The sequence below is a fragment of the Limosilactobacillus gorillae genome (assembly GCF_001293735.1).
In the GTDB taxonomy this organism is placed as follows: Bacteria; Bacillota; Bacilli; order Lactobacillales; family Lactobacillaceae; genus Limosilactobacillus; species Limosilactobacillus gorillae.
On record NZ_BCAH01000025.1, the window covers coordinates 1 to 106,439 of the forward strand.

Consider the following 106,439-nt stretch of genomic DNA (forward strand, 5'->3'; position numbering starts at 1 on the left):
GGACCCTACACATTTGATTCGTCGAAACATTATTCAGTTTTCAAAGGTCTACCGCCAACCGATTGTTTTAACCAGCCGGCTTAATTATTTTAACATGAACATTTTAACTTGTCAAGAAATATTTAAATATTTTTAAACAAGCAATTTAATGTCGCATCAGCAACTCTTATAGGATATCAGAGTTGCTGATCGCTGTCAACAACTTTTTTATCACTTTTTTGACTGAAGTAATATATGTCGTGACAACGGTATATAACTATACACACTAAAGCGAAAAGTGTCAATAGTTTCACGGATAAATTTTATATTTTTACCAAAAGCGAATATAAGGCCCTGATATTACAGCAAAACCGCCATTACACCGAACAATAAGCGGAAACACAAGTGATCATAAACGATAATGTTCATCAGCCTATTGAATAAAGACTTTCCTTCACAATTTAGAATTGTCTTGATACAATTTAGCGGTAATTAACCAGTAAGTATAAAGGAGCCTTTTATGTCGACCTTAATTGATTTTATTTTACACATCGATGTCCACCTAATCCAAATCGTTAATACTTTCGGAGATTGGACGTACCTCATTTTATTTGCCATTATCTTCGTGGAAACGGGAGCTGTAATCCTCCCCTTCTTACCAGGCGATTCCCTATTATTTGCGGCAGCAGCTCTAGCAGCTAACCCAAGCTATAACCTAAACATCTGGATCTTCATCACCCTGTTTCTCTTAGCTTGCCTTCTGGGTGACTCATGTAACTTTATGATTGGACATAAAATTGGGAAGGAACTTTCTAACCACTCCCTCTTTGGGCGTCTAATAGATAAAGAAAATCTCGCCAAGGCTGAGCAATTCTTCGAAAAACATGGTGCTCCCGCCATCATCCTCGCCCGTTACATGCCAATTATCCGGACCTTCGCTCCCTTTGCAGCAGCTGGATCTGGCTTTGCCTATCGTAGTTTTATCCGTTACAGTGTTGTTGGTTGTGTTTCTTGGGTTATTATCTGCTGCGGGGCTGGGTTCTTCTTTGGAAACCTGCCCTTCGTTAAAGAACACTTCTCATTAATCATCTTGGCCATCATTATTGTGACGCTGATTCCTGCCGTTGTCGGCTTCTTTAAGGCCCGTTTCAGTAAAGACAAAACGGCGTAATATCATTTTAATCCGCCAATATAGTATTCCTAAGAACCCCTCGACAAGGGCCCCCCAGCCAATGGCTAACGTCATAAAGAAGCTGGCAGGCCACAAGTTAATGAGGGGCTCTTTTTTTGGATCAAACAGCCAATCCATGTTTGAGAAGAAGTGTTGGTGAAACCATAAGAAAGCAGGTTCAAAGTTAAGACCAATCGTAAGTAATCCCAGTAATATTAAAATCATTGCCCGCCGTAGGGTAGACAGTAGTCGCCACAGTTGATAATGCTTCTTTGACCACCAAAGCCCCCACCATGAACCGACAACCGCAAATAACGTAAGTCCTTCTGCCATTAAAAATAAGTTCCGGACATCCCTAAAATGACGAATAACTTTTCCATCCGTCGGTAGGTAATCTAAGGTCATTGCCCCCTTTATCCCTGGAAGCTGCAAATATCCCAAAATACGTAGGTAATCATGGTCAACAAGATGCTGACTAACACCCATTAGTCGACCATCAACCAGCCAGTATGATGCATTTGTAACAACAAAAAGGGCACCACCCAAGCACGCTAGTACCATTACTAACGTTATTAAATAGGCGCGTCCCTGGTCAATTAAACTATCCCACCATCCATTCATCTAATGAATCCACCGTGTAGGTTGGCGGAACCTCCTCTCTTGCTACCTGTTCCTTAGTTGACACACCCGTGTAAACCAAAAGGGTATCCATCCCTACGTTGATTCCCGCTTCAATATCAGTATGGTAATTGTCTCCCACCATGATAACCTGCTCTTTTTCCAATCCTACCCGTTTTAAAGCCATCTCCATGATGATTTTCTCAGGTTTACCAATCATAATCGGCTTCGTTTGCGTTGCGTATTCAACCAGTTTAACGAGTGATCCTGCTCCTGGAGTCAATCCTCGTTCGTTAGGGAGGTTGCTATCTGCGTTGGTCCCCACAAAGGTTGCCCCCGCAAGAACCGCTAAAACAGCAATTTCGAGCTTCTGGTAAGTAACTTGGGTGTCCAATCCCACGACAACGTAGTCCGGGCGCTCAGCAGTTAATTCAAATCCCTTACTACTTAAAGCCTCCTTGAGCCCCCGCTCGCCAATCACATAAACCCGCCGGTGGTTTCCCGCATGCTGAGCTAAGTAATCAGCAGTGGCAAGGGCAGTTGTGTAAATGTCTTCTGGGCGAGCCATAATTTGGTGATTTTTACTCAAATTGGTCGCCACTTCTTCCGGTGAACGTGTCGAGTTGTTAGTCACAAAAAGGACCCTTTTCCCGGCCGTTTTTAATCGATTCACAAAACCGGGGGCCTGTTGAATCCTCTCCTTACCCCGGTACATTGTTCCGTCTAAGTCAATAAAGTATCCCTGGTAACTTCGTTTCTGCATTAGCTATCCCTTCTCTTGCGGACAACCATTTTAGAATGGTTACCCTTTCCCTTCACCCGATGAATCTCCCGGTTACGATGGTGATTAATAATCGGTTCCTTAAGGCCTCTCTTTTCTTCATTAATCTCCGTCCGCCCCCGGCGCCGCATCCGTGATCGACGAGATTTCTTAGGCTGAATAACCTCCAGATTCTGGATGATAAAGTACGGGCACCCAAAATTACACTCTTCCATCAAGTAGTCCTTGATGCAAGTAATGCTCTGATCCTCCGCGCTAGACTTGGTATGCGCATAGAAGCCCTTCAGGCGTAGCTGATCATAGCCCCAGTCCCCAACAATATAGTCGTACTTAGTTAAAAGCGGACTGAAACGATCCGCTAAACGTTCGCCATCAAAAGCCCCCCGATAATTTTCCTTTAAAATGTAAGGGTGGCCATTGAGGGTGAAATGGGTGGCATCTTCTAATGTCACCTGATAAAGTCCCTTTCGCTGGGCCATCCGCTGCTCAATTAATTCCTGAATTCGTGCCCGATTCACCTAGGTCACTTCCTTTCACTATTTTTCCATCATACCACGTCCCCAGATTGCTTGACCACGGCGACCTTTTTAGCCATCATCTTCATTACCTTTGAAAAAGATAGCGGGGTTCCAAAGCTCGGCCGTGGGTCTAGGTAGTCTAATTCTGGTGCGTCGACACCAACATTTATGTTCGTTGTCGTTGGAACCATGTAGTGGTGGATATGACCGTGGAGGTTAATAATCTGCGGGGCGTTCCCCAGCATCATCGGATAATGAGTCAGATAGAGCTGATGATGATCATACTTAATTAGCTTACCAACATCATGAAATTCATACTTCATCTGCTTACCTAAATTGAAATTATGAGTAGCTAGGTACTTAAATAAGCTGCGTCGGTCATGATTGTCCTTTATCAATACCAAGTGCCCCTTTAATTGATCTAACAACGCCGCTATTTGTTGGTTTACCTCCCGTTCCGGTCGGTGATTTTGATAGTTGACCGCAATATCGCCAAGGTGATACACGGTATCACTGTCATTAACCCGAGTATTCCAGCTGTCGATCATGACCTGATCCATCTCATCCACACTTTGATAGGGACGTGGAGCAAACTTGTCAACTCCCAACAACTGCTCGTGAAAGAAATGCGTATCTGAAATTACATACTCCATTTTTCCTCCTAAACAAAAGGCGGGAAACCCGCAGGCTTCCCGCTCATTCAAACCCTTAGGCTTGTTTGCGAAGTCGTTCAATATCATGAACGATCATTAATTCTTCATCGGTTGGAATCAATAGAACCTTGATCTTAGCGTCGTCAGCAGAAACATCACGTTCTTCACCCCGAACGTTATTCTTTTCAGGGTCAACCTTAACTCCAAAGTAAGCTAGTTTATCACCAATTGCTTGGCGGAAGTCAATATCATTTTCACCAACTCCAGCCGTAAAGACAATCGCATCAGCACCACCAAGTTCCGCTAGGTAGGAACCGATGTACTTTAGCACGCGATTTTCGTAGATTTCAAGCGCTAATTTGCATTGCTTGTTACCATGTTCGGCAGCAGCTTGAACATCACGCATATCTGCAGACAGACCAGAAAGCCCCAGCAACCCAGACTTATGGTTCAATAGATCAATCATTTCTTCGCTAGAAACTCCTAGCTTAGATTGAACAAAGGCAACCAGGGATGGGTCAACATCCCCTGAACGGGTTGCCATCGTTACCCCAGCCAACGGGGAGAAGCCCATTGAGGTGTCAAAGGACTTTCCATCCTTGATAGCCGTAATAGATGCACCGGCCCCAATGTGACAGGTGATCAGTTTAAGGTCTTCTAACGGCTTACCCAGCATTTCAGCTGCCCGTAAAGCGACGTAACGGTGACTAGTACCGTGGGCACCGTAACGGCGAGCACCATACATTTCGTACCAGTCGTAAGGTACAGAGTAAAGAGCATTCATGTCCGGCATGTTAGAGTGGAAAGAAGTGTCAAAGACTGCCACTGCAAAGGCATCCGGCAAGACCTGCTTAAAGGCCTTGATCCCTTGTAATTCAGCTGGATTATGAAGCGGAGCATATTCTGCTAATTCGCTAATCTTTTGCATCACATCATCATCAATGACAACTGAGTCCTTGAAGAATTCACCACCAGCAACAATCCGGTGACCAACGGCATTAATTTCGTGGTATTCTTTGACGATCCCAAGACCGATTAATTGCTCAAGCAGGTAAGACACGGCCGTCCCATGAGTGGGGAATGGCTTTTCTTCTTCACTGACTTGACCATTACCATACTTAATCTTGGCATGGCCCATGTCCATTCCAATCCGTTCGATATTTCCTTCAGCAACAACTTTCTCACTTGGCATATCAAACAGCTTGAACTTAACAGTTGAACTACCAGCATTAACAGCAATCGTTTTTGACATTACAAATTCTCCTTTATTTGGTTGGGGGCAAGATTTTTAACCACCCAATTATCAATTTCGCGGATAAAGGCAATAAACTCAGGACGGTTCTTTATCGATGGAAACGTTCCCAATAGAACTTTTTTCGCCTGGTGACTCGTACCACCTTGACGTTGCAACAAAAGGAGCGACTTGGCCCCCTGTGGATTAGCAAACAGCTCATCTGGGAGATTAATTAACCCCTGCAGATAAGCAACTGATTGAATCCACTCAACTAATCCCGCCGTTTCTTTGCTTTGGAATAACGTCTTAGGAACTAAGAAGACCCCAAACCCTCCAGGTAACAAGTAGTTTATTGCCTGTTCGATCAGCAGGTGGTGAACATAGGAGTGACCCTCCCCTGCCCGGGTCCGGTACTTCTTTGTGTTATTATCCAATGGGTAATAACCAACCGGCAAATCGGCCACCACTAAATCAACCTGGGGGACATCCAAGTCCCGAATTGAATCCTGGTGGTATAACTTGACCGGAAGGTCCTGCAATTGGGTTGAAACGGACGCAACGCCCAGCATCGATTCATCATTATCAACCCCGTACCCATCAATAGGTTGATTGGTCACCGATTGTAAGTGATTCATCACCGTTGTTAGTAAGTTAGCCGTCCCAACAACCGGGTCCAAAATCCGGTAGGGGTGGTCAATCTTAGTCACCCGCTCAATTAGTGAGGCCATCAGCATCCCAATCGAATCTGGTGTCATCTGGTGTGTCGCTTGGATTGCATCCTTTTGAGTCACCTTTAACATCTCCAACTGTACGAGACGGCGCTTAGTTTCACGATCAGCTGAGCTAAGGTCAATTGACCGGTATAATTGCACTAACTTCGCTGTCGTTTCCGTATCCGGAACCCCATCTTCAACCCGGACCTTTCCCCCATCAACCAAGTTTTCGGCGTTTTCGAGAAAAGCATCCAGGTATGAACTAGCTAAAGCCGTTTGGAGCAACTGTGTCGCCTTGTCAAACGGCTCGAATAACGTTTCTGGACTTAAACGTTCCAGTCGTGGTCACTCCCTTCAAAATCCTAGATGAATTAATTTTACCTAGTTTTGTTCACAAATTCAAGGAAGCCCTTGCTTTCCCAGCCCTGTGCCATCTTGATTCACAGCAGCCGAATTTGCTTGTCTTAAATTGGCAGCTGCTTCGTCTTTTTGTTCCTGGATTAAACGTCGAGCGATGCGTTCCTGGTTTGTCATATAGTTACTGACAGTGACTACAAGTGCCGTTACCCCCACCAGCGCCATCATCGCCAATAAAATGCTAGTTGCTCGGTGCTGCAAAGCAAACCACCGCTGTTTGTTCATGACGTCCTCCCGTATACGTAAATCGAACCCGCCTTTGATCTAATTGCTGCCAAGTTAATTTATGGAGCTTTCCTTCCAGTAGAGGAAGGTAGCCTCCCTTTCCTACCACACTTAAAAAGATAATGGTATCATCCTTGTTTTTCTGCATCCGATAAGGTTTTCCTGACTTCTCACTGTACAAGATTATATTATTACTGGTTACCTTAACTAATTCAAACCGATGCTCCGTTGACTCTAATTCATCGATAAATAGGTACCAGTTTGTTGGTTCCGATGCGTCTATTTTGGCTAGTTTCTGATAGCTCCCCATTACCAGACCAAATAAATTTACGACCAAAACCATCAACATTAGGGCAACTATCGCTTCAGCCATTGTAAAAGACTGCTGTCGCATATCAATCACCCCCAACGGTTACCAGGATCTTATTCTCCTCATCAATAGCCCTGGCTCCCCGTAATGTCGCTTGGATATGGATCCCTTGGCGACTAATTTCAACGTACTTATTGCCCAACATCACTTCATCCGTTGCTTCCTTTACCAAGCGGCTAGCTAATAAATCACGTTCCAACTTCCGGCGCTTATCACCGACCTGCTGAGTGACCATAATCAAACTGGTCACTACCATTGCTAAAATCGTCAGCGCAATTAGCTGCTCAGCGATTAGAAATGACGGGTGCATGCTTCGAAATAGATTTCTTTTCCACACGGTATCCCCCCCATCCCATCTGAATTTTCATATCATATTCAGTCCTCGTCTCCGGGGATACAAATACCCACGTTTGAGGGCTCACAAAACCACCTTGGTAAATACTTACCGTCCTTATTCCTGTATATATTTTTAATGATTTAGGTAAGTGAACTCTTTCATTCACAAATTTACCACCCCGGAGATAGGAAAACGTGATCCCCCGCCCTTCTTGGTTTCGAAGGTAAATATAAGTCGTGATGTGCTCAACACGTGCCCTTGTCTGCGCCTCTTGCCATCGTTGCCTCACGTTCCGCCAGAACTGCTCCTCACTTTGCTCGACACTTCGTTTTTGGTAGGGGACCGTTGTTGTTACAATTACAACTGCTACTAAGCCTAAAACAATGACTACTTCCGCCATCGTAAAGGCCCACCAACGCTTATTGAACCACTGCTTGGCCATCTTGAATCGTTATATTTTCGCGGTTAGCTTGTCGTACCTGCTTTGCTGTTAGGTAATCACCTTTCTCTAACTGATCTAATCCAGTCGGTACATCCCCAGTATCATCATGATAAAGTTCAACCTGATTTTGAATCATGTTAACTAACGCTTCTTGATTGACTGAGGTCGCATGCTTCCGCTGGACCCCAAGATTTGGAACGATAATTAAGATTAGCAAACTAATGATAAATAAGACAATTGTCATTTCTACTAAAGTAAACCCTTTTACTACCTTTTTATTTAATTTTTTTAGCATTTATTCCACCACCTGTAAAGATTGATAAATTGGCATCAGAATACTTAAATACATAACCACTACCACCACAGCGAGGATAATTAGAATAAGAGGTTGGGTTAATTCCAGTAACTGTGCTGACCGTAACGACAGGCGTTTAAAATTTAGCCGGGCCACGGCCGCTAGTTCCTCACCAAGTTCTTGCTGTGTTAGCCCCCGATTTAAGAATGAGGGTAGCTCTTTAGGCAGGTAGTTTAGGTGTTCAAGTACCCGCTCAAGGGGTTGTCCTCGTGACAATGCATCACTGATTCGCTTTCCAGTTAGATACAGCATCGAGCGTTGATCAAACTTACCCACTAATCGGTTAATTTCTTGTAATGACATCCCATTTTCGACCATTACCGCCACGTTAGCAACCAGATAATAACCCCAATAGTATCGGGTTGGCTGACCGAGAACTGGCAAGGCGCACACAAACCGTACTCGCTGCTCAGGATTCATGGAAAACCACCTAGTAACTATCAAAAGCCCTCCACCCAATAGCACCCCCACCAGTGTTAATCCCACCGTTTTAACTACCGGAGGAATCAAAGCTGGGCTACCACTGCCCCAATTACTAACCTCAGGCAGGACAAAGTGAACTACCATAATGACAACCACTGCTAAAAAGGTAAGCAGGATTAGTGGATACTGCATAGCTGCTCGTAGGCGAGCCCGCTGCTTCGCCTGTAGAGATAGGAAGTGTCCCAACTGATGAATGGTATCACCCAATTTACCGTGCCGCTCTGCTAAACGTAACTGGTAATATGTGTCAATAGATAACCACGGCGCCATCGCCTCAGCAAGAGGCATTCCCGTCAACATTGCCTGATCGATTTCATTAAACATTTCCTTCCACTTGGGGTAGAGCCGAGCCGACATATTGACAAGCCGGCGCAGACTGATTCCCCGGTCAATCCCATCTCCTAAAAATAGTAACCAGTCAGCCAACTGCCCCGCCTTCATCTTAGCCGGCCGCGAACTTTTTAGCCGTTTCCTGCGTGATCTTCCCATCTTTTACTGCCTCCCGTAAGTGTTGGTGCCAGACCGTGCTCATTACGTTTTCGTTCGATAGTTTACATTGTTTTGCAAGATCAAATAACACGGCAACCCCTCCCTGCCTGAGGGGAAGTAGGCGCTGATAGCAGGTTCCAGTAACAGCCTGAAGTAGGTCAACCTCACTAACCCCCAATTGATTCATTCGCGAGTAAACTCCGGCAGCACTACGAGCATGAACCGTTGCCAAAACAAGTTGACCAGACAATCCCGCCCGGATCGCCATCTTCGCCGTCATCGAATCACGAACTTCACCGATGATCAGTACGTGGGGACGGTGGCGAAGACTAACCCGCAGGAGTTCTTGATAGCTCATCCCTGCCAGTTCATTTACTTGGGTTTGGATAAACCAGGGCTCTTCAATCTCAACGGGGTCTTCAATTGTCATCACTATCTGATCTTTTTTGATCTCCCTAGCCAACCGATACATGGTCGTTGTCTTTCCCGCCCCTAGCGGTCCCGCAAATAATATCAGCCCACGGTTAAGTACTAGCTGATGCAGGGATTGCCATTGAGTTGGTACTAGCAATTGGTAATCCTCGCTAACGGGATAGATAAAGCGGATTACCAACGATTCACGGCCCGCAAAGTCTCCCACCGTTGATAGACGCAGATTAATTATCCCCATACCCGTCGGCCAACTAATTCCTCCTGATTGGGGACGACGGTGTTCGGTAACAGCCATGTTGGCACGGTATTTAAAGTAAGCAATCACCTGGCGCCCCCCTTCATTTGATAAAGAACGGCGTTCCTTAATCCGTCCACTTTCAAATGAGGCAAGCCGATAACGTCCCTGGTGGGGAAGTATATATGCATCGGCAACTCGTTCACCAATCATGGTGGCCATTTCCTTTCGTAACCAAGTTTCCACGTTAAATCCCTCCTTAACTACTAAGTACGAAGAAACGTCTCGAGGTAACGAAAAAACACAAAAAACAGGCTGAAAATTCAACCTGTTTTTGATGAAGGGTAATTTACCGCTGAATGGACTATCCTCAAAAAAGAGCGCCTCACTTGAGACGCCCAGGGATAAAAAGGTAGTGCAATTTTATTCTTAGTTAACAACTACGTAGTAGCTAGGCGCGTAAGATGACATGCTCGTAATCTTAACAGATTGACCAGGAGTTGGGGCCTGGATAAAGGTCCCGTTTCCGAGGGAAATCCCACAGTGGGACGGTGCGCTGTCAGAACCAAAGAAGACAATTGCCCCGGCCGGCGCATTTTCAACGTCGTAATGGTGAGTTCCCAATGTTTGTTGTTGATAAGTTGTTCGGTAACTGGAACCCAAGCCATATGCCCACTGAACTAACCCGGAGCAATCAAACCCACTTATAGTGTTTCCACCATAAACGTACGGCGTTCCAATGACGGATTGGGCCCGAGCAACGGCCTGAGCGGCTGTGTAAGTTGTCGAGGCCGTTGTGGTGGTCGTGGAAGTGGCGAGCTTCGTTGTTCTTGACGATGAGGCCGAAGAAGCAATGGTCATCATGGTCGTATTTGCCGTACTTGCCCCCGAACTTGCTGAACTTACAGTCTCAGCCGAAGAAGAAACGGCACTATCACTATCTGAAGACATATCTGTAGCACTATTCGCACTCGTTACACCAGTACCTTGATTGGCGACACCACTTTGACTAACTGCACTTGCGGTGTCTGACGTAGAACCGACAGCGTTTGCAGTACTTGAAGAATCACTAGTAGCATTGACTGTGGAAGCCACTCCAGATGAGGAAACTGTTGCACTCGTGCTCGAAGTACTAGTTGTCTCCTTAGTTGGAATCGAGATTGTTTTTCCAGCAATAATTAAATTAGGGTTTTCTAGATGGTTGGCATTAATAATGTTGTCTATTGAGACGTGATAACGCTGAGAGTATCCCCAGACCGTATCTCCCTTTTGAATCGTAACTGTATCCGCATGGGCGGTTGCTCCGGCGGCAGCCAAGCCAACAGCTCCAAAACCTAGGGTAACTGCACACTTGAGTACTAAATTCTTTTTAATAATTGTTCACATCCTTTAAATATTTATCCTTTTACAAGGCCCCCTTAATATAAACGAAATAAATTACCGCATCATTACAAAAGATAAGTAAAACATTAGTATAACTGTGACGTAATCATGAATTTTTACATTTACATTTCGAATGAAACGATTGTGATTTACCGTTATTTCTCTGTCACCTAAAAAAGATAGCTATGTAAGCAAATGGAGGAGTTGTAACAAACTTGTTACAACTCCTCCATTAGGATGATTGAAATTACCTTTTATTCGCCTTGATCGGCATCGTCAACGTAGGCTGCTTCGTAAACGTCAGCCACATCATCGTTGGCTTCTAATTCGTCAATCAGATGTTGGTATTGACCAACCTTATCAGATGGAACCTTTGTCTGGTTTTCCGGAATCATCGTTACTTCAGCTGTTTCCAGTTCGTAACCTTGATCTTGTAAGGCATCCCGAACGGATGTCATCGCAGACGGGTCGGTAAAGATTTGGAACTTATCGTCTTCAGCCTTCATATCTTCGGCACCGGCATCAAGTGCGTCCATCAACATATCGTCTTCGTCCTTGTCCAGACCGTCACGAAGAATTTCAATTAATCCTTGGCGGTTGAACATGTAAGAAACGGACCCGTTGGCCCCCAATGAACCCCCAGAGTGGGTAAATGCGGAACGAATGGCCGCAGCCGTCCGGTTCTTGTTGTCGGTCAAACAGAAGACCATCACAGCAACCCCACCGGGACCGTAACCTTCGTAAGTAATCTCTTCAAAGTTGGCCCCACCGGCACCGGTGGCCTTGTCAATTGCCCGTTGGATGTTTTGCTTCGGCATGTTAGCAGCCCGTGCTTTTTCCATCACCAACCGGAGTTGAGGGTTGTTGTCGGGATCTGGGTCACCTGCTTTAGCGGCTTGGTACAAATCACGTGAAATCTTTTGGAAAATCTTACCACGCTTAGCATCCTGAGCATTTTTACGACCCTGGATGTTATGCCATTTTGAATGTCCTGACATGAACTAACTCCTCTTTTCTTTAAATGATAACAAACAGTCAAATTATACTAAACTAATGCTTATTTTTCAAGCCTATCCCCAAATCCGGCGCCAGACCCTAACCATTAGGCAACAAATAAATAGGCTCGCAGGGATTATTAATAGTGACCAGCCCTTATTGATGACATCAGTCTCAACCTGCGTAATTAAGGGATTAAGACTGGTATCCGTAGTAAGTGATCCCTGATAAAAGCTAAGGGCAAGTAATCCCCCTGCAAATAAGACACTTACCCACGCCATCGCATCCCCGATCGTGATCGGAAATGACACCGTCTTGAAAAAGACCGCAATTACAAGACATAACAGTAGGACCACCGACGAAATAACCAACATCACGTTGGTGACTAACTTACCTATTTTAATGGCACTAGTCACTTCTTGAAGTTGGCTGGTGTTTAACTCCTGATTAACCTGCTGGGTCACCTGATTTTCAATTGCGTTGACCACCGAGCTGTTGTTCAAGTTAACTGAAATCCCTAAGGCCTGTGTCAATTGCTGACTGGCCTGACTAACCATTGAGCTTTCAATTCCAGACAAATCAACGTTAATCTCACGGCCTTCATAAACATCATCAATTACCTGTTCAATCAGCTGATTAGCCTCCTTTGTGCTCACTACCGTCCCCGTGTAGCCACTCTGACTAACACTCTGGTTGACTGTATTTTGGAGGCTACTTGTTAAAGTTGAGTTAGTAAGTTCCTTCTTAGCAAAGGATTTGTTTAAGACCGTTCCGTTAGCTAAGACGGCTATCATAAAAACGAGGGTTGATAAAACGGTCATCAGGGCTAGTAGAAAGTGGCGCCGAACTGGGTGAGGAACCATTTTTACTTCCTCTTGTGGCACAACATCTTGCGCTTGTTGCTGGCGTTGGTACTCTGCTCTTGATATCACAACCGTACCCCCATTTCATTAACGGGTCGTTTGGCGTTCCTCAAAGCCGTGTGGCAAGATAACGTTTTGTTCACTACCATTTTCTTGACCATCTCCCTCTTGACTGTTGCCCATCAACTTGGTCAACAGGCGCATTGAAACAGCACCAATATCATAAAGCGGTTGGGTAACCGAGGTCATCTTCGGCCGGGTAATTTCTGTTAACTTGGTATCATTTGCGGCAATCAATTCAAATTCTTCCGGCACATTAACGCCGTGATCTGTTAAACCGTTCAAAAGACCGGCTGCAATCCCATCGTCAGAAACAAAGGCTGCCTTAGCTCCGCTGTCTAAAATTTGTTGAGTTAGATCGTAACCTTCGCGATAGGAATCATGGGCTTCAAAGATTAGTCCTTCATCAAAAGGTTGTCCAGCTTCTTGAAGGGCCTTTTGGTAGCCCGGGATCCGGAGCTGAGCGTTGATCGTGCTGGTCTTTGAACCAATTACCAGGGCAACCTTATCATTATTGTGTTCTAACAGGTATTGGATGGCTTCTTCCGTAGCCGCTTGGTAGTCAATCCGCACCGCCGGTAAGTTCTCATCATTAATAACTGAACCAGCCACCACCACTGGAATCGCAGAGGAAGAGAATTCCAGGCTCAATTCCTCGGAAATATCGTGACCCATGAAAATAATCCCGTCAACCTGTTTAGCCATCATACTCCGAACCACTTGTAAAGCCTTGCGGTCATCAGCATCGGAGTTAGTCAGGATCATATTGTACTTGTACATTGAAGCGATGTCGTCAATCCCAAGGGCTAGCTTGGAGAAGTAGTCGTTAGTCACGTCAGGGATAACAACCCCCACCGTTGTCGTCTTTTTGGAAGCTAACCCCCGAGCAACCGCATTAGGGCGGTAGTTTAACTCTTTAATAACGTCTAAAACCTTTTTCCGGGTTTCCGGTTTAACATTCGGGTTTCCGTTGACAACCCGCGAGACCGTAGCCATTGAGACCCGGGCTTCACGCGCAACCGTATAAATGGTTACTGATTGTTTTTGCATGATGCTCTCCTTCTTGATCTATTCTGTTTTCATAAGTTTTCATTCCAATCCATAATATAGCAAAGTTCCCATTAAAGGGCAACTTTATGGATCAATCTTATGGGTAATTTGCGTTATAATCAATTTAATGACCACTAACTTTATACCTTGAAAGGAACACCTCTATGCAATACCAAAAATTACATCACCTGCAAGAAATCATCACCCAAAAGGAACTTGACGTCGCCTACTTGAGTGATCCAATGACTATCAAATACCTTACTGGCTTTGGCTCCGATCCAGTAGAACGGGTACTCGCCCTGCTGGTCTTTCCGGACCACGACCCCTTCTTGTTTGGCCCCGCCCTGGAAGTTGAGGCCATCAAGGGAACCGGTTGGCCGTTCCCTGTTTACGGCTACCTGGACCACGAAGCCCCCTTTGAAATGATTGCAGCTGAAGTTAAGAAGCGAGTTGCTAATCCTAAAATGTGGGGCGCTGAGCTTGGCTTTTTAACCGTTACCCGGTTACGGGCCCTAAAGGAACGATTTACAAACGCCCATTTTAATTTTGATCTGACCCCAACAATCGAACAGATGCGCTTAATTAAGTCCGCCGACGAAATCGATAAACTTAACGAGGCTGGTAAGTGGGCCGACTTCGCCTTTAAAGTTGGTTTCGAAGCCGTCCACGTCGGTCAAAGTGAGCAAGCCGTAGCCGCTGAGCTGGAATACGCCCTCAAAAAGCACGGAATCATGCAAATGTCGTTTGAAACACTGATCCAAGCGGGTCCTCATGCCGCTGAACCACACGGAGCAACCAGCGATCGCATGATTCAAGATAACCAACTGGTCTTATTTGACCTAGGGACAATATACGATGGCTACATTTCAGATGCATCTCGGACAATCGCCGTAGGAAATCTAAACGAACGCCAAAAAGATATCTATAAGGTCTGCTTGGAGGCCCAGCTAACCGCCCAGGCAGCTGCTAAGCCAGGCATGACGGCTGCTGAACTTGATCGGGTGGCTAGAGATGTGATCGAAAAGGCTGGCTACGGTGAATACTTCATCCACCGCCTTGGCCACGGGATGGGAATGAGTGAGCACGAATTCCCATCCATCATGGAAGGAAATAATATGCTTCTAGAACCTGGAATGTGCTTCTCAATTGAACCAGGAATCTACATCCCTGGCTTTGCTGGCGTCCGGATCGAAGACTGCGTTCACATCACCAAAGATGGCTGTCTTCCCTTCACCCACACCACAAAAGAGCTACAATCCTTCAACTAATTCTAAGTATCATAATGAAAAGCCTCTGGTACTCAGTTTGAGCACCAGAGGCTTTTCATCATCCCTTGTTTTGTTATTCAGCGTCTTCAGTCGTCTTCTTTGCATCCTTGGTTTGATCAATCACGATGTCTTCTTCAGGTGCTGCCTGGTGCGCCTGGGCCAAAGTTTGGCGAAGCTGTTCAGTTTGAGCATCGAAGTTATCATTGGTGAAGTGATCGCCAACCTTATTTACTTGGTCTTTTAAGGTATCCTTAACCATATCAAATTTATTGCTGGCGGTGTCTTGATAGTCACCAACCCTGCTGTCAACAACATCCAGGGCTAACAGAGAGTATTCCGTCAAGTGGTCCACGAGATCTAAAAAATGCCCCTGAACACTCTGACTAAGAGCCCGTCGTTTATCTTCACCCAGTGCCTTATAAGCAGTAACAGCAACAAGGCTACCTAATGCTAACCCCGTTACAAACTTCTTCGACATATTCTTTATTCCCCCTACTTATTCTTAGTACGCTTAAAAACCCGACTAACAACACTCATTGCCATCATCTGAGCCGCCGACTTCATGAAACCATTGTGACGCTTTTCCCGCCGGCTTGCCAAATTTTCAACCAGATTCCGGGAGGCTTGGTTGGCATCTGAAACACTCTGACCTACGTCAGCAATTGCCTGAACGGCTGGATCAACTTGAACTGCCTTTTTATTGATATCTTCTAAAAGGGTGTTGCTATTTTTTAAAATCTCTTCTAATTCCCCACTTAAGGTATCAACATCCTTAGTGAGTTGTTCCACGCTTTTGATCGCATCTTGAATTGCTGCGACCACCTTTACCAAAAACCAGCCGATAAAAATTACTAAAACGACTAACGCTAAGGCTGCAACTAACCCCGCAAGTTGTCCAACAGTCATAGTGAAACCTCCTTTATTTAGCTTTAAGGATAGCATTATTAAGTATCGACCGCAAATTGATTTGCCGGAGATCCCTCTGGATTGTTATCATAAGGAACAACGGTAATTTCAGAATAAAGGGACGATTTCATGATACTTTCTGCAACAGCATCGCTGACCAATCAGGCCAATCAGATTAGCCGCTACTTTACCACCCTCAATTGGGATGCGATTATTAAGAACCTTGGTGACCGAGTTCTTTCCATTCTCCTGGCTTTTGTGATCTTTTTGGGGATTCTGTGGGCCGGTCGGCTAATTATTGACGCTGCCTTTCATCAAAGTCGGCGGATTCAACTCCTCGGTGGAACTCATCGGGCAGCCACCTTCCACGCCCTAACCCTTAATATTTTTCGCTACACTTGCTACTTCTTCTTACTATACGCCATCTTGTCTTTAATCGGGGTTCCAGTCGGGACCCTTTTAGCAGGGGCTGGAATCTTTTCGATCGCCCTGGGGCTTGGGGCCCAGGGCTTTGTCGCCGACGTTGTAAACGGTTTTTTCATTCTCTTGGAACAACAAATTGATGTAGGCGATGTAGTTAAAATTGGCACAACCAAGGGAACGGTCTCCGCAATCGGCCTACGAACCACCCAGGTTCTCTCTTCCGATGGAACGTTAACCTTCATTCAGAATCGGAATATCACGATGGTCCAAAATTTTTCTCGTCACAACCTGACGGCCAACGTTGACATTCAAATTCTTCCTACTACTCCCTTAGATAAGTTAGAGAAGGTCATTGAACACTTAGGCCCCCAGCTAGTTGAAAGAATTGACGGTCTAGTTGAAAAGCCAACCATCACCGGACCAACCACCGATGCAATGGGACGCCTTGTCTTTCGGATTGTCATCACCGCACGCTCCGGTAGCCAGGGAAGCGTGGCTGCCACCTGTTTAGCAGCCTACTTAAAGGAACTCAATCAGGCAAATATTCCCTTACAAAATGATTGGGGACACCCCGGTCATTAAACCATAATGGCGGATTCTATAAGCGCCATTACTTTCCTGTTAAACTAATAAAAGGCGGCCCTACATTGAAGGCCGCCTTTTATTAGTTAATTCAATTTTTAACGCTTGAAACGCTTATCAAGCCCCACGCAGACGAGGTCCCGGTTGTAATAGCGAACAATGAAGCTGGTCGGGGTTGTTTCAACGGTTGCAAAGGTTCCACCCAGGTAGTCATACTCCCCTCGGGGCTGACTGATTGACCCCGGGTTCACGAGTAAAATCCCATCCACCACCTGACAGGCCAGCTGATGAGTGTGCCCGTAGGCAACTACTGAGGCACCCAGCTCCTCAGCCGCTAACTTAAGCTTCAGCAGGCCATGATTAACCTGATAGAGGTGACCATGAGTAACGAAAACTCGTTCCCCATCCACTACTTGGTTAACGATCCGCGGGAATGGATCCCAGTCGGTATTACCAACCACAACCTGATAGCCGATAAGGGCTGGGTCATCAGGACTTAAGTTTGAATCTCCGCAGTGAAACATAGCGTTTACTTGGCCTTCAAAAGCTTTCTTGACCTTGATCAGGATATCCGCATCCCCGTGATTGTCACTGATAAATAGTGCTTTCATTATGCTTCCCACCATTCTTCAAAGTTTATCATTAACTCTTTTAACGCCCGTCCCCGGTGGCTAATGGCGTTCTTTTGTTCATCCGTCAAATTCCCCATTGCCTCGCCCAATTCATCAACAAAGAAGAGCGGGTCGTAACCAAAACCGTGCGTTCCAGTTAGTTTGCGCAGAATATGTCCGTTAACGTGGCCATTAGCAACTACTTTTGCCCCATTTGGCTTTAACCCGATAATTGTGGTATAGAAATGGGCGGTGCGCTTTTCGTCTGGAATACCCGCCAGATTCTCTAATAACTTTTGGTTATTGGCAAAGTCATCATGGTCACCTGCGTATCGAGCCGAGTGAATCCCCGGCTCCCCATTTAAAGCATCAACCATTAAACCTGAATCATCGGCAATCACCGGTAGATTCAAGGCCGCCACCGTTGCCTCTGCCTTTTTAAGGGCGTTTTCTTCGAAACTTTGCCCATCCTCGGTAATCTCAATCGGGGCAAAATCTGCTAATGTCTTAACTTCAATCCCCTTTAAAGCCATCATTTCCTGAAATTCCCGGGCCTTACCAGGGTTTTTAGTTGCAATAACTAAAGTTGACACGTTAATCCCCCTCTTTAATTTCTGCGATTTCTAACCTAAACTTACCAGATAATAACCATTTATTAACCCCTGCCTGTAGGTCAGCCAGATTCCCCGTCGAATACAGATAGTACTGGGGGTGAACATGGTTACCAAGGGACTGGTGATCTTCTAGCCACTTTTTCGCTGTTGCCACCGTTTCCTTGGCTGGATCAACAAGGGTAACCGTCTTACCCAGCGTTCGGCTGATTTCTGGGGCTAAAAACGGAAAGTGCGTACAGCCCATAATCAAGGTCTTGATCGGCTGATCCTTAAAGGGAGCCAACTGTTCATCTACAACCTCTTGAGCTGTACTTGTGCCGGTTTGGCCACGCTCAACAACCTTAACCATCGGCTGGGTTGCCTGAGTAATTACTGGAGTTCCGGGGGCTAAGTTCTCAATCGCCGCTGGGTAGGCACCAGAGTTGATGGTCGCCGTCGTTGCAATCACGCCAATTGCTCCCTTCTTATCTTGAACAAGGGCCGCCCGAGCCCCAGGTTCGATAACACCAATCACGGGAACTGGCAACTTATCTTGGAGGGCTGGTAGCGCAGCTGCCGTGGCTGTATTACAAGCAATGATCATCATCTTAACATCATTTCTTTGTAAAAAGGAGCCGATCGAAAGTGCCAAGCCGCGAACCTCTGCTGGATCCTTAGTACCATATGGGAAATGACCCTGATCACCAACGAAGATCACCTCTTCATTGGGTAACTCTTGCTGGATGACTCGGACAACCGAAAGGCCTCCCAATCCTGAATCCATCACTCCAATTGGGCGATTATCCATTTATCTTCACCCTTTCTATTCTTCAACAACTTAAAACCTTATTTTCGCCCAAATTAAAGTGCTTTGCAATCCTCACCCTAAATTTTTCTTAAGTCTCCCGCCGTGATCATGATTTCCGGTATAATAAAATGGATTGCTAAAGAAGGAAGTTTAAAAAATGACTCAAACACGTTACGATCACTTAATTAATAGCCACCGAGGTCTGGGTCCCGCTACCCTCCGTGACGTCATTCTCCCCGCTCTTTTAGGGAAGGAAACGGAGGGAATCCTTTACTGGATCGGTAAGGACCTCGCCCGTGAATATCCCGTCGCCGACTTAGACGAACTGGTTGCCCTGACCGCCCAGTTAGGGATGGGCGATCTCACCTTAAAAAAGGCCACAGCAACCCAGCAATTTTGGGAACTAGGGGGGCCAATTGTTGATGAACGACTAGCCCTAGACAAGGAAACCACTTCCTTTAGCCTGGAAGCTGGGTTTTTGGCGCAGGAAATTGAATTCCAACTTTGTACGGTCACTGAAGCCGATCTCCAAGAACGTGGCCACCACTCAGTCACCTTCCTGGTTCAAAATGATCCTAAGGACGCGGCTGATTCGGAACGAACCGAATTGGTCGAGTTTATCCACCCGGTTATGCCAACAACCACTGAAGAGGCCCCCAAAAAGCGCGGGTTTTTCAGACGTAAGAAGAAAAAAAAGCAACGTTCACTTAAATAATAAAAGCTCCCAGTACTGGGAGCTTTTATTATTTAGAATTGGTTAACCACTTATTAACGGCAATTGATATCCCTGCTGAAAGAGCCAGCATTAAGAAAGAACCACTGGCCAGGTGACAAACCTCAAGTAACATAAACAAGGCCATTAAAGGTGCCGTTTGCGAAGAAGCCAAAAAGGCCACCGCCCCAACGATGGCAAATTGGGCGAAGGGAATTCCTGGTACAAACATGCTATAGACCATCCCAAACAGCACTCCCAAGGACGCTCCAATCGAAATTGACGGGGTTAAGACACCCCCGTAGCCACCGAAGCGAATTGTCATTAGGGTGACAACCGGTTTGGCGACTAGGCCAAAGAACAAGGCAACAATGGCCAAGCGGGTCGGCATAGTTGTTGACATGGCCAGTTGGGCGAGGCCGCGCCCATTTCCCATGATCTGGGGGTAGATGGCAGCTACCGCTCCGGTCACCACCCCGACAATGGGAAAGGTCACTAAAATCTTTGCCGTGTGAGGACGCCTGGCACTGCAGGCCTTGATTGCTAGACCAAACAAGTAGCCCAGTCCTCCCATCAATGGGGCAACAATGATGACATAGGGTAGGAGGCGTAGCGATAACTCGCGGGCAGAAACTAAGTAGTAAGGACCGTAGCCCTTTACCTGGCCTCCAATTATCGTTGCAATTGAGGACATCGTCAAGGAAACAGCGATCGCTCGGGGGGTAATCTTTTTATACAAGAGCTCCATACAAAAGAATGCTCCCGTAATTGGGGCGATATAGACCCCGGCAAAGCCGGCTCCGGCAGCGGCAGCGATTAAGAGACGCTTATCTTCTTCACTTAGAGCCAGGGCGCCATGACGACCTGTAATTTCTTCCCACTTCTGGGCAAAGGCTGCCCCCGCTTCCCGTGGTGCTAATTCACGGCCGATCGACCCTCCCGTTCCCACAAAGAATATCTGAGTTAACACGTGCATGAGGGTGTGAGTAAGCGGTATCCGCTCACCAGCGACTGCTTTTTTCAATCCCACCGGGCGGTAACTCTTTTTTTGTAGCAGATACCAGGCGCCACCAGCAATAATAGCCCCCAAAAAGACCGATAGTCCCCGATGTAAGGCACTAGCTTCTAAGTTAACTGGCATCCGGTTAGTTTCTTGGAAGCCTAAAAATAAGCGCTCAACATAGTCCAGAAAGAGACTCAAGCTAGCCGAACTAGCCCCCGTAATCCCCCCAATGACGATAGTAGCGACAATCATGGACCGATTCTTTTCTAATTCTTGTCGGAGTTGCATCCGTCATTCCTCATTTCACCAAAATTCATACTTTCCTAGTTAACCGCGCTTTATGACAAAATACAAGCCTCGTGAAACTTTCTTAAGTATAAAAGAAGGGCAACTCATCACGTCCTTAAAAGAACGTGTTTCCTTGCTCGCTTTCAAAAAGGGAGGCTGCAACGGTTCGTCACAACCTCCCTTATCCCCGTTTGAATAAAAAAGCATGAATACACACTCTTTTTTATTTGGAGCTTATTAAATCTAGAAGTAAACAATCGTTGCGCCATCGCCCCCATTATTTGGACTAGCGTATTCAAAATTCTTAACTCGGGGGTTACTTTGCAAATACTGCTGGGTCCCCTTCCGCAGCGCCCCGGTTCCCTTCCCATGAATAATGGTTACTGACGGAAGGTTATTTAACAGAGCATGATCGATGAAGGAGGCCAGTTCGCTCATTGCCTCTTCGTAACGGTGTCCCCGCAAGTCGAGACGGGCACTGGTCTGACGAGTCTGAATTGTCCGGACTGCCATTTTTCGTGGCTGACCCTGCTGTTTCTCCTGTTGTTTGGCCTGTTTTGCCGAGATCTTCTCTAAGTCGGCCTCATCAATGGCCATTTTCAAAATTCCCAGTTGGACTTCCCACTTGTGGTTGCCCCGTTTGTTTAATAAAACTCCTTGCTGGCCGTATGACTTAACGTTAACGTGATCCCCAGCCTTAAGTTGGTGTTTTTGTTTGGCGCGACGCAAGACACTATTATTACTTAAACGTGGATTATCCTTGTGGAGGGCATTTAAAGCTCCCTGAGCATCAATTAGCTGATTCTCCTTAATTGCTGACCCCTGAATTTCCAGCTGGCGGAGGTGGTGAATGATCTGGTTGGCCTTTTTCTTAGCCTGGGCGACCTCGTGGTTTGCCTCCGAGCGAGCCCGCTCAAGTAGCTTATCCCGTTGCTCGTTGAAACGGTCCAGCTTAGCATCTAAGTTCTCTTTGGTAGCTGTGTTTTGCTCAACCAGTTCTTCTAGGCGTTCGTTTTCTTCTCGGGCCCGCTTACGCTGCTCAACCAGGTCACCAATCATCTTATTAAGGTCCTGACTGTCATCGGAAACTAAGGAGGAGGCTTCCTCAATTACTGCCTGGCTAATTCCTAACCGCCTAGCAATCGCAATCCCGTTAGACTGTCCCGGCACCCCTAACAAAAGGCGGTAAGTCGGCTTTAAAGTCTCCTGATCAAATTCCATCGAGGCGTTAATTGTCTTAGCACGGTCATAGCCGTAAACCTTAAGCTCCGGATAGTGCGTGGTCACAACCACTTCACTTCCAACTGCTCCAATTTGATCAAGAATTGCCATCGCCAGGGCGGCCCCTTCTTTAGGGTCAGTCCCAGCCCCAAGTTCGTCAAGTAAGACTAGCGAACGATCGGTGATCTGCTCTAGGATCCGCTTAACGTTTTCCATATGCCCCGAGAAAGTAGATAAGTTTTGTTCCAGGGACTGTTCATCACCGATATCGGCAAAAACATTATCAAAGATAGCAACCGATGAATTCTCACTGGCCGGGATGAACATCCCTGACTGGGCCATCAGTTGAATCAAGCCGAGGGTCTTTAAGGTAATTGTTTTCCCACCGGTGTTAGGCCCCGTAATCACAATGGCTTGGTAAGCCTTACCCAGAGTGATATCGTTTGCCACTACCCTTGCCGGGTCAATTAATGGATGACGAGCCTTACGTAGGTTTACCTCTCCATTTTGATTTAAGACTGGGACACTAGCCTTCATCGCTTCAGCAAGCTTAGCCTTAGCGTTGATCAGATCCAAGTGGCCAAGTAGATTGGCATTCTTGGCAATATCATTTCGGTAGGGGCGAACTAAGTTAGACAACTCAATTAAAACCTTACGTACCTCTTGGCGTTCCTCAATTTGAGCTTGGCGTAAACGGTTGTTTAATTCCACTACGCTTCTCGGCTCAATATACAGGGTCTGCCCGGAAGCCGATTGATCATGAACCACCCCACCAAACTGGTTCCGGTAACGGGCTAGAACTGGAACCACGTAGCGATCGTTACGAACGGTGATGATTGGCTCAGACAGCTTCTTAGCCTGCTTTCCCCGGGTGTAGCGTTCCAGCTCATGACGAATCTCCGCTTCAGTTTGAGTGATTAGTTGCCGAACCCCGTGGAGCTTAGTAGAAGCCTCATCGGTCACTCGCCCATCCGGATCGATTGAGCGAGCTAGGCGTCGGGTGACTTCTGGAATCGTTACCAACGAGATCACCAGGTTATCAATTGTCCGCAAACGAATCTTCTTTTCTTCTAAACCATCGAAGAAATTTTGGACCGCCATGCTGGTCCTAAGTACATTAGTGATTTGGGCTAACTCGGTTCCATTCAGGCTGGCCTGAACCTTCAGGCGTTTTAATTGGGGCGACACATCAGTTAGCTGCGGAAGGGGGATCCCCCCCACCAGACGTAAAAGGTCCGCCCCGTCTTCAGTCTCTTCAATCCAGTGGTGAATGATTGTATAGTCAGACTGGGGAACTAACTTCGCTAGTTCCAGACGGCCGGTTGCTGAAACCACGTACTGTCCCAGCTGTCCCTTCACCCGGTCATATTCTAGTGTTTCTAAGATTTTATGGTTCATTGTCAATTGTTCCTCTCCTTACATAACCCATGAAATGACCACCTTAGCCATTCCAGGGGTTTGATTGATGATCCACTGAGCAAGTCCTGAGTCCGCCAGCTGACTTTGCCACCATGCAACTGGAAGGAGCTGAAAAATGAATAAAAAGACAAAAATGATTAGGTAACCCAAGAGACAATCTAACGCTCCACCTGCCCACCCGTTGACCGTCCCAACCACCGGTACCCGGCGAAGCCAGTTGAACCGGTGCAAGAGCCAACGTGACAAGAAAGTAATTCCCCAAAAGATCAGCATGAAGCTAACCCCACTGTAGAAGAACTCACTAGTACTTGTTGTTAACAAGCTAGTTACAGTAGACTTTGAACTATCATTAATAGTGGGTAAAAATCCTGCAATGGCAGGTCCAACAAATTTGGCCCCCAACCGCGCCATTACCCACGCTAAAAAATAAGCCACCGTCGAAATAACCAGGCCAATTAGTCCCATTCGCCGACCGTGGATCCAGCATCCCATTAGAATGATGATAATGATTGCAGTAAGGATCATGTGTTCCACTCCTAAAATTTCACTGACTATTTTAGCATTTACGCCCTAGATTTGCTATTGTAGGGATTGTAACAGAAAGGTGGTTCCTATGAACATAGTGATTAAAGTCGACAACGCGACTTTTACCAAGATGAAGGTAACTTATCAGGCCCCAGGCCACTTACCAGCCGGGGCAGCTTTTTTAGCCAAGGCCAAGGGGGTAACCATAACTGGATATGAAAAGAGTCATAAGGTGATGTTTCAAGGTCCCTTAGCCAAGCAGGAAGCTGCTCGCTGGCAAGATCCCAATGATAACCAGGAACAAGACACTGCTCCGCAAATTTCCGGCCTTCCAGCCGGGTTTGCTAATTGGTCGGTTCTGGGGTCTGATGAGGTTGGCGTCGGGTCTTATTTTGGCCCACTAACTACCGCCGCTGTCTATGTCTGTAGCGACCGGGTTGCCACCCTTAAAAGTTGGGGCGTTGCTGATTCAAAAAAAATTACCGATCCGGAGATTATTCGTCTGGCTAAAAAGATTCTCGCTAGCTGTCCAACCGAGGTTTTAAACCTCCAGCCCGCTGACTACAACGCCCGGATCAAAAAATATAACCAGGCCCAGCTCAAGGCCCTGTGTCATAATTACGTTCTCGGCCAGGTGCTAAAACAGATTGCCCCGGAACAACCACAAGCAATCCTCATCGACCAATTCGTCAGCGAGCAGACCTACTTCAACTACCTAAAAGGTCAGCCAGTGATTATCAGCCACGGGGTCCACTTTAAAACCAAGGGTGAACAGGCTCATGTGGCCGTAGCGGCTGCCTCCATCGTGGCCCGTTATTACTCACTGTTGACTATGAATCAACTCTCTGAGCAAGCTGGGATCACCTTACCAATTGGGGCCGGCCACGCTGTCGACCTGGTAGCTGCTAAGCTCATCAAAAAAGGCGTTGACCTTAACCAGTATGCCAAGCTCCACTTTGCCAATACTAAAAAAGCCACCCAACTTGCTGAGCATAATTAAACGGGGAGAGAAGCACCCGCTTCTCCCCCCGTTTTTAATTAAGCCGTAAAATTACCGTCGTCATCAATAAAGGTGTTTAACACCTCTTGGACCATTTCCCATTCGGCATCATTTTCGATCGGCATTAATTGTAATTCATCATCGTCGGAAGCCGGTTCTTCAAAGGCGAAGGCTTGAATTCCAACTTCTTCATCGTTTTCTTCATCCAACGGGTACAAGCAAATGTACCACTTTCCAGTTTCCGGAGATTGAAAACGCATTGCTTCTTTAAAGAGCTCTTCGTTTCCCTTTTCATCAACTAAGGTGAAAATTTCACCCTCGTCACGTGGCGTTTGGTCACTCATGACATTTCCTCCTATAACTCGGCGGTCAACTTACCGTGCCGGTCCAAGTAGTTTTGTAAAATTAAGGTAGCTGCTAATTCGTCAATCACCCTTTTTTGTTTACGCCGGGATACGTCAGCCTCTTCGACCAACATCCGGTGGGCCTGAACGGTGGTCAGACGCTCGTCTTGAAAATCCACGGGTAGACCAAACCGTTCTTTTAAAAGCTCACCATAACGGCGTGACGCTTCAACCCGGGGCCCCTCTGTATTGTTCATGTTTTTAGGGAGACCCAAGACAAAGCCAGCCACCTGGCGTTGTTTAACTAGTTCGGCAACCCGCTCTAAGCCAAAGACCTCTTCATCTTCGTTAATTGGAATAATTTCAACCGCCTGGGCCGTCCAACCAAGAGGATCACTTTCGGCAACCCCCACTGTTTTAGAACCCACGTCTAAACCTAACAGGCGCATTATTTTACGTCCCCACTATTCTTTAGGTAGGAACGAACTAACTCTTCGATAATTTCATCGCGTTCGTGTTGCCGAATTAGATTCCGGGCGTTATTTAGGCGTGGAATATAGGCAGGGTCACCAGACAACAGGTAACCTACGATCTGATTGATTGGATTGTAGCCCTTTTCTTCCAGGGCGTCATAAACCGTCTTAAGGGTCTCTTTGACGTTTTTTTCGTGTAACTTATCAAAGCTAAAAAACATCGTTTCATCAGTTGCCATTACGGTCACCTCCATCAAATGTACCAGTGTTAATTGTACTATATCCCCCTTCAAAAGTACAACTTAGCGAACTAACGGTAATTTGAAGGATCCTAAAACAAATGGAGTCCCGCAGTTCGTTTTACCAAACTACTGGGCTCCATCGTTAATAGTATTATCTTTTTAGGTGCGCCACGCACCCTTCCCATTTATCTACTCATTCATGAACTGGCTTGCCAACTTCAGTGCTTCACCAATCCCAGCCGGGTTCTTTCCACCGGCTTGGGCCATCGTTGGGCGGCCACCCCCGCCCCCGTTAATTGCTGGAGCAATCGCCTTAATCAAGTCACCAGCCTTGACGGTCTTTGCTAAGTCGTCCTTGACTGCGACCAAAAGGTTAGCCTTTTCACCAGCCGTCGTTGCCAAAACAAGGACGTCGGAGTAGTCTTTTTGGCGCCAGTTATCCGCCATTTGACGCAGCTGGTCCATTCCAGCCACGTTAACTTCGGCTGCAATCAAGGAACCCTTAGCGGTCTTTTCAACCTTAGTGAAAACATCACCGGCCTGTTGGGAGGCTAACTTAGCTTGCAGAGCCTCATTTTGTTTGTTGGCTTCCTTAAGTTGATCTTGAACTTCACCAACACGGTGAACAATTTCTTTGACCTGAGCGACCTTGAGATCAGCCGCCACTTGGTCTAGGATGTCGACACGTTGTTGCATGAATGCAAAGGCATCACTCGAGGTAACGGCTTCGATCCGCCGAACCCCAGCGCCAACTCCTCCTTCAGAGACAATCTTAAACAAACCTAATTCATTGGTGTTCTTAACGTGGTCCCCACCACAGAACTCGGTGTTAAAGTCGCCAATCTTAACAACCCGCACCTTGTCACCATACTTATCAGAGAAGAGGGCAATGGCCCCCATTTCCTTGGCGGAATCAATATCAGTTTCAACCGTGGTAACTGGAATTTCCTTCCAGATCTGTTCATTAACTAAGTCTTCGACCTTCTTAAGATCCTCTTTGGTAACCTGACCAAAGTGGTTAAAGTCAAAGCGTAGGTAGTGAGCTTCAACCAAAGAACCAGCCTGTTGAGTATGACCACCTAAGATGTTACGTAAAGCTTGGTCCAACAGATGAGTAGCGGTATGGTTCTTTTCAATCTTGATGTGGCGGGCCTTGTCAACCACCAGTTTGTACCGAGCTCCCTTCTTGATTGGAGCATTCAATTCAAGGGTATGGAGGTTTTGTTGGTGTGGAGCGTGTTGAACGTCCTTAACGGTTGCAACCACCTTGCCATAATTATCGATGACCTGACCGCTGTCAGCAACTTGCCCCCCCATTTCAGCGTAGAACGGAGTCCGATCAAAGATAACGTCAACATGTTGACCTGGTTGAGCCTGATCAGCTTGCTTACCATCAGCAGCCAGTCCGATCACCTTCGCATTGTCGACTACCAGTTCGGTGTAGCCAACATAGGTGCTTTCTTCGGTGAAGTTAGTCCAAAGATCGCTTTGAACTCCCATCCCATTGTCCATATCGCGAGCGTTCCGGGCCCGATTTTGTTGTTCGGTCATGGCCGCTTCAAAGCCCTGTTCATCAATACTCAGGCCTTCATCCGCTGCATATTCACGGGTTAGTTCAACCGGGAAGCCGTAGGTATCATAGAGCTTGAAGGCTGTTTTACCATCGATTTGCTTACTGTCAGTCTGCTTAGCCTCTTCAATCACGCTGTTTAGCAAGTTTAACCCACCGTTTAAAGTGGCGGAGAAGCGGTCTTCTTCAGAAGCAATCACCGAAGCAATATAGTCAGCGTTTTCCAAGACTTCCGGGTAGTAATCCTTCATGATTTCCCCAACCGTTGGGACCATCTTAGCCAGGAATGGTTCATCGATGCCTAGCTTCTTACCAGCCACTACCGACCGCCGTAGTAAGCGTCGGATTACGTAGCCCCGTCCAACGTTGGATGGTAAGGCCCCGTCACCAATAGCGAAAGTGATAGAGCGAATGTGATCGGCAATAATCTTAAACTGAACGTCGTCAGACGCGTCTTGACCATACTTCTTATTGGCAAAACTTTCTACCTGCTTGATCAACGGCATAAAGAGGTCGGTTTCAAAGTTAGTCTTGGCATTTTCAAAGATCGAAACGATCCGTTCTAACCCCATCCCGGTATCGATGTTCTTGTTAGGTAATGGTTCGTAAGTGTCTTCTGGAGTGTGATTGAACTGAGAAAAGACAATGTTCCAGATTTCAAGGTAGCGTTCGTTTTCGCCTCCTGGGTATGATTCTGGGTCGTCTTCGGACAGATTATTCATCTCCTGACCTCGATCATAAAAGACTTCCGTGTCCGGACCAGACGGACCCTGTCCAATATCCCAGAAGTTATCCTGATCGGCTAGTAAATGATCTTCTTTAACCCCAGCGTCCAACCAGAATTGGTGGGCGTCATTATCCTTTGGATAGTAGGTAATGTAAAGGCGCTCTGGGTCAAAGCCAAACCAGTCGTCACCAGTAAGCAATTCCCAAGCCCAGGTGATGGCTTCCTTTTTAAAGTAGTCACCAACTGAGAAGTTCCCCATCATTTCGAACATAGTATGGTGACGAGCGGTCTTCCCAACATTCTCAATGTCGTTGGTCCGGATGCTTTTTTGTGATGAGGTCATCCGCGGGTTATCGGGAACGATCTTACCATCAAAGTAGTTCTTCATCGTTGCCACCCCGGAATTGATCCACAGTAAGGTTGGGTCGTTAACCGGCACCAAGGAGCGTGAAGGCATCTCAGTGTGACCGTGTTGGACAAAGAAGTCCAAATACATCCGCCGAATCTGAGCGGAGTTTAATTTCTTGAGCTCTTTCATTACAATTCCTTTCTAAAAGCAAAAATCCACCCTTGCTGACAGAGACGCCGGTTGACGCGGTACCACTCTGTTTGCAACGATGGATTCGTTTGCCACTTTTAATCCCCCGTGGGGGTTGATAACTAAATTATGCTCCGGGGAGCAACACGGTTGGGTTCGTCATGCTTTTCAGCTACCAGCACGTTTCTAAAAGTTCCCCCAACGGGTCATATCCCAGACGTTTTTCATTATAACCAAGGGTGTCGTTAAAATCAACGCCCATTCTGTTGTCGTGCCCGCTCCGCACGGTGCTGCTTTTGCCGTGCCCGTTTGGCCTTACGCATTTCATGACGCTGCGCCTGCTTGAACTTCTGGCGCTCATCCTCTTTAATCCGCTGCTTGATCCGTCGTTTGTAACCAGGCTTTACCTTCTTCTTAGTTTTCTTTACAAAGCCCTTCACGGTCGGATCTAAGGCCGTCTTTTTACGTCGGTGGGTCTTCCGCCGGTTCCGGTCGTATGTTGTAACAATCCGGCCCCCCTTAAGATCCTTTGGAATAAAGGTAATCCCGCGTTCTTCTAGTTTTTCAATTAAGGCGTCCTCTGCGGGGGCATACAAAGTAATGGCAATCCCAGCCATATTAGCCCGCCCTGTCCGGCCAACTCGGTGAACGAAGTACTCGAGGTCACTTGGAATGTCATCGTTTAAGACTAGGGATACCCCTTCAAGATCAATCCCCCGGGCTGCTAAATCTGTAGCCACGATGAACTGGTAATCCATATTCCGGATCTGGCGCATCGTACGCTTGCGGACCCGCGGTTCCAATCCACCGTGGATTAAGGCGACCTTTAAGCCGTGCTCCTGCAAATAATTAGCCAGCTCGGTTGCTCGTTCCCGAGTGTTGGCGAAGACCAGGGCCAGGTACGGATTACCCAACGTAAGCAACCGGTAGACCATATCGTTTTTATCGTGTCCCTTGGTCGACATTAACCAGTTTTCCACGTTCGGGTTGATCACCGTTTCAGTAGGGATTTCTTCAATAACCGGATTTTCAAGGTACTTCTTCAAAAATGGTCGTAACCCCTGAGGAATCGTTGCCGAAAAGACCATCATCTGTAACTTCTCAGGGAAACGGGCCGCAATTTGATCGATGGTTTCTAAAAAGCCCATGTCTAGTGTCATGTCGGCCTCGTCAATTACAAATTTAGTTGCCGTGTGGATATCCAGGGCTTGGGACTTAATCAAGTCTAAGATCCGTCCCGGCGTTCCAATAACCAGTTGCGGCTGACGCCGGCTCAGCTGGTCAACTTGGTGTTCCTTGTCGGTTCCGCCCACGTAGTTATGAATTGTAAAGGGAGTTGGAGCAAAACGGTTTAACTGTTTTGCGGCCGCATAAATTTGATAGGCCAGTTCCCGAGACGGAGTCGTAACTACGGCTTGGACCGCTTGGTCATCACTGTTAAGTTGGCTAAAAATTGGGAGCAGGAAGGCGTGGGTCTTTCCACTCCCGGTCCGAGATTGGCCGACTACGCTCTTTCCATTTAGGATTAACGGGATTACCCGGGCTTGGACGGTTGTCGGCCGTTCAAAGTGAAGGTCCTTTAAGGCCGGCGTTAAAAAATCGGCCAGGTGAAGGTCCGCAAATGTTTCAAGCATTACTGTTCTCCTTTTTGGTACTGGGCAACTAAGTCGTCCAGTTCCTTCATAATCTGTTTCATCTCTTCTTTATTAGCAACCCGTGCTCCGGAGGCCAGCGGATGTCCCCCTCCGTTGTAGTGCTTTGCAAGCTCGTTAATCACCGGGCCCTTAGAGCGTAAGCGAACACGGAAACCACCATCATCTTGCTGGACAAAGATTGCCCAGGCTAAGACATCCTTAATCCGGCCCGGTAAGGAAACCACGGCTGAAGTACCTGCTTCCGTTAGGCCAAACCGTTTCAAAACTGTATCGGTCAGTATAACATTAGCGGCTCCATTATCCGTGATCGTTAGATTTTCGTAGACGTAAGCTGACAGGCGGGCCAATGGTAAGGTAATCTCATTTTCACGCTGGGAAATAGCCGCAGCATCAGCCCCAGCAGCCATTAAAGCCCCCGCCACCAGCATCGTCTTGGGCGTTGTAGCAGGATACAAGAAGCGTCCCGTATCACCGATAATTCCGGCGTACAAGGCCGTAGCGGCCTTCTTAGTCATCACCAGTTCTTTTGCAAAGTGCTGATAAAAGCCATAGATCAATTCCGAACTAGAACTGGCTTGATCATCAACCCACATGATGTCACCGTAAGGTTCATCGTTGGGGTGGTGATCAATTTTAATTAGTTCATCACCGTTGTTGAACCGCCGGTCATCAATTCGTGGTGCGTTGGCTGTGTCGGTTACAATTACAAGTGCCCCGTCGTAGTCACTGCTATCAACTTCATCCATCGTACCAATCCAGCTAAAACTTGGAATTTCCTTACCAACCACAGCAATCTCCTTATAAGGGAAGGAGGCCTTTAAAATCGAGGCTAGTCCAATCTGGGAGCCAATTGCATCTGGATCCGGGCGTTGGTGCCGGTGAATGATGATTCGGTTGTACTTTTTAATCTGTTCTAAGATCGCATCTAATTCTGCCATCGTTATGTTCCTTTCCGTCCGAATTAAGTTAACCGTTTTTAAGTATAACAGTTTTTGCACGCGAAAAGAAAAGTTCCGTAGGCCAAGTGGCCCCGGAACTGATCACATTACTTTTCGTCTTGATCGCTTGGCTTTTCTTCATCAGCAGTCTTTTCTTCCGGCGCCGTGCTCGTTGCCTCTTCCTTAGCCGGTGTCTCTGCTGATGTAGTAGACTCAGCCGTAACAGGAGACGTCGTTGACCGATTAACCCTTGCCACTGCTGATAAATCAAAGGTTAAGTAAATCCCTTCGCAGTCAATCGTCACCGTCTTTTCGGCCGTATTAACTTCGTGGACCAAGCCATGAAGGCGACCGATCGTTACTACTGCGTCGCCCGGCTTCAATTGATTAACCATTTCCTGGTGTTCTTTACGTTGTCGTTGCTGTGGTCGAATCATGAAGAAGTACAAGAAGACGATCATCAGTACGATTAAAATGATACTCGACATGTTAGCGTTCAAAAGAATTCATCCCTTCTGGTGTTAATCTTAGTAATATTTTAACTATACCAAACTTTAACTTAAATACCAGTTAATTTATCATTTCCTCCTGCTTTTGAGTGAAGTAGTTGACAAAGGTTGTTAAATTAGCCTGAGTTAAAAGCCGCGTTGCCAGCCCGACATGGCGCTTATTTAAATAGGCCCAGTTGCTAGCGGTTAGACCTAGCTGGTCATTTTTTTCAACCGGCTCGTCGCTCAAGTCTGCTTGCAAACGCCGGTTATGCCGGGTCAAGGTAAGGGGAAGATCGGAAATGATCAATTGTATGCCGGCCTCAATGGCAACTTTAATCCGGAAGGACGTTCTTGCTTCAACCATTACCGTACTGTTTTGGGGTAGTAGTTGGATGGTCATCGCCAAGCTCCTTTGCCATTCCTCATCTTCAATGTCCTGTTCAAAGCCGCCAAGGTAAAAATTAGTGATCTTTTGTGCTGTCAATTGGGCGACACTTAACTCCCGGGCAGCCTTTAAGCCCCCGCCCTGCACTACTCCCCAGCCGGTTGGGGTCTGTTTCCCCCATGCGGTATTAACCTCCACAGCCCGCATAATGTCATCTACTGGGGCGTAGTGATCAGGAGCCTGGCTTAATGGGAGGGCCAGTTGGGCATGGGCACTTTCCAGCCAGGTTTGGTAGTTAGTGCCATCAACCGTTTTCTTTGCCCCACCACGGGGAAGCTGGTAATGTACCCCTACCCGTTCACTATTCTTTTTAACCTTAGCAAGTGGCTTACCAAAGCCTGGTAAGGCTAGGATTTCCCCCTCCCAGTTAAGCCAACCATTGAGCCCCCCGGTAGTACTTAACGCATCCGGACTTAGCTCTGCCATTGAAGAGGCCATGGGGAATGCTAGGATCCGTACCCCACACTGATACATTTCCCGTGCGGTTAACGGGTCGGTGGTTAAAAGAGGAAGCTTCAAGATCGGCATAGGAACCCTAATCGGGCAGTGACTAACCGGTGCCATGTTGGTTTGTTTTTTCATCCTAATTTTCCTCACGATCAAACGGGATTCCCAAGTGGCGGTAAGCTGCCGGCGTTACAATCCGTCCCCGGGGGGTCCGGGATAAGAAGCCAATCTGTAAAAGGTAGGGCTCATACATTTCCTCAATCGTATTGACCTCTTCACCAATATTGGCCGCAATGGTCCGTATCCCTACTGGCCCCCCATGGTAGTGATCAATCATCGTGGTCAACATCTTACGATCGATTTCGTCGAGCCCCTGGTTGTCAACAGCTAACAGGTCTAAAGCTCGATCAACCGTGACTGGATCGATTGCTCCTTTCCCCCCAACCTGGGCAAAATCACGGACCCGTTTCAAAAGTCGGTTAGCAATCCGGGGAGTCCCTCGGGAACGCAAAGCTAATTCGTGAGCCCCTGCTTCTTCAATTTTGGTATTAAAAATGGCTGCCGAACGGTCAATAATTTGGCTCAATTCGTCCGTCGTGTAGTAATCCATCCGGGCAACAATTCCAAACCGATCCCGAAGTGGGGCGGCTAGCTGACCGGCCCGCGTCGTTGCTCCAATTAAGGTAAAGGGCGGCAACGGAAAGTGAACTGGATGAGCGGTCGGCCCTTCTCCCACCACAATATCGATGTAAAAGTCCTCCATGGCCGAGTAAAGCATTTCTTCAACCACCTTGGGAAGCCGGTGAATTTCATCAATAAATAGGACGTCGCCGGGCTTAAGATCATTTAAAAGGGCTACAAGGTCGCCAGGTTTTTCGATGGCCGGACCCGAGGTCGTCTTGATGGCAACCTGCATTTCATTTGCGATTACCATTGCCAGCGTCGTCTTTCCCAGTCCTGGAGGCCCATACAAGAGCACATGATCCAAAGCTTCTTCCCTAGTCTTAGCGGCCTGTATATATACCGCTAATTCATGCTTGATCCGCGCCTGGCCAATATAGGTGACCAACGTTTGGGGCCGCAAGCTGATCTCTTCTCGCCCCTCTTGCTCGTCATTCACCTGTCCAGAGAGAACATCATCGAACTCTTCTTCCATGTAATCCTCCTTACCTACTCAATAGTTTCAGGCCCTGGCTTAGGTAATCATTGGTTGAAAGGTCATCTTCTAGGCCCTCCAACTGTTTTTTTACCTTCTCCACTTGACGGGTGGTATAGCCCAATGACTCCAAGGCCGCCACGGCATCAAGCAGGGCCACCGATGCATCCTTAGGACCTTGGGCGGAAAAGTTGAGAGCATCTCCATCAACCGCGGAGACCACCTTATCCTTTAATTCAATGATAATTCGTGATGCCGTTTTCTTGCCAATCCCTGGGAACTTACTAAGGTACTGGTCATTACCGCTTTGGATGGCATTAATCAGCCCCTGGTGATCTGGCGTAGCTAAGATAGCCAAAGCACTCTTGGGCCCAATCCCAGATACCCCTATCAACTGGGTAAATAGCCGTTTTTCCGCCTGATTGTGAAAGCCAAACAGGGTGATGGCATCTTCCTTAACGGCCTGGTAAACAAAGATCCGTACCGGGGTCTGATTATCTTCTTGGTAGGTGTAAGGATTGGCAACCGCCACTCGATAGCCAACTCCGTTAACATCAACAACAATGAAGTCCGGGGCCACCATTGTGATTAGCCCACTTAAATATTCAAACATCACAGTACCTCGCTTTTTATAATCTTTCCCATTTTAGCACATCTGTTCGCTTTAATCCTCGTGATCATCAAAGTCATCAGCAAACGGCTGGTGCGATTCCTGGATTCGCTTAAAGAGCTTCTCCAAGTCGGTTGTCGAAAAATGGATCGTCACGGGGCGGCCATGAGGACAATTAAAGGGGTTTTCACACTGGGGGAGACGGGCCAAGAGGGCCTTAGCCTGTTGATCCTCTAAGCGATGGTTAGCCTTAATGGCTCGCTTACATGACATCATAATGGCAGCTTTAGCCCGAAAATCCTTCACACTTAGTTGACCGCTTTTTAAGACCCAGTCAATCATTTCCCGAGCGGTAGCTTCCTCTTGGCCCTCAATAAACCAGGTTGGATGCGACGACAGAATGAAGCTGTTTTGCCCAAACGGTTCTAGTAAAATTCCACAACCGGTTAAGATATCCTGGTGATGCTTGATCGCCAGGGCATCGGTTAGTGTGTAGTTTAAGACCAAGGGTGTCAGAAAACTCTGCTGGTCACTGGTAACCTTCCCAATCTCTTCACGATAGTACTCATAGTTAATTCGTTCCTGGGCTGCGTGTTGGTCAATGATGTACAGACCATCAGAAGCCTGGGCTAATAAGTAGGTCCCGTGAAGCTGTCCTAGGTAGGTTAGGTCTGGGAAACGCTCTTCTTTCTCATTGCCACGGTCATCAATATCCAAGCTCCCTTGCTTAACCTTCTCTTCTGGGGCTGCTTTGATGGGTACCAGCTGATCGCCAAAGGGTGGCGCCCCTTCTTCACTCTGGTAGCGTTGATCGAAGGCCTGGACTGCTGGGCTGGCCAGCTCGGCACGGTGACTTACGATAACTGGCTCCCCACTCGTCGGACCGGTTTGCCAAAGTGGCGGAACATCTTCGGCTCGTTCGCTAACCCGTGGCACCTCACTTTTAGGAACCTGGTGTACCTGCTCCCGTGCTAAAAGCTCACCTGCTCGCTCCCCAACATCTGGGATTAGGTTTTGCTTGTCAATTGCCTGGCTAACCGCCTCTTGAAGCAAGGTCGCTAACTGTGGCTCCATACTCAAGCGAACCTCGCGCTTGGCAGGATGGACATTAACGTCAACCAGAATTGGGTCAAGGTTGATGTTAATCACTGCCAGGGGGTAGCGGCCAACCATTAGTTTGGAACGGTACCCGGCCACCAAAGTCTTAGTAAGCTGGTAATTTCTCACGTAGCGGTGGTTGATCATGATCGTCATATACTGGCGTCCTGCCCGTGTTAACTCAGGCAAGGACACCAGTCCCGTTACCGTAAAATTGGGGTCTTCTCCATGAACCTCAATCATCTTACGCCCCACTTCCACCCCATAAATGGCCGCGACAACCTGTTTTAAGTTCCCGTTTCCAGCCGAACGGAAGGCCTCCTTACCATCGTGGGTCAAGGAAAAGGCCACCCCAGGGTTTGCAAGGGCTAAGCGATTAACGATATCGATAATCCGGGCCAGTTCTGTATGTGGCGACTTCAGGTACTTTAACCGGGCTGGTGTATTGAAAAATAGGTCGCTAACTAAGACGTCTGTCCCTGGCCGTGCGCTAGAGGGACCCTGGTCGAGAATTTGCCCTCCCCTAATATGAATCTTGTAGCCAGCTTCCCCACCCGTCGCCGTTTGCAATAATACCGCGGCAACTGAAGCAATACTGGGCAAGGCTTCACCACGAAAGCCCATTGTAGTGACTTTGAAAAGGTCATTTTTGTTAGTAATCTTACTGGTAGCGTGACGTTCAAAGGCTAGAGCCACATCTTCTGCCTCAATCCCCTGCCCATCATCGATGACCCGGATACTTTTCAGTCCTGCTTCTTCAACGATAATATCAATCCGCTTACTATTGGCATCCAAGGAATTTTCTACTAACTCCTTAACGATCGAGGCGGGACGTTCGATTACTTCTCCAGCCGCGATCTGGTTAGCCAAAACACTATCTAATTCGTGAATCTTGCCCATCGTGCTCCCTTCCTCGCTACTTTAGACTCTGTTGCCACTTGAAAACCTGATTCATTACATCCATCGGGGTCATACTCATTAGGTCGAGGTTCTTAACCTGGTGGGCAATCTTATCCGCCTTTGAACTTTGATTGCCTTGCGGTTTCGTAGCAAAGAGCTCTAGTTGTCCATTATCCTCTTGTAGTAGGGGCGCTGGCTCCTTTTCCTTAACTGGTATAACTGGTTTCTTTTCTTGGCTAACCGGTTTTGGCTTAACCTCTGCTTGGCCTTCCAAGTCAGTCAGAATTTGGTTAGCCCGCTTCAAAAGTGGGTGTGGCATCCCCGCTAATTTGGCCACGTGGATCCCGTAAGACTTATCAGCTGGTCCTGGCGTCACTTTGTGTAAGAACACTAACTCCCCATTTTCTTCAGTTGCTCCAACGTGAACATTTTTAAGCTGGTCTAGCTCAGCATCCAAGGCCGTCAGCTCGTGGTAGTGAGTTGAAAACAGCGTCTTGGCCCCAACCCGGTTATGAACAAACTCAATGATTGCTTGAGCCAGCGCCATTCCATCGTAGGTAGCCGTCCCCCGCCCGATTTCGTCAAAGAGGATTAGACTATCTTTGGTGGCGTTTTGTAAGGCGTTATTAGCCTCCATCATTTCAACCATGAAGGTCGACTCTCCAGATACCAGGTCATCCGCAGCCCCAATCCGGGTAAAAATCTGGTCAAAGATTGGTAACTGGGCCCGCTGGGCAGGTACGAAGCAACCCATTTGCGCCATCACCGCCGTTAAGGCTAACTGACGCATGTATGTTGATTTCCCAGACATATTTGGCCCGGTGATCAGGAGGATGCTGGTCTGATCACCCATCAAAACGTCATTGGGAACGTACTCCTGGTGGCCCATAAACTTTTCGACAACCGGATGGCGCCCCTTTTCGATCTTTAATCGGTGATCGTGATTAAGTTCAGGGCGAACAAAGTGGTAGTCCTCGGCCACCTTCGCGAAGGCCTGTAAAACATCCAGGCCAGCCAGGTTAGCAGCTAGCTTTTGCAGGCGATCAATTTGTTCCTTAACGGCCTCACGCACCTTAACAAACAGCTCATATTCCAGCGCCGTTGACTTATCCTGTGCCCCTAAAATCAAGGTTTCCTTTTCCTTTAACTCTGGTGTAGCAAATCGTTCAGCATTGACTAAGGTTTGTTTGCGTTCATAACGGTCGGCCGGTAACTTAGCAACGTTAGCCTTGGTTACCTCAATATAGTAGCCAAAGACATGATTGTAGCCAATCTTAAGGTTATTAATCCCTGTTTCTTGCCGTTCTTTTTCCTGGAGTTGGGCGATCCAATGTTTACCATTTTGCATGGCATTACGATACTCATCCAGCTGGTGATTATACCCATCATTAATCACACCACCATCGGTAACTGAAATCGGCGGTTCCGGGGCAATCGCCCGGTCAATCAGGGTTGCCACATCCTCCATTGGATCTAGGGCCTGCTCTAACCCATCAAAAGCCGGTACATCCAATGTTTGCAAGATATACTTAATTTTAGGAACCTGCTGCAGGGAGGTCTTTAACTGAATCAAGTCGCGCCCGTTAATCGAGCCGTAAGCAACCCGTCCAGCCAACCGTTCAAGGTCGTAAACCTTGATCAGCTCTTCCTGAAGGTTTTGGCGCTCAAAGTAGTGGTCAAGTAGCTCTTGAACCCGGTCATAACGGCGTTCAATTTTATCCTGATCCAGAAGAGGGCGGTCCAGCCACTGCTTCAACAGCCGTGATCCCATGGCGGTCTTGGTTTCATCCAACAGCCAAGCTAGGGTGCCCTGTCGCTTGCCCGAACGCAAATTGGTCATCAACTCTAAGTTAACCTTAGAACGGTGATCGATTTTCATAAAAGATGATAATTGATAGGCCACCGCCCGTTGTAGATGAGCCAACGAGCGCTTCTGAGTGGTTAAAAGGTACGACACCAGTAAAGCAACCACTCTTTGTTGCCCCTGGTTAGTCAGGTCCTGGGTTAAGTACGCCACCTCGGCCTGATTTAAGACTTGTAATTGCACCGAACGTAAGATATTTCGTTGAGTAAGCGCTTTATCGAGACTTGGCGCCACTTCCTCCTCGGTCACAACTTCCCGTGTCTGTAGGTTGATCAGTTCGTTTAAAGCTCCAGCCTCGCTATCGACACTTGTAACCTTCAGCTCCCCTGTTGACAGGTCGGTATAAGCCAGGTTGTAGCCACTATCCCCCTTGCTTAGAGCCGTCAGATAGTTATTTTGCTTGGCAGCTTCCCCGCTTAAGTCCATGGTCGTCCCAGGAGTCACCAGGCGGGTCACTTCTCGTTTAACCATTCCCTTGGTCGTCTTAGGGTCTTCCATTTGCTCACAAATGGCGACCTTATAACCCTTATCAATTAAAATATCAATATAATTATCCACCGCCCGGTGGGGGACCCCACACATTGGGATTGGGTTATCTTTGCTCTTGCTCCGTGATGTCAGGGTTAATTCGAGGAGTTGGGCTCCCTTGACGGCATCATCATTGAACATCTCATAAAAATCGCCCAGTCGGTAGAACAAAAAGGCGTCCGGGTACTGATCCTTAACCCGCTGGTACTGTTCCATCATCGGTGTTTGTTTCTTTGCCACAATGCCACCCCTTTAAAATTACTACTCCTATTCTAACATTTTCGCTAAAGGGAAAACAAAAGAGCCGCCAGCTTCGCTGCGACTCTTTTGTCTTACTTTGCGTAATCGACAGCCCGGGTTTCCCGAATAACCGTCACTTTAATGTGTCCTGGGTATTCCAGTTGCTTTTCGATCTCTTGCTTCAAATCATGTGCTAAGGTCACCGCCTGCTTGTCAGATACCTTAGTTGGCTTAACGATCACCCGGATCTCACGACCCGCTTGTATTGCGTATGAATGGTCAACACCCTTATTTTGGTTGGCCAGCTCTTCAAGCTTTTTGAGGCGCTGAATGTATTGCTCCAGAGATTCACTCCGGGCTCCTGGCCGTGCTCCAGAAACCGCATCAGCGGCCTGAACAAGGACGGCGATGATTGATGTTGGGGCAACATCACCGTGGTGAGAGGCAATCGTGTTAATAACAACCTTATTTTCTTTGCACCTACGAGTAATTTCAACCCCGAGTTCAACATGAGAGCCATCTACCTCATGGTCAATGGCCTTACCGATGTCGTGTAAGAGGCCAGCACGTTTAGCTAACGTAACATCTTCACCCAGTTCAGCGGCCATGATACCAGCCAGTTTTGCTACCTCAATCGAGTGCTGTAGCACATTTTGACCGTAGCTAGTCCGGTACTTTAGGCGCCCAATCGTCTTGATCAGATCCGGGTGCATGGTATGCAATCCTAGGTCGAAGACGGTTTGTTCCCCAACCTCACGTAGTTGAGCGTCCATATCCTTACGAGCTCGTTCAACGGCTTCTTCAATCCGAGCCGGATGAATCCGACCGTCTTGAATTAACCGTTTCAAGGCCATCTTGGCAATTTCACGGCGTACGGGATCAAATCCAGATAAGACAACCGCTTCCGGAGTATCGTCAATAATTAAATCGATCCCGGTCAAGGTTTCCAAGGTCCGAATGTTGCGCCCTTCACGTCCGATGATCCGCCCCTTCATATCGTCATTAGGGAGGGTAACCACCGTAACCGTGGTTTCTTGAACCATATCGGCGGCGGAGCGCTGAATAGCCGCCACAATCAGGTCCTTAGCGTTCTTTTCTGCCGTTAACTCGGCCTCTTGCTCACTCTCCCGGATCATTGTTTCCCGTTCACTTTGCAACTCTTCTTTTAGCTGCAAAAGGAGCCGTTCTTTGGCCTCTTCATGTGATAGCTGGGCGACCTTTTCGAGCTCGGCTTGACGTTGCTCGACTAAATCTGCTGCCTGTTGTTGACGCTTTTGAATCTGCTCCGTACGTTGATCTAGCTTCCGTTCCCGGGAGCTGATGGTATTTTCGCGGTTCTCCAGACTGGTATCCTTGCGGTCAAGGGTTGTTTCTCGCTGTAACAGGCGCTCTTCTTGTTTCTGGACCTCACTTCGGCGGTCCTTGAGCTCTTGTTCAACTTTCTCACGATAACGGTGACTTTCTTCTCGGGCCTCTAAGATGGCCTCCTTTTTCGCAGTCGCCGCCTCTTTTTGAGCAGTTGCAATAATCCCCGCGGCGTTATCCTTCGCCTGGGTCAGACGTTGTTCGAAAACAATTTTTCTACCCATATAACCGGCAATTAGACCGACAACAATAGCGACAGCGGCGATTAATAAGCTGATTCCGTTCATCAGTTCACCTTCCTATCAACTATTGACTTGTTGGTTCAAAAGTTTGATTAAGTTTAAGTAATGCAAAAAATTACATACAAAATAATTTTAAGCGCCACACCATAGGGTGTCAATCAACTTCGCCTACATTATGTTTGAACTACTCCCACTTAGCTAAGTCTATGGCTTGACGCTTGTAGTAAACGCTTCTGATAATATCGCATACTTACTCAACCGGCTATGGTAACTTTTGAACAAAGCTGTATTACCATCTCAGGTTGGCATAACTAAAATTAGAAGATCGCTTACCCTTATTTGCGCAACATTGGGATTATTTTACGCCGTTCAAACGACATATTAAGCATTTGATTCAAAAAAGAAAGCGCCCCGTAGGCCGCTTTCTTCCAATTATTATTTGTCACTAGATGCTTTTTCAATTGTTTCTTGCTGTGGGTCCGTGGTATTAGTAGCCGATGCCTCGTCAGGTTCCATCCCGTAGGCTACCCGAACTTTATTCATCAACTCATTCATGGCATCTTCATGATCAGCCAGCCATTGCTTAGCATTTTCTCGCCCTTGGCCAATCCGCTCGTTACCATAGGAGTACCATGCTCCCGATTTATTAACAAGGTCCTTGTCAACAGCCATATCCAGAAGCTCACCGGTCTTGGAGATTCCTTCTCCATACATGATATCAACTTCTGCTTTACGGAATGGCGGAGCAACCTTATTCTTAACCACCTTAATCTTCGCCCGATTTCCGATTACATCGGTCCCGTTTTTAAGCTGCTCCCCGCGTCGAATTTCCATTCGAATCGTAGAGTAAAACTTTAGGGCACGTCCACCAGGAGTCGTTTCCGGATTACCAAACATAACCCCGACCTTCTCACGGATCTGATTGATAAAGATGGCAATCGTCTTGGTCTTGTTGATTTCACCAGAAAGCTTCCGCAGAGCCTGTGACATCAAACGAGCTTGCAACCCAACGTGAGTATCACCCATCTCACCTTCGATTTCCGCCCGGGGAACTAGGGCTGCTACGGAGTCAACAACGACAATATCAACAGCTCCCGAAGCAATCAAGGCGTCAGCAATTTCCAAGCCCTGTTCACCCGTGTCTGGTTGGGATAAGAGGAGGTCATTAATTTGAACCCCTAGTGCCGTTGCATACTGAGGATCAAGGGCGTTTTCGGCATCAATGTAGGCCGCTGTTCCCCCACGCCGTTGAACTTCTGCAACGGCGTGTAAAGCAACAGTCGTCTTCCCCGAACTTTCCGGACCGTACATTTCAATGATCCGCCCTCGGGGGTATCCACCGACTCCAAGTGCTTCATCAATGGCTAAGGAGCCACTAGAGATGGTTGCAATCTTGGTATCGGCCGCGTCGCCCATCCGCATGATGGAACCTTTCCCAAAGTTCTTTTCAATTTTACGCAGGGCATTATCCAGCGCCGCTTTTCGTTGATCTGCCAACTTGTCTTCCTCCTTTAATCCGTACGTATCTTTAATTATTTTATCAGGTTATTTGCAAAAGACAAGCAAAAACTCGAACAAAAGTTCGGATTATTTACAAAAGAGTATTGTAAGCTAACCGCATTCCCTCCTGAACACTTTGCTGGCGAACAGCCTGCCTCGTTTGCCCAGGCAAAAATAACCGCTTGGTAATTGTCGGCTGCCCCTTAATCGCAAGCCCCAACCATACTGTACCGGCCGGTTGGCCTTCTAGGCTATCGGGACCAGCTACCCCAGTAAAGGAGAGCCCTACATCAGCCCCCATTACCTTTTGGCAACCAATTGCCATTGCCCGAGCAGTCTCTTTGGAGACCACCCCGAACTCACTGACCGTCTCCTTTGGAACCCCGATCAAGTGTTCTTTCGCACTTGCTGCATAAGTAACAAAGCCTCCGTCAAAGACCTCACTAGCCCCCGGAACTGAGCACAGGGTCGCTTGAAATAACCCGCCGGTCAAGCTCTCAGCCCCTGTAATCTTTAACCCCTTCTTCCTTAGTGTTTTTACCAGGGCCTTGGCCAGGCTCATCCCCTCTCCCTTTCCGATGTAGTAGCCGGCTTCTTTTTGTTTGATCTTAATGAGGGTATCTTTCATCAACCGATGGGCTTCTTCTTTTTTAACGTTATGGATCGTAGCCCGTACCTGAATTTCATCGGGCTGAACGTAGGAAGTTACCACAATGCGCTGGTCGAGGTTTAAAGACAACAATTCACTCATCAGTAGTGACTCCGGACGCCCAACAAAGTGTAAAAGAGTCGAAAAAATTTCCCGTCCCGTCCCGAAGTCACGCTTAAGGTAAGGTAATAGCGACTCCCTAACCATTGCGGTAAATTCACGCGGGGGACCGGGCAAAACAACGTAGGTGTGGTCCTGATCCTTTAAATATGTCCCCAAAGCTAATCCAGTTGGATTTTTCAAAGGCGTTGCTCCCGCTAGGTAATAAGCCTGACGAACGTTTTTAGGATTAACAGTGGTCGAAATCGAGCGCAACTCTAAGGTGGCTTTAACCTCCTGCCAGTAGGACTCATCAAGGCATAGGTCTCGTCCTAAGAACTCCCCGACCGCCGCCATCGTCCGATCGTCTTCCGTGGGACCAAGGCCACCACAGATGAAGATCAGTTGAGCACGTTGACTCGCAACAGCCAGGGACTGTTTGATCCGGGTTGGATCATCGTCAACGTTAGTTTGCCACGGAGCTTCAATCATTAGTTGACGAAGCTGATCAGCTAAGTAGCGAGCGTTGGTGTTGGTGATTTGTCCTAGGGTAATCTCGGTTCCAACTGAAATAATTTCTGCTTGCATAAAGCTTCCCCCTTACCTATCAAGTACGGCAAAATAGTAAAAAGGGACGAACCAATTTGGTTGCGCCCCTTAAAAAGTTTATTTAAAGCCGTCAGCAAAAACGCCCCGGCCCTTTACGAAGTAGTCCACTCCAGAGTAGACGGTAAAGAATAAGCAGATATATAACATGATCTGGCCAAAAGGAATTCCCCACATCGCAAAGATCACATTGTTTAACAACAGAAAGATAATTGCAATAAACTGGGTCGTCGTTTTAATCTTCCCTGGCATCTTAGCCGCCAAGACTTGTCCGTTTTGCTCCACAATCAAGAGACGTAAGCCAGTCACAGACAATTCTCGCCAGATAATGATAGTGGTTACCCACGCCGGAACCACACCAGAGCCGGTCATTACGATGAAAGCCGTCATGACAAGCAACTTATCCGCCAGTGGGTCGGTAAACTTACCGAAGTTAGTAACTAAATGTTGCCGGCGAGCAATCTGACCATCCAGATTATCAGTGATCGTGGCCGCAATGAAGAGGATTGCCGCGATCAGTTGACTAACCGGAATTGTTGCCCCCCAAAAAGTCACGTTCCCCCAGTGGAAGGGGACTACCATTAAAATAAGGAAAAACGGGATAACAATTAAGCGGACCACGGTCAGCTTATTTGGTAAATTCATTAATTAAATCTCCTTTTAACGTGTTGTTGATGATTGGGTAGTTGAATTTGTCGTTCCGGTTGTGGAAGTTGAAGTTACCGTCGACGATGCATTACTTGAAGCACTGGAGCTCGTTGCACTAGTGGAAGTTGCACTTGAGTTATCCGTTGCTTGCGCCCCAAATCTAATTGTTACTGTCCGGGTATTGGCGTACTTCCCGTTATCGGTTAGGTCAAGCGTTTGGTCCCCGATCTTAACCGTTGTTGCGCTTGCATTCCCAAGCGTCAGGACGACTGTTTGAGCGCCCTTCGTCAAAGTAACCTTAGACGTGGCATTAGCTGCTAAGGTCTTTGACAGCATACTCGTCCCATCAACAGTTACGCTGGTCCAGGCTTGGCCACTGGTCTTAATGGTCATATCAGTTGCCTTCGTTAAGGTACTGGTTGTTGACAAGGTCACTGAAGATGTAGTTCGATTTGACTGAGTGAAGTCAAGTTTGCTTTTCTCCTTGGAAGAATCAGATGACTTCTTAGACGAACTAGACGAAGACTTCTTAGAGGATTCCCCAGAAACGGAAACAGAGCTAGCATCGATCTTTGTTGCTGCATCCTGACGATTACGGACGATAGCCGTAGCCCAGATTGCTCCTAAGATTATAACCACCACCACTGCAATAATAACAGTTGGTAAGTACCTGCGAGCCCGGTCAACCCGGTCCACGGTTGGCTGACGATTTCCCATCCGCGTTTCCACCGCTTGGGCTAAGTGATCAGCGTATTCATCGGTCTTAGTTTGGGGCAGTTCATCATCGTAATCCCTTAAGAGGGTGTTCCCATCAAGCCCCACAGTGTCGGCGTACTGTTTTACGAAGGCCCGAACATAAAAGTCCCCTGGTAATTCAGTAAACTTCTCGTCTTCAATTGCAATCAAGTAGCGCTTTTGAATCTTCGTGGCTTGCTGCAGATCATCTAAGGTTAATCCCTTTTGCTCACGCGCTTCCCGCAACTTTTGGCCAATATTGGCCCTTTCTTCGTTTTCACTCATTACCTAATTCCTCATTCTTTTGCATTATTCACAGTTACCAAGTATAGCACACTCGCCTTTAAATACCGGACCCCAGATCAAATCATAAAAAAGTTTAAACTTTATGAAAAGTTCTCTGGTAAAACAAAAAAAGCAGTAAGCCGTTTTTCATTCACCAGTTGGGTAAGAGCCGCCTTTAGGTCAGCAAAGGTAATCTGGGATAGGCTTTCAATCTCATCAAAGATCGTTGCCTGATCAAACAAGTTCCCAGAGAAACGGTTAGCGATTTGTTCCGGTGAATCAAGGCAACCAATCAGTCTACCCAATTGTCCCCGTTTGATGCTTTCAAATTGGTCTTTTTCCTCCTCTAATTCCTCATTAGCCTGCCTCAAAATTGCAATAATGGCGTCTGCAAATGCTTCAGGCCGATTAGTTTCGCTTCCAAAGGTAGCAAAATGAAATCCTCGCTCAATTTCCAAGCCAAAGCCAAAGGAATCATCGATAATTTCTTTATTATACATCTGAAGGTAATTTTCTGAGGTGTCATCAAACAGCATTTCTAATGCCAAGCCAACCGCTTGAACAAACTTTAGCCGGTCCCGGCCGTCTTCAAAGTCGCTAATCCCTCGTAGGCCAATCATGGCCTTAGGACGGGCCACTGGCATAGTCAAAGTATTAAAGGCAATCACATCTTGGCCCTTAGGATCAGTCGGAGCAAAGGTATGCTTAGGTAGTGGACGAACGGGCCAATTTGCCAGTGTCTGGTTTTGTTTAACCCATTCCACGATCTGTTCAGGAACTAAGTTACCGGCCACAAAGAGGTTCATATTACCGGGTTGGTAGAAGGTTTGGTGAACCTTATAAAGAAGTTCCGGCGTTATCCTTTGAATCGATTCCTCACTACCAGCAATATCAATTCTTATCGGATCATTAGGGTATAGGTTACCCAGCGTTCCCATGTACAATCGATTTTCTGGGCTGTCAGCATACATTTGAATCTCTTGACCAATAATTCCCTTTTCCTTTTCAACCGTTTTTTCTGTAAAGTAGGGCGCAAAAACGAAGTCCAACAAGACGTCAAGGCTCTCGTGCAGATGAGCCGTCGTGGAGAAGAGGTAGCTGGTCTGGGTGAAGCTAGTAAAGGCATTTGCATCCGCCCCCAGGGCCCCAAAAAGGTCAAAGGCATCATGGTCCTCTTTTTCAAACAGTTTATGTTCCAAAAAGTGAGCCACCCCATTTGGAACAGTCTGCTCCCTGCCATCGATCACAAAGGTGTTATCCACGGACCCAAAGTCGGTCGTCAGGATCGCGTAAGTCTTGTGATAATTCGGCATCGGTAGGAGATTAACCTTTAAACCATTGTCTAAGGTGGTTCGGTATACTTTACTCCCATAGGCTGAGTAATCAAGTTCTTCCATCATTTTAATTTCTCCTTGCATCCAGTAAAAAGACTGCCTCTAAGTTCATCTGGTTGGCTAACTGGCAAACATCTTGCCGCGTCACCGAGCGCAGCTTTTCTTCCACTCCCGTTGACAGTTCAATTCCCATCAACGCAGTGGTCAGTCGAGCTTGAGCCAAGACATTAGGATTATCCAAACCAGTTACGTACTGGTTGACCAGTCCTTCCTTAACCCGTTGAAACTGGGCGTCGGAAAACTTACCAGCTGCAAGATCTGCCACCTGTTGTTCAATCAGTTTCCTAGCCCGCTCTTGGTCGACGGGGTTAATCCCAGTTTCAACAAGGATTTGACCGGTAAAGGGGCGCAAAGAGCTGCTGGCGTAATAGGCTAAGCTTGCCTTTTCCCGGACGTTCGTGAACAGCATTGAATATGGTGTCCCGCCTAAGAGCCCGTTTAAAACAATGGCAGTAACGTGATTTTCCTGGTGGTAGTAAGCGGGTAGGTGGTAGGCCAGGTCCAACTTAGCCTGGGCCAGGAGTTGGTGCTCAACTTCAACCACTGGAGCGGGACGACTAGCCTGGTGATAGAGTAAGCTTTCTTGGAATGGATTGGTCCTTGGTTGAAAGTCCAGCGCCCTCATGGCCTCGGTTACAGCAGCGGGATCGACATCACCAACAACGACAATGTTGACTTTATCGTATGTAAGCATCCGCTGGTAAGCCTGATAGACAACGTCCCTAGTTAGAGCACGCACTTCATCGATTGTTCCACTTGCTGGCCGCTTCAATTCGGCCCCCATTTGATAATAGGCCTGTTGCAGGCGCCTAAGGGCATAAAAACGCTTATCGTCATCCCATGATTGTAAAGTTCCAATCGTATTGGCCTGCTGTAGACGGTAAGTTTCTTGATCAAAACCTGCTTCATCAACCAGGGGATTAAATAAAAGTTCTTTTAAAAGGGCGCTTCCCCTTTCAAATAGGCCCGTCTTGGCAACCTGATCATTAATCAACGACAGCTTTACCCGGACCGTGTGGGCTAATCCCACCCGGCTCACGTAGCCGCTCAATGATGCCCCATATAGGCTCGTTAGGTGGCGAGCCAATACTGTTTGCGTTCGGTACTTAGCCGATGAGGTTACCAAAAGATTTGCCACCAGGTTGCGGGCGCTCGGTGAAGCCATCGCCTGAGGAGCAGCAAAATCCACTAAGATCCGGGTCACTTTAAACTGCTTGGTGGGAATGATGTGCAGGTCGACCCCCGCTACTAATTGAATGTCCAAGGATTCTTCTTCCTTTCCAAAAAACGACAAGCCCGCAAAACGCGAGCTTGTCTCCACAAATTTTCATTAAAATGATACGTGATTAGTCCCCAAATTACAACTACCTACTTGACCCTGTAATTAACGGGACCTAAGAAATTAGTGGCCTTACCAAACCACTTTTTATTAATCTTTTTGAGTTGACCGTCTTCTTGCAGGTGCTTAAGGCCATCGTTAACCTTCTTTTTGAGGGTCTTATCACCCTTACGCATCCCTACGGCAAAGTAGTCAGCCCCCATCTTATTACTGATGTAGGTCGAATAGGACTTGGCATTCGCCTGGTGTTGAATGTAATAGTTAGCATAGACTTCATCCATCAAGATCCCCTGAATTCGGTTAGCATTCAGGTCAATGAAGGCGTTGGGGAAGGTATCATAAAGAATCGGACTCTTATCCTTGATTTTATCCTTTAACAGCTTTGGGTGTTCATCCAGGTCGGTCATTCCAGTCGATCCGTTTTGAACCCCCAATACCTTTCCCTTCATGTCGTTAAAGTTATTGATGTGGTCCTTTTTCTTGGTAACCAGGACCTGTCGATTTAAAAGGTATGGTCGGGAAAAAGCCACCTGTTTGGCGCGTTCCGGGGTTATAGAGTATCCATTCCAAATCAGGTCAATGGTTCCGTTTTTTAATTCGGTTTCCTTCATTGACCAATCAATGGTCTGGAAGTCAACCTTGATTCCGTACTGCTTAAAGACCGCCTTGGCCAGGTCGATGTCATAACCCACTAACTTCCCATTCTTTTCACGAAAGCCCATCGGCACAAAGGAATCATCCAACCCGACGATCACCTTCCCCCGTTTTTGGATTCGAGACCAGGTGTCTTGGGTATCGGCCCGTTGCGTAACGCTCTCACAGCCACTCAAGACGACTGCCGGGATTACGAGTAAGACCAATACTAATAGGTATTTTAGTCGTTTCATCCCACTTCTCCTTTTCTAGTTTTTGGTATCTAAGGCTTGCACCTTTAAGATTTTGTCGGCAATCTTATTGGCAAAATCCATGTCGTGGGTAACGACTAACTGGGTCATCCCTTCCTTCTTGAGGGACAAGATGAGGTTAGCCACTTCGTCGCGAAGGTTGGGGTCCAGGGCACTAGTTGGTTCATCATAGCATAGAATCCGTGGATTCATCGCTAATGCCCGGGCAATTGCCACCCGTTGCTTTTGTCCCCCGGATAATTGGTATGGGTAGTGGTCACCGAGTCCCGTCAATCCCAGTTCCTCCAGTAATTGGGCTGCCTTTTGATTGGCTTCATCCTTAGATTTTTTAAGCACCATCATTGGGGCCAAGGTAATATTTTCCAACACTGATAGGTGCGGGAAGAGGTTGAAATCTTGGAAGACAACCCCAATTACAGCATCGCTTTCCTCAGTTCCCTGTGGATCAAATGGTTGACCATCAATCAAAAAGATTCCCGCATCGGCGCTCTCCAGCCCAGTGATACAACGCAACAGGGTTGTTTTCCCAGCCCCAGATGGGCCAACGATGCTTAAGATTTCACCGTCTTCGACTATTAGATCCACCCCGTTTAAAATTTGGCGCCCGTTAAAACTCTTTTTTAAGTCTTTAATTTCTAACATAGTTAATTCCCCCGTTTACTTATAGTATGAGTACCGCTTTTCAACCCACCGTAAGATGACCGTGCAAATTCCGACCATCAATAGATAGATTAGCCCAACTAGGAGTAGTGGGACTAAGGTTACGTCCCGTGAAGTAGCCACGTTCCCGGCTCGCAGTAGGTCCCCTAAACCAATGACATACACCAACGAGGAGTCCTTAATCAGGTTGATGACTTCGTTTCCAATTGATGGAATCACGATCTTAACCACTTGGGGAATCACAATCTTACGAATTGTTTGCCAGTATGACAAGCGTAAAACCCGCGCTCCTTCGTATTGGCCTTGACTAATTGACTGAAGCCCACCCCGGAAAATTTCTGCGAAGTAAGCAGCGTAGTTTAAGATAAAAGCTACTAAAGCGGCGTCGTAACGTTGGAAAACAATCCCAACAATGGGTAAACCGTAGAAAACAAAAATCAATTGCAGTAGTAATGGCGTTCCCCGCATTAGCCAAACATACATTTCCAAGACCCACTTGAGGGGCTTAATCTTTGAGGTTAATCCCAAACTAACAATGATCCCCAGTGGCAAGGAACCAATTAAGGTCCAAAAGAAGAGCTGAAGGGTTAAGCCAGCCCCCTGAAATAATGATGGTAAAATTTCCATGATGTACGTAAACGACATGGTGTGATCCTCCTTATTTTCACCCATTAAACAAATTAATAAAAAAATCCCCTTGAATCATCGCGATTCAAGGGGACGCTTTAACGTGGTTCCACCCCAATTTACTGCCAGCTCACACTGACACTCTCATTAAGTTCACAAATTACAAAACGCCCTCCTAGCCACCAGGCTAAGAGGGCGTTGCCGCGGTTCCACCTCATTTTACCGTTCTCCTCACAGAAAACGACCTCAGTAAGTTCACGATTTGTAAACTTTGTGCTATAACGGGCTTCCCCGGACCACCTTTTGATCAGTGGTCAACTCACAGTTGTGATTCAAACGAGAATGTTGCAACCTTCCCACCATCGGTTACTCGCTAAAAACATGCTTCGTTCTACTAATCTGCTCAATGTTGTTATTAATATTGTAAGTATCTTAACCAGATTTAAAGTAGATGTCAACAGGTCTAAGTTAAAAATTAAATTTTTCTAATCTAAATTAGTGCTGATTACTCATTGCCCGTATGTACATGCGGTGAACCGGCCAGTACAAGACAATAAAGTAGACTAGGTTAAGGGCTAAGGTTGGCCCCAAGGTGTCCAACAAGAAGCCAGCAAAGCCGACCCTGGTTACCCCGACCAAATAGTAGGCCCAATAGTTTAGCAGCTCTAACAGAGCAATCGAGACAAAGAAGATTAAAATGTGGGATAAAAACGAAGGTGAGTAGTAACGGTTTAACGCACGAGCAAAGGCCACAATCGCCGGATATAAGAACATAAATAAGCCCAAAATTCCCGAGTAATATAGGTCGGTACAAATTCCCGTAACTACCGCAAAGCCCACTAATGGAATTTGCGTTTCTTCTTCAAAAAAGACCCCTAAAATCATCCACAAGACCACTAGCTGACTAACCATTGAGTAGGGATAGCTAAAGAATAGGTTTGCTAAAATCTTACTCAATGAGCCATCCAAGAAAAAGCAAATGAATAAGCCAATTGGAAACAGATACCTCAAACGTGATAACCGATACATGGTATCCCCCCTACTTAGTCATCCAGTTTAGCCACAGTTACAATGTTAATCTCATTGAAGTTAGTGGCCGGAGTGATGTAGATTTTTTGGGCTAGTCCGTAATCATCCGTCCCAATCTTGGCCACTTTCCCAACATAAAGCCCCTTGGGAGTGACCCCTCCTAACCCAGAGGTGGTAACCGAAGTTCCCTTTTTGATCTTAGCCTTAGATGTAACTTGGCCCATAATTAACTGGTTGGTCGATGAATTATAACCAGTGATAATCCCATTAACTGTTTTACCATTGGTTCCTTGAATGGTAATCGCAAACCGGTTGGAAGATTCACTTGTATCGCTAAGTAGTTCCACAATACTATTAGTCTTGTTGACCTGTGAGATCCGTCCAACCAACCCTCCACCGGATAGAACGGGCATGTTCTTTTTGATTCCAGCTGAAGAACCCTTATTAATTACTAACTGAGCCTGCCAAGATGATGGATCCCGACTCAATACGGAGGCTGCAATCGTTGAGTAATCAGTCAAGGAAGACCGGATCTTTAGTTCGGCCTTTAACTGCTTATTTTCTTTTGCCAGAGTTTGGTCCCGGACTTTAACTTGTGCTAACTCTGTAACCTGTTGCTTAAGCTCCCGGTTTTCCGAGTAGGTATTCATTAACTCGTTTACAGTCGAAAGCCCACCTTGGATTGCATTGGCAGGATAAGTTACCACACTACCGGCAATCCCCACAATATCATCACCGAACTGCTGGATCAACGGCGGGGTGTTGCGCCGGTTACGCAAAGTCACTGAACCAGCCATCAAACCAAAACAAACGACTAGAATAACCACCAAAATTACTAAACGGCGGTTTGAAAAAAACTTTTGCATGGAAAAAAGCCCCTCTTTAACCACCGAGAACGATGAACGGGACTGGGCAAAAACATTGTTTTGCAACCAGCCCCGCCCGTTTTACAATTTCTCGTTGGTGATTTGACAATGAAATTAATTACTTCTTTTTACGCATGGCGTCGATGCTCTTCAAGGATTCACCCGTCCCAATCGCAACACAATCCAGCGGATCATTAGCGATGAAGACCGGCACCTTAGTTGCCTCGGCGATAACTTCTGGCAAGTGCTTTAAAAGAGCGCCCCCACCAGTCAGGACGATCCCATGATCAATAACGTCAGCGGCAATTTCCGGCGACGTTTCTTCAAGCGTCCCCTTAATAGCGGCAATAATTTCATTAACCACGTCTTGAAGTGCTTCTGAAACATCAAGCGCCGAAACTTCCATCGTCTTCGGTAACCCCGTGATTAGATCACGTCCCCGAACCTCCGTCGTTCCCATTTCCTTGGCGGCGTCTAGGGAAGCAGAACCGATATCCCACTTCAGTTTTTCAGCAGTCCGTTCCCCAATCAGAAGGCTCTTGTTTTGGCGAACGAATTGGGCGATTGCATCGTTCATCTTATCGCCGGCCATCCGAATGGAACGGCTTGAGACGATTCCTCCTAAGGAAATCGTGGCAACATCAGTCGTCCCACCACCAATATCAACAACCATTGAACCCGTTGGATCCATAACCGGAAGCCCCGCCCCAATGGCAGCCGCGTACGGTTCTTCAATGACGTAGGCATCCCGTGCTCCGGCAACCCGCGTTGCATCAACCACGGCCCGCTTTTCAACTTCGGTAATTCCGCTTGGAACACAAACCATTACGTATGGCTTACCCCCGTTGTTGCCCAGTGCCTTGTTCATGTAGTACTTCATCATCGCAACGGTGGTGTCATAATCGGCAATGACCCCATCTTTCATCGGTCGGATGGCGACAATACTTGCCGGGGTCCGCCCAATCATGTCTCGAGCGTCGGACCCAACAGAAATAACTTCACCGGTGCCCTTCTTACGCGCAACCACGGATGGTTCCCGTAAGACGATGCCCTTTCCGTCAATGTAGACAATTGTATTGGCAGTTCCGAGGTCGATACCAATATTTTTAGTTCCAAATCCTAATGGCAATCTGCTTCTTCCCTTCATTTGTACGTTTAATACGTTCCTGCGGTAATCCATATCGCCGATATTATACCATAGCTGAACATTAGATTAACAGACCCTACTATACTATAACGACCCGGGAAATAACAGTAGCGCCAAAAACCATTAACGATTATTTAAAATTTTAACAGGTGGCCACATCATCTTCTTGACGTGCCTCTTGCCAGCTGTAGTAATCTCTTCTCCCCACTACCAAGGCATCAACTAGGGAAATTCCAATCACCTTCCCGGCGGCTTCCATCCGCTTGAAAAAAATCATATCGGCCGTTGAAGGCGTCGGCGAACCAGTTGGGTGATTATGGGCCAGAATAACTCCGTAGGCCCCTACCTTTAAAGCATAGCGAAAAACCTGGTTGGGATACGTAGAACACTCACTGGTTCCCCCAATAAAGAGTTGCTTGGTGGCAATAATTTTGTTATGGACATCTGTACACATTGCCACTACCATTTCCTGTTCTTCGCCAGCAAATTCATCAATTAGGGCCGTCCCCACCGTGGTTGATGAAGCCGCCTGACCGTACAAATCATGAGGGGAGCGAACTGCTATCGTCCCCAAGTTAACTGCAGCTAATAGAGGCTTGAAAGTTTCTTCGTCATATTGGATCAGCTCCTCCTCTTCTTCGGCCGTGATGTTGTGCAGACTCTGAGGTGTGGGAAAGTGCTTAAAAAAATACTGAGCTAGTACCGGGTCAGGTAAGGCCTCATGGATCGCTTGGTAGTAAAGCGGAAATTGTAATTGTTGTTTTAGCATAATAAAACCTCCTCACCATACTAAGTACGATAAGGAGGCCTTGTTTGACGAAATTAAGTTAATAAAAATTGGCGTACTTCAGAAACAAAATACAGGGATCCGGTTACAATGATGACATCATCTGCTTGAGCCTCACGGGCAATCTTAGCTAGCCCCAACTGCCAATTTGAAGCATATTCGACGGGGTAACGGGTTGAAAGTTCCTGCACCGCTATGTTCAGGTCGGCACTTTGCCGGCTCGCGGATGGCCCGGCAAAATGAGTAACCAACAGGTGGACATTGGGCAGGCTAGTAAGCTCTCCCAGCATTAGTTCGTATTGCTTGTCGGCTAAAATCGCTACCTCTAAGTAAACCTCACGATCGAAAAAATCATCCTTAATCGTTTGAACAAGGGCCTGAACCCCTGGCAAATTATGGGCCCCATCCAGGAACATGAGCGGCTCTTCGTTAACAACCTCCATTCGGCCCGGCCAGGTACTGCTGGCTAGGCCTGCCCGTAGGTCCCGCTTCCACCCACTAACCGGAATTTGTAACGCCTTAAGCACCAACTGGGTGATGGTTAATGCAACAGCTGCGTTTTGGACCTGGTAGTCCCCAGCTAATCCCAGCTTGAACTGGGCTCGGTGTAGGGATAAACCGGTGTATTCAATAGTGGGATAAAGGGCGTGGAGCGTACTGTTTTTGGCAACAAAGTCCGCCCCCAGCGCCAGGAGCGGTGCTTGATTAGCCCGTGCCGTTTCTTCAATTACTTTTCGCGCACTCTTGGGGAGATACCCAATTACTATGGGCGCTCCTTTTTTAATTATCCCCGCCTTGTGCCCTGCAATCTGCTGATAAGTATCACCCAAGTAACGCATATGGTCATAGCCAATCGTTGTGATTGCGGTAACTAGGGGATGATCAATCACATTGGTTGAATCCCATCTTCCACCAATCCCAACTTCTAGAATCACAACGTCGGGGTGCTGCTCGTTCATGTAACAAAACATGATGGCTGTCCCAATTTCAAATTCAGTTGGTCCACCCTCTTCTAGCTCCTCATCCAGGGCCACTGCTACCTTAGCCACCCGGTTGGTTAAACGCGTCAAATCAGTATCGCTAATTGGTTGACCATCAATGGCGATTCGCTCGTTATAACGGGTAATGAATGGTGAGGTGAAGGTCCCCACTGAAAGGCCGCCAGCAACTAGCATGTCACGGGTCATGGCTACCGTCGAACCCTTGCCATTGGTTCCAGTAACGTGAATAAAGTTTAGACCAGCCTGGGGATCCCCAAGCCGTTTTAAAAACATACGCATTCGCCTTAAGGTCGGAACTTTCTTAAAGCGGGTCCGGCCGTGAATAAAGCCCAGTGCCTGGGTATATGTCATGATTTCTTCCATACTTTTCCCTCTACGTACTTTAAGAAAACAGCCCCTGGCTGGCGGGTTTCCCCACCCATCCCAAGGGCCATATCATGTGTAGCTTGTTAATTAGCCTTCTTGAAGGCTTTGTAAGCGTTCCTTAGCGCTGGCAAGCTTTTGCTGCCATTCTTCAGCCTTTTCGCGTTCCTTAGCCACTACCTGTTCTGGAGCACTGTTAACAAACCTTTCGTTCCCCAGCTTCTTAGTGGAGCGGTCGACCTCCTTTTGCAACTTGACGATTTCCTTTTCCATCCGGGATCGTTCTTCGTCAAGATCAACTAATTCAGCCATTGGGATGTAGACCGTTGCCCCAGCTAAGATCCCACTCATTGATAGCTTTGGAACATCAACTTCAGTGGCGATCGTAAGCTCAGACGGGTGACAGAAACGATCTAAGTAATCCCGGTTTTCGTTGAAGACAGCGGCGTGAGCATTATCATCAACCTTAATCATCATCTTAACAGGTGACGACATTGGCGCCCCCGCCTGGTTACGAATATTACGAACGGCCTTAATTAGTTCAATCAGGCCCTCCATCTCACCTTCCGCCTTCTTATTAGCCAACTCTTCATGTTCAACCGGGTAATCAGCAATCATGATTGATTGACCATCGTGGGGCATTGATTGCCATAGCCTTTCGGTTACGAACGGCATAATTGGGTGAATCAACCTTAGGGTTTGGTCTAGAACGTAGCCCAGGATGTTTTTAGTAGCATCCTTTTCCTCATCCGTCCCGTTATTTAGCTTCTCCTTGGTCATTTCAATATACCAATCACAGAAGTCGTTCCAAATGAAGTTGTACAGGTCACGGCCAGCTTCCCCAAATTCAAATTTTTCAAACTTAGCTGAAACATCCTTCACAGTAGTGTTCAGGCGGCTTAAAATCCAGCGGTCTGCCAAGTCCCACTTGCTTTGGTCAGGGAGCTTTGGTGCTGCCATATCGCCAAGGTTCATGATTACATAACGGCTGGCGTTCCAAATCTTGTTGATAAAGTTCCATGAAGCATCCATCTTCTTGTAGGAGAAACGAATGTCTTGCCCCGGTGTTGAACCAGTGACTAGGAACCAACGTAAAGCATCAACCCCGTATTTCTCAATCACGTCCATCGGATCAATCCCATTTCCCAAGGACTTAGACATCTTACGACCTTGTTCATCACGGATCAGCCCGTGTAAGAGAACATTTCTAAATGGTGCCTTACCCGTGAATTCCAGGGATTGGAAGATCATCCGGGAAACCCAGAAGAAGATGATATCATATCCGGTCACCAACGTGGTAGTCGGGAAGTAGCGCTTAAAGTCTTCGGAGTTGGTGTCAGGCCAGCCCATCGTTGAGAATGGCCACAGGGCGCTAGAGAACCAGGTATCTAAGACATCCTTGTCTTGCGTCCAGTTTTCAGCATCAGCTGGTGCTTCCATCCCTACGTACATTTCACCAGTTTCCTTGTGGTACCAAGCCGGGATTTGGTGCCCCCACCAGAGTTGCCGCGAAATCACCCAATCATGGATGTTTTCCATCCACTGATTGAAGGTGTGCTCGAACCGCCCTGGGATGAAGTTCACCCGGTCATCTGTCTTTTGGTTAGCCAGCGCCCGTTCTGCCAACGGCTTCATCTTAACAAACCACTGGGTCGACAGACGGGATTCAACCTGAACCCCCGTCCGTTCAGAATGCCCAACGGAGTGCACAATTGGATCAATCTTAAGCATGTAGCCCTGGTCTTGTAAGTCCTTGACGATGGCTTCACGGGCATCAAACCGATCCATCCCCACATACTTACCAGCGTTTTCGTTCATCGATGCGTCTTCGTTCATCGTGTTTAATTCCGGCAAGTTATGACGCTTCCCAACTTGGAAGTCGTTTGGGTCATGAGCTGGCGTAATCTTTACCATCCCGGTCCCAAAGTCCGGTGTTACGTAGTCGTCAGCAATAATTTCAATTTCACGGTTAACCAACGGCACCATTACGCGCTTGCCAACCAGTTCCTTATAACGTTCGTCATTAGGGTTTACAGCAACGGCTTCATCACCAAACATCGTTTCTGGTCGGGTTGTAGCAATTTCGATGTAGTCATTGCCGTTGAAAGTAGTCCCATCGGTGAATGGGTATTTAACATGGTAAAAGGCGCCCTTATCGTCTTTGTGTTCGACTTCGATGTCGGACAAGGCGGTCCGAGCCTTCGGGTCCCAGTTGATAATGTAAGTAGCCCGGTAGATCAGTCCCTTGTTATAGAGGTCAACAAAAACCTTACGCACGGCCTTGTTTAACCCCTCATCAAGGGTAAAGCGTTCCCGGTCGTAATCGACGGAGATCCCCATCTTAGCCCATTGCTGGTGAATGATGGCAGCATATTCGTCCTTCCAATCCCAGACTTGCTGGACAAACTTTTCACGTCCCAAGTCATAGCGGGAAACACCTTGCTTAGCCAAGCGAGCTTCCACCTTAGCCTGAGTGGCAATCCCGGCGTGGTCCATCCCCGGAAGCCATAAGACATCGTAGCCCTGCATGCGCTTTTGACGAATGATCATATCTTGCAAGGTCGTATCCCAGGCGTGGCCCAAGTGTAGCTTCCCAGTAACGTTTGGTGGCGGAATCACGATCGAGTAAGGGTGCGCCTTTTTATCCCCAGACGGTTTAAAAAACCCCTGATCGATCCACCATTGGTAGCGTCCTTCTTCAACCGCTTGGGGGTCGAATTTAGTTGCCATTTCTTTTTTGGTCATCTGAATTTCTCCCTTCGATATTGGTACAAAAAAAGGCCCGCCCTAACATAGGACGAGTCTTCTCGCGGTACCACCTAATTTGAAGTGATCATAGCCACTCCCTCTTTGCCATTTGATAACGGTAAATGAACCGGGAGGCCCTACTTACTTCAGGCTTCCAACTCACGAGCTACCTTCATGATAAGAGTCCGGGATCCTTTCCACCATCGGATCCTCGCTTAGGCGGTCCTTCTTTTCACTACTCTCTCGTTCATCGCATTGATAACATAGATCATAGTTAACTTTTACGACTCCGTCAAGCCCTAGAGTAACTTTTTCAGTGCGGTTAAGGCAGCATCATAGTCTGGTTCATCAACGATTTCTGGCACCACTTGTTCGTAAACGATTTTACCATTGGCGTCTAATACCCATAAAGAACGGGCCAGGAGCCCCTCATCGGGAATTAAGATTTTCAGGGCGTAACCAAAAGATTGTTCGGAATCAGAAACCATTTGCATGTTTTTAACCCCTTCAGCGGCACACCAATTTTGCTGTTCTTCAATTGTGTTCGTAGAAACCGTAAAGAAGTTTACACCTGGATATTGATCCATCAGTTGATTAAACTTCTTGGTTTGAATTGCACAAACCGAGGTGTTGATATTAGGCACTACCGAGAGTAGTGTTGGTTTACCGAACAGTTCTCGGGTCTTAATCTTTTGATTGTCCTTATCAAAGACCTTAAAGTGTGGAATATCTTCGCCAACGGTTGGCGGATTCCCTACTAGTTGATGGTGTTCACCATTAATCGTTACTTCCACGATTGTGGCCTCCTTTTAATGATTCCTTAATCTAACTACTATGGTTTTAGTATAGCAGATAGGATAAATTTTTCACTCAAAAACCCCCAGTAAAATCAACGCATATCACTAAGATTGCGAATAAAGCTGTTATATTAAAATCAAGAAAGCACCCTAGAATGTTAGGCGTGAATCTAACAATTCTCGGGTGCTTTACATCGGAAGCATCATTTTTATTAATTATAATAGCTCCGCAAAGACGTCTTGGTTTTGGTTTAAGAATTCATCCCCGGCATGAATTTCATCAATCTGAATCCCATCCAATGCCCGTTGCATTAGGCCCTCTACATCCAAGCGTGCCTCGTAAGACCGGGCCCGCTTTAAGTTTGGTTTAGTCTTTGGTGAAGGTGGCGTGAAGACGGTACAGCAGTCTTCGTACGGCAAGATTGATAAGTCATAGGTGTCAATCTCTTCTGCGATCTTAATAATTTCATTCTTATCGTAGGTTAGTACCGGCCGTAGAACTGGCATCGTGGTAACATCTTCAATTGCCAGCATTGATTCCATCGTTTGAGAAGCCACTTGCCCCAGCGATTCGCCATTGAAGACAGCCAGACCGGCTCGTTTTTGAGCCAGTGCACAAGCTAAACGTAACATCAAACGGCGTTGCACAGTCATTAAATAGCCCTCAGGAACCTTCTCCTTGACCGTTTCCTGGATCTCGGTGAACGGAACCTGGATGAACTTAATCGAGCCAGAATACTTCGCTAGTTTGCTAGTTAATTCCTTAGCCTTAGCCAGGGCTTGTTCGGAAGTGTATGGCGGTGAGTAGAAGTGAACCATTTCAAGTGAAACACCCCGCTTCAGTGCCAAGTAGGCTGCTACTGGTGAGTCGATTCCCCCAGACAGCATCATCATTCCCTTACCAGCTGTTCCAACCGGAAGCCCCCCGGCCCCAAGGATCTTAGCACTGGTCAGGTAAATCCCGTTCAGGCGAATTTCCACCCGGAGCGTAATATCAGGGTTATGAACGTCCACGGATAAGTCATCTGGAAAGGCCCTTAAAAGAGCGCCTCCTAATTGCTTATTCATTTCAAAGGTTCCCATCGCGAATTTGTGATCAGCCCGCTTGGTTTCAACCTTAAAGGTCATCGGTCCTTGAACCTGTTCCTTGAACATGGCTATGGCTGCCTTAACAACTTCATCAAAATCCTTTTCCACCCGCAAAGACGGGGAAAAGTTTTGAATTCCAAAAACCTGCTTAAGCCGTTTCATAACTGGCTCGGCATCAGTTCCATTCAGTTCCACGTGCAGACGGTCCTGGTTAGGGTGAATCTTAACCTTATCGTATTGGTGTAGAGCCTTACGTACGTTTGAGCCCAAACGGTCAATAAATGATTTCTTGTTGCGGCCCTTAGTGGATAGTTCCCCGTAGCGGACCATAATTTCATCGTATTTCAATCCGGTTCTCCTTAATCAATGATCTTTTTAAAGCCAGCGTATAGTTGATCAAACGCCTGGTTAAACTTAATAGCATCTTCCAGGGTGTTTTGGTCCCCCAGGCTCACCCGTACAGCCGACGTTGCCACCTCATCTGGCACCTTCATGGCTGCCAAAGTAGAAGCTTCAGTGTGCTTTTTAGATGAGCAAGCACTAGTGGTTGAGATGTAAATATCACGTTCCTCAAAGGCATGTACAATCGTTTCCCCCCGAACCCCAACGATAGCAAAGGTTAAGATGTGGGGCGCAAAACCGTCTGTTCCAGAGAAGACTTTAACGTGGTTAAATTGAACGATGTGATCGGTAATTGCCTTTTTAACGGCTAATTCGCTGGTAACATCTTTTTCTTCAGCTTCCTTCATCAATCGGATTGCCCGAGCCATGGCGGCGATGCCAGGGGTATTCTCAGTCCCCCCCCGCAAGCCTCGCTCTTGACCACCACCATCAATCAGCGGAGCCAATTTTCGGCCAGCCTGTTTGTAGATAAAGCCCGTCCCGCGAGGAGCGTGGAATTTATGACCAGAAAAGACAGCAAAGTCTACCCGTTCGGAAAAGACTAAGTCGTCTAGGCCTTTACCGATGGCCTGAACAGCATCCACCATGAAGTGAACAGTCGGGTAGTCCTTTAAGATTTCGCCAATCTCTTTGATCGGCTGAACTGTACCGACCTCGTTGTTAACCGCCATGATTGATACAAGGATCGTATCCTTTTGCAGGGCGTCTTTAACATCTTGTGGATTAACCCGGCCATCCTTGTCCACCGGTAGATAAGTGACCTCAAAACCCTGTTTTTCCAAGCTTTGCATGGCGTTGCGTACGGCGGCGTGTTCCACCGATGAAGTAATAATATGCTTGCCAAATCGTTGCTTAGCAAGGGCAGTTCCCTTAATAACCCAGTTATCTCCTTCTGATCCACCGGAGGTAAATAGAATTTCACCTGGCTGAACGCCAAAGGTGGTGGCAATTTGAGCCCGGGATTGTTCTAACAGGTTCCATGCCGTTTCCCCAAGCTTATGTAGAGAACTAGGGTTCCCCCAAATCTTTTCAGAAACCTGTTGGTAGGTTGAAAGGACCTCTGGACGTACCTGTGTAGTGGCACTGTTATCAAAATAAATCATTGTGTGTCTTCCCCTTTTTCACACGCGCTGGTTTTCCAACGCAAGATATTCCATTAGCGGGATAGAGTGCTTGTGCGTCGCCAATGGCCTGTCCGACTCCAAATACCGATTAATTATAACAGATTAACCACCTAGTTAATAGGAAAAGGGATTCTCTCTTACTATATAAAAGCAAAAAAGATCACTATCCCCAGAGCAAAGTTTTTCATCCAACTCTGGGAGTAGTGATCTTCACATAGTCTTTTTCATTAGCCCTCTTGCTGGTCTAATTCATCGTAATAATTATCTTCCAGGCGCTTAAAGCATCCCGGTTCTACCTTCTCTAAGGCCGCGCCAATCGTTTCCAGACTCCGCTCATATTCATAACGGTCGTAAAGCTTTTGGGCCTCGGTGATGGCAACATCAATTTCCTGGTTATCATCGGCAAAGCGAAGTCCATACTGAATCAGGCGAGCAGTTAGTTCCGCCGAATCACGCACCCTGTTAGTTCGATCGGTCAGCTCAGACACATCTCCTTGAACCCGTAAGAGCTCCTTGGTAATGGCCTCCATGTTAATTCGTTGCTGATTCATATCCTTGGCCAGGTGGCTAATCTCATCGGAAACTACGAAGAAAAAGTCAAGGTAATCACGGGGTAAGCCCGGTAGGTTGAGGGTCTCCACGTGGCGTTTCGTAGCCCGAACTGTGGTAACAAAACGTTGTAGGGCTTTACGAGCACGCCGTTCATCTTCACTAAGATCGGCTACTCCATCATTAGTTTCCTTTTGCTGTGTTTCAATTGCCGTTAGAACTTTCTCATCTTCTAAGAAGCGCTTTAGAACCTGACTAGCCACTGCCGTTTGGGCATTAACAGCCACTTGATCCTTTTCATATTCCTTTTGAATCTGCTTAAGTTGTTCCTCCAGCTCCCTGGTATGGGCAATTTCGTCATGATTTAAGGTATAACTTTCAGATAGGCGATCCAGTTCCGCCATTAATTCCCGGTTCTGCTGGCGGGCATGGTCTAAATGATTTCCTACCACCCCGACCAGCTTTTCGACTTGTGGCCGAGCATCCATCTCGGTCTGCATAACATCATACAAGTGGTCAATCTTATCACTCAGGTCCTGGTTGGCTACCCGGACAGAAGCTAATGACAAAGCCGCGATGTGGTCGAGAGAGGTCTGACGAATCCCTTCCAGGGCCTCAATCTGATCATCCAAGCCGTTTTCCGGAAAGCGGTAGTGGTTTGCCACCAGCTTGCGGTACCCATCCCGAAGTTCACTAATCTGATCCGGGTACGTAGTAAACAGGGGCTTGCATAGCTCCGGAATTTCTTCGGCTAGTTCGTTATAGTGGGTCTCTTTTTCCTTTAGATCTGCTAGAATTTCAGCCGCTGCCTCATGATCACCCTTGGCAGCAATCTCATTGAAGTGGGCAAACTGCCCCTGCATGTCAGCTAAACGGGCTCGTAGGGGACGGATAGCATCACCATATTGATAGGCGTTATTTTCTAGTTGCCTTTGTAATTTTTCTAATTCGGTCCCCATCGTTTGGGTCGCTTTTTTTTGCTCTGCCTCTTTTTGATCAGCCTTCTTTAGGCGTTCAACCACGCGCCCCTGCAATCGTTCAGCCTCTTCTACAAGGGCGGTGACCTGTTTTAGCTGACCACCAGCAGAGAAAGCATTCACCCCGTTGAGACTGGCACTAGCCTCTTTTAACTGCTCATTAGCATCTTCAATGGCCGGAATCACCTTTTTTTGGTAGTCCTGTTGCAGTGTAGTAAAGACCTTCAATGATTCTCCCATCAGGTCCGCTAAGCTTTCATCACTTAGTCGGCGTGCTAACTGATCCTCATCCAAGGCTACCAGCCGCGCTCGTAAGTCCGCAATGATCCGCATTGCTCGTCGTTGACAAATATAGAAGATGACTACAACGACCACGGCAATTACAATGATCCCAATTAACACTTGTAACATCTGAATCCCACCTATACTTTCTCAGTCTTCATTAGTTTTTAATTATAACATAATCTTACCCCACTTATCCCCAGACAGGCAATTGAACTCCCGCTTTTCTAGTAATTTCTTGCTTGACCTGGTTTGTTTTTACGTTGTATGATAGAGGACGTGTAAAATAATGCAGCAATGAGGAGGCAAGCTCGTCAACAGACCAATGCCAGTTTGGTGTTTCTAGTAACCCAGCTGCTAGGGTGAACGATCCAATTGGCCTGCACGAATGTGATCCTCACCATCGGATTATTTTACTCCAATCAAAAATTTTGGAGGAATTCAATTATGTCACGTTACACTGGCCCAAGTTGGCGTCTTTCCCGGCGCCTGGGCGTTTCACTTTCTGGTACTGGTAAGGAACTTGCTCGTCGTCCGTACGCTCCTGGTGACCACGGGAACGACCGTCGCGGTAAGCTTTCTGAATACGGTACCCAACTCCGTGAAAAGCAAAAGCTTCGTTTTATGTACGGAATGACCGAACGGCAATTCTCCAACCTGTTCGTTCGTGCCGGTAAGATCAAGGAAGGTACTCACGGTACCAACTTCATGGTCCTTTTGGAACGTCGTCTGGACAACATGGTTTACCGTCTTGGTTTAGCTACCACTCGTCGTCAAGCACGTCAATTAGTTAACCACGGTCACATCACTGTTGACGGCAAGCGCGTTGACATTCCTTCTTTTGAAGTGAAGGTTGGCCAAGTGATCGCCGTTCGTGAAAAGTCCAAGAACCTCGACATCATCAAGAGCGCTGTTGAAGCCGTTGTTGCTCGTCCAGCTTACGTTGAATTCGATGCTGACAAGCTCGAAGGTAAGCTGACCCGTTTACCACAACGTGAAGACATGAACGCCGACATCGACGAAGCTCTGATCGTTGAATTCTACAACAAGTAATTCGCTTACTTGTTGTATTATTGGGACATCAGCGGTCCATCATCAATTGGTGCCCCGTTGGTGTCCCAACCTTTTCAAAAAAGCCTCCTCTGGGAGGCTTTTTTGTTTTGTCATCTCTTCACTAACTTCGTAAAATTTAGGTACTATTTTCTCTGCATCTTAATTTAAGGACTACTGGTTTTGATCTCTGCTTGGTCAAAAAGGTCTGGCGAGCTCAAATTATAGTTTGTGTTGATCAATTTATGCGTCCTCGTGGTGCGCATTTGGTATTAACTTGATAAAATAAAGTCAAATGTCTCTTAAATAACCCCTTTGACATTTCGGTACCACTCTTTGAAGACTCCACTATGAACTTTTTTATTGACCTTTCCACGACCAAAGTTATTTCTAGCAGTACTTAAGAAAAACACTAAGGAGGCATCCATCCCATGGCGACTCGCCACAATTTCGTTCGTATCTTCACCGCTCTACTCTTTGGCCTTTTGTCGGCCATTGGGGTGAATATCTTTTTAGTTCACGCTAACTCCTATTCCAGTGGGCTGACTGGGGCATCTCAGTTAGTACAGGCCCTCCTCAAGTTAGCCGGCATCAACGTCTCTTTGTCCCTTCTAATGGCCCTTTTTAATATCCCCCTCTTCATCTTTGCCTGGCGGGTATTTGGGATCCACTACATTACTTTTTCTGGACTGGCGGTCCTATTCAACATTTTCTTTTTGCAAATCATCCCGACCTATCAGTTAGTCAGTGATCCTTTGACCAATACGGTCGTTGGTGGGGTTCTGATTGGAGCCGGGGTGGGTCTCTGTTTCAACCGCGGCTTTACCACTGGGGGAATCGACATCATTACCACCTACCTACAGAAAAAGTTTCATCGTAATGTTGGCTCCATTGCCAACGCGATAAATGGGGTGATTCTCTTAATCACTGCCCTTGCCTTTGGGCCTAGCCGAATTGTTTATTCCCTGATCGGGATGCTAATTACTAACTATACAATGGACCACTTCTTCTCCTCTCAACGTGACATAATCGTTTCCATCTACACCAAGAATCCCAAGACGATTACTAACCAGCTAAAAGACTTCGCACACGGGGCAACCCTGATTAAAGGAACCGGAGTTTACACCAACCAGTCAACTGCGGTCGTGCAAATCGTAACCCCGCGTAGCGAATTTAGTCACATCCGACAATTAGCCTTACAAGCCGATCCCGCCTCCTTTATCGTGGTAGCACGTGTTGATGTCGAGGTTGGTAATTACCGTCATTTCACATTCTAACGATAAGCCCACTCTCCCCGGAAAGTGGGCTTTTTATGTGTTATTTTTCACATCGCTTGTGAATTTTTTAGTAAAATCATGATATTGTAATAATCTGTGTGTTCCCTTTGTAATAAAGACTTTTTGTTAGTAATTTTATGTCAACCGCTTGACATAAAACGGGAAAAGTCGTAAATTTAGTAACCGTAAGTGAATAACTTCACCAACGAGAAGGAGAATTGATTATGGAATCAAATACAACCAGCGCGACCAAGCCAGTCCAAGAGCGAACCATTTCGATGACCGCTTCTTTGGCCTACTTCGCCCTTTCAATCATCATTAACTCGATGGGAAACGTCTTGACCCTGGTCACGAGTTCTCATATTCACCCCCAGTTCTTGGGCTCTGCTTACTGGACAGCGGCCGAAAATAACCTCGGTTATGCTGTCCTTGGTAAGGGGAACTCAATGGCCCTCTTTTGGGCCTTCATGGTCCTTGGGATGTTGACTTCTGTTTTAAACGCTATCTTAATGCGGAAGTGGGACTGGCACCGGATCTTCGGGAACTTCTTGTTCATGCTCCCGTTTTCGATCTTCATCCAGTGGTTTTCAAACATCTTCAACCAGATCATGCCCGACGTCTATACCCTACCAATGATCATCCTCTACACCCTGATTAACTTCTTAGGGGTGACCTTTATTGGGGTAGCTATTTCAATTTATCAGCGGGTCAACCTGGTCTTACACCCAGCCGATGACCTCTTCCAGATCCTACGTTTCCGTTACTTCAAGGGTAATGCTACCCTAGCCATGTGGGCTTCCTACATCCCACCAACGATCATGGCCTTAGCTGCCATCCCAGCAATGGGGTTAGCTAACTTCGGGCTGGGGACGATCTTCGCCCTTCTGTTCCAAGGAGGAATCACGGGTCTGGCTGATAAGTTAATCTTCCCTAAGCTCAAGCATCAGGCCTTGGACCTCGGGAATTAGTTGTTAGAAGCTTTAGTTTTGAAAGTGAGGAATTTATCATGGCATTTAACAAGAGTTTAGCAGGTTACTTTGACGATCTTCAGCACGTTGGTATCCCAACCGATGACCTCAATAAAACGGTCGCCTTCTGGGAAAAGCTAGGTTTTAAGATGACGGGAAACTTTGACACTGATGATCAAGGTAACCAAGTCGTTTTCATGAGCTACGCCCACTTGACCCTGGAAATCTGGACTGGTGACGGAGCCGTTCGCAAAACAGGGGCTATCAACCACCTTTCCTTAAACACTTCCGACGCCGATGCAGCCTTCAAGGCAGCTAAGGCCGCTGGCTTCACAATGAAAGAAACTGAAGTTCAACACCTTGATTTCTGGGACCACGGGATCAAGTTCTTTAACATTGAAGGTCCTAATGCTGAAACGATTGAATTCTGTGAAATCGTTAAGGGCTAACCACTTAATAAAAAATCTCTTTTCCTGGGCTCGCTTTCGGCGGGCCCATTTTCATATGTGCTAAAATTGGAAAATAAAAGGAGGAAGAAGATGGACAATCAAGAAAACAATGGCCTTGAACAACGGCTTCAAAATGGTATTTATGGCACTCCTAAAATTAATCCCGATGAGCAACGACGCTATTTAGGTACCTTTCGGGAACGAGTTTGTTTAACCATTAGTAACGCCCAAATTAAGGAACGTTCCTGGACCGAAGCAGTAGAACAGGAACTAAAAAGGGGCCTGGCCACCCAAGTCTTCATTAATGGTAACCTCCCCGACGAATTAACCCACCCCTATATTCAAATAATCACTAAAGCTGGAGGAAACTTTACCTTGAAAACTGACCCACAGTTCAAGACCACTCCGGATCGCTTGGCCTTAGTGATGGCCGCCAACGATGCTGTTTACCAATCCCCCGTCGACGTTGCTAAGCGCTACCCTGATATCTCAGCGACAACCTCTAAACAGGCACCGGCTAAGAAATCCTGGTGGCAAAAGATCTTCTCTAAAGGGGGTGCTGACTGATGGAACCACTCGCCTTCCGGATGCGTCCTCGCTCCCTGAACGAAGTCGTCGGCCAACAACATTTGGTTGGGGAAGGCAAGATCATCTGGCGAATGGTCAAAGTCAAAATGCTGTCGTCAATGATCCTTTATGGTCCCCCCGGAACTGGAAAAACCAGTATCGCTAGCGCCATTGCTGGTTCAACTAAGTATGCCTTTCGAAATCTTAACGCCGCCACCGATTCTAAGAAAGATTTCCAGGTGGTTGCCGAAGAGGCTAAAATGTCTGGGACGGTAATCCTAATGCTCGATGAAATTCACCGTCTCGATAAGGCTAAGCAGGACTTTCTCTTACCCTACCTTGAAAGTGGTCAAATTATCTTAATTGGTGCTACCACCGAAAACCCTTACTTGGCTATTAATCCCGCCATCCGGAGCCGAACTCAGATCTTTGAGGTCCATCCCCTGAGCAAAGAAGAAATTGCCATCGCCATTGATCGGGCCCTTAGCGACCCCGACCGGGGACTAGGTAAGCTTCCCCTTATCCTAACCGATGATGCCAAGGAGCAACTAATCACGGTAACTAACGGTGACCTACGGAGCGCCCTAAACGGCCTCGAGCTAGCAGCCCGTTCTACTGCTCCCGCTAGTGATGGACAAATTCACCTCACCTTATCCGTAATTGAAGAATCAGTTCAAAAACGCTCTTTGGTCGCCGATAAGGACGGCGATAACCACTACGATGTAATCTCCGCCTTTCAAAAATCAATCCGGGGTTCGGATACCGACGCTGCCCTACACTACCTGGCTCAACTGATTACGGCTGGTGATCTAACTAGCATCGCCCGTCGGTTGATGGTAATCGCCTACGAAGATATTGGGCTAGCTAATCCACCAGCTGTCGAACATGCTGTAACGGCGGTTCAAGCAGCAGAGCAAATTGGTTTGCCCGAGGCTCGGATTCCATTAGCCAATGCTGTAATTGAACTTTGCCTTTCCCCTAAATCTAATTCCGCCATTTTAGCAATTGATGCAGCTATTGATCGCATCAATCACGGAAGTAGCGGTACCGTACCTGATCATTTGAAAGACGCCCACTATAAGGGAGCGGCCAAACTTGGCCATGGTATTAACTACCAGTACCCCCACGACTTCCCCGAGGACTGGGTTGCTCAGCAATATTTACCAGACCGGATCAAAAATGATCAGTATTACCAGCCTAAAAACAACGGTACCTTCGAACAGGCCTATGCTAAACAATACCAACGGCTTTTCTTTGCCCAACGGGGTCATCAACCTAGACCCTAATTTGAAGTCTCACTTAGCTTGTGCTAATATACTTATAGAAGCTCTGTTGTGTACGCCTTGTCTATATCACAGGTTTGCCTTACAGTCTTATTACTTTGGGACGCGTGCTTCGTTTAGTTTACGACATGCCTTTTCTCTTGGTAGCCGAATGCTAAACTGCTATGTCCCACCTGTCTTACACACAGGTCAACACTGTCAGACAATTAACGGCACGAACGGAGCCGATACATATACTCTTTAACCCAGGCTTTAGGCCTGGACTTTTTATTTTCAGTAGTTAAATAAGGTGCTAATATGATAATCCAAATTCTTACCGCCTGCTTTAACCTAATCCTGGTTATTGAGGGGCTTTATTTACTCACCCATCGTCACCGGCCGCTTTTTAATCTCCAGTTAAAAAGCACCCTCCCAATGCCGGGATTATATACCTTTTGGGGCGTTACCCTATTAGTCACAGCGGTGGTGATTGAAATTCTCGCCCTAACCTGTTCTATCACCATTACCCTAAGCGCAATTGCCGTTGCCTGCTTGATTGAATTGGCCATGACCCTGACCGTCGTAAAGACCATTTTGCCTTAGTTTGTGGACTTACTTTGCGCAAACCCTTTCAATGGTGTAGAATGGAGGCAGATAATAAACAAGGGGGTAACCGATTATGACTCAACAATATCAACACATCCTGGTTCCCGTTGACGGGTCTAAGGAAGCTGAATTAGCCTTCCAAAAGGCCGTTGCCGTAGCTTTACGGAACGGAGCCGATACCGAATTGCAACTGCTTCATGTTGTCGACACTCGTGCCTTTCAAAACGTCTCCAGTTTCGATTCTTCGATGGTTGAACAGGTGACCAAGACCGCTAAGCAAACCCTTAATCAATACGTGGATTACGCTAAGAAGCAAGGATTAACTAACGTTTCTTATACAATTGAGTACGGGGCCCCAAAGACCCTGATTTCCCGTGAAGTTCCTGAGAAGATGCATGCCGACTTAATCATGATTGGTGCAACCGGTCTGAACGCCGTCGAGCGAATCTTAATCGGTTCGGTAACCGAATACGTTACCCGGATGGCTATCTGTGATGTCCTCGTTGTTCGGACAGACCTCGATAACCACCCAACCTCGTTTAAAAAACACGAATAATATAGCTAAACATTGAATAAATAACGCCCTGTGACTAGCTTAGGTCACAGGGCGTTATTTTTATTACTCAACTAATTGGCTCAACTCTTTAGAAACGGTCTCTTGAGCAACATTGTCTTCTATAATCTTACAGATTGATAGTGCCACCATTAGGCTTTCTCGCGCTACATCGCTCTGATTTAACTTAGCTTGAGCTTGTCCCCGGGTCATGTAAAGACTACCGAGCAAGAAGAGGGTCTGTTCTTCACGGCAAATCTTGATTCCCCGTCCTGCCATTGAGATCGCCTGACGATATTGACCTAGGCGGTAGTAAAGGTCTGCAATTTCATGGTATAAAATGATCCACTGACGCTTACCACCATTTAATTGCCTGTCATCAATTAGGTGAATTGCCCGTCCAACGAATTGGAGGGCCTTTTCAGTATCACCACGTTTTTCGTAGGCCAGTGCCATCCCAACCGTGGTCATTGCTAGGTAAATGTTGGCACTCGTTGTTGAAAATTGCATTAAAATTAGTTCAAAGTTGAAAATAGCTTCATCAATCTGATTACTAGCCACTTGAAGCATTCCTAAGAGGTAGTAGTAATGTTGCTTATCAAAATCGTTTTGTAATTTCTTTACCTTAACCCGGCTTAACCTCTTACGAGCTCCTTCGTAATCGTGATTAACCAGCATTAGGGTAATCTCATCAAAGAAAGCCGTCATTGAAATATCATCATTTTCAATGATCTGGTTAACCGGAACGTCTAACCGAGCACATAAGGCTGTTAAAATATTCATTTTCGGAATCCGGTTTTGTTTTTCCATTAATGAAATCGTTGCCTGGGTACAAATCCCCTCAGCTAGTGCTGTCTGAGACAAGCCACGCTTACGACGTACCTGTTTTACTACCTCTCCCTTTAATCGCATGATAACACCTTCTTTTCTGATCATACTAATATGATAATAACCTTTTTATCCATTTTTATTGTATCATAAACCCGACTATAACGATAGTTACTTGCTTTATACCGTTTTAAAGCGTAAAACCGTCATTTTTTAAATAAAAGTTTAGTTTTATGAATATAATTTTGTGATAAAACTGCATGTTTTATGTCTATCACATAATAATTTAGTTAAAATTGAAGGCAAAAAAAAGAAGCGGTCAATAACCACTTCTTTAATGGATTTAGTTATAACGCTTTTCGCCGACCTTTTCTTCCCCAAGGGCCTTAAAGTCATACCGTAGTTTTCCTTCATGTTCAAATTCTTCAATCCCCAATTGGATTAAACGATCAATCAATTCGGAATAGCTGATTCCCGAAATGTTCCACATTTGTGGATATAAAGAAATGTTAGTGAAACCTGGTAAGGTGTTTGGTTCACCTAGGTATGGAACGCCATCTTCATCTACTAAGAAGTCGATTCGGCATAAGCCCTTCATGTCCAAAGCCTTGTACGCCTTAAGCGCCATTTCCTTAATTTCATTAGCTAAGTCATCATCAACAATTACCGGCAGATCAAAAACCACCCCGGAAGCATCGACAAACTTGTTTTCATAATCATAAAATTCATCGCCGTCTGGTACCCGGATTCCGCCAAGTTTAGAGGCAATTGGCTTCTCGTTCCCTAAAATTGAGATTTCAATTTCACGTGGATTCTTGATCCCAGCTTCCACCAGTACTTTGTAGTCATAAGTAAAGGCATCTTCAAGAGCTGCCTCGTACTCTTCTTGGTTATCAACCTTGTGGATCCCCACAGACGAGCCTTGCTTAGCAGGCTTAACAAACAAAATTTGCCCCAATTCATCTTGTACCCGTTGCCAAGTGTATTCATCACGGTTTTCCGGTGTCAGCAGAACGTACTTGGTATTACGGATCCCAGCTTGGTTTAAAATTCGTTTAGTTAAGTCTTTATCAAAAGACACCGCCGAAGAAGCAATTCCAGAACCGATGAATGGCTTTTTTAGGAGCCGAAAAAGTCCTTGTACCGTTCCATCTTCCCCTAGATTACCGTGAATAACTGGGTAGAAAAAGTCAATTTCCTTAACTGTATTCAAGGCTGCTATTGGTGCCAGTGGTGAAGTTAAGTCCATCTTTTCGTAGGCATCAGCCACTACTTGATCTTCTGGTTCCCCATCAAAAATTCGTTGGGAAGATTCATTATCCAATAAGATCCCGTCTTTGGTAAACATAAAAAGGGACACGTCGTACTTATCCTTATCCATCCCATCATAAATATTATGAGCAGACCGCTTGGAAACATCGTGTTCTGAGGAGTTCCCACCGAACAGGAGGGCAACGTGTAATTTCTTTTCTGTCATGATGTGCTCCTATCTATTATTTAATTTTCCGTACACTTCATAGAATCTAAAGTATAACATAAATCAACCCTTATTGCTCATTTTCATTTGGTTGATTAGTAATCTGCCGGGCTACAATTTCAGGAAGATCCGCACTCATCAACAACGACTGCATCAAACGCCGGTAATTAAACACTTTATGCCAGCTATGTTCATCGCGAGGGTGTTTATTTTGAAGGCGTTCCTGCCAGTCCCGTAAGAAGACCATGAAGTAACGGCGGTAAACAGGGTGTTGGTTCATCATTCCAATTAAAAAGTCAGCCCCTTCATCGGCTTCCCCCATAATTAACGGTGTGTTTAACTGCTGGTACGCCACTAGATAGGTTGCCATCAAAAGGACCTTTTGACCACGAACCAGCTTACTTCGCCGACATAGTTCGCCAAACAGAATCGTGTACTCACCAAATAATTGTACCCACCCCAGTCGGTTAACGAACCCACGGTTGTCGTGCTCCCACAACAGCCCCACGACAACTAAATCAATCAGGGCGTTGACCTCATCATCCGTTATAAAGAAGGCTCCCGCCCGATCAGCATACAAGAGAGAAGCTAACCCAGTCACGGACGCAACCCGCCGAACCGCTGCTTTATTGACTGGCTCCTCAATGTGATCGAGTAAGGCTTCTGGCCGCTTGAGATAGTTAAAACTGTGGTGAAGCTGGTCCTTCGTCAAAATATTATTAGCTAGGGCATCGTTAAAAAGCATGGTTGCCTTGTCAAAGCGAATAAACGGATCTTCATTTGCTAACTGTGTCAGGATTAACTCAAGTTGTGTATCGCTAATCTCCGTTAGTTGGTCAGTTCTGAGGAGGTATTGCAGCTGTGTCAAAGTATTGCGCCCTCCTTCAATGAGGTGTGGCAAACTAACAGGTTCCCTTCGTCGCCGGGGGAGGGTCGATTGAAGCTTTTTCAATTGGTCAGCCAGATCCTTAAAAGTTTGCCCAGCGGCTGCTTTATTATGGATGCTCCTTACCCTTGCCAGGTGAAAAGTAAGATCTTCTTTCTGCATCGTAATCCTTCCCTTCGAAAACACAATCGTTGGCCCAGTATAACAACGGGCTCCAGCAGTTCGATGTCGAACGTTACTGGAGCCCTATTACTTTCAGTGACAATCAATTTTTAAAACCCAGGTTCCAGAAGGTAAACTTGTCCAACCAATCACCCCAGGATTTACCTCAACCACCATTCCATTAAGAGGAACGGTAAGATCCGTGTAACGCATCTGACTCATCACAACAATGATCGGCTGATCGGCACAAACCTGTGCCCCAATCTCAGGAAGGTCCCAAAAATATACAGGGCCTAACGTCTCCTGAGCCTTCTCTGTTAAGCTCAGTGTCACAATGCTTCCCTGGCGAGTTTGACGCCAAGGCGATGCCAGTTCACGCATGATGTCCCTCCCTAATGGAAGTTTTGGTTATTGCTAAACATGTAGGAGCGATGATGATATCTCATCGACATGACCATTCCGATCCCGATCAAATTTCCGACTAGCGAAGACCCCCCCGCCGAGATAAAGGGCAATGGAATCCCCGTTAATGGGAGTAAACCGATGTTCATCCCGATGTTTTCAAAAACGTGGAACAAGATCATCATGATAACCCCAGTTGAAATGTAGGCGTAAAATTCATTCTTTGTATCAAAAGTAACCCGAATCATTAGGTAAATCAATAGTAGATACAATAAAATTAGTAAAATCCCGCCGACAAAGCCGAAGTTTTCCCCGATAACGGAGAAGATCATATCTGATTCACGAACCGGGACATAGACATTAGAATTATTAAACCCAGTACCGGTAAGTCCACCAGAACCAACTGCCTTAATACTCTGCCATAACTGGTAACCCTGGTTAGTCGTATCCTGTTCCGGATGTAACCACGTATCAACCCGGTTAAATTGGTACGACTGAAACCCAATCTTTTCCAATATTGCCCGCCCAGGCGTGGAGGTCACCATTGCAAGGGCACTCCCCCCAACAACCGCTAGGACCGAAAAGGAGGGAACCAGAATTCGCCAAGTAACCCCCGAAACCAAGATCATCCCAACAAAGATAGCGAAGAACACCAGGGACGTCCCAAAGTCGTTTTGGAAGTGAAGTGAAATGAAGACGGGCAGTAGCCACATAAACATCTTCCCAATCAGACGCCAATCGGAATCCACTTTGTGAACTGGGTACTGATTATTGTGAGTCGTGATCACCCGCCCCATCATGACAATGTAGGCCGGCTTCATAATTTCAGAAGGCTGAAAGGTAAATGGCCCCACCGCAAACCAGCTTTTGGCCCCAGTACTTACATAATAGGATCTGCTGTAAAAGACCAAGATTGCATACATCAGAAAGATTCCAACCCAGTAAGCAATCGGGGCCAGTTTCCACAGCTGTTCGGAGTCAAATTGCATGATCACGATGATCATAACGGTCCCCACGATGTACCAAGCTAATTGGGTCACGACCTGCCTCATGACACTGCTGCTCCCTGAATTATCGTGGGTTGCCGCAACATAAATTGATGCAAGCCCAATTAGAGCCAGCAGAAGAACACAGAAAACGATCCCCCAGTCAATCCGGGATTCGGCCTCCGTATTATCCGTCTTTGCACGTTGCATTCATCAATTCTCCTTTATTATCACCCGCCGATTTCCCAGGAAATTACGGATGGGTTAGTGTTGGTGGAGGTGGTATTGTTGCAGAATCGTCTCCAGTCCCTCTTCTTGTGAGCGAACCCGGAATTCCGTTTCATCCTTTAACATAACCGCCTTAAAACGCCCATTGTCTGGCAAGACCTCACCAATCAAGCGCCTCCCTATAAACACTTGTTGAATTGCTTGGTGATTCCGCTCACTATCTTGGACGCTAACTTCAATTGCTTTTGCTTTCTTTGTCATTTTTCACCTTTACTCTTGTTAATTTAAAATGATCGGGAAGCGGATCGTAACCGCCGCGTGCAAAAGGCTGGCACCGTAAAATGCGGGCCAGCCCCATTAGTATTCCCCGGTTTCCAAAGCGATCAATCGCTTGGAGCATGTAGTTCGAGCAAGTTGGCTCAAATCGACATACCCGGTATGGCCGCCGAGCCGAGAAGTAACGCTGGTAGGCAATTACAAGTGCCTTCACTACCCGTCCCATTACTTACGCTTACGTTTTTTGTTGCCTTTACCTGTCGACTGCATTCGTTCCAGCAGTTCACCGGCCCCCTTGGCAACGTTGTCTAATGGATCTTGGGAAACGACAACTGGAACCTTCAGCTTAGCTGCAAAGAGCTGATCGATGCCATGAAGTAAGGCCGTCCCACCAGTCAGCATAACTCCGCGATCAATAATGTCACTCGCCAATTCCGGCGGAACAGTTTCCAGAACGGCAATTGCCGCATGAACAATTTGATTTAAGGTATCATGAAGAGCTTCTTCAATCTCATTTTCGTTAATCTGGATCTGTCGTGGCATTCCCGTTGCTACGTCTCGGCCTCGAACATCCATTGTCTTTGGTTCCGCTACCTTCAAGGCTGTCCCCAGGGTAATCTTGATTTTTTCAGCGGAGTGTTCACCGATCACTAAGCCGTGCTTAGCCTTAATATATTCGGTAATGTCCGTATTCATCTTATCCCCGGCCATTCGTACGGACTGGGAAGAGACGATATCGCCCAAGGAAAGGATGGCGATGTCACTAGTTCCCCCACCCATATCGATAACCATATTCCCACTTGGCTTAAAGATATCGAGTCCTGCACCAATAGCGGCTACCTTCGGCTCGTATTCGAGATAAACCTTCCCGCCACCGGATTGTTCTGCCGCTTGAATGATGGCCTTACGTTCAATCTCCGTAATGTTGGTAGGGGCACAGATCATAATATTTGGCTTGGACATGAAGCCCTTGACACTCAGTTTTCCAATAAAGTAGGAAAGCATTTCCTGGGTAATATCAAAGTCAGAAATCACCCCGTCCTTTAATGGCCGTACGGCCCGGATATTGCTAGGGGTCCGACCAACCATCCGGTACGCCTCTGAACCGACCGCTAAAATCTTACCATTGTCAGTATCAACGGCCACTACTGAGGGTTCATTTAATACGACGCCCTTACCTTGGACGTAAATTAGAACATTGGCTGTTCCGAGATCAATTCCGATATCTTTAGCCATGTGTTTCTCCTTCCGGTTTAAAAACTATCGTTCGTTATTATACCACAAACTCCCCTGTGTTTTCGGGTAAGTTCCTCTAGAGGAGGGTACTTATTTCAACTCGAATGCCCTGGCGGTTAATTGCGGCTAAGTAAGGTTCAATCACCTGGGCAACCTGGTCAGTCACATCGACTTCAATGCCCGCTGCGCCCCGCAAGCTCGCTAGTAACCACATTAAAGTTGACGGTAGCGTCAGGGGAGTGACGGTTCCTGTAACCACCTCATCTGGTTGACCATCTAAGTACAAAATATCCTTCTCAACCTTAGGTGTGACCCCAAGGCGCTCTAGCACCGTAAGGGCAGGGCTAAGATCATTCAGATTAGCTCCCACCAGTGACCGACGCCCGTTCATAAAGGTAACCAACCCTAACATTAGGCTTTGATCAATAATGGTAGGTACCATAAAGTTATCCATTGAAAGAGCAGTAGGTAGTGGATAGTGGGTTCCGATGACCCGTACGCCAGTGGCCTGCTTAACAATTGTGTTCCCTGCTTGCTCAAGTTGACTTAACAAAGGTGCAATAAAAGACGGCGCCGCTCCTTCAACCAATAAATCGCTTGTCGTTAACGCCGCCAGGATTAACCAGCGGCTAGCTTTCTGCTGGTCACGTGGGATTGTAACGTCGCCCCCGTGTAAAAGAGTCACTCCTTGAATTCGGACGACTCGTCCACCAGCCCCGTGAACGTGGGCCCCCATCCGATTTAGTAACTTAGCCAGTGCCACCACCGCCGGCGAGTTGGGTGCATTTTGAATGACTGTGATACCACTTGCAACGATCGCCATCAATATTAGAGCGATCATGACCTTGGTGTCCGGTTCCTTTAGGGTAACCATCGTTCCCCGTAAGTTAGCTGCCCTTACGACTACTTGATCATCCTTTGATTCTACCGTTGCACCAAAAAGCTTCCAAACGTTAACTAAACGGGGATCACATTCCTTTGCTAAGGTTATCTCCCCTAAACGCAGCATCAGCGGCCCAGCAAACTCTAACATCGAACTGGGAAGCGGTTGGTTAACTAGAGTGTGGGTTGCATCAATTTTGAGACTTGTTCCCTCATACTCAGTCTGTGCACCAATCCGCTGTAAAAGCTCGACCCCATCTTTAATCTGCTGATTATCAGTTGGAACCTGGTCCAGGATCACTTTTCCCCGTGACGACAAAAGGGCGGCTGCTTGCCCAGCAACTACCGCTTCAGGGTCACCAGGAAGTGCTACCGCCCCGTGCAGACGTCCCCCATTTTCAACTCTGATCCGCACCATCGTACCTCCTTACATTGACCCTAGGATGGTTGAGAGGGTCGTAAAAAAATTGGTAAAAAAACTTGCGCACGCATACCCAACCGCAATGGAGACCAATACGATTAAAAGGGGTAAGCCCTCCGGTGATTGCCGAAAAAAACGTTCAATTTGAATACTTTTAATCGCCCGAAAGGTAACTAAGATAAAGCCAATCTGGACAATTAGCGTAATAAGGGTTTTTAAATATACCATCAAATCACCTCATACAAAGGTTATCATACCATAGCTTTCTTCTTTAACTGGTTTGAAAAAATAAGCTTAACTAAATTTTAGCGCAATAAAAGGGGCTGCGACAATCATATCGCAGCCCCTTCCAATGTATTCTGGCTCTTCGTTAAATCCTACCAAGAAGTTTCTTCCATAACAGGATTTACACATCGAACCTTACTTTCCGCTAAGGTGGAGACGATTAATGGCCCGCCGTAAATGAACTTCAGCCCGATTAAGGGCAGCGGTATCTTTCGTTTCCTGCGCCTTTTTAATCATCGCCTCAGAACGTTCCTTGGCACTTTCGGCCCGGGCAACATCAATGTTTTCAGGTAATTCGGCACTCGAGGCCGCAATTGTTGCTACGTTACCGTGGAATTCAATGAATCCCCCGTTAACGGCAACCCGTTCATCACCTTCACCGGTGTCTTGATGCTTAATTAATATAGCATTAATGGCCAGCGATGCAATTAACGGTTGGTGATTAGCCATCAAACCAAGCTGTCCGCCCGTCGTGGTCATCACCAACATGGTTGCGTTCCCGTTGTAAACAATGCCATCAGGAGTGGAGATAGTGACTTGAAAAGTATTCTCAGCCATTTAAGACCCTCCTAACCTTTAGCCGCCGTGTCCGCCTGCATCTTCTTTGCCTTGGCAACAACTTCGTCAATCCCACCGACTAACCGGAAGGCCTCTTCTGGAAGGTCATCATACTTCCCGTCAAGAATGGCCTTAAAGTCCTTCACCGTTTCTTCCAGCGGTACGTAAGCCCCCGGTTGACCGGTAAATTGCTCGGCAACCGCAAAGCTTTGGGACAAGAAGTTTTGGATCCGCCGGGCACGAGCCACGATGGTCTTTTCTTCGTCCGAAAGTTCATCCATCCCCAAAATTGAGATGATATCTTGTAATTCACGGTAACGTTGCAGAACGTGTTGAACCCCGGTAGCGACGTCGTAGTGCTCTTGACCAACAACTTCTGGCGTTAAGGCCGTTGATGTTGAAGCCAGTGGATCCACGGCTGGATAAATCCCGATTTGGGTCAGGCGACGTTCCAAGTTAGTCGTGGCGTCCAAGTGAGCAAAGGTGGTTGCCGGCGCCGGGTCGGTATAGTCATCGGCAGGAACGTAAACGGCTTGAATCGAGGTGATTGATCCCTTCTTCGTTGACGTGATCCGTTCTTGGAGTTGCCCCATTTCAGTTGCCAGGGTTGGCTGGTAACCAACGGCTGACGGAATCCGTCCTAAGAGGGCGGAAACTTCGGACCCGGCCTGGGTGAACCGGAAGATGTTATCGATGAAGAGTAATACGTCTTGACCCTTAACGTCCCGGAAGTATTCTGCAATCGTCAACCCAGTCAGCGCCACCCGCATCCGGGCACCCGGTGGTTCGTTCATCTGACCATAAACCATGGCCGTCTTTTCTAGAACCCCAGAAGCCTTCATTTCGTAGTACATGTCATTCCCTTCACGAGTTCGTTCACCGACCCCCGTAAAGACAGAAATCCCGTTATGCCCTTGGGCAATGTTGTGGATTAATTCCTGAATCAAAACGGTCTTCCCAACTCCGGCACCACCGAAGAGTCCGATCTTACCACCACGGACGTACGGGGCGAGCAGGTCAATAACCTTAATCCCCGTTTCAAGAACTTCCGTCGTGTTACTCAGATCCTCGTACTTTGGTGCATCCCGGTGAATTGGCATCCGTTCTGCATCAGGGCCAAATTCCGGACCATTATCAACGGGCTCTCCTAAGACGTTAAACACCCGACCGAGAGTATCGTCACCCACCGGAACGCTAATGGAAGCGTTGGTGTTTTCGACATCCATCCCCCGCTTTAAACCATCCGTTCCGTCCATGGCAATCGTCCGGACCACACCGTCACCCAGTTCGAGGGCAACTTCAACCGTCAACGTTTTGTCATCGGCTTCTTGAATTTTTAAAGCAGTGTTGATTTCAGGTAATTTTTCGTCCAAGGGAAACTCAATATCAACAACTGGTCCAATTACTTGAACAACTTTACCAGTACTCATATGTTTCCTCCTGTATTCAGAATCATTCTTGGGCTGTCATCCCACCGGTAATTTCAGTAATTTCGGTGGTGATAGCCGCTTGCCGTGCCCGGTTGTACTGCAACTGTAAAGTCGAAATGATATCATCGGCGTTATCAGAAGCAGACCGCATGGCATTAGCACTGGAGGCATGTTCCGACGTCTTAGCGTCGAGAATTGCTCCATAAATCAAGCTTTCCGCATACTGCGGGACAAGCATATCGAGCATTCCACCATCGGAAGGCTCAATCTCATACTCACTTGCCGGGAGGGGAAGCCCATCCCCTTCATTACGGTTACCAACCGCGTGCTCCGTGTCCCGCAAACCGTCTGCGGAAATTGGGAGCATCTGCTCAATTCGGTCCTGTGAGGAAATCCGGTTAACGTAGTGACTGTAGGAAATGTATAAACAGTCGTAAACCTGATCCATGTACAGCTGGATTGCTTGCTTTACTACCTCGTGGACTTCCCGGTAAGTTGGTACGTCACTGACACCCGTAAATTCGTAGGCAACGTTCATTCCGCGCTTTTTGAAAAATTCAGCGCCAGTCCGTCCAACGGTTAAAAAGACCGTGTTGTCTGCGGTTAGGCCGTTTTCCTTCATCTTGTCGAGAGTGGCCTTGATGACGTTACTGTTGTAAGAGCCAACCAAGCCCCGGTCGGACGTGATGACAAGGATGCCAGTTTTCTTCACTGGACGTGTTGTAAACAAGTCCCCTAACGAGGAATCTTGTTCATACTTCAGTGAATCGGCGCTATGAGATTTTACCAGGCTAACCAAGATCGCGTGGACCTTTTCGGCGTAGACCTGGTATGTCTTCGTGTGGTGCTGAATCTGATTAAGCTTAGCAGTAGAAACCATTTGCATCGCCGAGGTAATTTGGCGGGTACTCTTGGTTGACTGAATTCGCCGTTTAACAGCAGCTAATGAAGCTGGCACTAAATCTCACCGTCCTTTCTACTGGTCATTATTAGTTTTGGGCCACTTGGGTGTCTTGCTTTTGATCACTCGTTTGGAAGCCTTCTTTGAAGGAATCCAAGGCCTTATCAAGCTCATTTCCTTCCGGAAGTTGCCCACTTTGCTTAATGGAGTCGTAGAGATCCTGGTGGTTGGAACGCATGAAGGTTGCCAATTCACTTTCAAAGCGTAGAACATCGTCTACCGGAATGTCATCCAAATAGTTGTGAGCCAAAGCGTATAGAGTTACAACTTGTTGTTCGACTGGTTGTGGTGCGTGAAGGCCTTGCTTCAAAACTTCCATCGTCCGTTCCCCACGATCAAGCCGCGCCTTCGTTGCCGCATCCAGGTCGCTCCCGAATTGGGCAAAGGCTGCTAATTCGTTATAGGAAGCGATGTCAAGACGTAGGGTCCCAGAAACCTTCTTCATTGCCTTGATCTGGGCATCCCCACCAACCCGGGAAACAGATGTCCCGGCATCGATAGCTGGCCGTTGACCGGCGTAGAATGAATCGGCATCCAAGAAGATCTGCCCATCGGTAATTGAAATTACGTTGGTTGGAATGTAGGCAGAAACATCCCCGGCCTGGGTTTGAATAACCGGCAAGGCCGTCATTGAACCCCCACCAAGGTCATCAGAAAGACGGGCTGCCCGTTCCAGAAGCCGTGAGTGGGTGTAGAAAATATCCCCTGGGTAGGCTTCACGACCAGGAGGCCGCCGAAGAATCAAGGAAAGTTCACGGTAAGCATCGGCCTGCTTAGATAAGTCATCGTAAATAATTAAGACGTCACGGCCGCCAAACATGAACTCTTCCCCCATTGCCGCCCCGGCGTACGGAGCGATGTAAAGCAATGGTGCAGGGTTGGAGGCAGAAGCTGAAACAACGATCGTGTAATCAAGTGCCCCAAACTTACGTAAGGTTTCAACTTGAGAACGTACCGTTGATTCCTTTTGACCAATTGCCACGTAGATACAGATCATGTCTTGATCCTTTTGGTTAATGATCGTATCAATGGCAATTGAGGTCTTACCTGTCTTTCGGTCCCCAATAATCAATTCACGCTGTCCCCGACCAATTGGAACCAAGGCATCAATCACCTTAATCCCAGTTTGCAGGGGTTGGGAGACAGACTTACGTTCCATAACGCCTGGGGCCTTCCGTTCGATTGGGCGTGTCTTATCAGTCGAAATATCGCCTAAGCCATCGATTGGCCGACCCAAGGGGTCAACAACCCGGCCAAGTAAGGCATCACCAACGGGCACTTCCATAATCCGTCCGGTCCGCTTTACGGTATCACCTTCACGGATTTGAGTATCATCCCCTAAAATAACGATCCCAACATCGTTACTTTCGAGGTTTTGTGCCATCCCGTAGACACCATTTTCAAATTCGAGCAACTCACCGGCCATGGCGTTTTCCAAGCCATCAGCACGGGCAACCCCATCACCTACGTAGGTAACCGTCCCGGTTTCTTCAACGGAAATCTGGTCCTGGTAGTTGGCGAGTTGCTTCTTGATGAGTGAACTGATTTCCTCAGTTTTAATGCTCATACAAATCTCACCTCTTCAAGTTCACTGTTACTTAACAATTAAACGCCGTATTTGTTCGATCTTAGTCTTAATGGACCCGTCCAGAGTTTGGCCCGCCGTTTTGACGACCACGCCCCCTAAGATCGCTGGATCAACCTTTTCATTTAAGACAATTTCTTGGGCGTCGAAGCGAACCGCCAAATTGTCCTTTAGTTGATTCCTTCTTACTTTATCAAGTTGCACCGCGGTCACTACTTCGGCATGTACACGCTTGTGCATCGAATCATACCGCCGTTCAAACTCATCGATGATTGCAACCATGGCGTTCATCCGGCGGTAGTCAAAGGCCATCTGTAAGAGGTTTTGTACGTAGGTACTTGCCTCTTCTTTAAGTTGGTCGACTAAGGCCTGCTTTTCTTTAATTCCCAGTTCAACCCCGGACAGAAGCGGAGCAAGGCTTGGATTATCCGAAAAAATCTGACGAACGCTGACTAGTTCATGATAAGTTTGATCGAGTTGACCATCTGCTTGGGCTAATTCAAAAATCGCCCGTGCATAGCGGTTTGCAACCGTCTTTTGGTCAAGTCTACTCATGCTTTACCAACCCTTCAATGTATGAATCAATGAGAGCCTGTTGGTCATCCGCATTCAATTGCTTGTGGATGAGCTTGGAAGCAATCTCAATAGACAGGTTTGCGACATCTTCCTTCGCACCACGAAGGGCATCTTGCCGAGCCTGTTCTGCGTCCTTTTGCGCCTGATCCTTCAGGTTTTGGGCGTCTTGTTGCGCCGTTGCAATAATTTCAGCCCGTTGGCTTTCCCCAGACTGCTTTGCATTATCGACAATTGTAGCAGCTTCTTGGCGGGATCCCTTCAGTTCTTCTTGACGCTTGCTAGCAAGCTTCTGTGCTTCCTCACGTGATTTTGCAGCGCTATCAATATCATTTGCGATCTTATCAGCCCGCTTTTGCATCATTTGGGTTACTGGTTTCCAAGCAAAATGCCAAACAAGGGCAGACATGATCAGAAATGAGATCAAATAAAAGAGCATGTCACCAAGATACAGTTGGTTTGATTCCGCAACGATAAACATCTATTGACACCTCCCTTGCAATGAATTTTTTATTATACGATTAACTACTTGTTCATTACCAGGAAGGCAATAACGATCGAAAGAATTGGCAGGGCTTCGATAAGACCAACCCCAAGGAACATCGTCCCCCGTAGTTGACCGGACATTTCCGGTTGACGAGCCATCCCATCAAGCGTGTGACCAATAACAAGACCGTTACCAACACCCGCACCTACAGCAGCTAAACCAGCAGCGATACCTGCAGCAATTGCACCCATTGTATATATCCTCCTTAAAGATATGTGGTTATTCCCCGGTTACCTTCCGAGAAATATAAACCGTCGTTAATGTTACAAAGACGTAAGCCTGAATGGCCCCGATGAAGACTGAGAAGCCTTGCCAGATAATTTCTAATGGTAGGCTCACGATTATCGTTGGAATCCCGTGAGAGAATGCCATTTGGGCAAGTAACTTTAACAGTAATTCACCGGCATAAATATTACCAAAGATCCGCAGCCCCAAGGTGAGGAAGTTACTGAACTCTTCAACCAATTTAATTGGAAACATAAGTGAGAATGGTTTGAAGTAGTCTGCGAAGTAACCCTTAACGCCTTGCCGAGCAACTCCCGCAAAGTGTGACAACGTTACAGCACACAATGCAAGCGTCATGGTAACTACCGGATCTGCGGTTGGACTTTTGACAATTTCGTGCCCGTTCCAACCGAACTGGATGATTAAACCAAGTTGGTTTGCAATGAAAATGAAGACGAACAAGACAAATACAAAGAAACTATAAAAACTGCTCGTTTCTGATGGCATTTGTCCACGCACAATCCCGTTCGTAAATTCCACAATCCATTCCAAGATATTTTGGCCACCGGTTGGCTTCATCTGTAAGTGCCTTGATAACCCAAATAAAAAGAAGAAGGTAAGCACAAAGACGATCGTACCAGAGATCAAGTTAGTCCAGTTGAAGGTCAGGCCGAATAGTTCAAAAGTGAACGCATCACCGCCCATCTATATTCCACCTCTTTTCTTTATAACATAATCTGGTTTGTAATAATGAGCTAAAGGGCGACTAAAATCACCAGTAAACCCAAGTTACAGAGACTAATATAGCATTCTTTAATGTATAATTCAAAGCAATTTCAAACTTTTGAAAACGACACCATCTAGAATTTAGACCGCCTTTGGTATTCTTTTTTTACAATTAAATTTTCCCATTACAATCCCCACTCCCCTGCCATAATAGCTTTAATCATCATAAATAAAAAGGGAGCCTTCTGTCAAAAGGTCCCCTTCTTTGTGAAATGTTACTCAGTTTAGCGTTCACTAGCTGCTTTTTGTGGTAAAACCAAGTTTAAGATAATCCCTAAAACTGCCGCAACCGCTAAACCCGAAAATTCATACTGGCCGAGTTGCAAGTAAGCATTCCCGATCCCAATGACCAAAATCACGGACGCAATCATTAGGTTCCGCTTTTCGTTGAAGTCTGTTTGATCTTCAATCATTACCCGAAGCCCTGATGAGGCAATCACTCCAAACAAGAGGAAGGAAATTCCCCCAATCACTGGCGAAGGGATCGATTCAATCAGAGCAGATAGCTTACCGACAAAGGAAAAGAGAATGGCGAAAGTGGCTGCACCCGCCAAAACGTACACAGAGTGAACCCGCGTTATGGCCAGTACCCCAATGTTTTCCCCGTATGAAGTTACCGGAGGTCCCCCAACAAATCCGGCAATGATCGAGGCGGTCCCGTCCCCGGCTAAGGTGTGGTTTAAGCCCGGATCCTTAAAGTAGTTCCGGTCTGTCAACTCATTTAGCACCATGATGTGGCCCATATGTTCCGTCATGGTTACAAAGGCAATCGGTGCCATTGAAAGAATGGCCCCCCAGTAAAATTGGGGGTGATAGTTAACAAAGGGAATTTGAAAGGCAGGAAGGCTGAACCAGTGGGCGCTCATTACCCCGCTAAACTTGACAATCCCAAATAAACAGGCGATCATATATCCCCCGACGATTCCTAAGAGAATTGGAATTAGGCCCAAAAAACCCTTAAAAAACATATTAAAGGTAATTGTGATCAGAAGGGTTAACATTGCCACGATAAAGTACCTGAGATCATAAGTACTCCCATTCATTGTGGCATCCTTGGCTGCCGTCGCAGCTAAGGACAGCCCGATAACCATCACGATCGGTCCCACTACGATCGGCGGTAAGATCCGGTCGATCCATGCCGAGCCAAACCGGGAAACAATTAAAGAAACGATCAAGTAGACGCACCCTACCGCAATCGTCCCTTGGGCAATCCCTGGGTACCCGGTTGACTTCATTAGCGCCATCATCGGAACAATGAATGAAAAACTCGAACCCATGTAGGCCGGAATCTTATGCCGGGTAATCAACAGGTACATCAGAGTTCCGACCCCGGAACTAAAAAGCGCAATTCCTGGGTTTAACCCAACCAAAATCGGCACCAACACAGTCGATCCAAACATGGAAAACATGTGCTGCAAAGACAATCCTATCCACTGTCCCGTCCCTGGGCGTTCATCAACGTCTAGGACAACGTCCCTTCTCTTCTCTTCCATTTCTTCCTCCATACAAAACGCCTTTGGAATCCACTGATCCAAAGGCGTACGGCACGAAGTATTCGTAATTTTAACCGACCCTTTGGAACCTCACGGGATTCCTTTAAAGGACTTACTAAACTGTTACTAGTTTACTTGACGACATCCCTCTTGTCAATCACCCGGTGCTTTCGGTAGATCATGATCAAAGTTGTCACCGGTACCGTTACAATTACGGCAATAAAGGAAATCAGAACGGCAATGATCTCACTAACGAAGATCTTATCATTGATGATCGTCCCAAAGGAGTAATTCAGCCCGGCAAACCAGATAAAGAGGGCTAATAAGCCACCAAAAAAGCCAAAGAACAGCGTATTAAGTGTCGTTCCAATAATTTGCTTTCCAATCTGCATCCCGCTATGCATCAGCTGAGCGTCAGTTAGCACCGGATGTTCATCGAGGATTTCCGTTACCCCGGCTGCAATTGCCATTGCTGCTTCCGCAATTGCCCCTAAAGTTGACAGGGTAGCTGTGGTGATAATGACCTTCAGATATGAGATCCCGATCGCCGTTGACATTCCTTCCAGGTCATCACTATCTTCCAAGCCGAAGCCCTGCGCCATTGCCCAGTGCTCAACACCATAGATCAATAAAATTAGAACTAATAAAACGATTACGGACGCCCAAAAGGCCGCCACGGTAGTTTGCAAGTTATCTTCACCCATAAAAATTGTAATTGCCAAAATAATGACCCCTGTTGTTAACGTCACAGCCATTGGCGGCACATGAAAGGCAATCAAAATGATAGCAAAAAAGAGGAAACCAAAGTTTAGGATCAACGACAAGAAAGCCGACCATCCCTGCCGACCACCCACGGCAACCATTAATACCATCAAGACGAGGCCGAGTGCAGTAATTGAACTCATGCAACTTTCCCCTTTCTTCCGTATAAGAGCGCGGCAAAGGCTGACACCAGCGGAATGGTTAATACAATTCCAATCCCAGACACTAGGCTCTGAACGGTTCCAAGACTCATGTTCATTGAAAATGTATAGCCCCAATTATTACCGTTCTTAATGTAGAGCAAAGCCGATGTGAAGGTGTCAGCCATGAAAATCATGAACAAGACGTTAACGAGTGGTCCCATGATGGTTTTACCAATGTTACGCCCCGACATGAATAACTGCCGGCGGCTGATGGTAGGTTCAATTTCATGAAGCTCATGCAGGGTAGCAACAATATCACTCGCCTCATCCATCACTGCTCCAAGCGATCCCAGCAAGGTTTCAGCTAGGAACAAGGGCCGGGGAACCTGGGTGACGTATTGCATTGATTCATAGTAGATCCCCTGGTGATGAGTTAGATTCATCACAATTACAGAAACCAACATCGCCACCGACGTCCCCAAAACCGTGGCTAAAAAGGTAGCTACCATTTTCTTGCTTGGCCCAAGAACCAGCAGTAGGGACAAAAAGGCAAATAACAAGGCTAATACTGAAAAAGTCAAAAAGGCATGGCTGGCCTGCATCTTAAGGTCAATTTGAATTGCAAAGTAAAATAAGATTGCGTTCAAGCAGACACTCAGCATAGCTAGGCTCCCTGCCTTCCCCATCATTAAGACTAGTAAGAAGATAACAAGCCAGGCTAAAAAGACCAGCACAACGTCCCGCTTATAGCCGCTGACGTTGGCCGTCAGGCGCCCATGACGCTCAGTCAATTGACTCAAAAAGACTTGATTACCCGGATAATAACGCTGATCGAGGGCCCCTGAAGAGGTATAGGTGTTATGTACCGTCAAGCGTTTACCAACGTATTTACCATTAAGCATCTCCAGGGTCAGGGTTTGGTTCGTTTGATAATCAACATTTTGAAATTCATCCGTTTGCTTTTGGGCCTGGCCATTTTTAACCGCCACCACCCGAGCAAGCGGAGTCTTATAGAAACGTTGATCATGGGTCGTAAATACCATTGCACCAATTCCCACCAAGATTAGGGCGATGACGAGTTTATACTTCGCCTTCCACCATCCGGTTTTCCACATAATTCTCAGATCCTTTGTTTAAAATCACGTTCCCCATTTTAGCGCGACGGTCAATTCAAGTGATTGAATTATGAAAAATTTTCCCTTTCCTTTACATTGTTATAATACAAACAAAAAAAGCTGTGACAAAACTGTCACAGCTTTTCAATCTAATATTTACTTGGTTCCGAAGAGGCGATCACCCGCATCCCCAAGTCCGGGAACAATGTAGCCATCTTCGTTCAAGCGTTCATCAAGCCCCGCCGTGTAAATATCAACGTCTGGGAAGGCTTCTTGGATCGCCTTAACCCCTTCCGGCGCCGCTACTAAGCAGGCAAACTTCATATTCTTTTCCTGGCAACCACGCTTCTTTAAAGCCTCCAGGGCCATGACCGCTGAGCCACCGGTTGCTAACATCGGATCAACAATAAAGAGTTGCCGTTCCGTAATGTCATTTGGTAGCTTAACGAAGTATTCGTGCGGCTTCAAGGTTTCTTCATCCCGGTACATTCCAATAAAGCCGATTTTAGCGGCTGGAATCAATTCAGTCATCCCATCAACCATTCCCAAGCCAGCCCGTAAAATTGGGATGATGGCAACCTTTTTACCAGCTAGTTCCTTTTGAGTGGTTTTGGCAATTGGGGTCTCCACTTCAACATCCTTTAGTGGCATGTTACGCGAAACTTCATAAGCCATTAACGTTGAAATTTCCTTCACCGTCTCCCGAAAAAATTTGGTTCCGACCTGCTTATCGCGTATCATCGTTAATTTATGTTGAATTAACGGGTGATCCAGCACCTCAAATTTACCCATAACAAAACACTCCTTTTAGTTTCTTAGCTATTGTACCAGTGAACCCGCCGGCCATCAATGGCCCACCAGTATAAAAGAGGGGATGCAAGCTTGTGCTTTCATCATCCCCTCCTACAGATGACATGTAGTTTGTCACCTGCTGTCATCAAATCTTTCTTCCTACCTAGTCAACCGGGTGTGCCTCAGTCAAGGCGTAAACTGCATCCTTAACTTCGGCTAGCACAGCTTGATCATCAGCATTACTTAAGGCTTTGATAATTAGTTCCGCCACCTTCTTGGCGTCCTCTTGATCAAATCCCCGTGAAGTGATTGCTGGCGTCCCTACCCGCAAACCAGACGTGACGAATGGGCTTCGCTGGTCGTTAGGGATGGCTTCCTTGTTAGTAGTGATCATCACGGAATCCAAAAGGGCCTGGGCTTCCTTACCCGTTAATCCGGTCTTCGTTAAGTCCAGCACCAAAAGGTGATTTTCCGTTCCCCCAGTCACAACCCGAATAACATCAGATTGATTAAAGACCTCGGCCATCGCCGCCGCGTTTTTTACTACCTGACCAATGTAGTCCTTAAAGGCGGGCTGCAGGTCCTCGTAAAAGGCCTGGGCCTTTCCAGCAATTACGTGTTCCAGTGGTCCCCCTTGTGTGCCTGGAAAGACTGCAGAATTGAACTTCTTTCCCAATTCTTCGGAACGAGAAAGGATCATCCCCCCACGTGGTCCGCGCAAAGTCTTGTGCGTAGTAGTGGTAACAACATCAGCAACCGGAACCGGGTTAGGATGGTAACCGGTGGCCACCAACCCGGCAATGTGGGCCATGTCAACCATAAGGTAAGCACCAACCTCATCGGCAATTTGGCGGAACTTATCCCAGTCGATAATCTTGCTGTAAGCTGAGGCACCAGCCACAATTAGTTGGGGCTTAACCTCCTTGGCCTGAGCCATAATTGCGTCATAGTCCAGTTCTTCAGTTTCAGAACTGAGTTCGTAACCGTACGTGTGGTAGAGTTTTCCAGAGAAATTAACTTTGGAACCGTGGGTTAGGTGTCCCCCAGCATCCATCCCCATCCCCAAGATGGTGTCACCTGGTTTCAAAAGCGCTTGGTAAACAGCCATGTTGGCCTGGGAGCCAGAATGGGGTTGGACGTTTGCGTAAGCCGCCCCAAATAACTCCTTGGCATGGTCAATCGCTAACTGTTCAACTTGGTCGATAAATTGGCAGCCACCGTAGTACCGCTTACCTGGATAACCTTCGGCATACTTGTTAGTTAAAACGGACCCTTGTGCAGTAGCTACTTCTTTAGAGACAATATTTTCTGAGGCGATTAGTTCAATCGTGTCTTCTTGACGTTGTTCTTCTCGTCCAATTGCGGCCCAAAGTTGGGCATCCTTACCTGCGTATTCCATTAGCTAGATTGCTCCTTTCACTTGCGTACCCATATTGTACGGTATTTGGTTAAAAAGGAAAAGTCTAAACTTAGAAATACACGTAAAAACCGAACTATTATTTAATAATTCGGTTTTCTAAACGTTATTTGGTTAATAATTCTCGAAAAAAGGTTCCACCAGCTGATTTGTTCAGGCGGTTCATGTAGGCCGCCCCTAAGCCGGTTGGCAAGAAGCCTTGGCACAGAATTTGGTGAATTTCTTGCTGATCATCAAAGGCCCGAAGACCTTCAAACAAGCGAGCGCTGGCATCTTCAATCCCTTCTCCCAGGGAGAATTGATCTGCCTGTACTGGCCACACGTGGCTTTTCAATACCTGCTCGGTCGCCATCAATCCCACCGATCCCTCAGCCTGGGCTAGCCAGTTGGCCACCGCAGTCCAATCAGCATCCGGTGCTACGATGTACACCTGAGCGTTGGGAGCGTAATGCTTATACTTCATCCCCGGAGCTTTAGGAACCTCATTTGCCTTAACCTTGTGGTTGTTAAGCTCAATTGATCCAATCACGTTCTCAATATCTTGTTTTGTCACAGCACCGGGCCGCAAGATCACTGGTTGATCAGTCGACATATCTAAAACAGTCGACTCAACCCCCACTACCGTCGGACCATCATCAATGATCCCAGCAATCTTGTTGTCAAGGTCATGGTAGACATGTCCCGCTGTGGTTGGACTAGGCTTACCCGAGGTATTAGCCGACGGTCCAACAATTGGAACCCCAGCCTCCCTAATTAAATTAAGGGTTGGCTGGCAGGCTGGATAGCGAAAGGCCACCGTATTCAAACCCCCAGTTACTGTTTTCGAAAGGGTACCCGGTTTTATCTTTAAAATGATCGTTAATGAACCTGGCCAAAAGCGGTCCATCAGCTTCCTGGCCTTTACCGGAATTTCCTCAGCATATTGTTCGACCATCGCTACGGAGGCAACGTGAACAATCAGGGGGTTATCACTCGGCCGGCCCTTAGCTAAGTATACCTGTTTGACCGCCTTCTCATTTGTTGCGTCGGCTCCCAGCCCGTAAACCGTTTCAGTTGGGAATGCCACGAGCTGTCCCTTTTGAATTAACTTCGCCGCTTCATTTACCTCTGATGGTTGAAAAATGACTGTCTTAACCATATTTTCTACCCCTTCTCATCACAATTAAAGTTTGTCACCTTGATCATCCGCATCCGATCTGCCAAATCGTGACGGGTTTCAATCTGGCCAGACGGTACTAATTCCCTTAGCAAACGTTGGATCGATTCCTCTTGGCGATGACCAGTTTCGCCAAATAGAATCCCGCCAGCATTTAAGTGTTCACCGGCTGCCGCAAACAGACGTCGGTAAAAGGCTAAGCCATTCTCACTTGCAAACAGGGCTAATGGCGGCTCATACTCCAGCACCTCCGGATCCATTTCACCAACCTCGCTTAGAGCAACATAAGGGGGATTGGTCACGATCAAATCAAAGCGTTCATCCACTAGCCGGGCAAACAGATCGCTTTCAACCTGGCGGAGGTTGGTACCGTGCAAACGCTGGTTGGTCATTGCGATCTTTAAGGCTAATGCCGAGATGTCGCTCAAAGTAACCTGCCACTTAGGACGTTGCAGGGCTAGCGTGATACCAATTACCCCGCTACCAGTACCCAGGTCTAAGACCTTGAGTTCCTGATCAGCAGGCATTTCATCTAAAATCCATTCAACCAGTTCTTCGGTCTCAGTTTCCGGAATCAATACGTCACGGTTGACCACAAACTTACGGCCAAAAAATGGTGCCTTCCCCACCACGTACTGGGCGGGCTCACTATTGGCAATTCGCTTAATGGCCCGCTGATACCTAAGTGCCTCCTCCTTGGGCATTGGTTGGCGATTGTACGCCAGCAAGTCCGTCATTGTCCAATCGTGAAGCATCTCCAAGACAAACTGAGCGGCTGAGGGGTCCTTTTGCTGGTCCCTTAAAAAAGAAGAAGCCCATCGCTGGGCCTGAAAGTAAGTCCAATTACTATTCATTACGTAACTGCTCCAGCTTTTGGGCTTGGTCAGCAATGATTAGCGCTTCAATAATTTCATCTAGGTCCCCAGCCATAATCTTATCAAGCTTGTTTAAGGTCAAACCAATCCGGTGGTCGGTAACCCGGTTTTGTGGGTAGTTATATGTCCGGATCCGCTCGGAACGATCCCCGGTCCCAATGGCGTTTTTACGCTGGGCATCGTATTCGGATTGTTCCTGCTGTTGGTAGTAGTCGTAAACACGAGCCTTTAAGATTTGCATTGCCTTTGCCCGGTTTTGCTGTTGGGAACGTTCGTCTTGCATGGCCACAACAATCCCAGTTGGCAAGTGGGTCATCCGAACGGCTGACGAGGTCTTGTTGATGTGCTGACCACCAGCCCCAGAAGAACGGTAAACGTCAACCCGGATGTCCTTTTGGTCGATGTCCACATCAACGTCTTCAGCTTCTGGCATTACACCAACAGTCGCCGTGGAGGTGTGGACCCGGCCGGCTGATTCAGTAGCCGGAATTCGCTGTACCCGGTGGGCCCCATTTTCAAACTTCAGCTTGGAGTAGACTTGATCCCCGGTAATCATCAGGACGATTTCCTTAAAGCCCCCCACTTCGGTTTCATTACGGTCGACCACTTCAACATGCCAACCCTGCTTTTCAGCATAGTGCACGTACATGTTGTAAAGGTCGGCGGCAAACAAAGAGGCTTCGTCCCCCCCAGCGGCACCACGGATTTCCATGATGATGTTTTTATCGTCGTTAGGGTCCTTTGGAATCAACAGGACCTCCAGCTCATCTTGAAGCTGACCTTGGCGTTCCTTTGCTTCGTTGAGTTCTTCTTTAGTCATCTCAATTAGATCGGGATCGCTTTCTTCACGAAGCATCTCAGAGTCATCCTTAATCGTTTGGGTGACCTCTTTGTACTCATTATATTTTTCAACGGTTTCCCTAAGGCTCCCTTCCTCTTTAGAAAGCTTCATGAACCGCTGGGAATCAGCAATTACCTCTGGGTCAGAGATTAGCTCGTTAAGTTCATCGTAGCGATCGGCCACGGCTTGTAACTTATCGAATATTTCTTCCATTTCCATTATTCATTCTCCTGTTCACTTGGCAAATCTGGGTGAAAGTAGTGTTCCCGGCAAACCGGGTAGTAGGCTTCATTACCACCGATTTGAACCTGCTCACCCTCGTAAACGGGGCGTCCCTCGTTAATTCGTAGGTTCATAGTCGCTTTACGAGGGCAAAACCAACAGATCGTCTTCATTTCCTCGATCTTATCAGCATAGATCAAGAGGTACTTGGAACCCTCAAACAGCTCGTTTTTAAAGTCGTTTTTAAGCCCAAACGCCATCACCGGAATCTTTAGATCATCGACTATGTGACACAGCTGTAAAACGTGTTGCTTGCTCAAAAACTGTGCTTCATCAATTAAGACACAGTAAATTCGGTGATCAACCTGCTTAATTAGCTTATAGACATCAGTGTCATCCATGATTGGAGTAACTTTACGTTGTAGACCGATCCGGCTTGCAATCACACCAGTCCCAGCTCGGTCATCAATCCCACTAGTCAATAATTCAACCGGTTTCCCCTGCTCCTCATAGTTGTGGGCCACCTTAAGAATATCAATTGACTTACCGGAATTCATCGCGCCATACTTGAAAAATAACTGTGCCAATTACCTCACCCATTTCTTCGCATAGTGCTTTAATTATAGCGAATCTTACGTTCATTTTAAACTCTTCTCCTTTGACTAAGGCGACCTTTTCTTCTTTTTTAACTCGCTATCGCCGTTATATTCAACCTAGAAGCGCTTTCTTAATTTCAATCCTCATCAAAAAATAATTTTTTACGTCCCTTCTCATCCCGATCAGAGGAGGTTACTTTCCTTTTGGGCCCAGAACGATTAAAATTAGTCGGTAATCAAAACTTGTAAGCGGAAGGATATGAATTATGTCTTTAAGAAGTTCCCTGGCCGAATTTGCCGGCCGGTCTAGTTACTGGTTCCTCCACACCTTTACCCACGGGGGGTCCTCATTACCGGGAAAGATCGTCACCAAGCTCGACCCCAATATCTTACAGGCCTTTAGCAAGAAATACGACCTGGTGATCCTTACCGGAACGAACGGGAAGACCTTAACCACCGCTCTTTCCGTCCGGGTACTCCGTGAAAAATACGATTCAGTCTTGACTAACCCCACCGGCTCCAACATGGAGCAAGGGATCGTTACAACCTTCATTACTGCCCCGCGGCCCAAGAAAAAAGGCTTAGCGGTTCTTGAAGTTGATGAAGCAAACGTGGTCAAGGTAACTAAGTTCATCACCCCAATTGCCTTTGTCTTCACTAATTTATTTCGTGATCAAATGGATCGCTACGGTGAGATCTATACAACTTACGACAAAATATTGGCCGGTGTTAAGTTAGCACCTAAGGCAACCATCATCGCCAACGGGGACGAACAAATCTTTAACTCAAGGGACCTGCCCAACCCTGTCATCTACTACGGTTTTAACCACGAATTCCATGAAGATTTTAAGGCGCCCGCCAACACCGATGGACTCTTATGTCCCAAGTGCCAACACATCCTCCACTATCACCTACGGACTTATGCTAACCTAGGGGATTATTTCTGCCCACATTGCGGCTTTAAGCGGCCGAAGCTAACTTACCAGGTGACCAAACTTGGGGAATTAACCCCAACCTCTTCGTCCTTTGAAATTGATAAAACTCCCTACAAGATTGAAATTGGTGGGATGTATAACATTTATAATGCCTTGGCAGCCTATTCTTTGGGTCGTTTCTTAGGAGTAAGCCCTAAACAGATCCAACACGCCTTCAGTGCTGACGAACGGGTCTTTGGTCGCCAAGAAGTCATTAATGTTGATGGCAAGGAGGTTACCTTAATCCTGGTCAAGAACCCGGTCGGCTTAAACCAAGTCTTGGATATGATCCTGACCGATCCCGAACCCTTCTCATTTGGTTTCTTATTGAACGCCAATTATGCTGACGGAATTGATACCTCCTGGATCTGGGATGGTGATTTTGAACGTCTAAACGATCACGATATCCCCTACTTCATGACCGGTGGGGAACGCTACAGAGACATCACTACCCGGATGGAAATGGCCGAAATTAACCAGATTGACCACATTCCGGACCTCAGTAAGGTCATTGAAAAAATTCCCCAAATGCCAACCAAGCACGTGTATCTGCTTGCCACCTACACGGCAGTTCTGCAGTTACGCAAGTTGTTGGCCGAAAAAAAGTATATTCAAGGAGGAATGGACTAATGGCTAAGTATCATCTACACCTCGCCCACCTTTACGGTGACCTTTTAAACACCTACGGCGACGTTGGTAACATCATTGCCTTGCAGTACTACGCAAAGCAAATGGATACCGACATCAAGGTCGACGTAATTTCAATTGAAGACGACTTCAATCCTGATCAGTTTGACATCGCTTTTTTCGGTGGTGGCCAGGACTATGAACAAATGGTGGTCTCAAAGGACATCCAAACCAAAAGGGCCGGGATTAAAAAGTTTATCCACGATCAAAAACCACTCCTCGCCATCTGCGGGGGCTACCAGCTTCTTGGCAAGTACTACATCGGCGCCGACGGAAAAAAGATCCCTGGCATCGGGGTTTTGGATCACTACACCTTGACCCAAAGCCAACACCGTTCGGCCGAACAAAATCAGACTCGCTTTATCGGTGATATTAAAATTAAAAATGACGAAACCGGAGTTGAATACCATGGTTTTGAAAACCACAACGGTCGGACCTTTTTGGGTGAAAACGAGCGCCCCCTTGGTTACGTTTTAGAGGGCCACGGTAATAACGGTGAAGATGGCACAGAAGGAGCCATTTACTTACATGCTTACTGCTCTTACTTCCACGGTCCCATCCTAACCCGTAACGGTGAGCTCGCCAAACAGATGCTCATTGAAGCCCTAACGGTTAAGTACCCTGACGCCGATCTAACAGTCCAAAAGAATCTCACCATTAAGCCAACCTTTTAGGAGGGACCATGCAAAACGTACTTTCCCAATTGATGGTCGTGGCCTTTCTTGTCGAATCCTTCTTTGAAGTTCGCCTACAGTTGTACCTGCGAAGTCTGCTCGAAGAAGACCGGGCTCCTGCTGACTTACAAAAGCGAATCCGTCGGATTGTCCGCATTGATAACCGTTGGAATTGGGGCTCGTGGTTATTGATCATCTTCATGTTAGTCGTCCCTAATAATTGGGCCTTTCTAGCAATTTGTATCATCACCCTGCTAGAAACACTCGTGGTCATGGAAATGGACCACATAAGAACCCGCATTAAACAACGCTAGTTTAACGGCCCTGCCAAAACAAAGCACCCTAGATCGTTAGAGGTAGTCTAACAATCTAGGGTGCTTTTCATATACTTATTTTTTAATGCAACCTTTGTTTATAAAATAGGGGCCAAGAGACGGCAGAAGTCTTGCTTGAACTTACGCCACGGCGACTGTTGGTCGAAGTACTCCTCCGTCAGAAGTGTGCAATCCTTCATGTCGTTTTCAAAGGTAGCCTTTAGCTTGCTAGCCAGCTGTTCGTTGTAAGTGAAAGCATTGACCTCAAAGTTTAACCGGAAGGAACGGTAGTCGAAGTTAGCTGACCCCACCGAGGCAAGGTTATTGCCCGAAACCATTGTCTTCGCATGTAAGAAACCTTTATCGTACTTGTACACCTTAACTCCGTTTGAAACTAGATAGTGGGCAAAGTACTCGGTCGCCCGGTAAACGAAGGGGTGATCCGGCATTGACGGGATCATGATCCGAACGTCAATACCTTCTTTAGCAGCTACCACTAGTGCTTCTAAAGCCGAATCTTCTGGGATCAGGTACGGGGTCTGAAGGTAAACATACTTCCGTGCCGAAGTAATAATTCCTTGGTAGCCCCGGCGGATGGCCTGGTTCTCGTTATCCGGACCTGAAGAGACAATCTGCATTGGTACCATCGAATAGTCAGGTTGAGTTAAGTGGGTTGTCCGAACGTTGACGTAGTTCCCTGCTAAGTCCATCCGTTCCTTTTTAGTGCGTCGGCAAGTTGTGTTCCAATCCATGGCAAAACGAGCTTGCATCATTAAAACAGCCGTACCAACCACCCGTAGGTGGGTGTCCCGCCAGTAGCCGAACTTTTCTGATTCTCCCAGGTATTGGTCACCAATATTGAAGCCCCCGATGTACCCTAGGTTCCCGTCAATAATCACTAGTTTACGGTGAAGGTGGTAGTTTAACCGCGGGGTGGTGAAGCGAGCCTTGGAACTAGAAATGAAGGCCTGAGCCTGACCACCAAGTTCTTCAAGGTGTCTGAAGAAGCGGTAAGTTGTTCCCCGTGATCCTGATAGATCATATAAAACACGCACTTCCACACCCCGTTCAGCTGCTCGCTCAAGAGCTGCTAACACCCGGTGGCCAAGCTTATCGGACGCAAAGGTGTAATACTCAATGTGAACGTGGTCCTTAGCGGCATCAATGTCCTTGATCAACTGGTCAAACTTAGCGTGGCCGTCCGTAAATAGGTCCACCTGATTTCCAAACGAAAGAAGGGCGTTGTCCGTGTTCAACAAAAGCTTAGCTAGCATTTGATCTCGTCGATTTCGTTCCTCTTTTGGCAACAAATCTTGGGCATCCAGGAGGCGTTGTTGCTGCTGCTTATACTGTTCGAGTATCCGTCGCTGCTCATCTTGAATGCTAAAAATCTTATCTGATGACAGCTTACGCCCCACGAATATGTAGGCAATGAACCCAACCAGCGGTAAAAAGATTAAAATCATTAGCCAGGCCCAGGTTGAAGTGATGTCGCGGCGCTGGCGAAATACCGTCCAAATGGCCAATGCTAAGTTAAACAACCAAATTCCTTCAATAATGTAACGAATAATATCCCACGTCATTAAAATTTCTCCATTTCACGAACATAAGTAGCAATGATCTGATCTCGCCGGTCCAAAAAGACGTCATTTTGCCCAGTGGGGTGCACCCGGTTAGTCAAAACAACCATTCCGCGGTCGTTTTGTTTATCTAGAACCAGCCAGGTCCCAGTATAGCCGGTATGACTAGCTAAAAAGTTTTTGTCCACTGGAGTAGGAATCAATTTCCACCCTAGCCCCCGCAAGTGAGGATGCGGCATCCTTGTTTGATCGCTGAAGATCTGAGCGACGGTTTGGTCAGTCAAGAGCCCACCTAAGTTGGTCTCGATGAGCGCTCGACTGAAGTTAACGACATCTTTTAGGGGCGCGAAAATACCTGCCGATCCGCAGTGTTCTCCCAAGACAGCCCCCTTGGGGTCGTGAACCCGTCCCCGTAAGAGCACACCATTAGGGCTGATCACCGTTGGAACCGTCCAAGCTGGATCAGGATGATCAGTTGTTTCCATCATCCCGAGCGGATCGAACACTAGCTCCTTGGCTAGTTGGTGGATTGGCTTTCCGCCGATTTGCTCAGCAATCCAGCCCAGGTAGATGAAGTTCACATCAGCGTAGCGAATCAACCGACTAAGGTTTTTATTACCACTCAGTTGGGTTAATAAAGCCTCCTTCAACTGGGACGCCCCCAGTTGATCACGGTTCTTGATGTAGCCACCGATGGATGATGAGTGGGTTAGCAAATGGTAAATTCTTACCCGTTCGTCGTCAAAAGCCGGTAAGTACTTAGTGACCGGGTCATCCAGAGAAAGGCGGCCCTCCTGTAGGTAAATCCCAATTACCGGGGTTGTAGCAAGAACCTTAGTCAAGGAGGCTAGGTCATACAACATCCCGGGCCGTAAGACTTCTGGAGTTGGCGTTAACCGGGCCATTCCGCTCACATATTCCACTTGCCAATCGTGTTCAAACAGGCAGTATGAGATTCCCGGGACCACCCCATCTTCTTCCAACGCCCGTAGCTGTGCTTGTGTTGCCGAATATTTTTTCAAGTGACATCATCCCCTTATTTCAACAATAATACCAAAAACGCCCCCTGACAAAGCAGAATCGCTTCGAGCCAGGGAGCGTTCTTGATTAACACAGCACCGCCACTATTAAATTTGGTTGCCAGCAAACTGGCTATTATACAGATCGGCATAAAAACCGCCCTTTTCAATCAGGCGATCATGATTTCCGGTTTCAATGATCTTACCGTGGTTCATCACAATAATCTGTTCAGCATTACGAATTGTCGACAAACGGTGGGCCACAACGAAGCTAGTCCGCCCCTTTTGAATGTCATTCATAGCGTCTTGAATCGCCTCCTCAGTTCGTGTGTCGACCGATGAGGTGGCCTCATCTAGAATCAAGACCTCTGGATCGGCTAGAAAGGCCCGGGCAATTGTCAATAATTGCCGCTGTCCCTGTGAAATATTGGAGGCCGACTCATCCAATACAGTTTGATAACCATCAGGTAGTTGGCGGATAAAGGTATCAGCGTGAGCCTGCTTAGCGACTGCATATACCTCTTCTTCAGTTGCATCTTCGCGTCCATACTTGATATTATCATAAATCGTTCCGGTAAACAGCCAGGTATCTTGTAAAACCATCGCAATCTTTTTGCGCAGTTCCGGCCGAGTGAAGGAGCGGGTGTCACGGCCATCAAGGTAGATGTGCCCTCCCTTGACATCGTAAAAGCGTTCCAAGAGATTGATAATCGTCGTCTTCCCAGCTCCAGTTGGCCCCACGATGGCGATCATGTGGTTCTCCTCAGCTTTTAAGTTAAAATCTTGAATCAGTGGTTGATCATTATAGCTGAAATTAACGTCTTTAAATTCAACCTTTGGCTGGGGTCCTGGTAAAGGAGTTGCATCGGCCAGGTCCGTGTCCATTTCATCCTGGTCAATCACTTCAAAAATCCGTTCAGCCGAGGCAATTGTTTGCTGAATGGTGGAGGCCAAGTTTGCAATCTGAGTAATTGGTTGGGAGAACTGGTTGGTGTATTGCAAGAAGGCCTGAACATTCCCTAAGGTAATTTGGCCGTTAGCAACCTGCACTGCCCCAACCACAGCTACCATCAGGTAGCCAAGGTTACGGACAAATCCCATGGCTGGATACATCAGGATGGAGAAGAACTGAGCCTTCCAGGCCGCCTGGTAATAATCGCGGTTCTTTTCTTCAAACTGGGCCTCTTGGTCCTCTTCCTTGTTAAAAGTCCGCACGATCGTGTGCCCCGCGTACGTTTCTTCCACCTGGGCGTTAATCCTACCTAGGACGCTTTGTTGGCGGCTAAAGAGGCGTTGAGCAGTTGGAGCTACAAAGCCAATAATCACAAGCGAAAGAGGCACCGTGATCAGGGCCACCAGGGTCAGCTTCCATGAGATCGAAATCATTAGAGCCAAGACCCCCACAAAGGTCAGAACTGAGGTAATGATTTGGATCATCCCGTTTTGAAGTGTCCCAGAGATGTTATCCATATCGTTAACCATCCGGCTCATAATATCCCCGTTGGGATGGGTGTCATAAAAGGAGACCGGTAGACGGGCCATCTTGGATTTAAAGTCTTGGCGTAGCTGGTAAACCACTTTCTGGGAGATCCGAGTCATCATTACCTGCTGGATAAAGGAAAATATCCCTGACAGGGCATACATTCCCAGTACGGCGATAGCGATTTGACCAACCCTTGCGAAATCGATCGGGTACCTGCTTAGGTGCATCCCAAGCCTCATCTCCGACGCACCCTTCAAAACACCATTGTAGATAACTGTAGTGGCTTCTCCCAAAACCTTAGGAGCCCAAACCTGGAAAACCACAGAGCCAATTGCCATAATCACCGAAATTATCACGCCCCACTTCCACGGCTTTAAGTAGGTGATTAAGCGACCCGTCGTTTTCCAAAAGTGTTGCGCCTTCCCGCCACCTTTTTGATGTCTATTTCCGTTGCGCACGTTCTTCATCCCCCTCTTGAATCTGTGAGTGCAGGATTTCTTGATAGGTTTGGTTAGTAGCCTTGAGATCGTCATGGCTACCTTGACCAACCACCTTCCCATCATCGATGACTAAAATTAGGTCGGCATCGGCAACCGTTGAAATCCGCTGAGCTACGATTACCGACACAGCTTGCTGGATCTGTGGATCCTGGCGAAGGGACTGACGCAGCTTGGCATCGGTCTTGAAGTCCAAGGCAGAAAAGGAATCATCAAAGATGTAAACAGAAGCCGGCTTAATGATTGTCCGAGCAATCGCCAATCGTTGACGTTGCCCCCCAGAAAAGTTACTTCCATCCTGTTCAACGATGGCATCCAGACCGCCTTCTGCCTTAACAAAATCTGCAGCTTGTGCGATTTCTAAGGCCCGCCACATATCTTCCTCACTGGCGTCTTCATAACCAAACTGGAGATTCGAGCGAACGGTCCCGGTAAAGAGAACCGCCTTTTGTTGGGTAATTGAAATCTCTTGGTGTAAATCGTGTTGGCTCAGCCGTTCAATTGGTTGACCATTGACCTCAATTTGACCACTTTCCACGTTAAATAGGTGGGGAATCAAGTTAACCAGGGATGATTTTCCTGATCCGGTTCCCCCGATGATTGCCAGAGTTTGACCGGCCCTGACTTTGAAGTTGAGATCAGTCAAGGTTAGTTCTTCGGCTCCCTCATAGCGGAAATTAACGTGATCAAAGGAAAGACTGGCCGGAACGCCACTTGCCAAGGTCAGACGGTCCTCTTCCTCTGGGTCAACAACGCTTGGGCGCCGGTCCAGGACTTCATTTAAACGGGCTGCCGAAGCTGAGGCCCGGGGAACAAAGACAAAAATCATTGAAAGCATCATAAATGACATCAAGATCTGGGTTGAATAGGTCATAAATGCGATCAAGTTTCCCACCTGCATTGACATATTGGCAATTAACTGTGCCCCTAGCCAAATGATACCAATGTTAGTTAAGGATAAAATTAACGTCATGATTGGGAAAAGGAGTGATACCAGAGTGAAGGCCTTGATCCCAGTGTTGGTGTAATCGGCGTTAGCGCGTTCAAAACGATTTTGTTCACGTTGATCCTGATTAAAAGCCCGGATCACGCGAACCCCCGTCAAACCCTCACGAAAGACCAGGTTAATTCGGTCGGTCTTCTTTTGAATACTCTTGAACAGTGGGACCGCAAAGTACATCACCCCGATCACAACAATTGCTAGGATCGGTAGAGAGATGGCAAAGACCCCCGTTAAACGAGGCTCGCGGTTATAGGCTAAGATAATGGCTGCTACTAACATTATCGGTGACTGAAGCATCATCCGCAGGATCTGAACCATTACGTTTTGGATTTGTACAATATCGTTAGTCGATCGGGTAATTAAAGATGAGTCACCAAAATCCGACATTTCTTTACTCGAAAAGGTCAGCACCTTGTGGTAAATTTGGCGTCGTAATTTTTGCCCCACCTTCATTCCTTGAGTAGATGCAAAGTAAACGTTGCACGCTGATCCCGCCATCCCCAGGGCCGCCACCAAAAGCATTATTCCACCCTGGTGCCAAATGTAGGTCATATCATGACGAATAACCCCCTTATCAATCAGATCAGAGGTGATGGTTGGCAAGTAAAGGTCGGCCGCAACCTGAATTAGTAAGAAGAAAACCGCTAAAAGGGCGGGAATCTTCTCTAGGTTTTGTCGCGCGATTCTAATCATCAAAAAACTCCTTTCGTAATTTATTTTCACCATAACAGTCGACTAACGACTGGTGAAGCTTGGTGGCGATCTTAACTGCTTGCTCACGCTCTTCAGAAGTAAGTGAGCTTAGTAATTGACGTCCGAAACTTTTCCGATCCTGTTGGATATGGGCCCATTCCCTTTGACCACTGGGCGTGATCGCCACCCGAATGATTCGTTTATCATAGACATCACGCTTCCTGGTCACTAGCCCCTGGCTTTCCATCTTCTCCAGCGCCTCCGTTAGCGACCCTGGCTTCATACTAACTACGTCCGCCAGTTGCCGCTGTGACAGATCCGCTCGCTTATCCAGGGTGTGTAAAATTCGTGCCCGACCGTAGTAGCCCTTGGCCTTTTTATGCTGAATTACCACATCGCGTATCTGCAACCATAGCTCATGATAACTTTGAAAAATCTCTTCATCACTTACCACCTGAGCTCCTCCTTCAAATCGTTAGGCTTATAATCATTAGGTACATAATAGTTATGAATCATACCACGATTCATAAGGGTGTCAAATTTTTATCAAAAAAAGCACCGCCCCTATTCTCCGGGACAGTACCTTAAATCTTACAATTCAGAAATACACTTACTTATTCAAATTGGCCAGTCATGGCATCCATCGTCTTAACCTGATTAGTAGTTGGGTTAAATTGGTAAATTCCTACCAAGTTAGCGACTTGATCATCACCGCCATTATTGCGAATTTCAATTTGGTAATTACCATCCCCCAGGGACGTCACCATGTAACTGTTGTCACTTGCTTGACTAATTCCACTAGCAGCATCAAACTTCTGTAAAACTGCTTCATTCGTTAGTGCTGGTGTTGCTACACTGCTCGATGTTGCCTGGCTCGTAGTTGATGTGTTTGACTTAGCTGGTGCTGATGTTGGTGCCTTCTCACTGACTACTTGGGTGCTAGCTGAGGAAGCTGGTGCACTTGAGGTACTAGTTGCCTGACTAACGTTCGAAGAAGCCCTGGCGCCACTGGCCGAAGTGGTGCTAGCCTCCTGGCTCGTTACAGAACTTTGGTTGCTAGACGCACTTACCGACCCCTTCTTGCTACCGCTGTCCTTTACAACCTTGGCACTAGTTGCCTTACTTGAGCTTGATGATGAGATTGCACTTGTGTTGGTATTAGTACACCCTGTTAATCCTAAAACAGCCATTAACATAACTGTACTGGCAAGAACCTTACTCTTAATCATCATTGTCATTCCCCCCCATCAACGGTTTATTAAATTTCCTATTTTGTTTACGCATTCATTGTAACACTTTTGAAATAATTTCGTAACCCAATCGCAAGAATTGTTATTTAATTATTAAAAAATATTTAACCACCCTGTTTAAGGGCACAAAAAAACACGCCCCGTAGGACGTGTTAAGAATTGGGCATGCTGGGTTCGAACCAGCGCATTGTGGATTCAGAGTCCAGTGCCTTACCAGCTTGGCGAATGCCCAATAAATACTTGTACTTGATCAAATGTTTGTACTTGATTAAGCAACAGTATTAAGTATACCAAATTAAGTTCATTCGTCAAGAACTTTCCCAATATTCCCAAAATGATTTTTCCCTTAATCCAAAATGGGTTACAATGGGCCCAGAGAAAGAGAGGGCTGTTAAATGGCTAGTAATTCTGATTCACTTTACAATGTTTTAACCAAGCTCCAACACCATCCAGAGTTAGTCATCACTTCCGTTGTCCAGTATCAAAATACCGTAACCTTATTTTTTAAGGACTCCGTTCCCGTTGCCGATGCTTCTCATTACTTTCCCAACGGTCACCTGATCGTTAACCGCCTTTCAGCCGACTTTGTTGCTAAAAACGGGGCGCTACTTGATGATTACTACTTAATGACCGCTCAGGGACACCCTGGCTACCACGACGTTTGGGTTACCACCAGCCACCTTGTTAGTAATCAAGCCTATATGCTAGAACTATCCTATGAATGAAATTATTCTTTACAAATCGACGTTAATCTTGTAAACTAGTTTTTGGGTCGTATTAAATGTGACCTCAAGTGTAAATTGCCCGCTGGTCAAATCGGTTAAGACGTCGCCCTCTCAAGGCGGAGTTACGGGTTCGATCCCCGTGCGGGTGATTTTTTAAATAGGATGAACGCCGTTATGACGGTCGTTCATCCTATTTTTATTTATAAAACCTGTTGATTTTGGAGGCTGCTTTTATGAAGAATACAAACATTTTATACCAGCACGGCACATTAGCTCTACTCGTTCCCGGGCTTTTAAAGGGGACCTTAACCATGGGTGAGCTACTTAAACACGGTGACACTGGGATCGGTACCGGTGAGGGACTTGACGGCGAACTAGTTATCTTAGACGGGGTTCCCTATCAAGTCCTCGGTACCGGTGAGGTCCGGATCATGAAAAACGAGGCTACCATCCCCTTTGGTAACATCCATTGGGCCGACTTCAAGCCAGCCGGCGATATTAAGAAACTGGCCCTCCCAAAGCTTGAGGAGCACATCTTAAAGAACCACAGTGCCAATAGCTTTTTCTCCGTTAAAATCAAAGGGCACTTTTCGGGTGTCACCACCCGTGCGGTGATTAAATCTAATCCTCCATACAAAACCCTGGCCCAAACCGCCAGTGACCAGCGAATTTTTGAAAGGGACACCGTTGAGGGAACCCTTTTAGGCTACTTTGCTCCCGCCCTGTTCGCAGGTGCAGCCGTGGGTGGTTTTCACTGGCACTTCTTGGCTGCCGACCATAACTTTGGCGGCCATGTCCTCTCCATTGATGGTATTAACGGCCAACTTACCTTCCAAGATCTTAGTTCCCTGGACCTTCACTTACCAACCGACGACGCCGACTTTATGAACCACGATTTCAACAAAGAATCCGATATTTTAAAAGTTATTTCTGAAGCCGAATAACTTTTAAAATGATAAACCTGTGAATAATAATGAAGTGCTGCCCCATAATTGTTAGTTTTTCATTGATATATTAT

The 106,439-nt window shown here is 46.9% G+C and carries 107 protein-coding genes, 2 tRNA genes, 1 other RNA gene and 2 other annotated features; of the genes, 20 read left to right on the forward strand and 90 right to left on the reverse strand.

All coding sequences use genetic code 11. From position 1 onward, the window contains the following. Positions 1-499 precede the first annotated feature (499 nt). Complete coding sequence (locus AOQ57_RS04685; RefSeq protein ID WP_093625669.1) at positions 500-1,150, forward strand: VTT domain-containing protein; 651 nt, start codon at positions 500-502, stop codon at positions 1,148-1,150. Here AOQ57_RS04685 and AOQ57_RS04690 read toward each other — a convergent pair. The 16 genes from AOQ57_RS04690 to ccpA all read right to left on the reverse strand — a co-directional run bounded on the left by AOQ57_RS04690 (position 1,061) and on the right by ccpA (position 13,804). After that, on the reverse strand, positions 1,061-1,771 hold the full coding sequence (locus tag AOQ57_RS04690; RefSeq protein WP_093625671.1) for a TIGR01906 family membrane protein: 711 nt from the start codon (positions 1,769-1,771) through the stop codon (positions 1,061-1,063). The two genes, AOQ57_RS04685 and AOQ57_RS04690, sit on opposite strands and share 90 nt — an antisense overlap. After that, entirely contained in the window at positions 1,752-2,531 is a 780-nt protein-coding gene (gene nucF, locus AOQ57_RS04695; RefSeq protein WP_093625673.1) for a 5' nucleotidase NucF, read from the reverse strand. Before nucF ends, AOQ57_RS04690 begins: the two co-directional genes overlap by 20 nt. Continuing rightward, positions 2,531-3,067 (reverse strand): YutD family protein, encoded by a 537-nt coding sequence (locus AOQ57_RS04700; RefSeq protein ID WP_093625675.1) that lies wholly within the window; start codon positions 3,065-3,067, stop codon positions 2,531-2,533. Before AOQ57_RS04700 ends, nucF begins: the two co-directional genes overlap by 1 nt. A 29-nt stretch (positions 3,068-3,096) precedes the next feature. Then, the gene (locus AOQ57_RS04705; protein WP_093625677.1) at positions 3,097-3,720 is read right to left on the reverse strand and encodes a metallophosphatase; all 624 of its coding nucleotides are present in this window, start codon (positions 3,718-3,720) and stop codon (positions 3,097-3,099) included. 55 nt (positions 3,721-3,775) lie between these two features. After that, complete coding sequence (locus AOQ57_RS04710) at positions 3,776-4,972, reverse strand: acetate/propionate family kinase (RefSeq protein WP_093625679.1); 1,197 nt, start codon at positions 4,970-4,972, stop codon at positions 3,776-3,778. Beyond that, on the reverse strand, positions 4,972-6,006 hold the full coding sequence (locus AOQ57_RS04715; RefSeq protein ID WP_369688100.1) for a class I SAM-dependent methyltransferase: 1,035 nt from the start codon (positions 6,004-6,006) through the stop codon (positions 4,972-4,974). The genes AOQ57_RS04710 and AOQ57_RS04715 overlap by 1 nt, the downstream gene beginning before the upstream one ends. 60 nt (positions 6,007-6,066) lie before the next feature. After that, positions 6,067-6,309, reverse strand: a complete 243-nt coding sequence (locus tag AOQ57_RS04720; protein WP_115873936.1) for a hypothetical protein — start codon at positions 6,307-6,309, stop codon at positions 6,067-6,069. Then, entirely contained in the window at positions 6,266-6,703 is a 438-nt protein-coding gene (locus AOQ57_RS04725) for a competence type IV pilus minor pilin ComGF (RefSeq protein WP_093625685.1), read from the reverse strand. Before AOQ57_RS04725 ends, AOQ57_RS04720 begins: the two co-directional genes overlap by 44 nt. 1 nt (position 6,704) lies before the next feature. Beyond that, positions 6,705-7,016 (reverse strand): hypothetical protein, encoded by a 312-nt coding sequence (locus tag AOQ57_RS04730; protein ID WP_235789005.1) that lies wholly within the window; start codon positions 7,014-7,016, stop codon positions 6,705-6,707. Positions 7,017-7,435: 419 nt separating this feature from the next. After that, positions 7,436-7,753: a competence type IV pilus major pilin ComGC gene (gene comGC, locus AOQ57_RS04740; protein WP_093625691.1), complete on the reverse strand. Its 318-nt coding sequence runs from the start codon at positions 7,751-7,753 to the stop codon at positions 7,436-7,438. After that, positions 7,754-8,785 (reverse strand): type II secretion system F family protein, encoded by a 1,032-nt coding sequence (locus AOQ57_RS04745; RefSeq protein WP_235789006.1) that lies wholly within the window; start codon positions 8,783-8,785, stop codon positions 7,754-7,756. Continuing rightward, positions 8,739-9,698: a competence type IV pilus ATPase ComGA gene (comGA, locus tag AOQ57_RS04750; RefSeq protein ID WP_093625695.1), complete on the reverse strand. Its 960-nt coding sequence runs from the start codon at positions 9,696-9,698 to the stop codon at positions 8,739-8,741. Before comGA ends, AOQ57_RS04745 begins: the two co-directional genes overlap by 47 nt. Before the next feature lie 183 nt (positions 9,699-9,881). Continuing rightward, the gene (locus AOQ57_RS04755) at positions 9,882-10,769 is read right to left on the reverse strand and encodes a C40 family peptidase (protein WP_235789007.1); all 888 of its coding nucleotides are present in this window, start codon (positions 10,767-10,769) and stop codon (positions 9,882-9,884) included. Positions 10,770-11,089: 320 nt separating this feature from the next. Beyond that, positions 11,090-11,833, reverse strand: a complete 744-nt coding sequence (locus AOQ57_RS04760; protein WP_093625699.1) for a YebC/PmpR family DNA-binding transcriptional regulator — start codon at positions 11,831-11,833, stop codon at positions 11,090-11,092. Between the two features lie 72 nt (positions 11,834-11,905). Beyond that, positions 11,906-12,763 carry a hypothetical protein gene (locus AOQ57_RS04765; protein WP_093625701.1) on the reverse strand — a complete coding sequence of 286 codons (858 nt, stop codon included), beginning with the start codon at positions 12,761-12,763 and terminating at the stop codon, positions 11,906-11,908. 18 nt (positions 12,764-12,781) lie between these two features. Continuing rightward, entirely contained in the window at positions 12,782-13,804 is a 1,023-nt protein-coding gene (gene ccpA / locus AOQ57_RS04770) for a catabolite control protein A (RefSeq protein ID WP_093625703.1), read from the reverse strand. 164 nt (positions 13,805-13,968) lie between these two features. On the opposite strand from ccpA, the gene AOQ57_RS04775 reads away from it, so the two are divergent. After that, a complete protein-coding gene (locus tag AOQ57_RS04775; RefSeq protein WP_093625706.1) occupies positions 13,969-15,072 on the forward strand; it encodes a M24 family metallopeptidase in 1,104 nt (367 codons plus the stop codon). Positions 15,073-15,145: 73 nt separating this feature from the next. Here AOQ57_RS04775 and AOQ57_RS04780 read toward each other — a convergent pair whose 3' ends face one another. Together AOQ57_RS04780 and AOQ57_RS04785 are read right to left on the reverse strand one after the other, a co-directional pair. After that, positions 15,146-15,550 carry a hypothetical protein gene (locus AOQ57_RS04780; RefSeq protein ID WP_093625708.1) on the reverse strand — a complete coding sequence of 135 codons (405 nt, stop codon included), beginning with the start codon at positions 15,548-15,550 and terminating at the stop codon, positions 15,146-15,148. 14 nt (positions 15,551-15,564) lie between these two features. Further along, on the reverse strand, positions 15,565-15,978 hold the full coding sequence (locus AOQ57_RS04785; protein WP_093625710.1) for a DUF948 domain-containing protein: 414 nt from the start codon (positions 15,976-15,978) through the stop codon (positions 15,565-15,567). Between the two features lie 129 nt (positions 15,979-16,107). Between AOQ57_RS04785 and AOQ57_RS04790 the strand changes: the two genes are divergently transcribed. Beyond that, entirely contained in the window at positions 16,108-16,983 is an 876-nt protein-coding gene (locus AOQ57_RS04790; RefSeq protein WP_093625712.1) for a mechanosensitive ion channel family protein, read from the forward strand. 98 nt (positions 16,984-17,081) lie between these two features. On the opposite strand, the gene AOQ57_RS04795 is transcribed toward AOQ57_RS04790, so the two are convergent. The 3 genes from AOQ57_RS04795 to murI are packed head-to-tail and all read right to left on the reverse strand — an operon-like array spanning position 17,082 to position 18,995. Continuing rightward, positions 17,082-17,594: a metallophosphoesterase gene (locus AOQ57_RS04795; protein WP_093625714.1), complete on the reverse strand. Its 513-nt coding sequence runs from the start codon at positions 17,592-17,594 to the stop codon at positions 17,082-17,084. Next, complete coding sequence (locus AOQ57_RS04800) at positions 17,594-18,187, reverse strand: XTP/dITP diphosphatase (protein ID WP_093625716.1); 594 nt, start codon at positions 18,185-18,187, stop codon at positions 17,594-17,596. Before AOQ57_RS04800 ends, AOQ57_RS04795 begins: the two co-directional genes overlap by 1 nt. 1 nt (position 18,188) lies before the next feature. Beyond that, the gene (murI, locus tag AOQ57_RS04805) at positions 18,189-18,995 is read right to left on the reverse strand and encodes a glutamate racemase (RefSeq protein WP_093625718.1); all 807 of its coding nucleotides are present in this window, start codon (positions 18,993-18,995) and stop codon (positions 18,189-18,191) included. Positions 18,996-19,152: 157 nt separating this feature from the next. Between murI and AOQ57_RS04810 the strand changes: the two genes are divergently transcribed. Then, entirely contained in the window at positions 19,153-19,710 is a 558-nt protein-coding gene (locus AOQ57_RS04810; RefSeq protein ID WP_093625720.1) for a YslB family protein, read from the forward strand. A gap of 28 nt (positions 19,711-19,738) precedes the next feature. On the opposite strand, the gene AOQ57_RS04815 is transcribed toward AOQ57_RS04810, so the two are convergent. From AOQ57_RS04815 to AOQ57_RS04825, 3 genes are all read right to left on the reverse strand, one after another. Continuing rightward, positions 19,739-20,998 (reverse strand): chloride channel protein, encoded by a 1,260-nt coding sequence (locus tag AOQ57_RS04815; RefSeq protein WP_093625722.1) that lies wholly within the window; start codon positions 20,996-20,998, stop codon positions 19,739-19,741. A gap of 243 nt (positions 20,999-21,241) precedes the next feature. After that, positions 21,242-23,617, reverse strand: a complete 2,376-nt coding sequence (locus AOQ57_RS04820; protein ID WP_093625724.1) for an endonuclease MutS2 — start codon at positions 23,615-23,617, stop codon at positions 21,242-21,244. Positions 23,618-23,635: 18 nt separating this feature from the next. Beyond that, complete coding sequence (locus AOQ57_RS04825) at positions 23,636-24,163, reverse strand: CvpA family protein (protein ID WP_093625727.1); 528 nt, start codon at positions 24,161-24,163, stop codon at positions 23,636-23,638. Positions 24,164-24,251: 88 nt separating this feature from the next. On the opposite strand from AOQ57_RS04825, the gene rnhC reads away from it, so the two are divergent. Next, positions 24,252-25,163, forward strand: coding sequence for a ribonuclease HIII (rnhC, locus tag AOQ57_RS04830; RefSeq protein WP_093625729.1), 912 nt, complete (start codon positions 24,252-24,254; stop codon positions 25,161-25,163). A gap of 38 nt (positions 25,164-25,201) precedes the next feature. Here the strand turns inward: rnhC and AOQ57_RS04835 are convergent, their stop codons facing one another. The 32 genes from AOQ57_RS04835 to ezrA form a co-directional block, all read right to left on the reverse strand. Further along, positions 25,202-25,507, reverse strand: a complete 306-nt coding sequence (locus AOQ57_RS04835; protein ID WP_093625731.1) for a DUF1292 domain-containing protein — start codon at positions 25,505-25,507, stop codon at positions 25,202-25,204. A gap of 11 nt (positions 25,508-25,518) precedes the next feature. After that, on the reverse strand, positions 25,519-25,956 hold the full coding sequence (gene ruvX, locus AOQ57_RS04840) for a Holliday junction resolvase RuvX (protein WP_093625733.1): 438 nt from the start codon (positions 25,954-25,956) through the stop codon (positions 25,519-25,521). Further along, the gene (locus tag AOQ57_RS04845; RefSeq protein WP_093625735.1) at positions 25,956-26,219 is read right to left on the reverse strand and encodes an IreB family regulatory phosphoprotein; all 264 of its coding nucleotides are present in this window, start codon (positions 26,217-26,219) and stop codon (positions 25,956-25,958) included. The genes ruvX and AOQ57_RS04845 overlap by 1 nt, the downstream gene beginning before the upstream one ends. Before the next feature lie 192 nt (positions 26,220-26,411). Next, a complete protein-coding gene (gene alaS / locus AOQ57_RS04850; RefSeq protein ID WP_093625737.1) occupies positions 26,412-29,057 on the reverse strand; it encodes an alanine--tRNA ligase in 2,646 nt (881 codons plus the stop codon). Between the two features lie 251 nt (positions 29,058-29,308). Further along, entirely contained in the window at positions 29,309-30,691 is a 1,383-nt protein-coding gene (locus tag AOQ57_RS04855) for a DEAD/DEAH box helicase (protein ID WP_093625740.1), read from the reverse strand. Continuing rightward, entirely contained in the window at positions 30,691-31,650 is a 960-nt protein-coding gene (locus AOQ57_RS04860) for a DHH family phosphoesterase (RefSeq protein WP_093625742.1), read from the reverse strand. Before AOQ57_RS04860 ends, AOQ57_RS04855 begins: the two co-directional genes overlap by 1 nt. A gap of 107 nt (positions 31,651-31,757) precedes the next feature. Continuing rightward, a complete protein-coding gene (yajC, locus tag AOQ57_RS04865; protein WP_093625883.1) occupies positions 31,758-32,138 on the reverse strand; it encodes a preprotein translocase subunit YajC in 381 nt (126 codons plus the stop codon). Positions 32,139-32,220: 82 nt separating this feature from the next. Continuing rightward, on the reverse strand, positions 32,221-33,168 hold the full coding sequence (locus AOQ57_RS04870; RefSeq protein WP_235789008.1) for a tRNA guanosine transglycosylase family protein: 948 nt from the start codon (positions 33,166-33,168) through the stop codon (positions 32,221-32,223). A 1-nt stretch (position 33,169) separates the two neighbouring features. Then, positions 33,170-34,189 (reverse strand): Holliday junction branch migration DNA helicase RuvB, encoded by a 1,020-nt coding sequence (gene ruvB / locus AOQ57_RS04875; RefSeq protein ID WP_093625744.1) that lies wholly within the window; start codon positions 34,187-34,189, stop codon positions 33,170-33,172. A gap of 10 nt (positions 34,190-34,199) precedes the next feature. Continuing rightward, positions 34,200-34,802 carry a Holliday junction branch migration protein RuvA gene (ruvA, locus tag AOQ57_RS04880; protein WP_093625746.1) on the reverse strand — a complete coding sequence of 201 codons (603 nt, stop codon included), beginning with the start codon at positions 34,800-34,802 and terminating at the stop codon, positions 34,200-34,202. A gap of 51 nt (positions 34,803-34,853) precedes the next feature. After that, a complete protein-coding gene (mutL, locus tag AOQ57_RS04885) occupies positions 34,854-36,797 on the reverse strand; it encodes a DNA mismatch repair endonuclease MutL (protein ID WP_093625748.1) in 1,944 nt (647 codons plus the stop codon). 16 nt (positions 36,798-36,813) lie between these two features. Beyond that, on the reverse strand, positions 36,814-39,429 hold the full coding sequence (gene mutS, locus AOQ57_RS04890; protein WP_093625750.1) for a DNA mismatch repair protein MutS: 2,616 nt from the start codon (positions 39,427-39,429) through the stop codon (positions 36,814-36,816). Between the two features lie 92 nt (positions 39,430-39,521). After that, positions 39,522-41,081 carry a ribonuclease Y gene (gene rny / locus AOQ57_RS04895; protein WP_093625752.1) on the reverse strand — a complete coding sequence of 520 codons (1,560 nt, stop codon included), beginning with the start codon at positions 41,079-41,081 and terminating at the stop codon, positions 39,522-39,524. A gap of 390 nt (positions 41,082-41,471) precedes the next feature. Beyond that, a complete protein-coding gene (gene recA / locus AOQ57_RS04900; protein ID WP_093625754.1) occupies positions 41,472-42,533 on the reverse strand; it encodes a recombinase RecA in 1,062 nt (353 codons plus the stop codon). Between the two features lie 94 nt (positions 42,534-42,627). Beyond that, positions 42,628-43,872 carry a competence/damage-inducible protein A gene (locus tag AOQ57_RS04905; protein ID WP_093625756.1) on the reverse strand — a complete coding sequence of 415 codons (1,245 nt, stop codon included), beginning with the start codon at positions 43,870-43,872 and terminating at the stop codon, positions 42,628-42,630. Positions 43,873-43,950: 78 nt separating this feature from the next. Next, the gene (gene pgsA, locus AOQ57_RS04910) at positions 43,951-44,535 is read right to left on the reverse strand and encodes a CDP-diacylglycerol--glycerol-3-phosphate 3-phosphatidyltransferase (protein WP_093625758.1); all 585 of its coding nucleotides are present in this window, start codon (positions 44,533-44,535) and stop codon (positions 43,951-43,953) included. Positions 44,536-44,550: 15 nt separating this feature from the next. Then, the gene (locus tag AOQ57_RS04915) at positions 44,551-45,558 is read right to left on the reverse strand and encodes a helix-turn-helix domain-containing protein (protein ID WP_093625760.1); all 1,008 of its coding nucleotides are present in this window, start codon (positions 45,556-45,558) and stop codon (positions 44,551-44,553) included. Between the two features lie 101 nt (positions 45,559-45,659). After that, positions 45,660-46,955: an EF-P 5-aminopentanol modification-associated protein YfmH gene (yfmH, locus tag AOQ57_RS04920; RefSeq protein ID WP_093625887.1), complete on the reverse strand. Its 1,296-nt coding sequence runs from the start codon at positions 46,953-46,955 to the stop codon at positions 45,660-45,662. Positions 46,956-46,959: 4 nt separating this feature from the next. After that, entirely contained in the window at positions 46,960-48,216 is a 1,257-nt protein-coding gene (gene yfmF / locus AOQ57_RS04925) for an EF-P 5-aminopentanol modification-associated protein YfmF (RefSeq protein ID WP_093625762.1), read from the reverse strand. A gap of 104 nt (positions 48,217-48,320) precedes the next feature. Continuing rightward, complete coding sequence (locus AOQ57_RS04930) at positions 48,321-49,178, reverse strand: amino acid ABC transporter substrate-binding protein (RefSeq protein WP_093625764.1); 858 nt, start codon at positions 49,176-49,178, stop codon at positions 48,321-48,323. Between the two features lie 15 nt (positions 49,179-49,193). Then, positions 49,194-49,838: an amino acid ABC transporter ATP-binding protein gene (locus AOQ57_RS04935; protein ID WP_093625766.1), complete on the reverse strand. Its 645-nt coding sequence runs from the start codon at positions 49,836-49,838 to the stop codon at positions 49,194-49,196. Positions 49,839-49,853: 15 nt separating this feature from the next. Beyond that, positions 49,854-50,501, reverse strand: coding sequence for an amino acid ABC transporter permease (locus tag AOQ57_RS04940; protein WP_093625768.1), 648 nt, complete (start codon positions 50,499-50,501; stop codon positions 49,854-49,856). Between the two features lie 68 nt (positions 50,502-50,569). After that, positions 50,570-50,899: a binding site (T-box leader), on the reverse strand. A gap of 79 nt (positions 50,900-50,978) precedes the next feature. Further along, complete coding sequence (mreD, locus tag AOQ57_RS04945; protein ID WP_093625770.1) at positions 50,979-51,512, reverse strand: rod shape-determining protein MreD; 534 nt, start codon at positions 51,510-51,512, stop codon at positions 50,979-50,981. A 14-nt stretch (positions 51,513-51,526) separates the two neighbouring features. Continuing rightward, positions 51,527-52,378: a rod shape-determining protein MreC gene (gene mreC, locus AOQ57_RS04950; RefSeq protein ID WP_093625772.1), complete on the reverse strand. Its 852-nt coding sequence runs from the start codon at positions 52,376-52,378 to the stop codon at positions 51,527-51,529. Positions 52,379-52,496: 118 nt separating this feature from the next. Continuing rightward, positions 52,497-53,525: a rod shape-determining protein gene (locus AOQ57_RS04955; RefSeq protein ID WP_093625775.1), complete on the reverse strand. Its 1,029-nt coding sequence runs from the start codon at positions 53,523-53,525 to the stop codon at positions 52,497-52,499. A 142-nt stretch (positions 53,526-53,667) separates the two neighbouring features. Continuing rightward, a complete protein-coding gene (locus AOQ57_RS04960) occupies positions 53,668-54,294 on the reverse strand; it encodes a JAB domain-containing protein (protein WP_093625777.1) in 627 nt (208 codons plus the stop codon). A gap of 53 nt (positions 54,295-54,347) precedes the next feature. Beyond that, positions 54,348-55,676, reverse strand: coding sequence for a bifunctional folylpolyglutamate synthase/dihydrofolate synthase (locus AOQ57_RS04965; protein WP_093625779.1), 1,329 nt, complete (start codon positions 55,674-55,676; stop codon positions 54,348-54,350). A 90-nt stretch (positions 55,677-55,766) separates the two neighbouring features. Continuing rightward, positions 55,767-58,421 carry a valine--tRNA ligase gene (locus tag AOQ57_RS04970; RefSeq protein ID WP_093625781.1) on the reverse strand — a complete coding sequence of 885 codons (2,655 nt, stop codon included), beginning with the start codon at positions 58,419-58,421 and terminating at the stop codon, positions 55,767-55,769. 45 nt (positions 58,422-58,466) lie between these two features. Next, positions 58,467-58,684 (reverse strand) — a binding site (T-box leader). A 39-nt stretch (positions 58,685-58,723) separates the two neighbouring features. Further along, entirely contained in the window at positions 58,724-59,218 is a 495-nt protein-coding gene (gene tpx, locus AOQ57_RS04975) for a thiol peroxidase (RefSeq protein WP_093625783.1), read from the reverse strand. A gap of 219 nt (positions 59,219-59,437) precedes the next feature. After that, the gene (thiI, locus tag AOQ57_RS04980) at positions 59,438-60,658 is read right to left on the reverse strand and encodes a tRNA uracil 4-sulfurtransferase ThiI (RefSeq protein WP_093625785.1); all 1,221 of its coding nucleotides are present in this window, start codon (positions 60,656-60,658) and stop codon (positions 59,438-59,440) included. Positions 60,659-60,669: 11 nt separating this feature from the next. After that, the gene (locus AOQ57_RS04985; protein ID WP_093625787.1) at positions 60,670-61,815 is read right to left on the reverse strand and encodes a cysteine desulfurase family protein; all 1,146 of its coding nucleotides are present in this window, start codon (positions 61,813-61,815) and stop codon (positions 60,670-60,672) included. A gap of 248 nt (positions 61,816-62,063) precedes the next feature. Then, the gene (gene ezrA, locus AOQ57_RS04990; RefSeq protein WP_093625789.1) at positions 62,064-63,773 is read right to left on the reverse strand and encodes a septation ring formation regulator EzrA; all 1,710 of its coding nucleotides are present in this window, start codon (positions 63,771-63,773) and stop codon (positions 62,064-62,066) included. A gap of 318 nt (positions 63,774-64,091) precedes the next feature. Between ezrA and rpsD the strand changes: the two genes are divergently transcribed. The 9 genes from rpsD (at position 64,092) to AOQ57_RS05035 (ending at position 70,379) form a co-directional block, all read left to right on the forward strand. Then, positions 64,092-64,697, forward strand: coding sequence for a 30S ribosomal protein S4 (gene rpsD, locus AOQ57_RS04995; RefSeq protein WP_093625791.1), 606 nt, complete (start codon positions 64,092-64,094; stop codon positions 64,695-64,697). A gap of 428 nt (positions 64,698-65,125) precedes the next feature. Beyond that, a complete protein-coding gene (locus AOQ57_RS05000; protein WP_093625793.1) occupies positions 65,126-65,971 on the forward strand; it encodes a YitT family protein in 846 nt (281 codons plus the stop codon). A 224-nt stretch (positions 65,972-66,195) separates the two neighbouring features. Next, entirely contained in the window at positions 66,196-66,939 is a 744-nt protein-coding gene (locus AOQ57_RS05005; RefSeq protein ID WP_093625795.1) for a DUF6198 family protein, read from the forward strand. A gap of 38 nt (positions 66,940-66,977) precedes the next feature. Further along, complete coding sequence (locus tag AOQ57_RS05010) at positions 66,978-67,388, forward strand: VOC family protein (RefSeq protein WP_093625797.1); 411 nt, start codon at positions 66,978-66,980, stop codon at positions 67,386-67,388. Between the two features lie 90 nt (positions 67,389-67,478). Then, complete coding sequence (locus AOQ57_RS05015) at positions 67,479-67,955, forward strand: YueI family protein (RefSeq protein ID WP_093625799.1); 477 nt, start codon at positions 67,479-67,481, stop codon at positions 67,953-67,955. Further along, positions 67,952-69,241, forward strand: coding sequence for a replication-associated recombination protein A (locus AOQ57_RS05020; protein WP_093625801.1), 1,290 nt, complete (start codon positions 67,952-67,954; stop codon positions 69,239-69,241). The genes AOQ57_RS05015 and AOQ57_RS05020 overlap by 4 nt, the downstream gene beginning before the upstream one ends. Before the next feature lie 37 nt (positions 69,242-69,278). Continuing rightward, positions 69,279-69,467, forward strand: a non-coding RNA gene (gene ssrS / locus AOQ57_RS05025) — 6S RNA. Between the two features lie 68 nt (positions 69,468-69,535). After that, positions 69,536-69,820: a hypothetical protein gene (locus tag AOQ57_RS05030; RefSeq protein WP_093625803.1), complete on the forward strand. Its 285-nt coding sequence runs from the start codon at positions 69,536-69,538 to the stop codon at positions 69,818-69,820. Positions 69,821-69,896: 76 nt separating this feature from the next. Next, complete coding sequence (locus AOQ57_RS05035; protein WP_093625805.1) at positions 69,897-70,379, forward strand: universal stress protein; 483 nt, start codon at positions 69,897-69,899, stop codon at positions 70,377-70,379. Between the two features lie 63 nt (positions 70,380-70,442). On the opposite strand, the gene AOQ57_RS05040 is transcribed toward AOQ57_RS05035, so the two are convergent. From AOQ57_RS05040 to AOQ57_RS05170, 27 genes are all read right to left on the reverse strand, one after another. Then, positions 70,443-71,288, reverse strand: coding sequence for a helix-turn-helix transcriptional regulator (locus AOQ57_RS05040; RefSeq protein WP_093625807.1), 846 nt, complete (start codon positions 71,286-71,288; stop codon positions 70,443-70,445). Between the two features lie 259 nt (positions 71,289-71,547). Beyond that, the gene (locus tag AOQ57_RS05045; RefSeq protein WP_093625809.1) at positions 71,548-72,681 is read right to left on the reverse strand and encodes a D-alanine--D-alanine ligase family protein; all 1,134 of its coding nucleotides are present in this window, start codon (positions 72,679-72,681) and stop codon (positions 71,548-71,550) included. Between the two features lie 70 nt (positions 72,682-72,751). After that, entirely contained in the window at positions 72,752-73,729 is a 978-nt protein-coding gene (locus AOQ57_RS05050; RefSeq protein ID WP_093625811.1) for a DUF2785 domain-containing protein, read from the reverse strand. 93 nt (positions 73,730-73,822) lie between these two features. Next, positions 73,823-74,110: a biotin/lipoyl attachment domain-containing protein gene (locus tag AOQ57_RS05055; protein WP_093625813.1), complete on the reverse strand. Its 288-nt coding sequence runs from the start codon at positions 74,108-74,110 to the stop codon at positions 73,823-73,825. An 11-nt stretch (positions 74,111-74,121) separates the two neighbouring features. Further along, complete coding sequence (locus AOQ57_RS05060; protein WP_093625815.1) at positions 74,122-75,327, reverse strand: FtsW/RodA/SpoVE family cell cycle protein; 1,206 nt, start codon at positions 75,325-75,327, stop codon at positions 74,122-74,124. 54 nt (positions 75,328-75,381) lie between these two features. Then, entirely contained in the window at positions 75,382-75,606 is a 225-nt protein-coding gene (locus AOQ57_RS05065) for a DUF2969 domain-containing protein (protein WP_093625817.1), read from the reverse strand. Then, positions 75,581-75,847, reverse strand: coding sequence for a membrane protein insertion efficiency factor YidD (gene yidD / locus AOQ57_RS05070; RefSeq protein WP_093625819.1), 267 nt, complete (start codon positions 75,845-75,847; stop codon positions 75,581-75,583). The genes AOQ57_RS05065 and yidD overlap by 26 nt, the downstream gene beginning before the upstream one ends. Continuing rightward, positions 75,847-76,857 (reverse strand): rod shape-determining protein, encoded by a 1,011-nt coding sequence (locus AOQ57_RS05075; RefSeq protein ID WP_093625821.1) that lies wholly within the window; start codon positions 76,855-76,857, stop codon positions 75,847-75,849. The genes yidD and AOQ57_RS05075 overlap by 1 nt, the downstream gene beginning before the upstream one ends. A gap of 76 nt (positions 76,858-76,933) precedes the next feature. Next, positions 76,934-78,157 (reverse strand): carboxyvinyltransferase, encoded by a 1,224-nt coding sequence (locus AOQ57_RS05080; RefSeq protein WP_093625823.1) that lies wholly within the window; start codon positions 78,155-78,157, stop codon positions 76,934-76,936. Positions 78,158-78,166: 9 nt separating this feature from the next. Beyond that, positions 78,167-78,388 (reverse strand): DUF1146 domain-containing protein, encoded by a 222-nt coding sequence (locus AOQ57_RS05085; RefSeq protein WP_093625825.1) that lies wholly within the window; start codon positions 78,386-78,388, stop codon positions 78,167-78,169. A 192-nt stretch (positions 78,389-78,580) separates the two neighbouring features. Further along, entirely contained in the window at positions 78,581-79,003 is a 423-nt protein-coding gene (locus AOQ57_RS05090; RefSeq protein ID WP_093625827.1) for a F0F1 ATP synthase subunit epsilon, read from the reverse strand. Between the two features lie 11 nt (positions 79,004-79,014). Then, positions 79,015-80,433 carry a F0F1 ATP synthase subunit beta gene (atpD, locus tag AOQ57_RS05095; protein ID WP_093625829.1) on the reverse strand — a complete coding sequence of 473 codons (1,419 nt, stop codon included), beginning with the start codon at positions 80,431-80,433 and terminating at the stop codon, positions 79,015-79,017. 22 nt (positions 80,434-80,455) lie between these two features. After that, complete coding sequence (locus AOQ57_RS05100; RefSeq protein ID WP_093625831.1) at positions 80,456-81,391, reverse strand: F0F1 ATP synthase subunit gamma; 936 nt, start codon at positions 81,389-81,391, stop codon at positions 80,456-80,458. Positions 81,392-81,422: 31 nt separating this feature from the next. Then, positions 81,423-82,961 (reverse strand): F0F1 ATP synthase subunit alpha, encoded by a 1,539-nt coding sequence (gene atpA / locus AOQ57_RS05105; protein ID WP_093625833.1) that lies wholly within the window; start codon positions 82,959-82,961, stop codon positions 81,423-81,425. Between the two features lie 27 nt (positions 82,962-82,988). Continuing rightward, positions 82,989-83,534 (reverse strand): ATP synthase F1 subunit delta, encoded by a 546-nt coding sequence (gene atpH, locus AOQ57_RS05110; RefSeq protein WP_093625835.1) that lies wholly within the window; start codon positions 83,532-83,534, stop codon positions 82,989-82,991. Beyond that, complete coding sequence (gene atpF, locus AOQ57_RS05115; protein ID WP_093625837.1) at positions 83,527-84,033, reverse strand: F0F1 ATP synthase subunit B; 507 nt, start codon at positions 84,031-84,033, stop codon at positions 83,527-83,529. Before atpF ends, atpH begins: the two co-directional genes overlap by 8 nt. 44 nt (positions 84,034-84,077) lie before the next feature. Beyond that, positions 84,078-84,290 (reverse strand): F0F1 ATP synthase subunit C, encoded by a 213-nt coding sequence (atpE, locus tag AOQ57_RS05120; RefSeq protein ID WP_003682741.1) that lies wholly within the window; start codon positions 84,288-84,290, stop codon positions 84,078-84,080. 28 nt (positions 84,291-84,318) lie between these two features. After that, complete coding sequence (gene atpB / locus AOQ57_RS05125; protein ID WP_093625839.1) at positions 84,319-85,029, reverse strand: F0F1 ATP synthase subunit A; 711 nt, start codon at positions 85,027-85,029, stop codon at positions 84,319-84,321. A 305-nt stretch (positions 85,030-85,334) separates the two neighbouring features. Then, the gene (locus AOQ57_RS05130; protein ID WP_093625841.1) at positions 85,335-86,603 is read right to left on the reverse strand and encodes a uracil-xanthine permease family protein; all 1,269 of its coding nucleotides are present in this window, start codon (positions 86,601-86,603) and stop codon (positions 85,335-85,337) included. Between the two features lie 131 nt (positions 86,604-86,734). Next, entirely contained in the window at positions 86,735-87,508 is a 774-nt protein-coding gene (locus AOQ57_RS05135) for a YibE/F family protein (protein WP_093625843.1), read from the reverse strand. Continuing rightward, on the reverse strand, positions 87,505-88,623 hold the full coding sequence (locus AOQ57_RS05140; RefSeq protein ID WP_093625845.1) for a YibE/F family protein: 1,119 nt from the start codon (positions 88,621-88,623) through the stop codon (positions 87,505-87,507). The genes AOQ57_RS05135 and AOQ57_RS05140 overlap by 4 nt, the downstream gene beginning before the upstream one ends. Positions 88,624-88,779: 156 nt before the next feature. Beyond that, positions 88,780-89,415 carry a uracil phosphoribosyltransferase gene (upp, locus tag AOQ57_RS05145; protein ID WP_093625847.1) on the reverse strand — a complete coding sequence of 212 codons (636 nt, stop codon included), beginning with the start codon at positions 89,413-89,415 and terminating at the stop codon, positions 88,780-88,782. A gap of 163 nt (positions 89,416-89,578) precedes the next feature. After that, complete coding sequence (gene glyA, locus AOQ57_RS05150; RefSeq protein ID WP_093625849.1) at positions 89,579-90,814, reverse strand: serine hydroxymethyltransferase; 1,236 nt, start codon at positions 90,812-90,814, stop codon at positions 89,579-89,581. Between the two features lie 124 nt (positions 90,815-90,938). After that, a complete protein-coding gene (locus AOQ57_RS05155; RefSeq protein ID WP_093625851.1) occupies positions 90,939-91,970 on the reverse strand; it encodes an L-threonylcarbamoyladenylate synthase in 1,032 nt (343 codons plus the stop codon). Positions 91,971-91,975: 5 nt separating this feature from the next. Next, a complete protein-coding gene (gene prmC, locus AOQ57_RS05160) occupies positions 91,976-92,842 on the reverse strand; it encodes a peptide chain release factor N(5)-glutamine methyltransferase (protein WP_093625853.1) in 867 nt (288 codons plus the stop codon). After that, complete coding sequence (gene prfA / locus AOQ57_RS05165; protein ID WP_174498193.1) at positions 92,835-93,917, reverse strand: peptide chain release factor 1; 1,083 nt, start codon at positions 93,915-93,917, stop codon at positions 92,835-92,837. Before prfA ends, prmC begins: the two co-directional genes overlap by 8 nt. A 5-nt stretch (positions 93,918-93,922) precedes the next feature. After that, on the reverse strand, positions 93,923-94,513 hold the full coding sequence (locus AOQ57_RS05170; RefSeq protein ID WP_093625856.1) for a thymidine kinase: 591 nt from the start codon (positions 94,511-94,513) through the stop codon (positions 93,923-93,925). A gap of 275 nt (positions 94,514-94,788) precedes the next feature. Here AOQ57_RS05170 and AOQ57_RS05175 point away from each other — a divergent pair, with 275 nt between their 5' ends. Genes AOQ57_RS05175 through AOQ57_RS05185 form a run of 3 tightly spaced genes read left to right on the forward strand, consistent with a single transcriptional unit; the run spans position 94,789 to position 97,171 of the window. After that, on the forward strand, positions 94,789-96,126 hold the full coding sequence (locus tag AOQ57_RS05175) for a Mur ligase family protein (protein ID WP_093625859.1): 1,338 nt from the start codon (positions 94,789-94,791) through the stop codon (positions 96,124-96,126). Beyond that, entirely contained in the window at positions 96,126-96,857 is a 732-nt protein-coding gene (locus tag AOQ57_RS05180) for a type 1 glutamine amidotransferase (RefSeq protein WP_093625861.1), read from the forward strand. The genes AOQ57_RS05175 and AOQ57_RS05180 overlap by 1 nt, the downstream gene beginning before the upstream one ends. A gap of 8 nt (positions 96,858-96,865) precedes the next feature. Beyond that, positions 96,866-97,171 carry a hypothetical protein gene (locus AOQ57_RS05185; protein WP_093625863.1) on the forward strand — a complete coding sequence of 102 codons (306 nt, stop codon included), beginning with the start codon at positions 96,866-96,868 and terminating at the stop codon, positions 97,169-97,171. A gap of 98 nt (positions 97,172-97,269) precedes the next feature. Here AOQ57_RS05185 and cls read toward each other — a convergent pair whose 3' ends face one another. The 7 genes from cls to AOQ57_RS05220 all read right to left on the reverse strand — a co-directional run bounded on the left by cls (position 97,270) and on the right by AOQ57_RS05220 (position 104,928). Beyond that, entirely contained in the window at positions 97,270-98,754 is a 1,485-nt protein-coding gene (gene cls, locus AOQ57_RS05190; protein WP_093625865.1) for a cardiolipin synthase, read from the reverse strand. Continuing rightward, positions 98,754-99,773: a serine hydrolase domain-containing protein gene (locus tag AOQ57_RS05195; RefSeq protein ID WP_093625868.1), complete on the reverse strand. Its 1,020-nt coding sequence runs from the start codon at positions 99,771-99,773 to the stop codon at positions 98,754-98,756. Before AOQ57_RS05195 ends, cls begins: the two co-directional genes overlap by 1 nt. Before the next feature lie 105 nt (positions 99,774-99,878). Beyond that, positions 99,879-101,720: an ABC transporter ATP-binding protein gene (locus tag AOQ57_RS05200; RefSeq protein WP_093625871.1), complete on the reverse strand. Its 1,842-nt coding sequence runs from the start codon at positions 101,718-101,720 to the stop codon at positions 99,879-99,881. Further along, positions 101,695-103,446: an ABC transporter ATP-binding protein gene (locus tag AOQ57_RS05205; protein WP_093625873.1), complete on the reverse strand. Its 1,752-nt coding sequence runs from the start codon at positions 103,444-103,446 to the stop codon at positions 101,695-101,697. The genes AOQ57_RS05200 and AOQ57_RS05205 overlap by 26 nt, the downstream gene beginning before the upstream one ends. Then, entirely contained in the window at positions 103,439-103,900 is a 462-nt protein-coding gene (locus AOQ57_RS05210) for a MarR family winged helix-turn-helix transcriptional regulator (protein WP_093625875.1), read from the reverse strand. The genes AOQ57_RS05205 and AOQ57_RS05210 overlap by 8 nt, the downstream gene beginning before the upstream one ends. A 160-nt stretch (positions 103,901-104,060) precedes the next feature. Further along, positions 104,061-104,678 (reverse strand): hypothetical protein, encoded by a 618-nt coding sequence (locus AOQ57_RS05215; RefSeq protein ID WP_235789009.1) that lies wholly within the window; start codon positions 104,676-104,678, stop codon positions 104,061-104,063. Positions 104,679-104,855: 177 nt separating this feature from the next. Further along, a tRNA-Gln gene (locus tag AOQ57_RS05220) sits at positions 104,856-104,928 on the reverse strand. Positions 104,929-105,091: 163 nt separating this feature from the next. Between AOQ57_RS05220 and AOQ57_RS05225 the strand changes: the two genes are divergently transcribed. The 3 genes from AOQ57_RS05225 to budA all read left to right on the forward strand — a co-directional run bounded on the left by AOQ57_RS05225 (position 105,092) and on the right by budA (position 106,365). Beyond that, positions 105,092-105,421 carry a hypothetical protein gene (locus AOQ57_RS05225; protein WP_093625879.1) on the forward strand — a complete coding sequence of 110 codons (330 nt, stop codon included), beginning with the start codon at positions 105,092-105,094 and terminating at the stop codon, positions 105,419-105,421. Positions 105,422-105,497: 76 nt separating this feature from the next. Continuing rightward, positions 105,498-105,570: transfer RNA gene (locus AOQ57_RS05230), tRNA-Glu, on the forward strand. A gap of 84 nt (positions 105,571-105,654) precedes the next feature. After that, positions 105,655-106,365, forward strand: a complete 711-nt coding sequence (budA, locus tag AOQ57_RS05235; protein WP_093625881.1) for an acetolactate decarboxylase — start codon at positions 105,655-105,657, stop codon at positions 106,363-106,365. Positions 106,366-106,439 lie beyond the last annotated feature (74 nt).

Bases quoted from the DNA above. Each gene is read 5' to 3' on its own strand.
- AOQ57_RS04685 (WP_093625669.1), top strand. From the start codon at position 500: ATGTCGACCTTAATTGATTTTATTTTACACATCGATGTCCACCTAATC.
- AOQ57_RS04690 (WP_093625671.1), bottom strand. From the start codon at position 1,771: ATGAATGGATGGTGGGATAGTTTAATTGACCAGGGACGCGCCTATTTA.
- nucF (WP_093625673.1), bottom strand. From the start codon at position 2,531: ATGCAGAAACGAAGTTACCAGGGATACTTTATTGACTTAGACGGAACA.
- AOQ57_RS04705 (WP_093625677.1), bottom strand. From the start codon at position 3,720: ATGGAGTATGTAATTTCAGATACGCATTTCTTTCACGAGCAGTTGTTG.
- AOQ57_RS04710 (WP_093625679.1), bottom strand. From the start codon at position 4,972: ATGTCAAAAACGATTGCTGTTAATGCTGGTAGTTCAACTGTTAAGTTC.
- AOQ57_RS04720 (WP_115873936.1), bottom strand. From the start codon at position 6,309: ATGAACAAACAGCGGTGGTTTGCTTTGCAGCACCGAGCAACTAGCATT.
- AOQ57_RS04725 (WP_093625685.1), bottom strand. From the start codon at position 6,703: ATGCGACAGCAGTCTTTTACAATGGCTGAAGCGATAGTTGCCCTAATG.
- comGC (WP_093625691.1), bottom strand. From the start codon at position 7,753: ATGCTAAAAAAATTAAATAAAAAGGTAGTAAAAGGGTTTACTTTAGTA.
- AOQ57_RS04745 (WP_235789006.1), bottom strand. From the start codon at position 8,785: ATGGGAAGATCACGCAGGAAACGGCTAAAAAGTTCGCGGCCGGCTAAG.
- AOQ57_RS04760 (WP_093625699.1), bottom strand. From the start codon at position 11,833: ATGTCAGGACATTCAAAATGGCATAACATCCAGGGTCGTAAAAATGCT.
- ccpA (WP_093625703.1), bottom strand. From the start codon at position 13,804: ATGCAAAAACAATCAGTAACCATTTATACGGTTGCGCGTGAAGCCCGG.
- AOQ57_RS04775 (WP_093625706.1), top strand. From the start codon at position 13,969: ATGCAATACCAAAAATTACATCACCTGCAAGAAATCATCACCCAAAAG.
- AOQ57_RS04780 (WP_093625708.1), bottom strand. From the start codon at position 15,550: ATGTCGAAGAAGTTTGTAACGGGGTTAGCATTAGGTAGCCTTGTTGCT.
- AOQ57_RS04785 (WP_093625710.1), bottom strand. From the start codon at position 15,978: ATGACTGTTGGACAACTTGCGGGGTTAGTTGCAGCCTTAGCGTTAGTC.
- AOQ57_RS04790 (WP_093625712.1), top strand. From the start codon at position 16,108: ATGATACTTTCTGCAACAGCATCGCTGACCAATCAGGCCAATCAGATT.
- AOQ57_RS04795 (WP_093625714.1), bottom strand. From the start codon at position 17,594: ATGAAAGCACTATTTATCAGTGACAATCACGGGGATGCGGATATCCTG.
- murI (WP_093625718.1), bottom strand. From the start codon at position 18,995: ATGGATAATCGCCCAATTGGAGTGATGGATTCAGGATTGGGAGGCCTT.
- AOQ57_RS04810 (WP_093625720.1), top strand. From the start codon at position 19,153: ATGACTCAAACACGTTACGATCACTTAATTAATAGCCACCGAGGTCTG.
- AOQ57_RS04815 (WP_093625722.1), bottom strand. From the start codon at position 20,998: ATGCAACTCCGACAAGAATTAGAAAAGAATCGGTCCATGATTGTCGCT.
- AOQ57_RS04820 (WP_093625724.1), bottom strand. From the start codon at position 23,617: ATGAACCATAAAATCTTAGAAACACTAGAATATGACCGGGTGAAGGGA.
- AOQ57_RS04825 (WP_093625727.1), bottom strand. From the start codon at position 24,163: ATGATCCTTACTGCAATCATTATCATCATTCTAATGGGATGCTGGATC.
- rnhC (WP_093625729.1), top strand. From the start codon at position 24,252: ATGAACATAGTGATTAAAGTCGACAACGCGACTTTTACCAAGATGAAG.
- AOQ57_RS04835 (WP_093625731.1), bottom strand. From the start codon at position 25,507: ATGAGTGACCAAACGCCACGTGACGAGGGTGAAATTTTCACCTTAGTT.
- ruvX (WP_093625733.1), bottom strand. From the start codon at position 25,956: ATGCGCCTGTTAGGTTTAGACGTGGGTTCTAAAACAGTGGGGGTTGCC.
- AOQ57_RS04845 (WP_093625735.1), bottom strand. From the start codon at position 26,219: ATGGCAACTGATGAAACGATGTTTTTTAGCTTTGATAAGTTACACGAA.
- alaS (WP_093625737.1), bottom strand. From the start codon at position 29,057: ATGAAAGAGCTCAAGAAATTAAACTCCGCTCAGATTCGGCGGATGTAT.
- AOQ57_RS04855 (WP_093625740.1), bottom strand. From the start codon at position 30,691: ATGCTTGAAACATTTGCGGACCTTCACCTGGCCGATTTTTTAACGCCG.
- AOQ57_RS04860 (WP_093625742.1), bottom strand. From the start codon at position 31,650: ATGGCAGAATTAGATGCGATCTTAGAACAGATTAAAAAGTACAACCGA.
- yajC (WP_093625883.1), bottom strand. From the start codon at position 32,138: ATGTCGAGTATCATTTTAATCGTACTGATGATCGTCTTCTTGTACTTC.
- AOQ57_RS04870 (WP_235789008.1), bottom strand. From the start codon at position 33,168: ATGAAAAAACAAACCAACATGGCACCGGTTAGTCACTGCCCGATTAGG.
- ruvB (WP_093625744.1), bottom strand. From the start codon at position 34,189: ATGGAAGAAGAGTTCGATGATGTTCTCTCTGGACAGGTGAATGACGAG.
- ruvA (WP_093625746.1), bottom strand. From the start codon at position 34,802: ATGTTTGAATATTTAAGTGGGCTAATCACAATGGTGGCCCCGGACTTC.
- mutL (WP_093625748.1), bottom strand. From the start codon at position 36,797: ATGGGCAAGATTCACGAATTAGATAGTGTTTTGGCTAACCAGATCGCG.
- rny (WP_093625752.1), bottom strand. From the start codon at position 41,081: ATGAACGGAATCAGCTTATTAATCGCCGCTGTCGCTATTGTTGTCGGT.
- AOQ57_RS04905 (WP_093625756.1), bottom strand. From the start codon at position 43,872: ATGCAAGCAGAAATTATTTCAGTTGGAACCGAGATTACCCTAGGACAA.
- pgsA (WP_093625758.1), bottom strand. From the start codon at position 44,535: ATGAATTTACCAAATAAGCTGACCGTGGTCCGCTTAATTGTTATCCCG.
- AOQ57_RS04915 (WP_093625760.1), bottom strand. From the start codon at position 45,558: ATGAGTGAAAACGAAGAAAGGGCCAATATTGGCCAAAAGTTGCGGGAA.
- yfmH (WP_093625887.1), bottom strand. From the start codon at position 46,955: ATGGAAGAACTTGATTACTCAGCCTATGGGAGTAAAGTATACCGAACC.
- AOQ57_RS04930 (WP_093625764.1), bottom strand. From the start codon at position 49,178: ATGAAACGACTAAAATACCTATTAGTATTGGTCTTACTCGTAATCCCG.
- AOQ57_RS04935 (WP_093625766.1), bottom strand. From the start codon at position 49,838: ATGTTAGAAATTAAAGACTTAAAAAAGAGTTTTAACGGGCGCCAAATT.
- AOQ57_RS04940 (WP_093625768.1), bottom strand. From the start codon at position 50,501: ATGTCGTTTACGTACATCATGGAAATTTTACCATCATTATTTCAGGGG.
- mreD (WP_093625770.1), bottom strand. From the start codon at position 51,512: ATGTATCGGTTATCACGTTTGAGGTATCTGTTTCCAATTGGCTTATTC.
- mreC (WP_093625772.1), bottom strand. From the start codon at position 52,378: ATGCAAAAGTTTTTTTCAAACCGCCGTTTAGTAATTTTGGTGGTTATT.
- AOQ57_RS04955 (WP_093625775.1), bottom strand. From the start codon at position 53,525: ATGAAGGGAAGAAGCAGATTGCCATTAGGATTTGGAACTAAAAATATT.
- AOQ57_RS04960 (WP_093625777.1), bottom strand. From the start codon at position 54,294: ATGCTAAAACAACAATTACAATTTCCGCTTTACTACCAAGCGATCCAT.
- AOQ57_RS04965 (WP_093625779.1), bottom strand. From the start codon at position 55,676: ATGGAAGAAATCATGACATATACCCAGGCACTGGGCTTTATTCACGGC.
- AOQ57_RS04970 (WP_093625781.1), bottom strand. From the start codon at position 58,421: ATGACCAAAAAAGAAATGGCAACTAAATTCGACCCCCAAGCGGTTGAA.
- AOQ57_RS04985 (WP_093625787.1), bottom strand. From the start codon at position 61,815: ATGATTTATTTTGATAACAGTGCCACTACACAGGTACGTCCAGAGGTC.
- ezrA (WP_093625789.1), bottom strand. From the start codon at position 63,773: ATGTTACAAGTGTTAATTGGGATCATTGTAATTGCCGTGGTCGTTGTA.
- rpsD (WP_093625791.1), top strand. From the start codon at position 64,092: ATGTCACGTTACACTGGCCCAAGTTGGCGTCTTTCCCGGCGCCTGGGC.
- AOQ57_RS05000 (WP_093625793.1), top strand. From the start codon at position 65,126: ATGGCGACTCGCCACAATTTCGTTCGTATCTTCACCGCTCTACTCTTT.
- AOQ57_RS05005 (WP_093625795.1), top strand. From the start codon at position 66,196: ATGGAATCAAATACAACCAGCGCGACCAAGCCAGTCCAAGAGCGAACC.
- AOQ57_RS05010 (WP_093625797.1), top strand. From the start codon at position 66,978: ATGGCATTTAACAAGAGTTTAGCAGGTTACTTTGACGATCTTCAGCAC.
- AOQ57_RS05015 (WP_093625799.1), top strand. From the start codon at position 67,479: ATGGACAATCAAGAAAACAATGGCCTTGAACAACGGCTTCAAAATGGT.
- AOQ57_RS05030 (WP_093625803.1), top strand. From the start codon at position 69,536: ATGATAATCCAAATTCTTACCGCCTGCTTTAACCTAATCCTGGTTATT.
- AOQ57_RS05035 (WP_093625805.1), top strand. From the start codon at position 69,897: ATGACTCAACAATATCAACACATCCTGGTTCCCGTTGACGGGTCTAAG.
- AOQ57_RS05040 (WP_093625807.1), bottom strand. From the start codon at position 71,288: ATGCGATTAAAGGGAGAGGTAGTAAAACAGGTACGTCGTAAGCGTGGC.
- AOQ57_RS05045 (WP_093625809.1), bottom strand. From the start codon at position 72,681: ATGACAGAAAAGAAATTACACGTTGCCCTCCTGTTCGGTGGGAACTCC.
- AOQ57_RS05050 (WP_093625811.1), bottom strand. From the start codon at position 73,729: ATGCAGAAAGAAGATCTTACTTTTCACCTGGCAAGGGTAAGGAGCATC.
- AOQ57_RS05055 (WP_093625813.1), bottom strand. From the start codon at position 74,110: ATGCGTGAACTGGCATCGCCTTGGCGTCAAACTCGCCAGGGAAGCATT.
- AOQ57_RS05060 (WP_093625815.1), bottom strand. From the start codon at position 75,327: ATGCAACGTGCAAAGACGGATAATACGGAGGCCGAATCCCGGATTGAC.
- AOQ57_RS05065 (WP_093625817.1), bottom strand. From the start codon at position 75,606: ATGACAAAGAAAGCAAAAGCAATTGAAGTTAGCGTCCAAGATAGTGAG.
- yidD (WP_093625819.1), bottom strand. From the start codon at position 75,847: ATGGGACGGGTAGTGAAGGCACTTGTAATTGCCTACCAGCGTTACTTC.
- AOQ57_RS05075 (WP_093625821.1), bottom strand. From the start codon at position 76,857: ATGGCTAAAGATATCGGAATTGATCTCGGAACAGCCAATGTTCTAATT.
- AOQ57_RS05080 (WP_093625823.1), bottom strand. From the start codon at position 78,157: ATGGTGCGGATCAGAGTTGAAAATGGGGGACGTCTGCACGGGGCGGTA.
- AOQ57_RS05085 (WP_093625825.1), bottom strand. From the start codon at position 78,388: ATGGTATATTTAAAAACCCTTATTACGCTAATTGTCCAGATTGGCTTT.
- AOQ57_RS05090 (WP_093625827.1), bottom strand. From the start codon at position 79,003: ATGGCTGAGAATACTTTTCAAGTCACTATCTCCACTCCTGATGGCATT.
- atpD (WP_093625829.1), bottom strand. From the start codon at position 80,433: ATGAGTACTGGTAAAGTTGTTCAAGTAATTGGACCAGTTGTTGATATT.
- atpA (WP_093625833.1), bottom strand. From the start codon at position 82,961: ATGAGCATTAAAACTGAGGAAATCAGTTCACTCATCAAGAAGCAACTC.
- atpH (WP_093625835.1), bottom strand. From the start codon at position 83,534: ATGAGTAGACTTGACCAAAAGACGGTTGCAAACCGCTATGCACGGGCG.
- atpF (WP_093625837.1), bottom strand. From the start codon at position 84,033: ATGTTTATCGTTGCGGAATCAAACCAACTGTATCTTGGTGACATGCTC.
- atpE (WP_003682741.1), bottom strand. From the start codon at position 84,290: ATGGGTGCAATTGCTGCAGGTATCGCTGCTGGTTTAGCTGCTGTAGGT.
- atpB (WP_093625839.1), bottom strand. From the start codon at position 85,029: ATGGGCGGTGATGCGTTCACTTTTGAACTATTCGGCCTGACCTTCAAC.
- AOQ57_RS05130 (WP_093625841.1), bottom strand. From the start codon at position 86,603: ATGGAAGAGAAGAGAAGGGACGTTGTCCTAGACGTTGATGAACGCCCA.
- AOQ57_RS05135 (WP_093625843.1), bottom strand. From the start codon at position 87,508: ATGAGTTCAATTACTGCACTCGGCCTCGTCTTGATGGTATTAATGGTT.
- AOQ57_RS05140 (WP_093625845.1), bottom strand. From the start codon at position 88,623: ATGTGGAAAACCGGATGGTGGAAGGCGAAGTATAAACTCGTCATCGCC.
- upp (WP_093625847.1), bottom strand. From the start codon at position 89,415: ATGGGTAAATTTGAGGTGCTGGATCACCCGTTAATTCAACATAAATTA.
- glyA (WP_093625849.1), bottom strand. From the start codon at position 90,814: ATGGAATACGCAGGTAAGGATGCCCAACTTTGGGCCGCAATTGGACGA.
- AOQ57_RS05155 (WP_093625851.1), bottom strand. From the start codon at position 91,970: ATGGTTAAGACAGTCATTTTTCAACCATCAGAGGTAAATGAAGCGGCG.
- prmC (WP_093625853.1), bottom strand. From the start codon at position 92,842: ATGAATAGTAATTGGACTTACTTTCAGGCCCAGCGATGGGCTTCTTCT.
- prfA (WP_174498193.1), bottom strand. From the start codon at position 93,917: ATGGAAGAAATATTCGATAAGTTACAAGCCGTGGCCGATCGCTACGAT.
- AOQ57_RS05175 (WP_093625859.1), top strand. From the start codon at position 94,789: ATGTCTTTAAGAAGTTCCCTGGCCGAATTTGCCGGCCGGTCTAGTTAC.
- AOQ57_RS05180 (WP_093625861.1), top strand. From the start codon at position 96,126: ATGGCTAAGTATCATCTACACCTCGCCCACCTTTACGGTGACCTTTTA.
- AOQ57_RS05185 (WP_093625863.1), top strand. From the start codon at position 96,866: ATGCAAAACGTACTTTCCCAATTGATGGTCGTGGCCTTTCTTGTCGAA.
- cls (WP_093625865.1), bottom strand. From the start codon at position 98,754: ATGACGTGGGATATTATTCGTTACATTATTGAAGGAATTTGGTTGTTT.
- AOQ57_RS05200 (WP_093625871.1), bottom strand. From the start codon at position 101,720: ATGAAGAACGTGCGCAACGGAAATAGACATCAAAAAGGTGGCGGGAAG.
- AOQ57_RS05205 (WP_093625873.1), bottom strand. From the start codon at position 103,446: ATGATTAGAATCGCGCGACAAAACCTAGAGAAGATTCCCGCCCTTTTA.
- AOQ57_RS05215 (WP_235789009.1), bottom strand. From the start codon at position 104,678: ATGATGATTAAGAGTAAGGTTCTTGCCAGTACAGTTATGTTAATGGCT.
- AOQ57_RS05225 (WP_093625879.1), top strand. From the start codon at position 105,092: ATGGCTAGTAATTCTGATTCACTTTACAATGTTTTAACCAAGCTCCAA.
- budA (WP_093625881.1), top strand. From the start codon at position 105,655: ATGAAGAATACAAACATTTTATACCAGCACGGCACATTAGCTCTACTC.